95 protein-coding genes, 2 tRNA genes and 1 pseudogene (2 of these 98 cut by a window edge) are annotated in these 115343 nt (G+C 48.4%); 51 read left to right on the forward strand and 47 right to left on the reverse strand.

Features of this window, described 5'->3' with window-relative positions; genetic code table 11:
* The 5 genes from HMPREF0658_RS07020 to HMPREF0658_RS07040 all read right to left on the reverse strand — a co-directional run.
* Positions 1-1301, reverse strand: partial view of a helix-hairpin-helix domain-containing protein gene (locus tag HMPREF0658_RS07020; protein ID WP_006949701.1) — the 5' portion only. The gene continues 703 nt to the left of window position 1, outside the view; only the first 1301 of its 2004 coding nucleotides appear in the window; the start codon lies at positions 1299-1301; its stop codon lies off the left edge, out of view.
* Between the two features lie 102 nt (positions 1302-1403).
* The gene (locus tag HMPREF0658_RS07025; RefSeq protein ID WP_006949702.1) at positions 1404-2588 is read right to left on the reverse strand and encodes a dicarboxylate/amino acid:cation symporter; all 1185 of its coding nucleotides are present in this window, start codon (positions 2586-2588) and stop codon (positions 1404-1406) included.
* Between the two features lie 50 nt (positions 2589-2638).
* The gene (locus tag HMPREF0658_RS07030) at positions 2639-3832 is read right to left on the reverse strand and encodes an FprA family A-type flavoprotein (RefSeq protein WP_006949703.1); all 1194 of its coding nucleotides are present in this window, start codon (positions 3830-3832) and stop codon (positions 2639-2641) included.
* 227 nt (positions 3833-4059) lie between these two features.
* Positions 4060-5358, reverse strand: a complete 1299-nt coding sequence (locus tag HMPREF0658_RS07035; RefSeq protein ID WP_006949704.1) for a DUF2851 family protein — start codon at positions 5356-5358, stop codon at positions 4060-4062.
* Positions 5359-5748: 390 nt separating this feature from the next.
* Positions 5749-6705 carry an NAD-dependent epimerase/dehydratase family protein gene (locus tag HMPREF0658_RS07040; RefSeq protein WP_024990813.1) on the reverse strand — a complete coding sequence of 319 codons (957 nt, stop codon included), beginning with the start codon at positions 6703-6705 and terminating at the stop codon, positions 5749-5751.
* Between the two features lie 180 nt (positions 6706-6885).
* On the opposite strand from HMPREF0658_RS07040, the gene kbl reads away from it, so the two are divergent.
* The 10 genes from kbl to lgt all read left to right on the forward strand — a co-directional run bounded on the left by kbl (position 6886) and on the right by lgt (position 19578).
* Positions 6886-8073: a glycine C-acetyltransferase gene (gene kbl / locus HMPREF0658_RS07045; protein ID WP_024990814.1), complete on the forward strand. Its 1188-nt coding sequence runs from the start codon at positions 6886-6888 to the stop codon at positions 8071-8073.
* Positions 8074-8302: 229 nt separating this feature from the next.
* Positions 8303-9241, forward strand: coding sequence for a PorP/SprF family type IX secretion system membrane protein (locus tag HMPREF0658_RS07050; protein WP_006949710.1), 939 nt, complete (start codon positions 8303-8305; stop codon positions 9239-9241).
* A gap of 9 nt (positions 9242-9250) precedes the next feature.
* Positions 9251-10717 carry a T9SS ring complex lipoprotein PorK/GldK gene (gene porK, locus HMPREF0658_RS07055; protein WP_006949711.1) on the forward strand — a complete coding sequence of 489 codons (1467 nt, stop codon included), beginning with the start codon at positions 9251-9253 and terminating at the stop codon, positions 10715-10717.
* The gene (porL, locus tag HMPREF0658_RS07060) at positions 10714-11490 is read left to right on the forward strand and encodes a type IX secretion system motor protein PorL/GldL (RefSeq protein ID WP_006949712.1); all 777 of its coding nucleotides are present in this window, start codon (positions 10714-10716) and stop codon (positions 11488-11490) included. The genes porK and porL overlap by 4 nt, the downstream gene beginning before the upstream one ends.
* Positions 11491-11529: 39 nt before the next feature.
* The gene (gene porM / locus HMPREF0658_RS07065; RefSeq protein ID WP_006949713.1) at positions 11530-13080 is read left to right on the forward strand and encodes a type IX secretion system motor protein PorM/GldM; all 1551 of its coding nucleotides are present in this window, start codon (positions 11530-11532) and stop codon (positions 13078-13080) included.
* An 86-nt stretch (positions 13081-13166) separates the two neighbouring features.
* Positions 13167-14198, forward strand: coding sequence for a type IX secretion system ring subunit PorN/GldN (gene porN / locus HMPREF0658_RS07070; protein WP_006949714.1), 1032 nt, complete (start codon positions 13167-13169; stop codon positions 14196-14198).
* Positions 14199-14235: 37 nt separating this feature from the next.
* On the forward strand, positions 14236-14850 hold the full coding sequence (locus tag HMPREF0658_RS07075) for a porin family protein (protein WP_006949715.1): 615 nt from the start codon (positions 14236-14238) through the stop codon (positions 14848-14850).
* Between the two features lie 1293 nt (positions 14851-16143).
* Complete coding sequence (gene nhaD, locus HMPREF0658_RS07080; protein WP_006949717.1) at positions 16144-17499, forward strand: sodium:proton antiporter NhaD; 1356 nt, start codon at positions 16144-16146, stop codon at positions 17497-17499.
* A gap of 102 nt (positions 17500-17601) precedes the next feature.
* A complete protein-coding gene (gene ychF / locus HMPREF0658_RS07085; RefSeq protein WP_006949718.1) occupies positions 17602-18702 on the forward strand; it encodes a redox-regulated ATPase YchF in 1101 nt (366 codons plus the stop codon).
* Between the two features lie 27 nt (positions 18703-18729).
* A complete protein-coding gene (gene lgt / locus HMPREF0658_RS07090) occupies positions 18730-19578 on the forward strand; it encodes a prolipoprotein diacylglyceryl transferase (protein WP_006949719.1) in 849 nt (282 codons plus the stop codon).
* Between the two features lie 177 nt (positions 19579-19755).
* On the opposite strand, the gene HMPREF0658_RS07095 is transcribed toward lgt, so the two are convergent.
* The 5 genes from HMPREF0658_RS07095 to topA all read right to left on the reverse strand — a co-directional run bounded on the left by HMPREF0658_RS07095 (position 19756) and on the right by topA (position 25640).
* The gene (locus tag HMPREF0658_RS07095) at positions 19756-20232 is read right to left on the reverse strand and encodes a hypothetical protein (RefSeq protein ID WP_006949721.1); all 477 of its coding nucleotides are present in this window, start codon (positions 20230-20232) and stop codon (positions 19756-19758) included.
* Positions 20222-20734 carry an RNA polymerase sigma factor gene (locus HMPREF0658_RS07100; RefSeq protein WP_006949722.1) on the reverse strand — a complete coding sequence of 171 codons (513 nt, stop codon included), beginning with the start codon at positions 20732-20734 and terminating at the stop codon, positions 20222-20224. Before HMPREF0658_RS07100 ends, HMPREF0658_RS07095 begins: the two co-directional genes overlap by 11 nt.
* Positions 20735-20874: 140 nt before the next feature.
* Positions 20875-22767, reverse strand: a complete 1893-nt coding sequence (speA, locus tag HMPREF0658_RS07105) for a biosynthetic arginine decarboxylase (RefSeq protein WP_006949724.1) — start codon at positions 22765-22767, stop codon at positions 20875-20877.
* Between the two features lie 21 nt (positions 22768-22788).
* The gene (locus HMPREF0658_RS07110; RefSeq protein ID WP_006949725.1) at positions 22789-23316 is read right to left on the reverse strand and encodes a shikimate kinase; all 528 of its coding nucleotides are present in this window, start codon (positions 23314-23316) and stop codon (positions 22789-22791) included.
* 8 nt (positions 23317-23324) lie between these two features.
* On the reverse strand, positions 23325-25640 hold the full coding sequence (topA, locus tag HMPREF0658_RS07115; protein WP_006949726.1) for a type I DNA topoisomerase: 2316 nt from the start codon (positions 25638-25640) through the stop codon (positions 23325-23327).
* A gap of 283 nt (positions 25641-25923) precedes the next feature.
* Between topA and HMPREF0658_RS07120 the strand changes: the two genes are divergently transcribed.
* Together HMPREF0658_RS07120 and HMPREF0658_RS07125 are read left to right on the forward strand one after the other, a co-directional pair.
* Positions 25924-26589: an MgtC/SapB family protein gene (locus HMPREF0658_RS07120; protein ID WP_024990816.1), complete on the forward strand. Its 666-nt coding sequence runs from the start codon at positions 25924-25926 to the stop codon at positions 26587-26589.
* Between the two features lie 102 nt (positions 26590-26691).
* Complete coding sequence (locus tag HMPREF0658_RS07125; protein WP_006949728.1) at positions 26692-27456, forward strand: hypothetical protein; 765 nt, start codon at positions 26692-26694, stop codon at positions 27454-27456.
* Positions 27457-27521: 65 nt separating this feature from the next.
* On the opposite strand, the gene HMPREF0658_RS07130 is transcribed toward HMPREF0658_RS07125, so the two are convergent.
* The gene (locus HMPREF0658_RS07130; protein WP_211203968.1) at positions 27522-28088 is read right to left on the reverse strand and encodes a DUF417 family protein; all 567 of its coding nucleotides are present in this window, start codon (positions 28086-28088) and stop codon (positions 27522-27524) included.
* A gap of 331 nt (positions 28089-28419) precedes the next feature.
* On the opposite strand from HMPREF0658_RS07130, the gene HMPREF0658_RS07135 reads away from it, so the two are divergent.
* Both HMPREF0658_RS07135 and HMPREF0658_RS07140 read left to right on the forward strand, forming a co-directional pair.
* The gene (locus HMPREF0658_RS07135; protein ID WP_006949730.1) at positions 28420-29094 is read left to right on the forward strand and encodes a Crp/Fnr family transcriptional regulator; all 675 of its coding nucleotides are present in this window, start codon (positions 28420-28422) and stop codon (positions 29092-29094) included.
* Positions 29091-30695 (forward strand): RluA family pseudouridine synthase, encoded by a 1605-nt coding sequence (locus tag HMPREF0658_RS07140; protein WP_006949731.1) that lies wholly within the window; start codon positions 29091-29093, stop codon positions 30693-30695. Before HMPREF0658_RS07135 ends, HMPREF0658_RS07140 begins: the two co-directional genes overlap by 4 nt.
* 1272 nt (positions 30696-31967) lie before the next feature.
* Here HMPREF0658_RS07140 and HMPREF0658_RS11525 read toward each other — a convergent pair.
* The 6 genes from HMPREF0658_RS11525 to rplM all read right to left on the reverse strand — a co-directional run bounded on the left by HMPREF0658_RS11525 (position 31968) and on the right by rplM (position 37150).
* Complete coding sequence (locus HMPREF0658_RS11525) at positions 31968-32111, reverse strand: hypothetical protein (RefSeq protein ID WP_006949732.1); 144 nt, start codon at positions 32109-32111, stop codon at positions 31968-31970.
* 107 nt (positions 32112-32218) lie between these two features.
* A complete protein-coding gene (locus HMPREF0658_RS07145; RefSeq protein WP_006949733.1) occupies positions 32219-33880 on the reverse strand; it encodes a putative transporter in 1662 nt (553 codons plus the stop codon).
* 562 nt (positions 33881-34442) lie between these two features.
* On the reverse strand, positions 34443-35285 hold the full coding sequence (gene tsf / locus HMPREF0658_RS07155) for a translation elongation factor Ts (protein ID WP_006949736.1): 843 nt from the start codon (positions 35283-35285) through the stop codon (positions 34443-34445).
* 30 nt (positions 35286-35315) lie between these two features.
* Entirely contained in the window at positions 35316-36146 is an 831-nt protein-coding gene (gene rpsB, locus HMPREF0658_RS07160) for a 30S ribosomal protein S2 (RefSeq protein WP_006949738.1), read from the reverse strand.
* 146 nt (positions 36147-36292) lie between these two features.
* Entirely contained in the window at positions 36293-36679 is a 387-nt protein-coding gene (gene rpsI / locus HMPREF0658_RS07165; RefSeq protein WP_006949740.1) for a 30S ribosomal protein S9, read from the reverse strand.
* Between the two features lie 9 nt (positions 36680-36688).
* Positions 36689-37150 carry a 50S ribosomal protein L13 gene (rplM, locus tag HMPREF0658_RS07170; RefSeq protein WP_040557719.1) on the reverse strand — a complete coding sequence of 154 codons (462 nt, stop codon included), beginning with the start codon at positions 37148-37150 and terminating at the stop codon, positions 36689-36691.
* Positions 37151-37518: 368 nt separating this feature from the next.
* Here rplM and HMPREF0658_RS07175 point away from each other — a divergent pair, with 368 nt between their 5' ends.
* Both HMPREF0658_RS07175 and HMPREF0658_RS07180 read left to right on the forward strand, forming a co-directional pair.
* Positions 37519-38961 (forward strand): lipopolysaccharide biosynthesis protein, encoded by a 1443-nt coding sequence (locus HMPREF0658_RS07175; RefSeq protein ID WP_024990819.1) that lies wholly within the window; start codon positions 37519-37521, stop codon positions 38959-38961.
* On the forward strand, positions 38958-39857 hold the full coding sequence (locus tag HMPREF0658_RS07180) for a beta-1,6-N-acetylglucosaminyltransferase (protein WP_006949743.1): 900 nt from the start codon (positions 38958-38960) through the stop codon (positions 39855-39857). The genes HMPREF0658_RS07175 and HMPREF0658_RS07180 overlap by 4 nt, the downstream gene beginning before the upstream one ends.
* Before the next feature lie 200 nt (positions 39858-40057).
* On the opposite strand, the gene HMPREF0658_RS07185 is transcribed toward HMPREF0658_RS07180, so the two are convergent.
* On the reverse strand, positions 40058-41398 hold the full coding sequence (locus HMPREF0658_RS07185) for a DUF5074 domain-containing protein (protein WP_006949747.1): 1341 nt from the start codon (positions 41396-41398) through the stop codon (positions 40058-40060).
* A gap of 304 nt (positions 41399-41702) precedes the next feature.
* Between HMPREF0658_RS07185 and murG the strand changes: the two genes are divergently transcribed.
* From murG to rd, 7 genes are all read left to right on the forward strand, one after another.
* The gene (gene murG / locus HMPREF0658_RS07190) at positions 41703-42815 is read left to right on the forward strand and encodes an undecaprenyldiphospho-muramoylpentapeptide beta-N-acetylglucosaminyltransferase (protein ID WP_024990820.1); all 1113 of its coding nucleotides are present in this window, start codon (positions 41703-41705) and stop codon (positions 42813-42815) included.
* Positions 42816-43099: 284 nt separating this feature from the next.
* On the forward strand, positions 43100-44476 hold the full coding sequence (gene murC / locus HMPREF0658_RS07195; RefSeq protein WP_006949751.1) for a UDP-N-acetylmuramate--L-alanine ligase: 1377 nt from the start codon (positions 43100-43102) through the stop codon (positions 44474-44476).
* Positions 44477-45295 (forward strand): cell division protein FtsQ/DivIB, encoded by an 819-nt coding sequence (locus HMPREF0658_RS07200; RefSeq protein WP_006949752.1) that lies wholly within the window; start codon positions 44477-44479, stop codon positions 45293-45295.
* Positions 45296-45308: 13 nt separating this feature from the next.
* Positions 45309-46748, forward strand: coding sequence for a cell division protein FtsA (ftsA, locus tag HMPREF0658_RS07205; RefSeq protein WP_006949754.1), 1440 nt, complete (start codon positions 45309-45311; stop codon positions 46746-46748).
* A 47-nt stretch (positions 46749-46795) separates the two neighbouring features.
* A complete protein-coding gene (gene ftsZ / locus HMPREF0658_RS07210; RefSeq protein WP_006949756.1) occupies positions 46796-48127 on the forward strand; it encodes a cell division protein FtsZ in 1332 nt (443 codons plus the stop codon).
* 6 nt (positions 48128-48133) lie between these two features.
* Positions 48134-48583, forward strand: a complete 450-nt coding sequence (locus HMPREF0658_RS07215; protein ID WP_006949759.1) for a GatB/YqeY domain-containing protein — start codon at positions 48134-48136, stop codon at positions 48581-48583.
* A gap of 302 nt (positions 48584-48885) precedes the next feature.
* Positions 48886-49050, forward strand: coding sequence for a rubredoxin (gene rd / locus HMPREF0658_RS07220; protein WP_024990821.1), 165 nt, complete (start codon positions 48886-48888; stop codon positions 49048-49050).
* A gap of 99 nt (positions 49051-49149) precedes the next feature.
* Here rd and recO read toward each other — a convergent pair whose 3' ends face one another.
* A complete protein-coding gene (recO, locus tag HMPREF0658_RS07225; RefSeq protein ID WP_006949764.1) occupies positions 49150-49875 on the reverse strand; it encodes a DNA repair protein RecO in 726 nt (241 codons plus the stop codon).
* A 105-nt stretch (positions 49876-49980) separates the two neighbouring features.
* Between recO and HMPREF0658_RS11530 the strand changes: the two genes are divergently transcribed.
* Both HMPREF0658_RS11530 and rpsT read left to right on the forward strand, forming a co-directional pair.
* Positions 49981-50052 (forward strand) — tRNA-Glu (locus tag HMPREF0658_RS11530).
* Positions 50053-50083: 31 nt separating this feature from the next.
* Entirely contained in the window at positions 50084-50338 is a 255-nt protein-coding gene (gene rpsT, locus HMPREF0658_RS07230; protein ID WP_006949766.1) for a 30S ribosomal protein S20, read from the forward strand.
* A gap of 291 nt (positions 50339-50629) precedes the next feature.
* Here rpsT and HMPREF0658_RS07240 read toward each other — a convergent pair whose 3' ends face one another.
* On the reverse strand, positions 50630-50842 hold the full coding sequence (locus HMPREF0658_RS07240; protein WP_139047739.1) for a hypothetical protein: 213 nt from the start codon (positions 50840-50842) through the stop codon (positions 50630-50632).
* A gap of 1086 nt (positions 50843-51928) precedes the next feature.
* Here HMPREF0658_RS07240 and HMPREF0658_RS07245 point away from each other — a divergent pair.
* From HMPREF0658_RS07245 to HMPREF0658_RS07255, 3 genes are read left to right on the forward strand one after another with little or no spacing between them, the layout of a single operon-like run.
* Complete coding sequence (locus tag HMPREF0658_RS07245; protein ID WP_006949770.1) at positions 51929-52411, forward strand: Lrp/AsnC family transcriptional regulator; 483 nt, start codon at positions 51929-51931, stop codon at positions 52409-52411.
* A 3-nt stretch (positions 52412-52414) separates the two neighbouring features.
* On the forward strand, positions 52415-54184 hold the full coding sequence (locus tag HMPREF0658_RS07250) for a fused gamma-glutamyl-gamma-aminobutyrate hydrolase/peptidase (RefSeq protein ID WP_006949773.1): 1770 nt from the start codon (positions 52415-52417) through the stop codon (positions 54182-54184).
* Between the two features lie 35 nt (positions 54185-54219).
* Positions 54220-55242 (forward strand): M28 family peptidase, encoded by a 1023-nt coding sequence (locus tag HMPREF0658_RS07255; RefSeq protein ID WP_006949775.1) that lies wholly within the window; start codon positions 54220-54222, stop codon positions 55240-55242.
* 60 nt (positions 55243-55302) lie between these two features.
* Here the strand turns inward: HMPREF0658_RS07255 and HMPREF0658_RS07260 are convergent, their stop codons facing one another.
* Both HMPREF0658_RS07260 and ung read right to left on the reverse strand, forming a co-directional pair.
* Positions 55303-55905 carry a DUF3109 family protein gene (locus HMPREF0658_RS07260; protein ID WP_006949777.1) on the reverse strand — a complete coding sequence of 201 codons (603 nt, stop codon included), beginning with the start codon at positions 55903-55905 and terminating at the stop codon, positions 55303-55305.
* Between the two features lie 7 nt (positions 55906-55912).
* Complete coding sequence (gene ung, locus HMPREF0658_RS07265; RefSeq protein ID WP_024990823.1) at positions 55913-56578, reverse strand: uracil-DNA glycosylase; 666 nt, start codon at positions 56576-56578, stop codon at positions 55913-55915.
* Between the two features lie 339 nt (positions 56579-56917).
* Here ung and folP point away from each other — a divergent pair, with 339 nt between their 5' ends.
* From folP to HMPREF0658_RS11865, 7 genes are all read left to right on the forward strand, one after another.
* Complete coding sequence (gene folP, locus HMPREF0658_RS07270) at positions 56918-57778, forward strand: dihydropteroate synthase (protein WP_006949782.1); 861 nt, start codon at positions 56918-56920, stop codon at positions 57776-57778.
* A gap of 6 nt (positions 57779-57784) precedes the next feature.
* Positions 57785-58561 carry a diadenylate cyclase CdaA gene (gene cdaA, locus HMPREF0658_RS07275; protein ID WP_006949784.1) on the forward strand — a complete coding sequence of 259 codons (777 nt, stop codon included), beginning with the start codon at positions 57785-57787 and terminating at the stop codon, positions 58559-58561.
* Positions 58562-58669: 108 nt separating this feature from the next.
* The gene (gene ruvB, locus HMPREF0658_RS07280) at positions 58670-59707 is read left to right on the forward strand and encodes a Holliday junction branch migration DNA helicase RuvB (protein WP_024990824.1); all 1038 of its coding nucleotides are present in this window, start codon (positions 58670-58672) and stop codon (positions 59705-59707) included.
* Between the two features lie 88 nt (positions 59708-59795).
* Positions 59796-60038, forward strand: a complete 243-nt coding sequence (locus HMPREF0658_RS07285; protein ID WP_006949789.1) for a hypothetical protein — start codon at positions 59796-59798, stop codon at positions 60036-60038.
* Positions 60039-60102: 64 nt separating this feature from the next.
* On the forward strand, positions 60103-60549 hold the full coding sequence (gene coaD / locus HMPREF0658_RS07290) for a pantetheine-phosphate adenylyltransferase (protein ID WP_006949791.1): 447 nt from the start codon (positions 60103-60105) through the stop codon (positions 60547-60549).
* A gap of 15 nt (positions 60550-60564) precedes the next feature.
* The gene (ybeY, locus tag HMPREF0658_RS07295; RefSeq protein ID WP_024990825.1) at positions 60565-60981 is read left to right on the forward strand and encodes an rRNA maturation RNase YbeY; all 417 of its coding nucleotides are present in this window, start codon (positions 60565-60567) and stop codon (positions 60979-60981) included.
* A 113-nt stretch (positions 60982-61094) separates the two neighbouring features.
* Positions 61095-61433, forward strand: coding sequence for a hypothetical protein (locus HMPREF0658_RS11865; protein WP_238305446.1), 339 nt, complete (start codon positions 61095-61097; stop codon positions 61431-61433).
* A 73-nt stretch (positions 61434-61506) separates the two neighbouring features.
* Here HMPREF0658_RS11865 and sov read toward each other — a convergent pair.
* Positions 61507-68901, reverse strand: a pseudogene (gene sov, locus HMPREF0658_RS07300) (T9SS outer membrane translocon Sov/SprA); the annotation flags it as partial.
* 224 nt (positions 68902-69125) lie between these two features.
* Positions 69126-69740 (reverse strand): Holliday junction branch migration protein RuvA, encoded by a 615-nt coding sequence (gene ruvA / locus HMPREF0658_RS07305; RefSeq protein ID WP_006949797.1) that lies wholly within the window; start codon positions 69738-69740, stop codon positions 69126-69128.
* Between the two features lie 939 nt (positions 69741-70679).
* Here ruvA and HMPREF0658_RS07310 point away from each other — a divergent pair.
* On the forward strand, positions 70680-71894 hold the full coding sequence (locus tag HMPREF0658_RS07310; RefSeq protein ID WP_006949801.1) for an MFS transporter: 1215 nt from the start codon (positions 70680-70682) through the stop codon (positions 71892-71894).
* A 757-nt stretch (positions 71895-72651) separates the two neighbouring features.
* Here HMPREF0658_RS07310 and HMPREF0658_RS07315 read toward each other — a convergent pair.
* A complete protein-coding gene (locus tag HMPREF0658_RS07315; protein WP_006949803.1) occupies positions 72652-73557 on the reverse strand; it encodes a YitT family protein in 906 nt (301 codons plus the stop codon).
* A 195-nt stretch (positions 73558-73752) separates the two neighbouring features.
* Positions 73753-74235 (reverse strand): nucleoside deaminase, encoded by a 483-nt coding sequence (locus tag HMPREF0658_RS07320; RefSeq protein ID WP_006949811.1) that lies wholly within the window; start codon positions 74233-74235, stop codon positions 73753-73755.
* 86 nt (positions 74236-74321) lie between these two features.
* Between HMPREF0658_RS07320 and HMPREF0658_RS07325 the strand changes: the two genes are divergently transcribed.
* The 4 genes from HMPREF0658_RS07325 to HMPREF0658_RS07340 are packed head-to-tail and all read left to right on the forward strand — an operon-like array spanning position 74322 to position 76858.
* Positions 74322-74696 (forward strand): YraN family protein, encoded by a 375-nt coding sequence (locus tag HMPREF0658_RS07325; protein WP_006949812.1) that lies wholly within the window; start codon positions 74322-74324, stop codon positions 74694-74696.
* A gap of 18 nt (positions 74697-74714) precedes the next feature.
* Complete coding sequence (locus HMPREF0658_RS07330; RefSeq protein ID WP_006949813.1) at positions 74715-75461, forward strand: biotin--[acetyl-CoA-carboxylase] ligase; 747 nt, start codon at positions 74715-74717, stop codon at positions 75459-75461.
* Positions 75462-75481: 20 nt separating this feature from the next.
* On the forward strand, positions 75482-76192 hold the full coding sequence (pyrH, locus tag HMPREF0658_RS07335; RefSeq protein WP_006949814.1) for a UMP kinase: 711 nt from the start codon (positions 75482-75484) through the stop codon (positions 76190-76192).
* A 15-nt stretch (positions 76193-76207) separates the two neighbouring features.
* Positions 76208-76858 (forward strand): DUF2284 domain-containing protein, encoded by a 651-nt coding sequence (locus HMPREF0658_RS07340; protein ID WP_006949815.1) that lies wholly within the window; start codon positions 76208-76210, stop codon positions 76856-76858.
* Between the two features lie 44 nt (positions 76859-76902).
* On the opposite strand, the gene HMPREF0658_RS07345 is transcribed toward HMPREF0658_RS07340, so the two are convergent.
* Positions 76903-77301: an START-like domain-containing protein gene (locus HMPREF0658_RS07345; RefSeq protein WP_006949816.1), complete on the reverse strand. Its 399-nt coding sequence runs from the start codon at positions 77299-77301 to the stop codon at positions 76903-76905.
* Between the two features lie 143 nt (positions 77302-77444).
* On the opposite strand from HMPREF0658_RS07345, the gene HMPREF0658_RS07350 reads away from it, so the two are divergent.
* Positions 77445-77518, forward strand: a tRNA-Met gene (locus HMPREF0658_RS07350).
* A gap of 183 nt (positions 77519-77701) precedes the next feature.
* On the forward strand, positions 77702-78529 hold the full coding sequence (locus tag HMPREF0658_RS07355) for a hypothetical protein (protein WP_006949817.1): 828 nt from the start codon (positions 77702-77704) through the stop codon (positions 78527-78529).
* Between the two features lie 570 nt (positions 78530-79099).
* On the opposite strand, the gene HMPREF0658_RS07360 is transcribed toward HMPREF0658_RS07355, so the two are convergent.
* From HMPREF0658_RS07360 to eno, 3 genes are all read right to left on the reverse strand, one after another.
* Positions 79100-79681, reverse strand: coding sequence for a LemA family protein (locus HMPREF0658_RS07360; RefSeq protein WP_006949818.1), 582 nt, complete (start codon positions 79679-79681; stop codon positions 79100-79102).
* A 69-nt stretch (positions 79682-79750) separates the two neighbouring features.
* On the reverse strand, positions 79751-80581 hold the full coding sequence (locus HMPREF0658_RS07365) for a TPM domain-containing protein (RefSeq protein ID WP_024990948.1): 831 nt from the start codon (positions 80579-80581) through the stop codon (positions 79751-79753).
* A 133-nt stretch (positions 80582-80714) separates the two neighbouring features.
* On the reverse strand, positions 80715-82022 hold the full coding sequence (gene eno, locus HMPREF0658_RS07370) for a phosphopyruvate hydratase (RefSeq protein WP_006949820.1): 1308 nt from the start codon (positions 82020-82022) through the stop codon (positions 80715-80717).
* 359 nt (positions 82023-82381) lie between these two features.
* On the opposite strand from eno, the gene pyrE reads away from it, so the two are divergent.
* From pyrE to HMPREF0658_RS07385, 3 genes are read left to right on the forward strand one after another with little or no spacing between them, the layout of a single operon-like run.
* Positions 82382-83014 (forward strand): orotate phosphoribosyltransferase, encoded by a 633-nt coding sequence (gene pyrE, locus HMPREF0658_RS07375; RefSeq protein WP_006949821.1) that lies wholly within the window; start codon positions 82382-82384, stop codon positions 83012-83014.
* Positions 83015-83072: 58 nt separating this feature from the next.
* Positions 83073-83498: an SRPBCC family protein gene (locus HMPREF0658_RS07380; protein WP_006949822.1), complete on the forward strand. Its 426-nt coding sequence runs from the start codon at positions 83073-83075 to the stop codon at positions 83496-83498.
* Positions 83499-83531: 33 nt separating this feature from the next.
* Complete coding sequence (locus HMPREF0658_RS07385; protein WP_006949823.1) at positions 83532-84095, forward strand: hypothetical protein; 564 nt, start codon at positions 83532-83534, stop codon at positions 84093-84095.
* A gap of 112 nt (positions 84096-84207) precedes the next feature.
* Here HMPREF0658_RS07385 and HMPREF0658_RS07390 read toward each other — a convergent pair whose 3' ends face one another.
* The 8 genes from HMPREF0658_RS07390 to HMPREF0658_RS07425 all read right to left on the reverse strand — a co-directional run bounded on the left by HMPREF0658_RS07390 (position 84208) and on the right by HMPREF0658_RS07425 (position 95554).
* Positions 84208-85110: a ComEA family DNA-binding protein gene (locus tag HMPREF0658_RS07390; RefSeq protein ID WP_006949824.1), complete on the reverse strand. Its 903-nt coding sequence runs from the start codon at positions 85108-85110 to the stop codon at positions 84208-84210.
* Between the two features lie 160 nt (positions 85111-85270).
* Positions 85271-85771 carry a CYTH domain-containing protein gene (locus tag HMPREF0658_RS07395; protein ID WP_006949825.1) on the reverse strand — a complete coding sequence of 167 codons (501 nt, stop codon included), beginning with the start codon at positions 85769-85771 and terminating at the stop codon, positions 85271-85273.
* Positions 85772-85780: 9 nt separating this feature from the next.
* Entirely contained in the window at positions 85781-85924 is a 144-nt protein-coding gene (locus HMPREF0658_RS11675) for a hypothetical protein (RefSeq protein ID WP_169302854.1), read from the reverse strand.
* Positions 85925-86018: 94 nt separating this feature from the next.
* A complete protein-coding gene (gene prfB / locus HMPREF0658_RS07405; protein ID WP_006949827.1) occupies positions 86019-87143 on the reverse strand; it encodes a peptide chain release factor 2 in 1125 nt (374 codons plus the stop codon).
* A gap of 47 nt (positions 87144-87190) precedes the next feature.
* Positions 87191-88999: an AMP-dependent synthetase/ligase gene (locus HMPREF0658_RS07410; RefSeq protein ID WP_006949828.1), complete on the reverse strand. Its 1809-nt coding sequence runs from the start codon at positions 88997-88999 to the stop codon at positions 87191-87193.
* Between the two features lie 1396 nt (positions 89000-90395).
* Positions 90396-92447, reverse strand: a complete 2052-nt coding sequence (locus HMPREF0658_RS07415; RefSeq protein ID WP_162149568.1) for a TonB-dependent receptor — start codon at positions 92445-92447, stop codon at positions 90396-90398.
* A gap of 111 nt (positions 92448-92558) precedes the next feature.
* The gene (locus HMPREF0658_RS07420; protein ID WP_006949832.1) at positions 92559-93398 is read right to left on the reverse strand and encodes a helix-turn-helix domain-containing protein; all 840 of its coding nucleotides are present in this window, start codon (positions 93396-93398) and stop codon (positions 92559-92561) included.
* 101 nt (positions 93399-93499) lie between these two features.
* On the reverse strand, positions 93500-95554 hold the full coding sequence (locus tag HMPREF0658_RS07425; protein WP_006949833.1) for an HD family phosphohydrolase: 2055 nt from the start codon (positions 95552-95554) through the stop codon (positions 93500-93502).
* A gap of 111 nt (positions 95555-95665) precedes the next feature.
* Here HMPREF0658_RS07425 and gltX point away from each other — a divergent pair, with 111 nt between their 5' ends.
* Positions 95666-97183, forward strand: coding sequence for a glutamate--tRNA ligase (gene gltX, locus HMPREF0658_RS07430; protein WP_006949834.1), 1518 nt, complete (start codon positions 95666-95668; stop codon positions 97181-97183).
* 24 nt (positions 97184-97207) lie between these two features.
* Positions 97208-98431: a 3-deoxy-D-manno-octulosonic acid transferase gene (locus HMPREF0658_RS07435; RefSeq protein WP_006949836.1), complete on the forward strand. Its 1224-nt coding sequence runs from the start codon at positions 97208-97210 to the stop codon at positions 98429-98431.
* A gap of 142 nt (positions 98432-98573) precedes the next feature.
* Here the strand turns inward: HMPREF0658_RS07435 and HMPREF0658_RS07440 are convergent, their stop codons facing one another.
* Together HMPREF0658_RS07440 and HMPREF0658_RS07445 are read right to left on the reverse strand one after the other, a co-directional pair.
* On the reverse strand, positions 98574-99089 hold the full coding sequence (locus tag HMPREF0658_RS07440) for a gamma carbonic anhydrase family protein (protein WP_006949837.1): 516 nt from the start codon (positions 99087-99089) through the stop codon (positions 98574-98576).
* A 154-nt stretch (positions 99090-99243) separates the two neighbouring features.
* Positions 99244-101001 (reverse strand): GNAT family N-acetyltransferase, encoded by a 1758-nt coding sequence (locus HMPREF0658_RS07445; RefSeq protein WP_006949838.1) that lies wholly within the window; start codon positions 100999-101001, stop codon positions 99244-99246.
* Between the two features lie 133 nt (positions 101002-101134).
* Between HMPREF0658_RS07445 and pta the strand changes: the two genes are divergently transcribed.
* The gene (gene pta, locus HMPREF0658_RS07450; RefSeq protein WP_024990949.1) at positions 101135-102151 is read left to right on the forward strand and encodes a phosphate acetyltransferase; all 1017 of its coding nucleotides are present in this window, start codon (positions 101135-101137) and stop codon (positions 102149-102151) included.
* A gap of 19 nt (positions 102152-102170) precedes the next feature.
* The gene (locus tag HMPREF0658_RS07455; protein WP_006949840.1) at positions 102171-103370 is read left to right on the forward strand and encodes an acetate kinase; all 1200 of its coding nucleotides are present in this window, start codon (positions 102171-102173) and stop codon (positions 103368-103370) included.
* Positions 103371-103465: 95 nt separating this feature from the next.
* On the opposite strand, the gene dgt is transcribed toward HMPREF0658_RS07455, so the two are convergent.
* The 5 genes from dgt to prmC form a co-directional block, all read right to left on the reverse strand.
* Positions 103466-104803: a dGTP triphosphohydrolase gene (gene dgt / locus HMPREF0658_RS07460; RefSeq protein WP_024990950.1), complete on the reverse strand. Its 1338-nt coding sequence runs from the start codon at positions 104801-104803 to the stop codon at positions 103466-103468.
* A gap of 410 nt (positions 104804-105213) precedes the next feature.
* Positions 105214-106977, reverse strand: coding sequence for a 1-deoxy-D-xylulose-5-phosphate synthase (locus HMPREF0658_RS07465; protein ID WP_006949842.1), 1764 nt, complete (start codon positions 106975-106977; stop codon positions 105214-105216).
* Positions 106978-107053: 76 nt separating this feature from the next.
* Positions 107054-107761 carry a ComF family protein gene (locus HMPREF0658_RS07470; protein WP_006949843.1) on the reverse strand — a complete coding sequence of 236 codons (708 nt, stop codon included), beginning with the start codon at positions 107759-107761 and terminating at the stop codon, positions 107054-107056.
* Positions 107745-108221, reverse strand: coding sequence for a regulatory protein RecX (locus HMPREF0658_RS07475; RefSeq protein WP_006949844.1), 477 nt, complete (start codon positions 108219-108221; stop codon positions 107745-107747). Before HMPREF0658_RS07475 ends, HMPREF0658_RS07470 begins: the two co-directional genes overlap by 17 nt.
* Positions 108218-109060 (reverse strand): peptide chain release factor N(5)-glutamine methyltransferase, encoded by an 843-nt coding sequence (gene prmC, locus HMPREF0658_RS07480; protein WP_006949845.1) that lies wholly within the window; start codon positions 109058-109060, stop codon positions 108218-108220. Before prmC ends, HMPREF0658_RS07475 begins: the two co-directional genes overlap by 4 nt.
* Positions 109061-109097: 37 nt before the next feature.
* Here prmC and ribD point away from each other — a divergent pair, with 37 nt between their 5' ends.
* Together ribD and priA are read left to right on the forward strand one after the other, a co-directional pair.
* Positions 109098-110045, forward strand: coding sequence for a bifunctional diaminohydroxyphosphoribosylaminopyrimidine deaminase/5-amino-6-(5-phosphoribosylamino)uracil reductase RibD (gene ribD / locus HMPREF0658_RS07485; protein ID WP_006949846.1), 948 nt, complete (start codon positions 109098-109100; stop codon positions 110043-110045).
* A gap of 203 nt (positions 110046-110248) precedes the next feature.
* The gene (gene priA / locus HMPREF0658_RS07490) at positions 110249-112519 is read left to right on the forward strand and encodes a replication restart helicase PriA (protein WP_006949847.1); all 2271 of its coding nucleotides are present in this window, start codon (positions 110249-110251) and stop codon (positions 112517-112519) included.
* A gap of 88 nt (positions 112520-112607) precedes the next feature.
* On the opposite strand, the gene HMPREF0658_RS07495 is transcribed toward priA, so the two are convergent.
* Both HMPREF0658_RS07495 and HMPREF0658_RS07500 read right to left on the reverse strand, forming a co-directional pair.
* Positions 112608-113363 (reverse strand): succinate dehydrogenase/fumarate reductase iron-sulfur subunit, encoded by a 756-nt coding sequence (locus HMPREF0658_RS07495; protein WP_024990951.1) that lies wholly within the window; start codon positions 113361-113363, stop codon positions 112608-112610.
* 145 nt (positions 113364-113508) lie between these two features.
* A protein-coding gene (locus HMPREF0658_RS07500; RefSeq protein WP_006949849.1) for a fumarate reductase/succinate dehydrogenase flavoprotein subunit crosses the window boundary here: on the reverse strand, positions 113509-115343 show its 3' portion. 112 nt of this gene lie beyond the right edge of the window; the window shows 1835 of its 1947 coding nt (coding positions 113-1947); its start codon lies off the right edge, out of view; the stop codon is at positions 113509-113511.

Here is a 115343-nt window from a genome sequence, read left to right on the forward strand (position 1 = left end):
AATAAAGCCTGATACCGATAGGAATAAAACCGTTGAAGCAAAGTTATCGACAGTGAGGAAGAAGCTTTGACAGTGGCGGAGTTAAGCGTTGCCACGTTGCCACAGCCTGTGATGGCCGTCTCACCATTGAGATGAATGCGCGAAGTGGCGTATCCGTAGTCGAGACCGACGTTCTCGAATCGTCTTCCCAATGGTCGATGCTGTCGGAAAAGCTGTGCGACATGGGGACGCAATGGCTTGTTGAACGATGTAAAAAGCCCTGTAACGCCTACGTGGAATCCGCTGTTGAAATAGCGAAAGTGTGTCCCTGCCACGAATTGCGTTGCATTGTTGTGTCGTTCCATTTCAGTTGTTGTGCGATGATAGCCCGTCTTCAATATAGTAGAAATCGTGCTGCCGTCGGAAGAAAGCGTAGCATCAATGTCCCGATAGGATAGGAACAAACTCGCATCAAGGCCTTTCATGAGGGTAACTGTTGCCGCTGCGCCCTGCAAATAGTCAGCTTCGGTGCGTGAAGCGTGTCCTCTGATGCTGTTACGGCTTCTGCTTAACATGGCCAACATCATCGTTTTACCCATACCGAAGTCAGTATTGGCCACCAATCCCATACCGAACGACACGCGATACCTACCTATGGTGAAGGCTTTTAATTGCCCGATGTCTTGTAAACTCAAATAAAACGAATAGAAATCATATCCTTTTCTGTTGCCCCTATCAAAGAACGGCTCGCCCGCATCTTGTGCTCCGACGATTCCTAACTGCACTTTCTGCGTGTAGCGGAATAGGTATCTGAGGTCGTGTCTGTAGCGATAGCCTAAGAAACCCTGCCTATCGCCTCGGCGAGTGTATAGCGGTATGCGGGCGGTTGTGGAGAGTTGGCTGTGTCCATACTGCCATATCTTGCTCAAAGAGGGTAGCGGCGGACGCTCACGGCTGCCTGCCCTGCAGAAGAAAGGAAGCAACCGACATTGTAACCGGTCAAGAGAGGGAATGAGAATGAGTTCATCCAGCGTCTTCATGGCTCCGTATTTGTACAGATATTCCATGATGTCGGCAATCTGAAAGCTGTTGAGGAAAGGTATGCGTTCTAAGTCTTCGCGAGTGGCGGTGTTGATGTTCAGCGGATGATCGGCCAAATCGGAGAGCACTTCATACACCGTTTCATCAGCAGGCTCTGCACCTTCTTCCGTTTCCATCAGTGCATGATAGAGTGTCTGCCAATCGTTTTCGTCTTGTGCTCGCATGGCTCCTGTTCCGAAGAGCAACAGTAGAAAGGCGAAGAGAGCTTTCATTCCATCCATCTGTTGATAGCGTTTTCAGGTATGATAGGTGATAAAACGCAGATTCCGCCTTTGCTTCTTATGGCAGAGAAGCCAAGGTTTCAGCGCGTAGAAGCGAAGCCGTCAGCTATTGTCGGCTTCGCTTTTATGTTTGGCAAACAGTCTGTTTACCACGAGCGAGATGGCTCCGTCGCCCGTCACATTACAGGCTGTACCGAAGCTGTCCATAGCTATATAGAGGGCAATCATGAGTGCTTGTTCCTCAGCTCCAAAGCCTAAGATGGAACTAAGCGGAGCTAACGCCGCCATGATAGCACCTCCCGGCACCCCCGGAGCTGCCACCATAAAGATAGCAAGTATCATTACAAAGTGCAGAAAGAGAGGAAACGAGTGTTCCATGCCCTGCAACAACATGATGGTAAAGGCGCAAGCAGTGATTTTCATGGCAGATCCGGAGAGATGAACCGTAGCACATAAGGGGATAGTAAAGCCTGCCACGCCTTCGGAAACTCCGTTCTTCACAGTTTGTTTCAAAGTGATGGGGATGGTTGCGGCCGACGATGAGGTGCCGAGAGCTGTGAGATAAGCCGACCGCATGTTCCAAAGCAGCTTAAAAGGGTTCTTCTTCACAATGGCACCTGCTATAATATATTGGTAGAGGAGCACAAAGATATGAAGCGCAAAGATAACTACGATGATGGTGGCAAACACACTAATGATGCGGAAAGCTTCACCGCTGACGGTCATATTGAGAAAGATACCGAAGATATACAGCGGCAACAAGGGGATGATTGCTTGTTCGATGCTTTTTTCTATGATGTGTTTGAACTCATTGCTTGCGTTCTTCAAGGTCTTCAAATTGCCGTATGCGATGCCTAAACCTGCAATGAAAGAGAACACGAGGGCACTCATGACATCGAGTATGGCTGGTATATTGACTGTAAAAAACGGTTCGATAGGAGCTGATTTCTGCATGGCGGCAAGTCCGGAGGTGCTTGCGCTCACGAGGGAAGGAAAGAATGCTGCCCCCGTAAAATAAGAGAGCATGCCCGCCACCACAGTATCTATATACGCAATTGCTACGGTAACAAGAAGCATCTTGCCTGCTCCATGACCGATTTCAGCTATCGCCGGCGTTACAAGACCTACGATAATGAGGGGTATCATGAACCCCAAGAACTGACTAAAGATGCCGTTGAAAGTGACAAAGAGCCGCACCCAAGGCATCGGGAGCACATACCCCATGGCCACACCGAGGATGATGGCGATGACAATACGTCCCAAAAGTCCGATTTTTACCTTTTTCATAGTATGACAATCAGAAAGGGGGCGAGCCGTGAAAGCCCGTCCCCCGATGGTTAGTTTCTATCTGCGAGAAGTCTGTCGGCTACAGCCTTGCCCAATGCTTCACATTGTTTTTTTACCTCATCATTCATCGCGAGTTTCATTTCCACAGGCTCTCCTACGACTTCAAAGTGAAGTTCGTTGTCGTTCCATTCCTTTATCTTGGCCACAGCTTTGCCCGCCCAACCGTAACTTCCGAACCATCCAAGGAGGTGATGCTTGATGTCTCTGTTGGCCATCTCACTGAGCAGAACATCCATTTCGTGGTAAAGCCCCGTATTATAGGTAGGCGCGCCCACGATAAGAGCTTTGTAACGGAACACATCTCTGATGATATAAGAGTGGTGGGTCTTAGATACATTGTATAAAACGATATTCTTGATGCCTGCCTCACTTGCCGAACAGGCTATTGTTTCGGCCATTCTTTCGGTATTGCCGTACATCGTTCCGTAGCAGATAACAATGCCTTCTTCCGTTTCATACTTGCTCATGGCATCGTAAAGGCTTACGACGCGCTCGATGTGCTCATGCCAAATGGGGCCATGGGTGGAACAGATGTAATCGAATGAAACATCCTTCAGTTTCTTCAAAGCATTCTGAACGGGCGTGCCATACTTACCTACGATGTTGGAATAGTAGCGTACCATCTCCAACCAGAATGAGCTGCAATCGATGTCTTTGTCGATGATGCCGCCGTTCAAAGCCCCGAAACATCCGAAAGCGTCTCCCGAGAAAAGTGTTCCGGCAGTAGTGTCGAGGGTCATCATGGTTTCCGGCCAATGCACCATAGGTGTCATAAAGAAGTTTAAAGTGTGGTGTCCTAACTCCAGCGTATCGCCGTTTTTCACCTCCACCGTTCCGCTTTCTATGTCGTAGAAACCTTTGAGCATGTCGAAAGTCTTCTTGTTTCCCACAATCTGAACATTGGGATAATACTTTCGTATGAGAGACAACGAACCGCTATGGTCGGGCTCCATGTGATTGATAACAATGTAGTCGACGGGTCGATTGCCGATTACTTCGCGCAGATTCTCCATGAATTGCACAAAGAAATCTACTTCCACCGTGTCGATTAAACAGACCTTGTCGTCATCAATGAGATAAGAATTGTATGAAACGCCGTTCGGCAATGGCCAAAGACCTTCGAAGAGAGCCTTGTGTCGGTCGTTTACACCTACGTAATATACCTTGTTTACTATTTCTTTCATATCAATATGGTTTGTTGGTACGTCGTTGTTGTCGGGATAGTCGGGGTGATTCTTTCTGCAAATATCCGAAAAAATGGGGAAAGAACAAAGTAAAACGGGGGATTTTTAGCTTTTCTTCCTGAAATCGGGAGGAGTGGGGAGAGGAGGCGTTTGCTTGCGAATGACACGCTCGCGGGTTCTCTTTATGGCAGTGAAAGATAGGTCATGACGGAAAGGCGGGAGAGCTGTCATGCTTTCCGTTTTAAGTACTCATAACCGATGCGACATCTTAGACAGTCTTTTTTCTCGCAATATTCGCGCTTTAATTGTATAAGTGCTTGACTGTCGGCAGCTGTTTTCACCGTCAGTCCGCAGGCTTTCCACATCCTCACGATATGGTTGTTTTCCGCTTGTAACCCGTCGAGAAGGTCGAAAGCACGGACGCATAATGCCTCTTGCGCCGTGCTGCGACCATAGGCAAAGAGGGTGGGAATGGCGGTGTTGATGAGCAACAGCCGGAGCGAGGCTGCCGAGAGCCGCTTCTGTTGCCGTGTACCGGCAGCGCCGAAGCTGTAGTGCGTTTCCCAATAGGGCGAGACATGAATTTCGAAGAGCTGTTCCAAGGCTTTTACATCGGTACATTCCAACAGTTTGCGCAAACTCGTCCGGTGTTTACAGTAGAGTGCTGCAAGCTGGGCAATGCGCAGATATGGGAAGTTTTGAGGACGTAAACGGAGGAATCGCCACAGCTTAAACGACATGGGCGAGAGATGGAATTTTCGTGTCAGAAAGGCGTATTCCGTCTTTAACTGTAAGAAATATTCTTCTGTCAGGGTTGCTTCTCTGTGTTTTTCCGTCACTGATTCAGGTGTCAGGAGTCCGGCCTGTCCCATAAAAAGAGCCTCTATTTGCTGTTGATGGTCGCGATGATGTGCGGCCGCCGACAAGGGAATGTTCCATGCCCACTGCTCAAACGCCTCGCCGTTGATACCAAAGCCGAAGTTGCGTGCTAAGGTAACGAAATATGTTTTCTCCCAATCGCCGCCGGCTTGTGAGAGTCTTTGCAGGATGTCGGCTGTCTTTCGTTCCAATCGTTCGGCTTGGAGTGAGGCCATCCAGCTGTGTAGGGTCAATCTGCTGAGCGAGGGAATAAGCCTGTGGCAGGGAGGGAAGCGGTCTTCGGCAATCAGCTCCCGATAGTTGCGGGCAATGGTTTCCGGTATCGGAAGCACGAGTTGCGGCAGTTCCCGACCGGCTTTTGTAAAGACGGGAGCACCCGTTTCACCCACCACGTGCAGCACCACATTGTCGTAGGCCGTATCTTTCTCATGGTCATGCAGGTACCAATCGTCGGGGCGGTCGTGAATTTCCACGTTACCCACCCACAGCGTGTCGCCGATTCTTATTTTGGCATTGAAGAAGTCGGGGCCTGCATCGGTGTTGTGCAAGCCGGTATCTATCACGTCCACGGCTTGCCCGTTGTGGGTAAAAAGCTCATGAAGCGGAAAGAGTTTGTGTTTCCATACATAGTGCAGAAGTTGCTCCATAGGGTATAGATGTTGAGGGCTTCTCTCGGCAAAGCTACAATATTTTTTCGACTTTGGAAAGGTTTTACAAGGTAAAAGCTCAGTCGGGAATCTGCACGAGACCTGCTTTCCTACGTTTGTCTGTTGTCTGCGCGATAGCGCTCAAACAGCCATTGTGCAATGAGCGGTGAGCAATGAAATGCAAAGAGCTTAGCTTTCAGCATGTGAAAGCTAAGCTCCAAGGGCGTAAAAGCTATGTTTTAAAAGGGTAAGAGCATAGCTTTTGGAAACGGCTGTCTATCCTATTGTATAATAGGATGTTACGTTCGGTGTCTTCGTTGCATGCAAGGACGGTGTTGCCCGTCTGTCTGCCATGGGGCGACAGGTGTGGGGCGAGCGCATTACAACAATCTATACGTTGAGTTTAATGGCCAATTTCTCCAGCATATCTTTGGTCATGCTGTCGAGGTTGAACGAGGGTTTCCAATCCCATTCCTTACGGGCGCAGGAGTCGTCCATGCTGTTTGGCCAACTTTCGGCAATGCCCTGTTTGAGCGGATCCACGTCGTAGACCATTTTGAAATCGGGCTTATAACGTTTGATGGCTTGGTAAATGTCTTCCGGTTCGAAGCTCATGGAGGCGATGTTGAACGCATTGCGATGTACCAAACGCGAGGGGTCGGCTTCCATCAGCTGAATGGCGGCATTCAAAGCGTCGGGCATGTACATCATGTCGAGATAGGTTCCCTTGCGCAAAGGGCAAGTAAATGTCTCGCCTTTTACCGCGCTGTAATAGATGTCTACTGCGTAGTCGGTGGTTCCTCCGCCGGGTAGCGTCTTATAAGAGATGAGGCCGGGGAAGCGGACAGCACGCGTATCCACGCCGTATTTGCTGTAATAATAGTTGCTGAGCAGCTCTGTTGTGACCTTGGAAACGCCATAGATGGTGCACGGACGTTGGATAGTGTCTTGCGGAGTCTTATCATGGGGGGTATCGATGCCAAACGAACCGATGGAGCTGGGTGTGAAAACGGCGCATTGCTGCTCACGTGCCACCTCGAGAATGTTCCACAATCCGTCTACGCCCACTTTCCATGCTAAGCGTGGTTTGGATTCTGCAACGACGGAAAGGAGGGCTGCCAAGTTGTAGATGGTATCGATATGATGGTCGCGTACCACAGTTGCAATACCCTGAGGGTCGGTCACATCGGCCACAGCCGACGGGCCTCCGTCTTTCAATTCGCCGGTAGGCTCAGCCCCGTGGATGTAACCTGCTACAACATGGTCATTGCCATAACGTTTTCGTAACTCGTTTGTCAGCTCAGAACCGATTTGCCCTGTTGAGCCGATAACTAAAATATTTTTCATATAAAATAGAGATAAGATAGAATTTGTCTGCAAAATAAGCACTTTTTTCGCTAAATTATGAAGATCGGGAATTAAAATAGTTTAAAAGTGAAATGTGGTTTTAAAAAACGTAATCAAATCACGGTGGTCTCAAAAATTATCACTTACTTTGCATCAATAACCCACAAAATTTTAAATCTTATGTATGGAAAAATGAAAGAACACCTCAGCCGTACACTGGCTGAAATCAAGGAAGCCGGACTTTATAAGGAAGAACGCATCATAGAAAGTGCGCAACAGGCGGCTATCCGAGTAAAGGGAAAAGAAGTGCTGAACTTTTGTGCAAACAACTACTTAGGGCTCTCCAATCACCCGAGATTGATAGAAGGAGCTCGCAAAATGATGGAAACCAGAGGATTCGGTATGTCATCGGTGCGTTTTATCTGCGGCACACAAGACAGTCATAAGGAGTTGGAAAAGGCCATTTCCGAGTACTTCCGAACAGAAGATACCATACTTTATGCGGCGTGTTTCGATGCCAATGGCGGTGTGTTTGAGCCGCTTTTCACAGAAGAAGATGCGATTATTTCAGACTCATTGAACCACGCCTCTATCATTGATGGTGTGCGTTTGTGCAAAGCAAAACGGTATCGCTATGCCAATGCAGATATGGCCGAGTTGGAGAAATGTCTGCAAGAAGCGCAGCAACAGCGCTTCCGCATCATTTGTACTGATGGAGTTTTCTCCATGGATGGCAACGTAGCACCGATGGATAAGATATGTGATTTGGCAGAAAAGTATGATGCGCTCGTGATGGTAGACGAGTCTCACTCGGCCGGAGTGGTAGGAGCTACGGGTCACGGAGTGAGCGAGTTGTGCAAGACTTACGGTCGCATAGACATTTATACGGGAACATTGGGCAAGGCATTCGGCGGCGCTTTGGGTGGATTCACTACGGGACGAAAGGAGATTATCGACCTTCTCAGGCAGAGAAGTCGCCCCTATCTGTTCTCCAACTCTTTGGCTCCATGTATCATCGGCGCAAGTATCGAGGTGTTTAAGATGCTGAAAGAAAGCAACGAACTGCACGACCGATTGGTGGAAAATGTGAATTATTTCCGCGAGAAGATGATGGCCGCAGGTTTCGATATCAAGCCTACGCAGAGTGCTATCTGTGCCGTGATGCTCTACGATGCCAAACTCTCGCAGGTGTATGCTGCCAAGATGCTGGAAGAGGGCATCTATGTAACAGGTTTCTACTATCCTGTTGTGCCGAAAGGAGAAGCCCGCATACGCGTTCAACTCTCTGCCGGCCACAACCGCGAACAGCTCGACAAGTGTATTGCGGCTTTCATCAAAGTGGGTAAAGAACTGAAAGTATTGTCGTAAACCGACAGTTTCTAAGGTGTCGCAAACAATCTTTGCAATACCTGAAAGCAAAACCAATACGGGGAAAAGGGTGTCGGAAGATACCCTTGTTCCTCGTTGCTTTTATACGCCTGCCTTGTCAAACATTTTCACACCTTATTTATATAAGGACATGAAAAACGAGAGATGAAAATGCAGGATGCTTCGCGCTGTTTTACAATAAAAGCGAAAAGAGGGCGTTATCTCTTATGTGTTGAAACGTATTGTCCATATAATTACCGTTTGGTTGCTGGTCTCTGCTGGTGCAAAGGCACAGTATGAAGTGGCATTCAGCCACTATTTCGACATGGAAACGGCTTTCAATCCCGCGGCAGCCGGTAAGGAATCGAAGCTCAATATCACGGGAGCGTATGCCTCTGACTTCACGGGATTCGAGCATAATCCACGCACAGCATACCTTGCTGCCGATGCTCCTTTCAGGCTGTTGAATGCAAATCATGGTGCCGGTGCTTCGTTTATGAGCGATAAAATCGGTCTGTTTACCCATCAACGCATCACCTTGCAATATGCGTTCCATCAACCTCTATGGGGCGGAACCTTAGCCTTGGGCGCACAGTTAGGCTTTTTAGGCGAAACATTCGATGGATCCCGCCTCGATGCAGGTCAACAAAACGACCCTGCTTTGCCCACGATGCAGGTAAACGGAAGCAGCTTCGATATGGCGTTGGGGCTCTATTATAGGTATCGAACGTGGTATGCCGGCCTTTCGGCACTGCACATCAATACACCCACTCCTCAGCTCGGAACCAACAATGAGTTGAAAATAACGCCTGTTTATTATTTAACGGGAGGATACAATATAAAGTTAAGAAACCCGTTTCTTAAAATACTACCTACCGTTCTCTTGCGTACCGACGGCACGACCCATAGGGCTGACATCACGGGACGGTTGGTTTACCAGACCGAGAACAGGTTTCTGTATGGCGGATTGGGCTACAGTCCCACCCGTTCTGTTACCGTTCTTGTGGGTGGTAGCTTTCATAGCGTGCACGTGGGGTACAGCTACGAGATGTACACCTCTACCCTTCATCCGGGTAATGGCAGCCATGAACTCTTTGTAAGTTATATGATGGACATCGATATCGCTAAGAAAGGGCGCAATAAACATCAAAGTGTAAGAATACTTTAACAATAAGATATGAAAATAAGAAAAGGCTTTCCCTTACTCTGCCTCTTGGCTTCGGCACTCTTGCTGACGGGCTGTTTCGGCGGGAAATCACTGCTTTCGAGTGGCGGAGGAGGCGAAGTAACCGGTGTAGGGACAGGTAAGCCGTTTACAGAACCTGCCCCTTACGGCATGGTTATGGTGAAACGAGGATATATAAGGATGGGTATGAGCCGTCAAGACAGCCTTTGGGGACGTCAGACTCCTGTGAAAGATATCTCTGTAGACGGCTTTTGGATGGATGAAACGGAGGTTACCAATTCCAAATACAAGCAGTTTGTAAACTGGGTTCGCGATAGTATCTTGCGTGAAAGGCTCGCCGATCCGGCCTATGGAGGCGATGAATCATATAAAATAACCGAAGATAAGTTCGGTAATCCGGTCACTCCTCATCTGAATTGGCGTAAGCCCTTACCCCGCAAACCCGATGAAAACGCATTGCGGGCGATAGAGAGTCTCTATGTAACCAATCCCGTTACAGGCGAAAAACTCATAGATTGGCGGCAGTTGAATTACAGATATGAGGTGTACGACTATACCACGGCAGCCCTTCGCCGCAATCGTCTGAACCCTGAAGAACGTAACTTGAATACCGACTTCACTGCCAATCCGGACGATGTTGTGATGATTTCCAAAGATACGGCATTCGTAGATGATGAGGGAAGAATTGTGAGACAAACCATTGACAGGCCGCTTTCCGGCCCGTGGGACTTCCTCAATACGTATATTGTAAACGTGTATCCCGACACAACTTGTTGGGTAAACGACTTTAAAAACTCTGATAACGAAACCTATCTGCGTAACTATTTCAGCAATCCTACTTACAATGATTACCCTGTTGTGGGTGTAACGTGGGAACAAGCCAATGCCTTTTGTGCATGGCGAACAGACTATTTATTGGCTGGTTTGGGACGTGAGGCGCGTTATGTGCAGCGTTATCGTCTGCCCACAGAAGCCGAATGGGAGTATGCCGCACGAGGAAAGAACGGTACGGAGTTCCCTTGGGAAAATGAAAACGTAAAGAACGGAGAGGGATGCTTCTATGCTAACTTCAAGCCCGACCGTGGCAATTATACCAAGGATGGTAATCTGATAACCAGCAAAGTGGGCATTTTTTCACCCAACACAAACGGCCTTTACGACATGGCCGGTAACGTAGCGGAGTGGACAAGCACTGTTTATACCGAATCGGGGGTGGATGCCATGAACGATTTAAACCCTCAATTAAAGTACAATGCGGCAAAAGAAGACCCCTATAACTTGAAGAAGAAAAGCGTAAGAGGCGGCTCGTGGAAAGACCCGGAGTCGTATATCCGCTCGGCATGGCGCACATGGGAGTACCAGAATCAGCCCCGTTCATACATCGGTTTCAGATGTGTACGCAGCTTGGCAAGCTCTTCCAGCACCAAACAAAAACACTTAAAAAAAGGAAGAAAATGACAGAATACAGCAAGTTTAACATCGTTTACCACCTCCAAAGGTGGATGGACAGCGTACCCGGGCAAACCTTTTTGAACTATGCCTATAGTTGGGGAGCCTCCGTTGTGATACTTGGAACGCTCTTTAAACTTACCCATCTGCCCGGCGCAAATATCATGTTGTTTCTTGGAATGGGAACAGAAGTGGTGGTGTTCTTCCTCTCCGCGTTCGACAGACCTTTCGATAAAACACAAGAAGGCAAAGAACTGCCCACGCATATCACCGAAGAATACATGGAAACAGGGCAAGTTGTATATAATAAGGTGGAAGCGGTGGCACCAGAAAAGCCCACTTCCCGTCCCACAGTAATTGCTGCAACAAGTGCTTCGAGTTCTGCACCCGAAGTGTTGCAACCGACATCCGACACGATAGAGGCTGTGCAGCGACAGCAGCAAATCACGCCTGAAATGGAACAGGCAACAAGCAATTATGTGGCAGAACTCAACCGACTGACTGAAATGTTGGCAAAGGTGAGCGAACAAAGTCAGCGCCTTACAACCGACAGCGAGGAGATGGAAAACCTCAACCGCACGCTGACCGGTATCTGTAAGATATACGAAATGCAACTCAAAGGTGCCAGCCGACAGATAGGAACGATAGACCAAATCAACGAACAGAGCACCAAGATGGCGCAGCAAATCGAGCAGTTGAACCGCATCTATACACGTATGATAGAGGCCATGACCGTCAACATGCGTGCCACCACTCAGGGGCAACCTGTCGATACCTTATAAACCGTAATGTCGCTGCTCTGCCGATAGTAAGAAAAACCTATGGCCATAAAGAAAAGACCCATATCTCCACGCCAGAAGATGATAAACCTGATGTATGTCGTCCTTATGGCAATGCTTGCATTGAACGTCTCTCCAGAGGTGCTCAACGGCTTCTCTATTGTTGAAGAAAGCCTCAACCGAACCACAGAGAACTCGTCGAAAGAGAATGCCGCGCTATACAGCGACTTCGCCAATCAGCTGAAATCAAACCCGCAAAAAGTAAAGGAATGGTTTGAAAAGGCGACCTTCGTGAAGCAGATGAGCGATTCTTTGTTCGACTTTGCCCAAGCTTTGAAGTGGCAGATAGTTAGAGAGGCCGACGGACAAGAGGCCGATTTGCGCAATATTCAGAATAAAGAAGACCTCGAAGCGGCCAGCCATGTGATGTTAGCCCCTGGCACAGGACAGGGTAAAAAGCTATTTAATGCCATTAATTCTTACAGAGAACGTATCCTGAAAATGGTGACCGATGCCCGTCAAAGGCAGATTATCACCGATAATCTGAGCACCCGACTTCCCGCCAAAGCCCACACAATGGGCAAGAATTGGCAAGAGTATCACTTTGAAGACATGCCTGTGGCTGCGGCCATTACACTGCTGTCGAAACTGCAAAGCGATGTTCGCTACGCCGAGGGAGAGGTGCTTCATACGCTGGTGGCTAACATCGATTTGAAAGATATACGAGTGAATCAACTCAGCGCGTTGGTCATTCCCAATGCCAAAACCGTTGTCCGAGGCGACAAATTCTCTGCTCAAATCGTTATGGCGGCTATCGATACCACCATGAGACCTCAGATTTTTATCGGCGGACGGGCAGTGAATTTGCGCAACAACACCTATGAATTCATCGCCGGACGTACCGGAGAATTCAATCTAAGCGGATATATCGCAGTGCAAAACGGAAGTGGCGAGACCCTCAAACGTAACTTTTCGCAGCCTTATACTGTGGTAGAACCGAGCGCAACGGTATCTGCCGACCTCATGAACGTGCTCTATGCCGGTTACAGCAATCCGCTTTCAATCAGTATTCCGGGAGTTCCTTTGAATAAAGTGTCGGCTTCCATGACCGGCGGTACACTGCAACCTACAGGTCCCGGCCGATATATTGCACGCCCCTCTGCCGTTGGTCACGACGTGAAGATAACGGTTTCGTCTACCCAGACAGGACATATGCAGCAAATGGGACAGTTCGTTTTCCATGTCAGAAAGCTGCCCGACCCCACTCCTTACTTAGCTTTGGGCACATCGAGGTTTAAAGGCGGTGCACTGACAAAGGCCAACCTCATGTCCGTCACAGGCATAAAAGCGGCTATTGACGATGGTCTTTTAGACATAGAGTTTCGTGTTACAGGGTTTGAAGCCGTGTTTTTCGACAATATGGGCAATGCTGTTCCGATGGTGAGCAACGGCTCTCAGTTCTCAGACCGTCAGCGGGAAACGTTCCGAACCTTATCCCGCAATAAGCGATTCTATATCACCCATGTCAATGCAGTTGGGCCGGATGGCATCTCAAGACGTCTTTCCGCTGCAATGGAGGTGGTTCTCCGATGAGCAGAAGACGAGAAATAAAAGGATAAAGGCCGACGAATCAAGTATTTGAAAGCCTATTCTCTAACGAAAAAGAAATACATAGAATAATGAAACGTATCTTGTTCATACTAACGATAGCCTGTCTTGTACAGGTAGCCTATGCACAGCCGGCGGCAAGGAGGCGGGCAGAACAGCAGCAAAAGTCTAATGCCGGGAATGTTACTACCCGTGCCCGTATCGAGTTCCCCGTCAGCCCGTCGATGCCCGAAGATGTAGCTTGGCGGCGCGATATCTATCGTGAAATCAATTTAGAGGACAGTCCCAATGCCGGCCTGTATTATCCCGTAGAACCCGTGGACTCACGGATGAACTTGTTTACCTATATCTTCAAGCTCATGATGACAGGCAACATACGGGCTTATCAGTATCGTCTCGACGGCAATGAGCTGTTCAACGATTCTTCGCGCGTTAAGCCTTTGGCTTTCTTAGACAACTATCATATCTATTATGAGCGTAGAGACGGACGCATCAAGCTGGACAACAGCGATATTCCCTCTCGTGAAGTAAAGTCTTATTACATCAAAGAGAGTGTCTATTATGACCAGCATACGGCCACGTTTCATACCCAAGTCATCGCTCTTTGCCCGATTATGAGCCGTGAGGACGACTTCGGCGAAGGCACAACCAAGTATCCTTTATTCTGGGTAAAATATGAAGATTTGGCACCGTTTCTTAGCAAGCAGACCATGATGACCAGCAATTTAAACAATGCTGCCACAATGAGTATGGACGACTATTTTACCAAACATCAGTATAAAGGAAAAATATATAAGACCACCAACATGTTGGGGAAAACATTGGCACAGGAATATCCCACCGACACTGCCATGACAGCAGCTCGGCAACGCATAGAGCAACAACTCTCAACGTTTGAAAAGAACATTTGGGGAGATCCCGTCCGCAAAGATTCTCTCGATAGTATTGCACGGTCGGGAGTAAAAGAAAAGGTGGTAAAAAAAGCGCGGCGCACGGTCAAAGACACAGAGACAAAGACGGTAGCGAAGAGCACGAAGAAGACATCTGCTCCCCGTTCTACCTCTGCTACACCCCGTGTTTCAGTGCGCCGACAAAGACATTAACCGACCCACATTATCCAACTACTAAATAATAATTCATATGAAAAAGACTATTCAAATGGCATTGATAGCCTTGGCACTATGTTCGGTATCAACCGCCCGTGCCCAAGTAAAGTTCGGAATCAAAGCGGGTATAAACGTCTCGCAGATGTCTATGAGCAGAAATGTTGTGGATGCTTCCAACCGTTTGGGCTATTTTGTCGGCCCTACACTGAAGATAGGCATGCCTGTTATCGGCATAGGATGCGACATTTCGGCACTTTACGACCATCGTGATGCCAAACTTAAGGACTCGGATGTAAACATGAGTAAGACCATTAGCCAAGAGTCTATAAAGATATCCATCAACCTGCGCTATGGTATAGGTTTCGGTGATAACGCCGGTATCTTTGCTTTTGCCGGTCCGCAGTTCGGCTTTAATATCGGCGATAAAAAGCAAACGTTGGTAAAAGATGCGGCCGATTGGCGGTTGGAAACATCTAATTTCAGCATCAATATCGGTGCAGGTGCCATCTTGGCGAAGCACTTACAGGTGGCAGCCGGTTACAATATCGTGTGTGGAAAGACCGGAGAGGTGAGAATAGACACCGGTATCAAGGAGAAGGTAAGAGGGCGCAACAATGCTTGGCAGCTCTCCGGCACCTATTATTTCTAACTCTTTCTCGGGTTGATAACAAGAGGATTTCCTAAGTGGAAGTCCTCTTTTTTCATCTTGTTGCATACGTTCGGTGCAGGAGAACTCGCTTATCTATCGCCCCCTTTGGGGCTTTATGCAGATTCTTCAACCCCATTCACGTATATCGTTCCATCCATTTAACGTTTCAAAAGCAAAGTGTCCGGACATCGGAAAGGCACGACGAAGAAGCACTCCGACAGCTTGTGACGGATTTCCTTACAAGCAGTTCCTTCATCGGTGCTTACGCATTGAAATACAGCAAGATAGCAGAGCGTTTCTAAGAGCTATCCTTTTAGCGTGCCAAACGATAGCTCTTATCACGTCAAAGCTATGCTTTGAAAGCGTCAGAGCATAGCTTTTGATATTTGAGAGGTAAGCACCTGAGGTACAAAAGAGATTAAAGTCAAGTCAGCGCCTTGGGTAAATGGTGCAAAAAAGGTGAGTGCTGAAGACGCGAAAGACCCTTTTCTTTCATTTTCAAATAGATGTTTGATAAAAATGTATCGCACTTACAGCGCTCCATTTAGGGGAACATCATATACCCAGCGCTATGCGCTGGGCTGACATCTTACGCTCTTTCAGAGCTTACTCCTGCTTTATAAGTGGGGAAAGTAAGGGACGGTGGAAATCGCAACTACATACCCTTGATGATTGAAAGGTAAGCGCTGGAGGTGCGTAAGCTGTCAGCCCAAGGCATCGCCTTGGGTAGAGAAAATGCCAAGCGCTGAAACGAAGTTCGCCGTGCGAAGCAAAGGCAAAGTGCGAAAGACCATTTTCTTTCATTTTCAAATAGATGTTTGATAAAGATGTGTCGCACTTACAGCGCTCCATTTAGGGGAACATCATATACCCAGCGCTATGCGCTGGGCTGATATATTACGCTCCTTCAGAGCTTACTCCTGCTTTATGAGTGGGGAAAGTAAGGGACGGTGGAAATCTCGACTATATGTTTTTGATAATCGAAAGGTAAGCGCTGTAAGCGCGAAACATGTCAGCCCAAGGCAACGCCTTGGGTAAGAGAACGCCACAAAATGGAGCGCTGTAAGTGCGATAGATAATAGCCCAAGGCAACGCCTTGGGTAGAAAGGAGCAAAAAAGGTGAGCGCTGGAGGTGCGAAAGACCCTTTTATTTCATTCTATATAGATGCTTGATAAGGATGTATCGTACCTTGTCTTTGCTTCACACGGCAAAATTCATTTCTAAGAAGAATGGCAATAAAAATTTAATTGCTACCTTTGCCGCGCAGAAACTGAAACCAACGATTTCAACTTATGACTTTTCTAACCATTTCCATCATTGCCGTATTCGTGCTCGGATACGCTTGTATCGCTTTTGAGAGCGGACTGAAGGTAAACAAAGCCGCCATTGCCCTGCTCATGTGTGTGGCTTGCTGGACGCTTTTCATGATAGACCCGTTGAGCTATGTGATGAGTGCCGACCCTTCCTATGCCGGTGGAGCGGCGGGACTTTTGTCGCATGTGAGCGGAACGTTGACCCATCATCTTGGGGCAACAGCCGAGACATTATTCTTTCTGATGGGCGCGATGACCATCGTTGAGATTGTGGATTCCCACGGCGGATTCAACTTTGTACGTGATTTACTGAAAACGAAGAGCAAACGAACACTGCTTTGGCGTGTCGCGTTCATGACGTTTTTTCTCTCTGCTATCTTGGATAATCTCACCACGAGTATCGTGATGATTATGGTGTTACGCAAGCTCGTACACGACCGCAACGACCGTATCATCTATGCCTCGCTTGTGATTCTTGCAGCCAACTCGGGTGGTGCATTTTCTCCTATTGGTGATGTGACAACCATCATGCTGTGGATTGGCAACAAGATAACAACCGCAGGCGTTATCAAAGAGGTGTTTGTGCCCTCGCTTGTGTCGATGATGGTGCCGCTCATCATCATGCAATACAGTTTGAAAGGCGAGCTTCCCGAACCTCAACAGAAAGGCAGTGCAGTGGTTGCCGATGAGTTTAATGAGTTGCAGCGGCGTATTCTTTTCACTCTCGGCGTAGGCGGTCTGGTCTTCGTGCCTGTATTTCGTTATCTCACGAATCTGCCTCCGTTTATGGGTATTCTGTTAGTTTTGGGCATTCTATGGACGGTTACAGAGGTTTTCTATCGCAAGGCCCACCTCGACGAGCATAGTTTTTCAAAGCGCGTAAGCCATCTGTTGGCGAAGATAGATATGTCTACTATCCTGTTCTTCCTTGGTATTCTGATGGCTGTAGCCTGCTTAGAGGAGGTCGGGGTGTTGACTTCGTTAGGCAAAGGGCTGGATGCTTTCTCGCAAGGCAACCACTATCTGGTGACAGGTATCATTGGTGTTATCTCAAGTATTGTGGACAACGTGCCCCTTGTAGCGGGCTGTATGGGTATGTATGCCACAGCGGCTGTGGGCGATATGGCCGTAGATGGTATCTTCTGGCAGTTGCTTGCTTACTGTGCGGGCGTAGGAGGGTCGATGCTTATCATCGGCAGTGCCGCCGGCGTTGTGGTGATGGGATTGGAACGAATCACTTTCGGTTGGTATCTGAAGCATGTTACATGGGTGGCTTTTATTGGGTATCTGGCAGGTATGGTGTCGTATGGAATGATTCGCTCTTTCGTCTTCTGACCTTTTGCGTGTATCCTGCCAAGCGAAAAGGGGTGGGTTTTCTTTGCATTTCTCCCATTTTACACTACCTTTGTAGCAAAGATTCCAATTAGAAATAAAGAAATGTCATTAAAGTGTGGTATTGTAGGATTGCCCAATGTAGGTAAGTCCACGCTCTTCAACTGCCTATCGAGTGCAAAAGCACAGGCGGCCAATTTCCCTTTTTGTACGATTGAACCCAATGTGGGAGTGATAACTGTGCCGGACGAACGGCTTACCCGTTTGGCCGAACTCGTTCACCCCGGGCGCATTGTTCCCGCAACCTGCGAAATCGTAGACATCGCCGGTTTGGTGAAAGGAGCCAGCAAAGGAGAAGGATTGGGCAATAAGTTTTTGGGCAATATACGCGAAACCGATGCCATTATCCATGTGCTTCGATGCTTCGACGACGAAAATATCGTGCATGTAGACGGTAGTATCGACCCCATCAGAGACAAGGAAATCATTGATACGGAGTTGCAGTTGAAAGATTTGGAAACGATTGACAGCCGGCTGGCTAAGGAGCAGAAAGCGGCGGCTGCGGGAAATAAAGATGCGAAAGTCATGGCTTCCGTGCTCACAGCCTATAAGGAAGCGTTGGACAAGGGGCAGAATGCCCGCACCGTGAACTTCGATACACCGGAGGAAGAAAAAGTAGCCCGCGAACTGTTTCTGCTTACTGCTAAGCCCGTGCTTTATGTGTGTAATGTAGACGAGGCGTCGGCTAAAACAGGTAACGCGTATAGTCAGCGTGTGGAAGAAGCAGCCCAAACGGAGGGTGCGGAGACACTCATTATTGCGGGAAAGACCGAAGAAGACATCGCCGGACTCGACTCCTACGAAGATAAACAATTATTTCTCGAAGAGTTGGGGCTGACAGAGAGCGGTGTAAACCGGCTCATCAAAAAGGCTTACAGCTTGCTGAATCTCGAAACATTCATTACAGCCGGCGAGATGGAAGTGAAGGCTTGGACGTATCGGAAAGGCTGGAAAGCCCCGCAATGTGCCGGCGTTATCCATACCGACTTTGAGAAAGGATTCATCAGAGCCGAAGTCATCAAGTATGAAGACTATATAAAATATGGTACGGAGGCTGCCGTGCGCGAGGCCGGACGCTTAGGCATAGAGGGGAAAGACTATGTGGTGCAAGACGGCGATATTATGCATTTCCGTTTCAATGTATAACCTGTTTTATTGCTAAAGACAACCGAAATGATATTCAATAGTTTGCTTTACATCGTTTGGGACCCCTCTATTGTGGCTTTTAAGCTGGGGCCTCTCTCCGTCAGATGGTATGCACTTTGCTGGATGGCGGGGCTGATTGCTGCTTACTTCATTGTGAAGCGTCTGTATAAACAGCAGCGAATCAAAGATGAACTCTTCGATCCGCTCTTTATCTATTGCTTCGTCGGCATTCTTGCCGGTGCGCGCTTGGGGCACTGTCTCTTCTATGACCCGCAGTATTTTCTGTCGAGTTGGCAACACGTGGCAGAGATTATCCTGCCTGTCCGCTTCCTTCCCGAGGGCGGATGGCGGTTTATCGGCTATGAGGGTTTTGCCTCTCACGGTGGTACTTTGGGACTGATGTTGGCGTTGTATCTGTATGTGAAGAAGACGAGGCTCAACCTTTGGACGGTATTAGACGACATTGCTATAGCCACGCCCATAGCGGCCTGCTTTATCAGGTTAGGCAATCTGATGAACAGTGAAATCATCGGAAAGGTAACAAACGTGCCTTGGGCGTTTATTTTCGAGAGAGTAGACCACGTGCCCCGACACCCCGGACAACTTTATGAAGCATTGGCTTACGCTTTGTTTTTCATCGTCGGCCTTATCATCTATCGCCGGCAGCCACAGAAAGTGGGAACAGGTTTCTTCTTCGGGCTTTGCCTGACGCTCATCTTCACTTTCCGTTTCTTTATTGAATACACGAAAGATATACAGGTAGCGTTTGAGTCGGGTATGCCCATCAATATGGGACAGATTCTCAGCATTCCCTTTATTATCTTAGGATTGTATTGCATGCGAGGGAGGAAAAAGGCGGAAACGCACGGTCATTGATACCCTCCAACCGACCTCACGACCAAATGGGAGGAAAAAAACAGGAACCGCTATTCTTGACAGAATAACGGTTCCCTCTCTAAGTTGGTATGTCATGAAAATCAGAGAGAAAAGAGGCTTCACAGCCTCTGTTTCGTTTTACTAAACATGTTGTTATAGAGAAAGCATTGAAAAATTCTATTTGATAAGGGGCATTTCAGGTTGGACACCTTGGCGGAGCGTATCGGTTGCAGCCGAATCGCCCAAGGCAACAGGTATGCCTCTTGCACTCTTGCCATAACCGGAGACAGCGTTAGCAGGGTCAGCTTTGTGCGTTTGCTGGAAAGGCACTTGTGCCGCATTGCCCAATGTGAGGACAATCGCTACAATGGCAGCTGCTTTGAAGAGTGGTTTGAGTTGCTGCGTGATGGAAACGACACGCGCTTTTACTTCTACCGGTTCGTCGATGTGACGCAGTATCTTACGGTCGAAATCATCGTTCAGTATGTCGGTCTTGGTCTCTGTCTGCTGATAAACAAAGAGAGACTTATACGGCAGCAACTTTTCCGGTATGCTGTCTTGGCTAAAGAACGCACGGAGGATGGCTTCCTCTTCGAGAGAGGTTTGTGCGCTCCAATAGCGTTCTAATAACTGTTCAATGTATTTATAGTCCATAATCGTCTGCTTGTTGAAATTTATTTTTGATGACTTGCCTTGCGCGAAAGATGCTTATTTTTACTTGTTCTTCGCTGATTTCGAGCGTTTGGGCTATCTCTTTGTAGCTTTTTCCTTCAAAGTCGCGCAGTTGTATGCAGCTGCGTTGTTTCTCGGGCAATGCGTTGATGAGCTGTCTGACAAGTTCTATACTGTCTCTCTGCGAGGTTTGGTCATACGGATTGGAAGATGCGGCGGGCTCGGAAATATGTCGGCTGTCGAGCGACTCATTATGATGGCTTTGCCGTTTGATTCTGTCAAGCGACAGATGGCGACATATCGTAAGACTGAAAGCCTCTATCGACTCTATCTCATGCCATGAATCGCGCTTGCTCCATACCTTTATCAGTGTGTCTTGTACAATGTCTTCTGCCTCCGCATGGTTGAGTGTGATGCGGAGAGCCAGCCTAAACAACTGGTTTTTGAGTGGCAACACATCGTTCCGAAAACTGATAGGTTTCATCTTCTCTCTGTATGGGTGACGATTGAAGTGGGGTGAAAGTTACGCGAACAGTAAAGTTTTAACTTTCGTTAAGCAGGCGAAGGGGGAAAGGAAAGTCCCTTTCGGAAGCCGGAAAAGCGGTATCCGAAAGGGACAGAGGTTTATTCGAGATAGGTATAGCCATAGAGACCGGAGCGATAATTGGAAAGGAACTCCTTTCCTTCTTCGAGCGAAATACGTCCCTGCTTTACGCTTTTGGTAACCCATATTTCGAGTTGGCGCACTAATTTCTTAGGGTTGTATTGCACGTAGTCGAGCACTTCTTCTACAGTTTCCCCGTCGATGATTTGGTCGATGGTATATTTCCCGTCTTTCACGGAGATATGTACGGCGTTGGTATCACCGAAAAGGTTGTGCATATCGCCGAGTATCTCTTGATAAGCACCCACGAGGAAGACACCTAAATAGTAGGGTTCGCTCTTGCGCAGGGCATGAACGGGAAGGATATGGGAGATATGTCTGTTGGTGACAAAGTTGGCTATTTTCCCATCACTGTCGCAGGTAATGTCTTGAAGGGTAGCACTTCGTGTGGGTCTCTCATCCAGCCGTTGGATGGGAACGATAGGGAAGAGCTGGTCGATAGCCCAAGAGTCGGGTAGAGATTGAAAGAGAGAGAAGTTGCAAAAATACTTATCGGCCAACAATTTGTCGAGGCTTTTCAGTTCTTCCGGTACATGTTTCAGTGTCTTGGCTAAGGCATTGATTTCCCGACACACACTCCAATACATGCTTTCTATTTCTGCTCGTGTTTGAAGATTTACGATACCGTGGCTGAAAAGGTCGAGTGCTTCTTCTCGTATCTGCTCTGCATCATGCCAATCTTCGAGCATGGAGCGGGGGTTCAGATTGTCCCAAATCTCGTAAAGGTCTTTGACAAGTTTGTGGTCTTTTTCAGACGGCTCGAAAGCCTCTGGCATTTGAGGTAGCGAAGCCGTCTCCAACACGTCGATAATCAATACGCTGTGATGGGCTGTAAGCGAGCGTCCACTCTCGGTAATTACGTTAGGATGCTTGATTCCGTTAGCGTTGGCCGCTTCGATGAAGGTGTACAAGCAGTCGTTCACATACTCTTGAATGGAGTAATTCACAGAGCTTTCACTGTTGGGAGACCTTGTGCCGTCGTAATCTACGCCCAATCCGCCTCCGCAATCTACGAATTCAACATCATAGCCTAACTTATGGAGTTGTATATAGAATTGAGATGCTTCGCGAAGGGCTGTTTGTATATGGCGTATCTTGGTGACCTGAGAGCCTATATGGAAATGTATGAGCTTGAGACAATCGTGCAATCCTTTCTTCTCCATGGTGTCGAGTGCCTGAAGGAGTTCGCTGCTGGTGAGCCCGAACTTGCTGGCATCGCCCCCACTCTCTTCCCATTTGCCTGAACCGGAGGAAGCGAGTTTGATGCGAATACCGATGTTGGGCTTTACGTTCAGTTTCTTGGCAGCCTGTGCAATGATGTCGAGTTCATTGAGTTTCTCGATGACAATGAAGATTCTTTTGCCCATTTTTTGCGCCAAAAGTGCTAATTCAATGTAGCTTTGGTCTTTATATCCGTTGCAGATAATCAGCGAATCGCTTTGGCATTGCACGGCAATGACGGCGTGAAGTTCGGGCTTCGAGCCGGCTTCCAGCCCGAGATTGAACTTTCGGCCGTGAGAAATGATTTCTTCTACCACGGGTTGCATCTGATTCACCTTGATGGGATAGATGATGAAATTTTCGCCTTGATAGTCGTATTCCTTAGCGGCGCGTTGGAAACAGCAAGCCGTTTTTTCGATTCTGTTATCGAGTATGTCGGGGAAACGCAGAAGAACGGGTGAAGAGACATCGCGAAGGGCAAGTTCGTCCATCACGTCGCGCAGGTCGATTTGCGTATCGTCCTTACACGGAGTTACGTATACGTCGCCTTTGTCATTGACCCCAAAATAGGAGGTACCCCATCCGTTGATGTTGTAAAGTTCCTTGGCATCTTCAATCGTCCATTTCTTCATATCTGTTAAAAATATCGTTGTTTATAGATTGAGTATTTTTCTTAGTTTCTGTACGGAAATCTTTATTTTCTCGTAATCATCCATCAGACTGACATCCAGCGTATGTTTTGCTTTTTGATAGAATGTTTCGCGCTGCACCAGATGTTCGCGGATATGGGCGAGAAGCTCTCCTTGGGTCTTACCGCCCAATAGCGGTCTTACGACCCGTCCCATGCTGAGATGTCCGTAGAGCACCTCGGGCAGGGCTTTCAGATAGACCGTTTCGCCTTGTTGATTCATGTAATCCATGTTGTCGAAGTGGCAAGGTGTGCCGCCTCCGCAGCTGATGATAACGTCTTCAAACTCGCAAACTTCGTGCAGCATATTGTATTCTATCTTGCGAAATCCCTCTTCTCCTCTCTCGGAAAAGATATGGGCAATGGTTTTCCGCATTCTGTTTTCAATATACCAATCGAGATCGTAGAAGCGCATATTCAAGGCCAGAGACAACGCTTTGCCGATGGTTGTTTTGCCGGAGCCCATGTATCCTAAAAGGATAATCCGCTTCATCGTCTATGCTATTTCTTTTTGGTCGATGCCGACTGTATCAAATCCATACATTGCTGCAAAGTGAGGTCGGCAGCTTTGCTGTGCAGGTTTTTCGGCAAGCGATAGTTCGTACCGTCAAAAGCCAGATAAGGTCCGTAGCGACCATTGAGCACTTCAAGTTTGGGCTCTTCTTTGAAAGTTTTGATATGCCGTTTCCTCTCCTGTTCGCGTTTGTCGTTGATGAGGGCGATGGCTTTTTCCAAAGAGACGGTCGTAGGGTCTTCGTTCTTGGGAAGTGTCACGTATTTCTTGTTGTGAAGTACATAGGGTCCGAATCGTCCGGCACCGATTTTTACTTCTGAACCTTCGTATTCTCCTAAGATACGTGGCAGTTTGAAGAGTTCCAGTGCTTCTTCGAGCGTGAGATTCTCCATGCTTTTGCCGGTAGGAATCTGTGCAAAGCGGGGTTTCTCTTCATCTTCGGCATCTCCAATCTGCACCATCGGGCCGAAGCGTCCTATCTTTACGTACACCGGTTTGCCTGTTTCCGGTTCTTTGCCGAGCAGTTTTTCTCCAGCTTTATGTGCAGAGCGGGTATTGAGCGCCTCTTCTACCGTCGGTTCGAAGTTCTTATAGAAGGTTCTCAGCATTTTCTTCCATTCCTCTTTTCCCTCGGCAATTTTGTCGAAATGTTGTTCCACTTTCGCCGTGAACTGATAGTCCATGATGTTGTCAAAGTGCTTTATGAGGAAGTCGTTTACTACAATCCCGATGTCGGTAGGCAAGAGTTTGCCCTTATCGGAACCAGCCATTTCCTTCTTGATTTTCTGTGTAATACGGTTGCCCTTCAACGTATCAACAGTGTATGTACGCTCTTCGCCCTTTTTGTCGCCCTTTTGCACGTACTCGCGTTGTTGTATGGTACTGATGGTAGGTGCGTAAGTGGAAGGCCGTCCGATACCTAACTCCTCGAGTTTGTGTACCAAGCCGGCTTCGGTATATCTGCTCGGACATAGACTATAACGCTCTATTGCCGTGATTTCCTTGCGTTCCAGCACATCGCCTTTTTGCAATGCGGGGAGGGTGTGTGTACTTTCTTCCTGCGAATGGTCATCGTCGCCGTCAGACTCTCTGTACACTTTCAGGAAGCCATCGAAGATAACTACCTCACCCATGGCAATGAAAGTCTCGTCGGCGTTGCTTGTTTCAATCGTGACAGTGGTTTTTTCTATCTTTGCATCTGCCATTTGAGAGGCTGCGGTACGCTTCCAAATCAGTTCATAGAGCCGCTTTTCCTGGGATGTGCCTTCTATCTGCAGCGTATTCATATAGGTAGGACGGATGGCTTCGTGAGCCTCCTGTGCCCCTTTGGCATGTATATGATAGTTTCGGGGGTTGCTGTATGGTTCTCCCCACAGTCTGATGATTTCTTCTTTACTTGCTCCGATGCACAGCGATGAGAGGTTGACGGAGTCGGTTCGCATGTAAGTGATGCGTCCGCTCTCATAAAGACGCTGTGCGACCATCATCGTTTGCTGCACAGTAAAGCCCAATTTACGTGCCGCCTCTTGTTGTAAAGTGGATGTAGTGAAAGGAGGTGCCGGCGAACGTTTGAGCGGTTTCTTCGTGACGGCTTTGATACAGAAAGTAGCCTCTTTACATTTCTCGAGGAAGAGGCTGGCCTCTTTGTGGGTATGGAAGCGCTTATCAAGTTCGGCCTTTATCTCTGCGACCTTTCCGTCGGTAGTTTTCATGCCGAAAATAGCAGTGACTCGGTAGTAAGGTTCACTCTTGAAAGCCTGTATCTCACGTTCTCTTTCCACGATAAGTCTTACAGCCACGCTCTGTACACGTCCCGCAGAAAGAGATGGTTTCACCTTTTTCCACAAAACGGGAGACAGTTTGAAACCCACCAAGCGGTCTAACACACGACGTGCCTGCTGTGCGTTTACGAGATTCATATCGAGGTGACGCGGATGACTAATAGCATCTAAGATGGCGGATTTTGTGATTTCATGGAATACAATACGGCTGGTTTTCTGTTCATCCAGCCCTAACATCTCGCATAAATGCCACGAAATGGCTTCTCCTTCTCGGTCTTCATCGGAAGCCAGCCAAACCTTTTCCGCTTTCTTTGCATTCGATTTCAATTCTTTCACCAGCTTTTCTTTCTCTTCGGGAACCTCATAATCGGGTTCCAACGTATCGAGATTGATGCTGAGTCCTTTCTTCTTTAAGTCGCGAATATGTCCATAGCTGGACATTACCTTAAAGTCTTTGCCCAAAAACTTCTCAATGGTTTTTGCCTTGGCAGGGCTCTCTACGATGACGAGATTTTGTTGCATACCTATTTAGAACATAAAATTCATTTGAGCGGCAAAAGTAAATAAAACTTTTGCTTATACCTTATTATATAAGGAAGTTTTTTGTTTTTTTAAGCCTTCGCTCGGTTTTGTCTATTTCCTCTCTTTCATTGGGTCTTCTTTCCTTTAGCGAAATTACATTCTATACCATAGCGGGAAAGCTGTGGCAATGGCATGCTATTCATTCCCTTATCGAGTTTCCCGTCTAAAAGGTGTGTATTTTTTAGCGAAAATCATTACTTTTGTGGCAGTAAATAACAACAGAATGACACCTGAACTGATTTTTCGCATCTTCATTGGAGGTCTCCTTGGCGGTCTTATCGGCATGGAACGGGAATACAGAGCCAAAGAGGCCGGCTTCCGAACCCATTTTCTCGTGGCACTCGGAAGCACCCTCTTCATGATTGTTTCGCAGTATGGCTTCGCTTGGATACTCACCCATTCGCCCAACGTCTCGCTCGATCCCTCACGTATTGCCTCGCAAGTGGTGACGGGTATCGGTTTCATCGGCGCCGGCACCATTATCTTTCAGAAGCATGTCATCCGTGGTCTTACCACTGCAGCAGGCCTTTGGGTAACATCGGCCATCGGTCTTGCTGTCGGTTCGGGCATGTATCTCGTTGCATTATCGGCCACCGCCCTTGTGCTGATATGTCTTGAAATACTCTATTTCTTTATCAATCGTTTCGGCACGGCAAACGTTTCCGTCACATTCTCTGCACAAACTCGCGAATTGATAGAAACCACTCTCAGCCGCATTGCGCACAACCATATAGAGATAGAAAACTATCATCTCGAGGAACGTATAGCCGCAACAGGCATAAAGTATGTGGTTACAATGGATGTAAAAATAAAGCGGTCGTGTTATAATGGTCGCATTCTCGACTTAATAAAAGAGTTCGAGGGCGTGACGGTAGAGGAAATAGACTAAGGATACTCCCGAAACGTTTTTATTTTCAAAAACCTTTTCCTTTCCTTGAAAACCGTTACCTTTGCAACGGTTAATTACAATTTGAGAATAATATTTACTAATATGAAAAGATTTCTATCTGCTCTATTGCTGCTTTGCAGCGCATCGGGCATGCTGTCCGCACAGACGAACAGCGATTTTTACGGCGTGTTCAACCACGTTGGTGTAAATGTTTCCTCCGGTACCGAGGGTATCGGACTTGCCGTAGCCGCACCCGTTACGCCCTATTTGGAAGTAGGCATGGGGCTCAACTTCATGCCCGGCCTAAGCATGAAAGCGGAAGTCAGTGTGAATGAGATAAAAACAGGTCACCTCACCATTCAACCCAACGACGTGACCCTGAAAGGCGATTTCGCGCGTACAATGGGAGAGCTGAAAGTCAACTGCTATCCCTTTGGTGGGCACAACGCGCTCTTCGTGAGTGCCGGTCTCTCGTTTGGCGGAGCCAAGTTGGTGAAGCTGACAGGCCACAGCGACGATGTACAGAATGTCATTGCCGACCATCCGGAGCTGAAAGACAAAATCTTTGCCGAGATAGACAAATACAATGTGCAGTTCAATGAGCACGGAGACATCCACGGCAGCATCAGAGTAAACGCTGTCCGCCCTTACTTAGGGCTCGGTTATGGTCGACAGATGCCACGCCATCGCGTAGGCTTTCGCTTCGAGATGGGTTGCCAATTCCAAGGCAGGATGAAAGTTTATCAGGGTAATTCCATGGTGGAGACCTCCGATTTGGAGAAAGCCAGCGACGACTTTTCCGATCTAATAAAGAAGTTTACCATCTATCCTGTGATGAAATTCACGCTTACCGGTCGCATCCTCTGATACGCAGAAAGAGCCGATATGCTTCATTGCATATCGGCTCTTTTTATCTCTATGTGCCATGTCAGTTATCGATTGCGACGCTTCAAGATACGCTGTGCACAATCAGCGAGCACTACAACTGCACCGGATAGGATGCAGACATCTTTAATTACCAAACGTCCCGCACCTGTAAGTAATGGGAATCCATGCTCGCCACTTCCCAAATCAGGCACCCATACTTCGGGAGTTGTAATGAGAAATGACAGGGTGCCAAAAGTCATAAGTATCACCAAGCCGGCTCCAACGAAACCAACACGTGGGAAGAAAATGCCTAACAACGTGAGTATGCCGAAAGTCATGATGGCAATACCTAAGCCTTTGGAGAATATATACGTTCCGTTTTCTTCATGCCAAGCATGCTTCTTCGCATCAAACTCTCCCTCTTTCAGCTTGTAATCTTTGTACTCGGGTGCCTCCTTAGTATAGAAAAAACTCATAAAAGGGCTATTGGCCACAAAAGGAACGATACCTTCAGCCTCGTAATTCCAGAATTTCAAACCGCCAATCCAAATGAAAATAATAAAGATACTCACACGGATGAGGTGTACACCAAGTCCTTTCAACGATGCCGAAAGGTTTAAAATAAAGTTCATAAATCGTTTCATTGTCTACATTTTTTGTTTTTATGTTTAACTGATTGAGCCTTTCAGATTCCGTAATTAATACTACCGGTTTCCTTATGGCTTTTCCTAAGATTCCACTAACACATACTTGCAAGAAACAGCTATCTTATGTCCACATCAGCGAAATCACCGGCAAAGATATATATAACTCATGGTATATCTGTACCAATTCTCTTTTTTTACGAAAAAAATGCCATTATTATGGTAGGATAAATGAGACACAACAACGTTTTTTGAACACTGTCGTTTGCTGGTATCGCCTTTTCTTTCTATCTTTACCCCACCAAACCCAAATGTTACGATGATGAACGACAAAACGATGCATGCCTTGCTCAAATGCACCCTTTTCAAAGAGATGACACCGCTGCAAATAGACCTGACATTGGCGGGAGTGAACTATCGGATGAAACATTTCGACAAAAAAGATGTATATATCTTGGCCGGCATGCCGTGCAAATATGTAGACATCATCATCAGCGGCACGCTTGTAGCCCGTATGGTAGGCCTCTCGGGCAAGTATGTGGAAGTGAGCAGGCTGGGAGAAGGCGACATCTTAGGGCCTGCTTTCGTATTTGCAAAGGAGAACAAGATGCCCGTCAGCGTAGAGACAGATACCGAAACCACCATTCTCCGCATGGCTCCGAGTGAACTGAAACGGCTTATCGATACCGACGAAACAATCCGTATGAACTTCATTGAGATGCTGTCCAACATTGATGTCTTTCTCACGAAGAAGATGCGGATATTGAGTTTGCTCACCGTGCGCGAGAAAGTGGCCTATTTTCTCTTAGAGGCTGCCCGCAAAACAGAGAGCGACATCATCAAGTTAGACCGCTCCCGACAAGAGATTGCCGACTCTTTCGGCATTCAGAAATTCTCTTTGCTGCGCTGTCTTTCTGAACTTTCCGACAAGGGTGCCATACGGGTGGAAGGAAAAACCATCACCTTGCTCGATAGAAGCAAACTGCAACAATGAAGCTGCATCCGCTATCTTCGTCTATCGCTGCTCCCGAGCGGATGAACAATCCTTTTTATTATGAGCCGCACCCGCTGTGTCTGCTTGCCGCAGAAGACTTGCAACGGCGCATCCGCGCGCGTCGGGAATGGCAGGAAGAGATAGGAAAAGGCAAGATGTTTGGCGTATTGGTCGTGGAAGATACCAATGGGCAACGGGGCTATCTCGCCGCTTATTCAGGACAAATAGCCGGTCGGAGCGATTGGAAAGACTACGTACCGGCAGTCTTCGACTATCTGCAACCCGGGGGATACTTTAAAGCGGAAGAAACGGAAATAGACCGTCTCAACCACAGAATAACCGTGCTGGAGACATCGCCGGAAAGACGTCGTGCCCTGCAAGTCCTGCAAACGACACGCGAAAAGGCTACGACAGAGACGACCGCATACAAACATCTCATGGCCGAAGCCAAGGTTTTGCGCGACAAACAGCGTGCTGCGGGAGCCGGAAACGAAGCCTACAGAATAAAAGAAAGTCAATTTATGAAGGCGGAACTAAGAAGGCTGAAGGCAAAACACAAGGCACTCATTGCCGAAAAAGAAGCCGGTATGGCTGCATACGACCGCGAGATAGAAGAGAAACGGGAGGAACGTCGGCGACGCTCGGATGCCCTGCAACAATGGTTGTTCAGCCGCTTTATCATGGTAAACGGACGAGGAGGACAAAAAGACTTGCTCCATATCTTTTCAGAGGCCGTTCATCGTGTGCCACCCGCAGGTTCCGGAGAGTGTTGCGCTCCAAAGTTGTTGCAATATGCGCTGACCCATCACCTTCGCCCTTGTTGTATGGCCGAATTTTGGTGGGGAGCTTCGCCCGCAACAGAGCTTCGCCGCCATCTGGCTTTTTACCCCGCCTGCAGGGGTAAATGCAAACCGATTCTCGACTTTATGTTGCAAGGTATCGAAGTGGAAGTCAATCCACTGGAAGAGCCAAGCAAGCAAACCTTGGAATGGGTGTTTGAAGACGAGCACCTAACGGTTGTGTGCAAACCTGCCGGAATGTTAAGCGTGCCGGGGCGTTCGCCTAAAGAATCGGTTGTCGGCATCGTGCAGTCTCAGTGCGGAGGCAATGCTGATGTGTTGCCGGTACATCGCCTCGATATGCAAACGTCAGGGCTTTTGGTCATCGCAAAATCAAAAGCGGCACACAAACACCTACAGGAACAATTCAGGAAACAGGAGGTTAAGAAGCGTTATGTAGCAGTGCTCGACGGTGAATGGAACGGTACCAAGGAGGGGAGAATAGAACTTCCGCTGCGCCCAGACCCGCTGGATAGGCCGCGACAGCTGGTAGACAGTAAACGCGGGAAACGTGCTTTAACGCTATATAAGGTCTTGGAGACCGGACGGGGACACACCCGTATCGCGCTATATCCCAAGACAGGGCGCACCCATCAGTTACGCATACACTGTGCGCACATGGCCGGTTTGGGTATCCCCATTGTGGGCGACGAACTCTACGGCCGACATTCCGACCGTTTATATCTGCACGCGGAATGTATAGAATTTCAACATCCTGCTACGGGAAAACATCTTTATTTTGAGCGTAAGGCTCCCTTCTAACGCCAGAGTCTTCCTCTCAATCAACCCCAATTGGTCATTCTGTCCCGTACAGATTTTGTCGGTTAGTCATTCAAATGGCCTGTTGTCCTGTTGAAAACGTAGCGGACTACGGCGAGAAAGGGCGGCAGACAAGATGCCAACAAGCAAATAAAAACGCGAGTTCGGGATAAGAGAATCTTCTCTAATAAGCCCCAAAGGGGCGACAGATGGCAGACAGGGGTAAGCGGTAGCGTAGCCCCTGTATCGTGGATACTCACTATCTAAGCCCTAAAGGGGCGGCAGAACACTAGCTCTCAATCCTCCGTCACCCCTACGGGGTTCATCTTTCTACACATGCTTATCAGGGGTGGCGCTCTTTCGAGCTTCACACCCTGCCTAAGGTCTTACGCCCCCTCGGGGCTTACAGTCCGATTGCCTTATCCCGAACTCGCGTATATGATAATGCGGTTAGGTGCAGAGTAAGCGCTGAAACGAACGTTCGCTGTGCGGAGCGGAGCGGAAACGAAGTTCGCTGACACGAAGAGGAAGCAAAGCAAAGAGCGTAATATGTCAGCCCAGCGCATAGCGCTGGGTATAAGATATGCCCCCAAATGAAGCGCTGTAAGTGCGACACATCTTTATCAAACATCTATTTGAAAATGAAATAAAAAGGTCTTTCGCACTTTGCCTTTGCTTCGCACGGCGAACTTCGTTTCAGCGCTTAGCATTCTCTCTACCCAAGGCGTTGCCTTGGGCTAACATCTTACGCGCCTCCAGCGCTTGCCTTTCAATCATTAAAGGCATGTAGTCGAGATTTTCACCGCCCCATATTCGGTTCGCTCATGAGGCAGGAGTAAGTTCTAAAAGAGTATGATTGTGGGGCGTATCAACACCTTATTATAATGGTACGAAATGTAATGTAAGCGCTGCAAGCGCGTAAGATATCAGCCCAGCGCACAACACCGAGTAGATAACATTTCCTGAAGTAAGCTCTGCAAGAGCGTAAGATATCAGCCCAGCGCATAGCGCTGGGTATATGATGTTCCCCTAAATGGAGCGCTGTAAGTGCGATACATCCTTATCAAACATCTATTTGAAAGTGAAATAAAAGGGTCTTACGCGCCTTCAGCGCTCACCTTTTTTACACCATTTACCCAAGGTGCTGACTTGACCTTAATCTCTTTCGCGCCTCCGGTGCTTACCCCTCAATTATCAAAAGCTATGCTCTGACGCTTTCAAAGCATAGCTTTGACGTGATAAGAGCTATCGTTTGGCACGCTAAAAGGATAGCTTTTAGAAACGCTCTGCTATCTTGCTGTATTTCAATGCGTAAGCACCGATGGCGGAACCGCTTGTAAGGAAATCCGTCACAAACTGTCGGAGTGCTTCTTCGTTGTGCCTTTCCGATGTCCGGACACTTTGCTTTCTGGACGTCAAAGCATAGCTCTTTCATAATGCCTTTTATCTATCTGAATATGAGGGACTAAAGGGGAAAGGGTGAAAGAATGGGCGCGGAGGATTTCTTAGAACATCTCTAATGTTTTTCAAGCAAAGAACATCACGATAACCTGTGCAATAATCACGCGGATAAACATGCTCAACGGATAAACTGTGGCATAGCTCACGGAACTGCTGTCGCCTTTTATCGTCTCGTTGGCATAGCTCAATGCCATGGGATTAGCCATGGAACCGCAGAGTATTCCGCAAATCGTACCGTAGTCCATCCTGCGTGTTTTGAGTGCAATCAGACCTACAATAAGTACGGGAACGACGGTGAGTAGGAAACCCAAGCCTATCCATAGCAGCCCCTCCGACCTGATAACGGTTTCAAAAAAGCCTCCTCCGGCTTCCAAACCGAGGCACGCCAAATAAAGAGAAAGTCCGAGTTTACGCAACATCAGCGAAGCACTTCGGGTGGTGTAAGTAATCAAATGGAAACGTGGGCCAAAAGTTCCGACAAGTATTCCTACAAGAATAGGGCCTCCGGCAATGCCCAACCGCACAGGAACATCCATGCCCGGAATACTGATAGGGATGGTTCCGAGTGCCAGACCGAGGATGATTCCTATAAAGATAGCAGCCAGATTGGGTTCGTTGAGCGTTTGGACGGCATTACCGAGAAAGCCCTCTACGTTGTCAATGTCTTGCGGGGCACCTACAACGGCCACGCGGTCTCCGTATTGCAAACGCAGGTCGGGTGTGGCCAGGAGCTTCACATCGCCTCGCATCACACGACTTACGTTCACACCATACGTATGCCGGAGTTGCAGCTGACCCAAGAGTTTTCCATTGAGCTCGGTACGACTGATGACGAGCACCCTCGATTCCACCTTTGAGTCTATCGAATTCCAATCTATTTGTTCGCGGTTCCAGTCTTTCTCCACCCTCTTTCCGAAGAGCAATGTCATGGCCTCTGCATCGTCTTTCGTAGTAACGACAAGTACACTGTCGTTCAGGTGTATATGGTTGGATGATATGGGTACAATCACTTGTCCGTCACGCCAGATGCGGGAGATGATAAACTTGAAATGCGTCATCTGCGAAATTTCGGCAATCGTCTTCCCTGCGATAGCCGGATTGATGGCCACGAACTGTCCTACAAACGTATCATTCTCATTGCTGTCGCTCTTTGGTTCGAGGTCTTCGGGTTTCACGAAGAGTTTGCGCATCAACAAGATAGCAAGGATAACGCCCACAACACCCAACGGATAGGTAACGGCACATCCCAATGCGGCACCTCCCGTAGGAAGTCCCAAATGCTGAAGAGCTGATTGAGCAGCACCCAATGCCGGTGTGTTTGTCGTTGCTCCGCAAAGCAGTCCCATCATGTCGGGGATGCCTACCGAGGTAATCTGACAAAGCAGCAGAGCTAAGAGTGTGCCAACCACAATCACGGCAACGCCCCATAGATTGAATTCTTTTCCCTCGTGCTTAAAGGCCGAAAAGAACGATGGCCCCACATGAAGTCCCAACGTATAGACAAAGAGTATCAATCCGAAATTCTCTGCATAATCCAGCATTTGGGCATCAATGCTGAGTCCCAAATGACCTGCGAGGATGCCGATAAAGAAGACAAAAGCAATTCCGAGCGAAACTCCGAAAATGCGAATCTTGCCTGCTGCTAATCCGACGGCACAGACCAGCGACAATATAATGATAGTTTGAAGTGACGAATGCAGGCTGAACAAGCCCTCTAACCATGTCATATTTTTATTCTCTTTTTATGGCTTTTCCGAATAAATGCCATGAATCCCACGAGAAACAACTCTCGACTGTCTGCATGCTACTTTCCTTATGCAAAGATAGTACAAGTGAATGCAATGAAAGCTCGCTTTCTGATTGCTGAACGCAGGCTATCTTATGCAAAGATAGTACAAGTGAACGCAATGAAAGTTTACTTTCTGATTGCTGAACGCAGGCTATCTTATGCAAAGATAGTACAAGTGAATGCAATGAAAGTTTACTTTCTGATTGCTGAACGCAGGCTATCTTATGCAAAGGTACAAAACAATCTCTAATCTCTCCGCAAAAGCATGTTTTTATTTTCATAGATTCTCTCTTCGTCTGCTTTTTGTTCTCGTTGTACCGGAAGAATCAACACTTTCTCCTCCTCTCCACTTAGAACAGAAAGGGGTTTCATACCCTTTTCATGTAGTGAAATCTTATAAAAGGACATGCAGATGTTGACACCTGCTCATACAGAAAACAAGAAGAGCCGGAGAAAAAAGTTTCTCCGGCTCTTCTGATAAATATGCTTCCGTGTTGTAATTATTCAGCGCGAAGTGTGAAACGCTTGAAAGCTACTACGGTCAGCTCTTTGTCTGCAGCGTGCAGATACTCGGTTACTGAGAGCTTGGAATCTTGTATGAATTCCTGATTCAGCAAACACGATTCTTTAAAGAACTTGCCCATACGGCCTTGTGCAATCTTTTGCAACATCTCATCGCTTGGTGTTTTGCCCTTAGCAGCTTGCTCCTCGCGGGTCTTCTCTATGGCTACGCGCAATTCCTCGTCCTTAATTGACTGGGGAACGCTGGCTTCATCGAGTGCAACGGGATTCATTGCTGCCACTTGCATGGTGATAGCATGCCCTTCAACGGGTGCCGGCTTGTTGGTTTGGACTAAGGTACAAAGCAGATTGGTGTTCTGATGATTGTACGTATAGATGTTCTCTCCTTCCAAGGTAAGGTAGCCGTCGAGTTCCATCTTCTCACCGGTGATGCCTGAACGAGCAATGACAGCATCTTCAACGCTATGTCCGTCGGCTAAAATCAGTGCTTTTACCTCATCAAGCGTCTTTGCTTTTTTGGCCACGGCAGCATCGAGTATTGCCTGTGTCAGCTTGATGTGGTCGGCATTGTTGGCAACAAAGTCGGTCTCGCACTTAAGCGCAATGATGGCAGCAAAGCCGTTATCATACTTCACAAGCACACAGCCATTCGATGCATCGCGGTCAGAACGCTTGGCAGCAATGGCCTGTCCTTTCTCACGAATGATTTCAATTGCTTTATTGATGTCGCCATCTGCGTCGGCAAGTGCTTTCTTGCAATCTGCCAGACCGGCACCGGTCATTTTACGAAGTTTTTGTATTTCTGCTATATTAACAGCCATTTTCGTTTCTTTTTAAGTGTTTATGTAGGGTTATTCAGCGGCCGGAGCTTCTGTCTGAGGCGCTTCTGCTACGGGAGTAGCCTCTGCTTTACGTGCTCTGCGGGTACCGCGTTTCTTGCCTTCTGCGGCCTCTTCAGCCTGTTCGGCAGCAGCCTTCTCATCGGCTCTTTCAGCCTTTCTTTCCTCCAGACCTTCTGCAATGGCACTGCAACAGGCAGAGAGTATTACCTCTATGCTGTCCTTGGCATCGTCGTTGGCAGGGATAACGAAGTCTATATCGTTAGGATTGGAGTTGGTATCCACGATACCGAAAACGGGAATATCCAAGCGATTGGCCTCTTTTACAGCAATTGCCTCTTTCATAACGTCTACGACAAAGAGGGCGCTGGGCAAGCGAGTTAAGTCTGAGATGGAACCGAGGTTCTTCTCAAGTTTAGCCCGCTGACGGCTAATCTGAAGGAGTTCGCGTTTGGAAAGATTAGAAAACGTTCCATCATTCATCAGTCTGTCGATGGTAGACATTTTCTTCACAGCCTTACGGATGGTAGGGAAGTTGGTGAGCATACCGCCCGGCCAACGCTCAGTCACATAAGGCATATTCACAGCAGCGGCCTTTTCTGCCACTACATCTTTGGCCTGTTTTTTAGTAGAAACAAAGAGAATCTTCTTTCCTGACTTAGCTATCTGCTTCAGAGCTTCCGCAGCTTCGTCAATCTTTGCTACGGTTTTGTGTAAATCGATGATATGGATGCCATTGCGTTCCATGAAGATGTAAGGAGCCATAGCAGGATTCCATTTGCGATGAAGGTGTCCGAAGTGACAACCGGCTTGCAGGAGTTGGTCAAAAGTTGTTCTTGACATTTGTTTTTGTTTTTTATTGTTTACTTTCCGTTTAAGTTTTTAGAACCAACCGTTGGGTAATCGTGAAATACCTTGCCCGACAGTGTCAGGCATTTCATCCCGCAAGTCTCAACAGTTTGGATGCTAAACATTGATTTCCGATAGCTTTAACGCTTACTGAACTGGAAGCGACGGCGAGCTTTCGGCTGACCGGGTTTCTTACGCTCAACAGCACGTGAATCGCGGGTCAAAAAGCCTTGGTCTTTGAGCGCTTTCTTGTCTTCCTCGTTCACTTTTACAAGTGCACGGGCGATAGCAAGGCGCAATGCTTGGCTCTGACCTGTGAAACCACCTCCATCGAGGTTAGCTTTGATGTCGTATTTCTCTGTTGCTTCAAGCAGTTCAAGGGGTTGCTTCACCACATATTGCAAGATAGCAGAGGGGAAATACTGGGTAAGGTCTACTTTATTGATAATAATCTTGCCGGTTCCTTCTTTGAGATAAACGCGAGCGACAGCGCTCTTCCGGCGACCGATTGCATTGATTTGTTCCATTATTCCTTATTATTTATACAGGTTGATATCGATGGTCTTGGGTTGCTGTGCTTGCTTATTGTGCTCTGTACCATTGAAAACATAGAGATTACTCAATATTTTACGTCCCAGAGGGCCTTTAGGCAACATGCCTTTCACTGCATGGCGAAGGATTCTTTCTGCACCGTCGGGCTTCTTGCGAAGCTGCTCTGGAGTGTTGAAACGTTGTCCGCCAGGGTATCCCGTATAGCGTGTGTAGATCTTATCGGTCTCTTTTTTACCGGTAAAAACCACCTTGTCGGCATTGATAAGAATAACGTTGTCCCCACAATCTACGTGAGGGGTGAAAGAAGGTTTGTACTTTCCGCGAAGCAATTTGGCAACTTTCGAGCAGAGACGACCTACAACCTGACCGGTGCAGTCTATCACAACCCACTCTTTCTTTGCTGTTTCCTTGTTCACGGAAATAGTCTTGTAACTTAAAGTGTTCATCTTCAATTGAATTGTTTGTACTACTAAAAAACTTATTTACTTCGTTTAGAATACCGATTCACTAACCGTCGTGCCCGGCCAAAGACACAACTATTAACACGATACCCTTGGGGACTCTAAGCGTATCCCCGAAATAATCGGACTGCAAAGGTACGAAGTAATGTTTGAATACATACTCATTTTTGCTTATTAGTTATGGTTTTTTAACACACAAAAGGTAAGTTTAAGCCTACCCTTGTTTGCTTTCTCTTCTCATCCACAGTCCTCTCGTTCGCTCGAAAGGAATTGTCTATTATATAATAAGGTGCAAAAACCCTGTCGTTTTCTTTGCACTTATCGTGATAAATGTTACTTTTGCGGTTGAAAACATGGAATCATTAAAGGAGAAAACAGCAAAGGGACTCTTTTGGGGAGGCATGAGCAACGGTGTGCAACAGCTCGTAGGACTTGTCTTTGGTATTGTTTTAGGACGTTTGCTATCGCCCTCCGACTATGGTATGATTGCCATGATTACCGTCTTTTCACTGATTGCCGTAGCGTTGCAGAACAGCGGTTTCACGGCAGCGCTTGCCAATTTGAAACATCCTAAGCATGAAGACTACAACTCGGTGTTTTGGTTCAATGTCTTCATGGGAGCAGGACTGTATGCTCTTCTCTTTCTTTCTGCACCACTCATTGCCGCTTATTACCACGAACCTGCCCTCGTATGGCTCTGTCGATACGCCTTTCTCAGCATTCTTTTCTCGTGTTTGGGCACAGCACAGGCAGCCTATCTCTTTAAAAACCTTAATACCAAACAGCAGGCCAAGACAGGAATGACGGCCGTGTTACTGTCGAGCGTCGTAGGTGCCGGCATGGCATGGATGGGTTTCTCCTATTGGTCGATTGCCACGCAAACCATTGTTTTCACGGCCACCAACACGCTCCTACTCTGGCATTACTCGTCTTGGCGACCGACAAGGCACATTGATTTTACGCCGATACGCAAGATGTTTCGTTTCTCTTGCAAGATTTTGGCCACAACCATCACCACACATATCAACAACAACATTCTCAACATCCTGCTCGGGCGATACTTCTCTGCCCACGATACGGGAAATTACAACCAAGCCTATCAATGGGATTTCAAGTGCTTCTCTCTCGTTCAAGGCATGGTAAACATTGTGGCGCAGCCTGTGTTGGTAGACTTAAACGGCGAGCAAGACCGCCAACTGCAGGCTTTCCGCAAAATGATGAGGTTCACCGCTTTCATCTCTTTTCCCTTGCTGTTCGGTCTTGGACTTGTTGCCGAAGAGTTTATCGTACTTGCGCTCACGGAGAAATGGCTCGTCAGTGCACATCTCTTGCAGATTCTTTGCATCAGTGGCGCAGTGATGCCGCTTTGCACCCTGCTTTCCAATATGATTATCAGCAAGGGACGTTCCAATATTTTCTTCGGTTGCACATTCAGTCTCGGTGTCATCCAAATTGTGTTGATGTTGCTTATCTGGCCGTTAGGCATCCGTACGATGGTGATGGCTTATACTGCGCTCAACCTGCTTTGGCTCTTCGTTTGGCATGAGTTTACGCGCCGACTGACGGGCTACGGTCTTTTCCCGTTTCTCAAAGACACGCTTCCCTTTGCTTTTGCTGCCCTTGGGGTGATGGTGCTCACAGGATTACTGACCCGCTCCATTCACTCCCTTCCGCTGCTCCTTGCTGTCCGTATCTTTCTCTCCGCTCTGCTCTACTACGGTGTGATGCGGTTGGCACGTGTAAAAATACTTGATGAATGTACGGCTTTCATTCTTCAGAAAATCAGGAAACGATGACACTTGCCTTTCTTATTTCCGCCCATACAGACCCCATTCATCTGGCAAGACTATTGAAAAGTCTGCCCGAAGACGCAGCTTTTTTCATCCATATCGACAGCAAGACCGACATCACCCCTTTCCTTTCACTCCGCAAAGACCCACGGGTACATCTGCTCAGCCGACGGATAAACGTAATGTGGGGCAGCATCCGGCAGGTGGAATACCAAATGGAACTCCTTCGCGAGGCACTTTCCTCCGGCACCTTTCATCGTCTCATTGCCATCAGCGGTCTGGACTATCCGCTGTGGAGCAATGCACGCATCATCGAATTCTTCAGCCGTTTGGGCGACAAAGAAATATTGCAAGGCATCCGTATGACCCATCAAGGCGCAGCGGCAGTGAATTATCGACGTTACAGATGGCTCAATGGACACCCGTGGAAAGCCGGTTCATTCCCCAATAAGCTAAGAGTGGCTCTTCAACGGCTGACTTACGGAATAGGCATTCGCAAGCCCTTGTCGTTCCGCCTACAAGGGATTGAATATCAACTCTATAAGGGGGCATCATGGTGGGCAATCTCTCCCGAATTAGCTGCTTATGTGCTGCATGAATGGGACACAAACAAAGCCCTCGTGAAATATTTCTCCACGGCGTTCTGTCCTGACGAGACATTCATCCAAACGATAGCTTTCAACAGTCCCTTTGCCTCCCGTTGCATGTTGCAGGAAGGCCGATATACCTCGCTCTCGGCACTGACGCCGCTCACCTATATCGACTACCACCCCGTCATCAAAGTGCTGACAGAGGAAGATTGGCCGGCCTTGAAACAATCGGGGAAAATGTTTTGCCGGAAAACCGTTACGGGGATAAGCGACCGCCTCTTAGACCGAATTGACCGAGAGCGCAATGTTTAACCCTCATCGGTCATTCCCTTGAGACGCATTTGCCTACAATAAGGCATCACATCCCATAGCATAAAAAAGAGAAGAGGCAAACCGTTTTTTTGCAACGGTTTACCTCTTTTGTGATACCGGCACGGTTTTCATCGTGCCATGAATGTGTCTACAGGCTCTGCAAAGCTGTGTCTGTCATCTACACAACGCCGTGATTTCGTTTATTGAAACGACGAAGTAAAGAACACACCGGCAGGGAATGCGGTCAGCTTATCGAAGAAGAATTTCTTGCCTCCGCTGCCCTCCACGTCAAAGAGACACGTCTTGTTCTCTTTGTATTTACCGTAGTCAGAAAAGGCCGTATAGATTTTAGCACCTGAAACGGGGTCTACACCGAAACCGTTGTAGAAGATATTGGAGTCTATCAGGGTCTTTAAATCCATGACAGGGGTAGTGGTATTGGCTGTAAAGTCGTGCTTGTAAAGTTTGGTTCCTGCCGAAACGAAGTACACTTGGTCTTTGTGGAGATAGAAAGCAGGTGCACATCCCCAGCCTGCCTGTATGGCGGGAGTCACGGCATGAGAAGCTATCACACTGTAATCTTTGGGATTAATACGGCAGATAGTACCCGGCGAAGTGTACGAAAGCCATAAGTTTCCGTCACCACCTTTCTGTATACCGCTCGGTTTTCCTGCTACGGGAATGGTAGCAATGCATTCTTCGCCCTCTACCACGTAGACACAGTTAGCCCCCATAGCAAAGAGTTTCTTACCGATAACCACCATAGGAAGTTTTGAAACCTTCGATACACCGGCAATTTCCGTTAATTTTTCATTGGCTTCACTCAGGTGAAACAGCTTGCCCGTGTTGTAGGTAGTCAGGTAGATATGGTCGCCAACAACGGCTACGTTGGTAGGATTGGCACCGCCCAACGTTTCGTTGTTATACACCTTCACTTTCTCTAAACTATTGGCTCGGGCAATGGTCAGCAATCCTTCACCACCGTTTTTCGCTCCGTTTTGAGAGATGATATACATCTTCTGGTTAGCAATGAACAGGCCTTGGCACACATTGCCTAACTTAGAACCATTCACCCGCTGGTACACACTGTCGATGGCCACGTGGCGACGGAGGTCGATATACGACAATGTACCCGTCTCATTACCGGCATTTCCCTCATTGAGGATGAAAGCACCATCGGCAAATCGCGGCATGATAATAAAGGTTTTCTTGATGCGGATGGCTGCTTCGCCGGTGGAAGGATGGCTTACGGTGAGCAGCACGGTGCACGTTCCCGTCCGGGCTGATGACAGTTTAAAGGTCTCCCCCGTTCCTTTCTTTACGCCGTTCACCTCCCATGTATAGGTGGTAGCTGCGGTAGAAACATTAGAGAGCACTTTCAGCGGAAGCGTATCGAGCTGCATGACGCTTGCAACACCATTCTCCGGAATGATTTCGGCGGGTGTGCCTGTCACGGGAGGGTCATCACTGGAACACGCCGTAAAGCCCAAGGCAACGGCTGAAAAACACAATAATAAAAGATGCTTTGTCTTCATTTTCATCGTCTTTATCTGTTAAAAAGTTAGATATTGCTGTGGATTTCCACGATTGCAAAGGTAATGTTTTTTCAACGAAAACAGCACGGATTCTCATGAAAAAGCAGAAGAAAGGATGTCGACAAACGAATAAAAGGTGATAAGAAGCGATGGAATCCATATTGAAAGGATAGATGAGTAGTCCTATGAACCGATTGGGATTCAACCAAGGAAAGAGAAAGGAAACTGCGTCCTACCGTTTTTCTAAAGAAAAAATGCAAGAATGAGAAAAAAAATATCTACCTTTGTCTGTTCAACAAGCACTATTGTCATGGATGAAGAACTAAGAGTGATTATCAGCGGAGGCGGCACCGGAGGACATATCTTCCCTGCGGTTTCTATAGCCAATGCCATCAAAGCCAAGCATCCCGCTGCCCAAATACTCTTTGTAGGGGCAGAAGGACGAATGGAAATGCAGCGCGTTCCCGCTGCGGGATATGAGATAAAAGGCCTTCCTATCTGCGGATTCGACCGCAAACACCTGTGGAAAAATGTGGCTGTACTTTACCGGATATGGAAAAGTCAGCGAATGGCAAAACGCATCATTCGCAACTTCCGTCCCATGGTGGCAGTGGGAGTGGGTGGCTATGCCAGCGGTCCTATGCTCAATCAATGTGCTTCCATGGGCGTTCCTTGCCTTATACAAGAGCAGAACTCCTATGCCGGCGTGACGAACAAGTTGCTCGCCAAGAAAGCGAAACGCATCTGCGTGGCCTACGAAGGCATGGAGCGGTTCTTTCCGAAAGATAAAATCCTGATGACAGGAAACCCTGTCCGGCAGGCTCTTCTCAACGTGTCGGCAGATAGAAACGAAGCCATTGCCTCTTTGGGACTCAACCCTGAAAAGAAAACGATACTGCTCATAGGAGGCAGCTTAGGAGCTCGGACACTCAATGAAAGCGTATTGCGCCACTTGGAAGAGATAGAACAATCGGGTATTCAGGTGATTTGGCAAACGGGAAAGGTCTATTTCAAGGCTGTGATGGATGCCCTTGGCGAACGGAAAACACTGCCCACGGTGAAAGTAACCGACTTTATCGACGACATGGGGCTGGCCTATCGCGCCGCCGACCTTGTGGTAAGTAGAGCCGGAGCAGGAAGTATCTCGGAGTTCTGCCTTATCGGTAAGCCCGTGATATTAGTGCCGTCACCCAATGTGGCCGAAGACCATCAAACGAAAAACGCCTTGGCCTTGGTGCAGAAAGATGCCGCCCTCTATGTGAAAGACAGCGAAGCACCCGACCGTCTCTTACCTTTGGCCATAGAAACGGTAAACGATGATGCTCGCCTGCAGGCCTTGAGCCGCAACATCCGTCAGCTGGCTTTACCCCACTCGGCAGACATCATTGCCGACGAGGCGGTGAAATTGGCACAAGGAAGATAGCTTCCGACTGCCGGTTCCACTGAGAAACAGAGGCAAAGAAACACCTCTCAACAAAGAAAAGCATTGTTTGGCCAATGCAGTAGACACGACACGGAAAGACAGAGGCTAACATGCTGACATAAAGAACGATAGCCGGCTGATTGAGAAAGCATAGCTTTTACACCCTGAAACCTTAGCTTTTATCGCGTGAAAGCATAGCTTTTAAAAGCTGAAAAGATAGCTGTTACAAACAGAGGGGTAAGCGCCGGTGGCATCGCCCCTGAAAACGGAATACGAAAAAAAGTATGGAATTAAAAGACATCAAAGCGGTTTATTTCATCGGAGCGGGAGGTATCGGCATGAGCGCCCTCGCCCGTTACTTCCTCCATAGAGGTGTTGTGGTGGGCGGTTACGACCGTACGCCGTCGCCATTGACACGCCGATTGGAACAGGAAGGCATGCTGATACATTACGAAGAGCGTGTAGACGAGATTCCGCGTGCCTGCCTCAACAAATCAGCAGCATTGATAGTATATACACCGGCCATACCCGACAATCACAAGGAGCTGACTTTCTTTCGCGAGGAAGGATTCGAGATACAGAAACGGGCACAAGTGTTGGGCACACTCACACGCACCCATAAAGGGCTCTGCGTGGCCGGAACACATGGCAAGACCACCACTTCTACCATGTGTGCACATATCATGCACCAGAGCCATGTTGATTGCAATGCCTTCTTAGGAGGCATTTCCAAAGACTATGGCACCAACTATATACTGTCGGACGATAGCGACTACGTGGTGATAGAGGCCGATGAATACGACCGCTCTTTTCATTGGCTGCGTCCGTGGATGAGTGTCATCACCTCGACAGACGCCGATCATCTCGACATCTACGGCACCCGAGAGGCTTATTTGGAAAGTTTCCGCCATTACACAACGCTGATTCGCGAGGGCGGCGCTTTGATTATTAAGCACGGTTTGGCCATGAAACCCGATGTGAAGGAAGGCGTTCGCATATATGAATATGGTAGAGACGAGGGCGATTTCCATGCTAAGAACATACGGATAGCCAACGGCGAGATTACATTCGACTTTGTTTCGCCTGTAGAAAATGTGGAAAACGTGGAAATGGGACTACCCATTCCCATCAATATAGAGAACGGCGTGGCCGCCATGGCTATGGCACAACTCAACGGTTGCACAGCAGACGAACTGAGATATGGCATGAAAACGTATCACGGAGTGGAGCGGCGGTTCGACTTTAAGATAAAGACCGACCACTGCGTGCTGCTCAGCGACTACGCACATCATCCCAAAGAAATCTACCAAAGCATCAAGAGCATGCGCGAGTTGTATGAAGGTCGCCGGATAACAGCCATCTTCCAGCCGCATCTCTACTCGCGTACACGCGACTTCTATCAGGAGTTTGCCGAAGCATTGAGTCTGCTCGACGAGGTGATTCTCTGTGACATCTATCCTGCAAGGGAACTCCCCATCGAGGGCGTCACTTCGCAGTTGATTTACGATTGCTTAAAGCCCGGAGTGGAAAAACGCATGATAAAGACGGAAGAAGTGTTGAACGTAGTGCGTGAAAAAGACTTCGATGTGCTGATGATACTCGGCGCGGGAGATTTGGATAGTTACGTGCCGGAAATAAAAAAGATATTGGAAAGCAAATAAATGCGCTTCAATTGGAAGAAAACCCTCCTCGTTTCGCTCGACGTAGCCTTAGCCATCTACCTCGTACAGGCCGTTACCGCGTTTAACAAACCCGACAACAGAGCCGACGTATGCAGTAAAGTAGGCATCGATATAGCAGACGAGAATGTGAACGGATTTCTCAGTGCGCAAGAGATAAAGCGCATATTAGAGCGCAATAGGTTGTATCCACTGTCGCAGCCCATGAGGTATATAGACCCCAGAAAGATAGAAGAAGTGCTGACCGGCAGCCCTTTTGTGAAAACGGCAGAGTGCTATAAGACACAAGACGGTAGAGTCTGTATCACGCTTACACAGCGATTACCCATCGTAAGGATAAAAAATGAGAAAGGAGAAGACTACTATTTAGACGACAACGGCGGTATCATGCCCAATTCTAAATATACTTCAGACTTGATAGTCGTAACCGGTTATGTGCCGCAATGGTACGCCCAACACTACATCTACTTGCTGGCAGAAACTCTGATGACCAGCGATTTGTGGCGAAATCAGGTGGAACAAATCAATGTTTTGCCCAATCGGGGCATTGAAATCGTACCTCGCGTAGGCAACCACATCGTCTTTTTAGGTTATCTGCCTGAGTTTAAATCGGCTAAAAAGCGAAAGACGGAGGTGCCGAAGTTCGTGGAAAAGAAGTTGAACAGGCTGGAAAAGTTCTATAAATACGGACTTTCACAGGCCGGATGGAACAAATACTCGTATATCAGTTTAGAGTTTGACAATCAAATTATATGTAAGAAAAGGAGCGAAACGCCTCCTGCAACAGAACAGAAAGAATAATATCATATAGTATATGGCAGCAAAGGAATTTATCGTAGCTATCGAATTGGGTTCAACAAAGATTACAGGTATCGCCGGAAGAAAGAACCTTGACGGCAGCCTCACTGTGCTTGCTGTTGTAAAAGAAGATTCTACCGCCTGCATCAGAAAGGGAATCGTCTACAACATAGACAAGACAGCATTGTGTCTTACCAATGTAATAAACAAACTGAAGAATACGCTTCACACGGAAATCGCTCAGGTTTACGTGGGAATGGGAGGCCAATCTATCCGTAGTATCAGAAATGTTATCGTGAAAGACCTGCCCGAAGAAACGATTGTTACACAGGATATGATTAACGAACTCATGGATTCCAACCGCAATATGGAATATCCCGAGCAGGAAATCATCGATGTTGCTACGCAAGAATACAAGGTAGATGCCCAATATCAGGTAGATCCTGTGGGTATACCATGCAGCCGTTTAGAGGGAAACTTTCTGAATATATTGTGGCGGAAGACGTTTTACCGCAATCTGAATACCTGTTTCGAGAATGCGGGAGTTACCATCGCAGAGTTATATCCCGCACCTCTGGCGCTCGCGGACTGTGTTCTTACAGAATCAGAGAAAAGGACTGGATGCGCATTGGTTGATTTCGGAGCCGATACAACCACAGTTTCTATCTATTATAAGAATATTCTTCGCCACTTAGCCGTTATTCCGTTGGGCAGCAATAACATAACGAAAGACATCACATCCCTGCAAGTGGAAGAGACCGAAGCTGAAGTGATGAAGCTGAAATACGGAAAGGCCATCAACGAATACATGAATAACGAGACGACGATACAGTTGCCTGTCAATGCTGAAAGGTCTGTCAACGCCAACGATTTCGGCTACGTGGTCGAGGCAAGAACAAAGGAAATCATCGACAATGTGTGGTATCAGGTGCCACGGGAGCTTCGCGATAAACTGCTCGGAGGTGTTATCCTGACAGGTGGAGGTGCAAATATGCCGGGTATCGAGCAGGCGTTCCGCAACTATACAAACATCGAAAAAGTGCGTGTGGCCAAGTTTATTACATCCACGGTTAACTCCAATCACGCTGACATCACAGAGCATACAGGCATGATGAACACTGCTCTTGGCCTCTTAGCCAAGGGAGATATCAACTGTGCCGGTGAGGAAATTGACCCCAATGCGAATCTTTTCGATGCACCGAAAAGCAACTCTGCCGGCATCGCAGTTGCCGGCAGAAACCCTTATGCCAATGCTACGATGGCTGCGGATGCCGGCAACGGGAAACTAAGAGCCGACGAAGCACGCCGAAAAAGGGAAGAAGAACGGGAAGCCTTGCTTGCCGAAGAGGAGGAAGAACGCCTCAAAGCAGAGGAAAAAAAGCAAAACAGCTTCTGGAATAAGTTTGTGAAAGGTGCCAAGAAATTTGGTGAACAAATACTGAAAGAAGAAGAATAAAATCGAAGAAAGTCCACATCACATATAAGGATAAAAAAGATACAACTATGTCAGATATAGAGAACAACAGATCGAATCTTCTGGATTTCGGTGCACCGGAGAAAGAGAGCAACATCATCAAGGTCATCGGTGTCGGCGGTGGAGGTGGCAATGCTGTGAACCATATGTACCGAGAAGGCATTCACGATGTGTCTTTCGTGCTCTGCAACACCGACAACCAAGCCCTTAATGACTCACCTGTGCCCGTGCATTTGCAGCTCGGCAAAGAGGGATTAGGTGCCGGAAACAAGCCGGAAAAAGCACGACAAGCCGCCGAAGAAAGCATCGATGCCGTAAGAAACATGTTGAGTGACGGTACTAAAATGGCCTTTATCACCGCCGGAATGGGTGGAGGAACAGGTACGGGAGCTGCCCCCGTCATTGCTCGTATCTCAAAAGAGATGGGCATCTTGACCGTTGGTATCGTGACCATACCTTTCCGTTTTGAGGGTACGAAGAAGATAGATCAAGCTTTAGACGGTGTAGAAGAGATGGCAAAGCATGTCGATGCGCTCTTGGTTATCAACAACGAACGTCTTCGGGAGATATATCCCGACCTTGAAGTGCTCGATGCTTTCGGCAGAGCTGATGACACATTAAGCATCGCAGCCAAAAGTATTGCCGAGATTATTACCATGCATGGACTGATGAACCTTGACTTCAACGATGTTAAAACGGTGCTGAAAGACGGCGGAGTGGCCATCATGAGTACAGGCTACGGCGAGGGAGAAGGTCGCGTAAAGAAAGCCATTGAAGATGCGTTGCACTCTCCTTTGCTCAACAACAACGACATTCTCAGCTCTAAAAAGATACTTCTGAACATATCATTCAGCAGCGACAAGAAGGAAACGCAGGGCTTAATGATGGAAGAAATGAATGAAGTACACGAGTTCATGGGAAAGTTCTCGAGCGAATTTGAAATCAAATGGGGGCTTGCCATTGACCCCGAACTCGGCAAAAAGGTAAAAGTCACTATTTTGGCTACAGGCTTTGGTATAGAGAATGTTGAGGGAATGGACCGTCGCATCAAAGAGTACACGCAGGAAGAAGCCAACCGCATGGCCGAGGAAGAGGAGCGCGAGCGGGAGAGAAAGAGGCGTCGCGGCGATTACTATGGCACTGATGGCAACAACAAGACTTACCGTCGACAGCCCCCCATCTTCCTTTTCAGTCCCGAAGAGCTTGACAACGAAGACATCATACTTGCCGTTGAGTCCACACCCACTTACAAGCGTACCACGCAAATGATAGAAGAGATACGCAAACTGCCGCAAGGCATAACCGAGGAAGACAAATCCTCCGGTAAAGAACCCATACAGGAAACCATTAAATTCATATAAAACAACATGACACTATTTGATCAAATAAGCAACGATATCAAAGAGGCGATGAAAGCAAAGGACAAGGTTCGCCTCGATACACTTCGCAACATCAAGAAAGTATTTATCGAAGCAAAGACTGCACCGGGAGCCAACGACATGTTGGACGATGCCGATGCCCTCAAGATATTGCAGAAATTAGCCAAGCAAGGCAAAGAGAGCGCAGCAACGTTTACCGCCCAACAACGTGCCGACCTTGCCGAAACAGAGCTTGCACAGGTAAAGGTAATCGAAGAATACCTGCCCCAACCCCTTTCGGAAGCAGAGGTGGAAAGTGCCGTAAAAGCGATTATCGCCGAAACAGGAGCCACCTCTATGAAAGACATGGGTAAGGTAATGGGTATTGCAAGCAAACAGTTAGCAGGGAAAGCCGATGGCAAACTCATCTCAACCCTTGTGAAACAGCTTTTGGCTTAATCGCCTTTCAACTCCTCGTTACACCGTTCGACCGGCATACACACACAACACTTGTATGCCGGTCGTTGGGTTTCTACACCTTATTATATATAGGGGCATTCTCTTAAATCGGAAACAACACATCCGGGTTAATCAACTCAATAAATGTTACTTAAAAGTTTGCACACTCGAAAAACTTTCGTATCTTTGCAACGCGAATAAGAGAAGAGAGCCAATATCAACAGCAAAGAACAGAACATGGCTCTCCTATCGACCAACCACAACAGCTAAATTTTAAAGTAAAACCTCAAAACAAAAACATGATGAAGAAGTATGTATGCGTACCATGTGGGTATATTTACGACCCCAAAGAGGGTGATCCTGATGGCGGTATTGCCCCCGGAACAGCCTTTGAAGACATCCCCGACGATTGGGTTTGCCCCATTTGCGGAGTTGGAAAAGATGAATTTGAGCCGGTAGAAGACTAAACGAAAGAGAGAAGGGATGCCCTGCAAGGCATCCCTTCTTTTATATTCATCCCTTGACGAATTGCTACCGAGCCGTTTTCCGCCTACCCTCTGTTGCTTTCATGCAAAGAGTTCCCGCAGTACCCCCAGCGATTTCAATTCGGGAAAGCCCGGCACATGCAGTTGGTAAAACATGAGAATCAGTTCTATACAGCGGTTTCTCTCATGGCGCGACATACGAAACAAATGCATCGTATCAAAGTTCATACGCATCAAAAGTCCTATCCGCGCAGCCTCAGAGGGCAACAAGAAATCAGCATGCGATGGCATTGTAGCGGTAAAGCAGCCGTTTCTTAAATCGAAATAAGCCGTTGCCGCAGACGCTTCCAGATTGGGATAAAACCCTAAGAAGCGAGAAAGACGCAGGGTAAACACCAGATGGAAATTCGCAAAGGCACCACAGCTATTATCCAACCATTCAATACAGTTGATGAGATAGTTGAACAACGGGGTATTTTCTTGTTCACTTCGAGTAGCATAATACAGAAATTCGGCCACAAAAAGCGACAGCGACAACTTCACCGGTTCAAAAGGAATAGAGACAAACGGCAGGGCGATACGTGCATCGCGCATGGTTTGCAGGCCTCCCCGCTGCCGCATATCAAACTCAATTTCCAAAAGTGTGAGCGGCTGGAAGAATTGCTTTTTCAATTTGCCCTTTGCTGTTTTCGGAATCCGCGACATAAAGGAAAGCCTCCCAAACTTCTCGGTAAGAAGTTCAATCACCAATTTGGCATCACCATATTTGAACGTGTGAAGAACTATCGCGCGGGTCTTTATCAGCATAACAGTCACAAAAGTACGAAAAAAGCCGTGATGTATCAAAAATTATGATGTAAAATTTGGCGGGACAATAAAAAAGCTATACCTTTGCAACCGCTAAATATTATTGGTCCCTTCGTCTATCGGTTAGGACGAGAGATTTTCATTCTCTAAAGAGGAGTTCGACTCTCCTAGGGACTACTCAGTAAGAAAATAAATAAGAAAAGAAGAGATGGCAAATCACAAATCATCATTTAAAAGAATTCGTCAAGACAAAAAGCGTACCTTGCATAATAAGTATTATGCCAAGACTATGCGTAATGCTGTCCGCAAATTGCGTGCTATTACCGACAAGGAAGAAGCCATAAAGCTCTATCCCAGCATACAGAAAATGCTTGACAAGTTGGCTAAGACCAACATCATTCACAAGAATAAGGCTGCCAATTTGAAGTCGGGGTTGACTCGACACATCAACCAATTGGCCTAAGAAAACATCTGTCTGTACCTGAGAAGTTCTGAGGCTGCCGATTGAAAGCGCAGCAAAACCACTTTCAAAAGGTATAGGAAGAGAAACAGAATCATCACTGTTGAATTATCATATATAGAAGGTTGCAGTTCGAGAGAGCTGCAACCTATTCCTTTTTTACCCCCTTTGTCTCCCTCGCAGTGCACCCATCGCCCCCTCTTTCCTTGAGTGCGGGATAATGATATTGGGGACATTAAGCCATGAAACGAAGCTCGCCGTGCAAAGCGAAACGGTCTGTCGCACTTACAGCGCTCACCTTTTTTGCTCCTTCTTACCCAAGGCGATGCCTTGGGCTGACATCTTACGCGCCTCCAGCGCTTTAGTTTGTAACATTGTTTTACCAAAAGCGTTATCCACACCTATTGCCTTTCGCGTCTCCAGCGCTTCATTTTGTGACGTTCTTTTACCCATGGCGTTGCCTTGTGCTGACATGTTTCGCGCCTTTAACGCTTTAGTTTGTGACATTGTTTTACTAAAGGCGTTATCGGCAGTTATTACCTTACGCGTCTCCAATACTCGCCTTTTTTGCGTCTTTTTACCAAAGGTGCTACCTTAGACTGACAGCTTACGCGCCTTCAGCGCTTACCTTTCAATCATCAATGGCATGTCGTTGCGATTTCCACCGCCCTACATTTAACCGTTTATAAGATAAGAATAAGCGCTGTAAGCGCATAACATATCAGCCCAGCGCATGGCACCGAGTAGATGACACTTCCCTAAGTAAGCTCTGCAAGAGCGCAATATACCAGCCCAGCGCATAGCGCTGGGTATAGGACATGCCCCTAAATGGAGCGCTGTAAGTGCGACACATCGTTATCAAACATCGACTTGGAAAGAAATAAAAGGGTCGTCCGCACACATTGCTTTGCTTCCTCTTCGTGTCAGCGAACTTCGTTTCCGCTCCGCTTCGCACAGCGAACTTCGTTTCAGTGCTTGCCTTCTCATTATCGAAAGCTATGGTATGAGGGTGTAAAAGCTATGCGTTGAGAGGATGAAAGCATAGCTTTAAGGGCGTAAAAGCTATGCTTTTACAAACACGCCTCTATCTGTCTGTTTACCAGACGCTTACATACTTCCTTTCTTTCCCTTTTCTTCATCCCTCCGCGAGATGAGCCAATGGATGTTCCCTCACCCCCATCGGGTTCTTAACACTTCCCCTTTTGCCCGTTGCTCTCTATACGCCGGCAAAGCGATGGCTCCACCGACAAGGGAAAGATACTTTCCTTCAACCCCAATCGATCATAAGTGTGCTTATCTAACATTTTAATAGGGACGACATGGCTTCTTGTCATCTTTTATTCGTTTGTAGGCATCTTACCTGCCGTTCTCTCCCAACGTCGCCCGCAATATCTTTGATAGTGCCACACGCCATCTAACCGACCATCCGACAAAATCTGTGCAAGTTCTCATGACCCATTCAGGTTTAAGCAAAAGGTATTTGTTTTCTGATTTTCTCTTTCAAAATGTTGTTCGTTCCATTTTAATTCATTATTTTTGCTAACAGTTTGTAAATCTCTTCATCAATAACCCATCTGTAAATACTAAAAGTTAATGGAAAAGATAGATAATCTTGACAAAAAGATACTTAGTATCTTATCTAAAAATGCCCGAATCCCCTTTAAAGATGTAGCCGCAGAATGCGGAGTATCGCGAGCTGCGATACATCAGCGCGTGCAACACCTCATAGAAGGCGGTGTGATAACGGGCAGCGGATTCGATATCAACCCCAAGAGTTTAGGCTATTATACCTGCACTTATGTGGGCATCACATTGGAACGGGGTAGCATGTACAAAGCTGTTGTGGAGCGAGTGGCAAAGATTCCCGAAATCATAGAGTGCCACTATACCACCGGTCCCTATATGATGCTTATCAAGCTGTATGCCCGCGACAACGAGCAACTGATGAACCTGCTCAACAATCAGCTGCAAAGCATCCCCGGAGTGGTGGCCACCGAAACGCTTATCTCTTTGGAGCAAAGCATCAAACGCGAGATTCCCATCATCTCGGTGCCCAACGATAAAAAGGAAAAATAAATCATGGAGTCATTCGATCTCGAAGCACATCTCTCCACCCTTTACGCCTCTTATCCTGAAGCCCCGCAGCAACCGCTCATCGGCATTACAGCCAACTTCCGCGGAGAGGAAGCCTGTCTGCGCGAGAAATACTACGACCAAGTGGTGAAAGCTGGCGGTTCGTCCGTTCTTATCCCACCTGTGGCCGATAAGAACGTGTTGCTCAATATCCTCGAACGTATCGACGGACTGCTTCTCAGCGGAGGGGCGGACATCAATCCGCTATGGCTCGATGAGGAGCCGGTTCCCCAAATGGGAGAAATCAATGCAGCCCGCGATTTGTCCGAACTGCTTCTAATCAGGCTCGCCTTTAACCGGCAGATTCCCATACTTGGCATCTGTCGCGGCATTCAGGCAATGGCCATCGCTTTAGGTGGCAGCATTGCGCAAGACATCGGGCAGACTTCTGTCAAGCATTCGCAAGAGGGGGGACGCGGCGAGCCAACCCATTCGGTGACAATAGATGAAAACAGCACGGTCTACACCTTATATCAAGAAAAGAAATTGTTTGTCAATTCGGTGCACCATCAGGCCGTTTCAAAGGCCGGAAACCGCTTCCGCGTGACAGCAAAAGCATCCGACGGCATCATAGAAGCCATCGAAAGCACCGAACATAAGGCCGTATTGGGCGTGCAATGGCACCCCGAATGGTTAGGGAAAGACGGGCTTCCGCTGTTTCAATGGCTGGTTTCTCAGGCGGAAAACTTTCATACGGCCAAACGGTTGCATAGCCACATGCTCACGTTAGATACCCATTGCGATACCCCGATGTTCTTTCCGGAGGATATCGACTTCATGAAACGTGACCCGAAAATTCTCGTAGATTTGCATAAAATGACAGAGGGGAGGTTGGATGCCACCACGATGGTTGCTTATCTGCCTCAGCCCAAGGCGGGCGAAAGTTTTGCTTCCAAAGTGGCCTTTCCCGTTTCCAGCCCTACGGAATATGCCGACCTTATCTTCGACAAGATAGAAACCATTGTGAGAGAGAACAGCCGTTATCTCGGTTTAGCGCGCTCTCCCGAGCAACTTTACAAGCTGAAACGCCAAGGACGCAAGGCTATTGTGCTTGGAATAGAAAACGGTCTGGCCTTGGGAGGCGACCTTTCCAACGTAGCACACTTTGCACAGAGAGGCATCACCTATATTACCTTATGCCATAACGGGGACAACGACATCTGCGATAGTGCACGAGGCAACGGAACACACGGCGGCGTAAGCGATTTCGGAGCGAAGGTAATCGCCGAAATGAACAGGCTTGGCATCATGGTAGACTTGAGCCACGGCGGCGAGAAAAGTTTCTACGATGCTCTTGATATCAGTCGTATGCCCATCGTATGCAGTCACAGTAATTGCAAAGAACTTTGCGATGTGCCGCGCAATCTCACAGACGACCAGCTTCGCGCGCTGGCACGTAAGGGCGGTGTAGCTCACACCACGCTCTACAAAGGCTTTCTCCGTAAAGAGGGACAGGCGAGCATTCTCGATGCCGTAGCCCATCTTGAACATGCCATCAAGATAATGGGAATCGAACATGTGGGCATCGGTACAGACTTTGACGGCGACGGAGGAGTGCCCGGAATGGCAGATGCTTCGGAAGCAATTGCCTTTACGCTCCAACTGCTTCGGCACCGATACAATGAAGAGGACATTGCCCGAATATGGGGAAAGAATTGGCTTCGCGTCATGACAGAGGTGCAGGCAGCATGCGAAAACCAAACGCTACGGACGTAAACAGTGAGCAACTCATCCAAAGAAGACGGTAAACAATGAGAAAAATACAAATCAAAGGGAAGGTCGCAGCCTGTTTCGGCGTGGCGATAGGCTTGCTAATGGCAAGCTCGTGGATATCTTGTAAAAACACGAAACAGAACGGTGAAACAGATACAATAGCAGCTCAGAAGCCCTTGGGGCCAGACTTCAACGCCGATTCCGCCTACAGTTTCTGCGCCGCGCAATGTGATTTCGGAGCACGTGTGATGAACTCAAAAGCCCATGACCTTTGCGAACAGTGGATCATCGATAAGTTCCGATCGTTTGGCTGCATAGTCAGCACACAGAAGACGACGGTGAGCGGTTACGACGGAACCCCGCTCCGCTGTACCAACATCATAGCACGGTTCCGTCCCGAGGCCAGCCGTCGCATCCTCCTCTGTGCCCACTGGGACAGTCGGCCGTGGGCAGACAACGACCCCGATAGCACCCAATGGCGTAAGCCCGTTATGGGCGCTAACGATGGTGCCAGCGGTGTGGCAGTGATGTTGGAGATAGCCCGTCTGCTGAAAGCTGACTCCACGCTTCGTATCGGAATAGACTTCGTCTGCTTCGATGCCGAAGATTACGGCACGCCCCAGTGGAGTTCATTGCCTGCAGACGAAAGTTCGTGGGCTTTGGGAGCACAATATTGGGCAAAGAACATTCCCTCCGGCTACAAAGCAGCGTATGGTATAGTGCTCGATATGGTGGGCGGTCAGGGTGCAACCTTTTACCAAGAGGGTTATTCCAAGCAATATGCGGGCAGTATCGTAGATAAGTTTTGGAATGCCGCTCACGCCATCGGCTACAGCAGTTACTTCCCGATAGCCGACGGAGGATTTATCACCGACGACCACGACCCTGTGAACAAATACGCCCAGATACCCACTATCGACATCGTGCCTTATTATCCTAATTGTGCAGAAAGTGCTTTCGGACCTACTTGGCACACTGTCAGCGATGATATGGCGCATATCGACCGCAATACGCTCAAGGCCGTGGGACAGACGCTTCTCCACGTTCTTTTCTCCGAATAACTTCGCTTTCGGGCAACAAAACGGTGGGAGGCTGTGGTGTGGCTATAGGGTAGAACACAATTAAAGATACCCTTCGGCCTTCAGATGATTGGCAGTGGCTGTGAGTTCGGCATACCAATCAGCGCCGAAGCGGCGTGTAAGCGGTTCGCGCAAGAACACGTATAAGGGAATATTCTGTGAGCGTCCTTTTGCTACGGCCTCGCGACAAACATCCCAACGGTGGTAGTTTAAAGCCACGGTACCATCGTCCAGATGCTTCTCACGAATAGGATAGAGCGCACAACTGATGGGCTTCACGAAAGCGCTTTGTCCTGCTCTGTAAGCCCGTTCCAAAGCACAAAAGCAACAGCCGTTCTCATAGCAGGTAAACACACAGTCTTTTCCATGCACGATACTCGTAACTAACTCGCCGTCGCAGTCTGCATAGGCCACGCCGTTGCGGTCGATAACGCTCTGTGCGGAAGCAGAGAGAGAAGGCCAAACGGTGTCTAATGATTGTTCGATGGCAGCTATCTCGTCGGTCGTAACGGGTGCTCCGGCATCGCCCTCGATGCAGCAGATGCCCTTACAAGCATTGAGGTCGCAGCAGAAACACTCGGTGAAGATGTCGGGAGAAAGCAACACATCACCCACTTGAATGATGGGCAGAAGACGTTTGTTCATCGTGTTTTTACCAATCGATGGGTGCTAATCCTTGCTTTTCGAGATAGGCGTTAGCCTGTGAAAAATGGCGATTGCCGAAGAATCCGCCACGGTTGGCCGACAACGGAGAAGGGTGAGCAGCCGTAAGTACAAGGTGTTTGGAGGCATCTATCAGCGGCGCTTTGCTCTTTGCATAGCCGCCCCAAAGAATAAAAACCAACCCTTCGCGTTGCGTACTGAGGGCATGTATCACGGCATCGGTAAAGGTTTCCCATCCGTGATGCTGGTGACTGGCGGCCTGATGGGCTCGTACCGTGAGCGTGGCATTGAGTAAAAGCACACCTTGTTCAGCCCATCGGGTGAGATTTCCGCTTGTCGGCATAGGTTTTCCAAGGTCGGTTTGACGTTCTTTGAAGATGTTGATGAGCGACGGCGGGAAAGGTACACCGTCATTGACAGAGAAGCTCAAACCGTGTGCCTGACCGGGTTCGTGGTATGGATCTTGCCCGATGATGACCGCTTTCACTTGGTGAAAAGGGCAGAGATGAAAGGCATTGAATATCAATCGACCGGAGGGAAAGCACCGGTTTTGTGCATATTCGGCGCGAACAAAATCCGTCAGCGCTTTGAAATAAGGTTTGTTGAATTCTTCGCCGATATGCTCTCGCCAGCTTTCTTCTATTTGTACGTTCATTGATTCTTGCATGATTGATTGTGCGCAAAGGTACGAATAAAGTATGGAAAGACAGCCGGAAGACAGGTAAATCTGCGCAGATGCAGACAGGCATCTGCTGTCATTTTCGAACGGAACTCATATCTGTCTCTTCATCAACTCGTTTTCCATAGGGTGAAAAATGGCGTTTCGCTATTCATTCATTTGCGGGTATGAAGATTATTTTCTAACTTTGCTTCTATAAAAGGAAGGGACAGAAGCACGGATAAGAGACTCTTGCAATCCTTACTATCAGCAAAAGATTTTTCGGATGAAGTGTAAAAAGGACGACCGCATTCGACTATCCGTCCATAAAAAAACATGACAAAACAGTTTATGGAATATACCATCAACATCAAAGGCCGGCTTTTCGACCTCTCACGCCCTTGTGTTATGGGCATTCTCAATGCCACACCCGACTCTTTCTATGCCGGAAGCAGAGTACAGACAGAGCGAGAAATCGCCGAAAGAGCCGAGACTATTCTCCGCGAAGGTGCAGCCATCATAGACGTGGGTGCCTTTTCCACTCGCCCCGGTGCTACGGAAGTAGACGAAAAAGAAGAAATGCGACGATTGCATACCGCCCTGTCTATCGTGAGAAAAGAGCATCCCAAAGCCATCATTTCTGTAGACACATACCGTCCGAATGTAGCTCGGATGGCAGTGGAAACGTATGGCGCAGACCTCATCAACGACGTTTCGGAAGGAGGCATCACGGGGATTGCCGACACGCCGATACACGAACAAGGTAGCATGTTCGCGACTGTAGCCGCTCTTCGCGTGCCTTATATCCTGATGTCTGTCAGGTCTACACTCCGCGACATGATGATTTCGTGGTCGCGAGAGATACAGATGTTGCGCGACTTGGGGCAGAAAGACATCATCTTAGACCCGGGTTTCGGCTTCGGAAAGACCGTGGAACAGAACTACACCATCATGAAGGAAATGGACAGACTGCAAACCTTTCGTCTCCCCATCTTGGTAGGTATCTCACGCAAACGGATGATTCAACACGTTATCAATACCACGGCCGACGAGTCTCTCAACGGAACGACGGCACTCAACACCCTCGCACTGACCAAAGGTGCTGCCATCTTACGGGTGCATGACGTAAGAGAAGCCGTAGAAGCCGTTGCCATTTATGACGCCATGACCCGCCCAGCTTTCACTTTCAAATCCTAACTTACAATGATAGATTTCGGAATAAAAGACATCATAGACATCTTCCTCGTCGCGTTGATATTGTATTACATTTATCGACTGATGAAGGTTTCGCGCTCGCTAAACGTATTTATCGGCATCATGTTCTTCGTATTCGTATGGTTGCTTGTCAGTCAAGTCTTCGAAATGCGTCTGCTCGGTTCCATCATGGATAAGCTGGTGAGTGTGGGTCTTATCACGCTTATCATCCTTTTTCAAGAGGAAATACGCAAGTTCCTCTATACACTCGGTGCTCATCAACGCATACGCAGCATCATGCGAATCTTCTCTTCGTCAGACAAACATAAGGATGCCGACAAAGAAACCATCATGCCTATCGTCATGGCTTGTATGAATATGGCGAAAGGAAAAGTGGGAGCACTCATTGTGATAGAACGGTCGGCACCCCTCGACGACATCGTAGAGACGGGTGAAATCATAGATGCCAACATCAACCAGCGCCTCATCGAAAACATCTTCTTTAAGAACTCGCCCCTCCACGACGGTGCGATGATTATCTCCGGAAAACGCATCCGTGCTGCGGGGTGTATACTCCCCGTGTCTCACAGCTTCGATATTCCCAAGGAACTTGGGCTACGTCATCGTGCCGCCATGGGTATTTCGCAAGACAGCGATGCTGTTGCCGTAGTGGTAAGTGAGGAGACCGGACGCATCAGTGTGGCCATCAAAGGACAGTTCCAGCTACGTCTCTCGGCCGAGAAGTTAGAGAGTATTCTCACCCTTGAGCTGGGTTCACGACATTGATGTCGGGTTAACATGCGTATCGACACCCGCATAAAACTTATGGTATCGGCCGTTTGATTGTCGATGAAAATGAGTAACTTTGCAACGAATTGTAACAGTGATGACAGCATGACAGATGATTTCGACATACGCGAGGAGCGAACAACCGCGGGAGAAAAGGACTTTGAGAACGCTCTCCGCCCGCTAAGTTTCGGCGATTTCAGTGGACAGCAAAAGGTGGTAAACAACCTTGAGGTGTTCGTAGAGGCAGCCAAATACCGCGGCGAACCGCTTGACCATACCCTGCTTCACGGCCCCCCGGGACTGGGAAAGACCACCTTGAGCAACATCATTGCCAATGAGTTGGGCTCCGGATTGAAGATTACCAGCGGTCCCGTGCTCGACAAACCGGGCGACCTCGCCGGAATCCTCACCTCATTAGAGAAGAACGATGTGCTCTTCATCGACGAGATTCATCGCCTTTCGCCCGTAGTGGAAGAGTATCTGTACTCCGCCATGGAAGACTATCGTATCGACATTATGATAGACAAAGGCCCTTCGGCACGCTCTATACAGATAGACCTCAACCCCTTTACCCTCGTTGGAGCCACTACGCGTAGCGGACTGCTTACCGCTCCCTTGCGAGCCCGTTTCACTATCAATCTGCATCTGGAATACTACGATGCCGATACGCTCACACAAATCATCCTGCGTTCGGCGGGTATCCTCGGCGTTCCCATTGCGCCCGATGCAGCTGTGGAGATTGCCGGAAGGAGCCGCGGAACGCCTCGTATTGCCAACGGACTATTGCGCCGTGTCAGAGATTTCGCACAGGTAAAGGGCGACGGACGCATCGACATCGGCATCACACGCCTCGCTCTTTCTGCACTCAACATCGACCAATATGGCCTTGACGAGATAGACAACAAGATTCTGCTCACCATCATCGACAAGTTCAAAGGCGGTCCGGTGGGTGTCTCCACCATTGCAACGGCCATCGGAGAAGACAGCGGAACGGTAGAGGAGGTCTACGAACCCTTCCTTATCATGGAAGGATTCATCAAGCGTACCCCCCGCGGACGCGTAGTGACAGAGCTGGCTTACCGACATTTCGGACGCGACCCCTATCGCAGCAACATCATGACCCCGGGGTTGTTTGATGAATAAAGGAGGATACATTTCGGCATCGCCGTATTCTATATATCAATATAATATTTATCTTTGTAGGTACAATTAAAAAGAAAGAGAGGTTCACATGGATACAATGCAGAGCGTATCGCTGAATATCCCATCATCAGATATGGATTTCTTGAAGCAATTGGTGCATAAAATGGATTGGACATTACACACCGCACACAAAACCAAACAAGAAAACATGCAAGATACCCTCTCGTATGCAGAGAGAGAACTGACAGACCTTGCGGGTAGCCTTGCTGCGCGGAAAGCAGACCATTGGAAGACTTCCAAGGCTAAATGTCTGATAGAAAAATATCAATGAGAGGATTTCTTGATACCAATATCCTGCTGGACTACCCCCCAGAAGAATTCATTCAAAACTATTCATGAAAACAGGAATATTCGTAGGAAGTTTCGACCCGTTCACCATCGGGCATCAGGCGATACTCGACCGTGCACTGCCGTTATTCGACAGAATCGTGGTCGGGGTCGGCGTGAACGAACGTAAAAACTACATGCAGAGCACCGACATCAGGGTGCGAACCATCGCTCATTTGTATCGTAACGAACCGAAAATTACCGTCAAAGCCTACAGCGATCTCACCATAGACTTCGCCGCAAGGGAGAATGCACACTATATTATTAAGGGAGTGCGCAGCATTAAAGATTACGAATATGAACGCGAACAAGCCGACATCAACCGCTCAATAGGTGGCATCGACACCCTCTTCTTCTATTCCGACCCCCAATTCGCTGCCGTCAGTTCCTCGATGGTACGCGAGCTGGCACATTTCGGAAAGGATATCAGTGAATTTTTACCAACCGATAAATAACGTTTAACTATGGCAATGATTACCTACAGCTCAGACGGCATTGAGATGCCAAACATCAGGAAACGCGACACCACAGCATGGATACGCGCCGTTATCAATGCCTACGGAAAACGCGCAGGCGACATCGGCTACATGTTTGTAAACGACAACAAGATACTTGAGATCAACCGACAGTTCCTTCAACACGACTACTATACCGATGTCATCACCTTTGACGATTGCGACGGCAATACCATCAACGGAGATATCGTTATTAGTCTTGATACCGTCAGGTCGAATGCAAAGCTCTACGGAAAGCCGTATGGAGAAGAGTTGCATCGTGTTATCATTCACGGCATCCTCCATCTCTGCGGCCTTAATGACAAGGGGCCGGGCGAACGCGAGCTGATGGAAGCCGCTGAAGATCGCGCGCTCGCCTTGCGCAAGAAGTAACCGGCATGCTGTTTGTCTGACCTTTCTCCCGCCTCTTTTAGGGAATGCCTGCATATTCACGGGTAACAGCATCCCCTTTCTCTCCCAACCCGAAATACCAAGAATCACCTTATTTGATAAATGAAATCCCTCACTTCGCGGCTGCCGATGAGAGAGAGTTGTTACCATCAGCCCCCTTCCCAATCTTTCCCATACAGGTGAAGAACCAGTCGTCATACGCAACAGAGTGTACACCCAATGCCCTTGGGCACTTTGCTTTACTTCCTCTTCGTGTCAGCGAACATCGTTTCCGTTTCGCTTCGCACAACGAACTCCGTTTCAGCACTTGCCTTGGTTATATCGACAGAAAGGTTGCCGACCTTGCTGTGTACAAACGCCATCTGTACCACGGACAAACGGCATCTGTGCCCTGTACAGATGCCGACTTATCCATCGCAACCTTACGACCTTGAAAGATTGTAATCCCGAACGTTTAACCTCAATCGGTCATAAGAACCTGTACAGATTTGGGGTTACAGGAGTATATCAGTGTGTGAGCGAGAGTTTCATACTAAGGCCGAAGTCCTGTGTTGTGGTGGGATAACTGCTACCCGATAGCAATGGCGTGTTCGTCTGTCGGTCATAATAGAAGCTCAGGGTCAGGAGGCGCGAGAGCGTATAGTCGGCCATGAAGCTTAACTTAAAGGCTGTGTTGCCACTGCTGGCGTTACTTGCACAGCCAGCGATGTCGCGACTGATGGCAGCCTGTCGACGATAGCTCAGGTCAAGGCGGAGGTTCAGGTCATGGTTCATGCGGAGGCCTCGCGTGTTTGTTGCAGCAGAAGAGGCCGCTGTCGGTGCATCGGTTGGCGTCTTCTTATTACCTTTTGCACGACGTTTCCCACCATTACCAAAGAGATTTACGTCGTTGATGCGATAGCCCATGCCCACTACCCAGTCGCGGCTTGTGGCTTCGTTGATTTGTATGCTCGTCATGCTAAGGCTCAACACCCGTGTAGTGCGGTATTCGAGCTTGCAGGAGAGGTTGTTCAGAAAGGTCATGTCGATGCCGAGCAACGGGGAGAAAGCCTCATTGATACTCACTTGCGACACGTTGTACATGCTGCTCGGCACAGGATTTCCGGTGGTGGCATCGGTAACGAATCCCAACCCGTTCATGTATTCCATGTAGGTGCTGTAACTGCCGTAGCTGCCCACGGCATAGATACTCTTGTAAGCATGGTTGAGGTTGATGCTCTTGAATACATCGCGGAACCACGGCAGTTCGACCAACCCACTATAACGCACCGTCCAGTTGGGTAGCAACCGAGAGAGCGAAGGGAAGATACTGAGCCCGTTACCTCCCATGCCCGTGTAGGTAGAGAGGAAAGCCGGCACCATGACATCGGCACTGTAACGGTTCACTCCTCCGTTAGCGGGATTGAATACATTGCCGGCCAAGGTACTTCCCTGCGGGTATCGTGCGCCGGCATATTGGCTTTCCACCCGTGTGCGGAAACCGTCTAAAGCATTGCAGAATCGCTCGAACGAAGCCGACCGATACCCGCTGCGGGCATCGCCCACGCCCTCGAAAGCACTGCGCAGGCTAAGGGTTGTCATGGTGAAAGTGCCGCTTTGCGTGGTAGGGGTACCCGTGTACATATATTGTATGCTCCTTGCACGAGTTTCCGTTCGCGAGGCGTTGAGGTCAATCTTCAGGTTTCGTATCGGCTCAAGCGTGAGGCGTATCTGCACATCTTCCGTGCGGTTGGTGGTAGCGGGTGTAGCCACAGAGTCGTTCATCAGCAACCAGCCATTGTCGCGTGCCTTGCCGATATAGTTGTCGTCTACCATTCCAAAGGCAAAGTTGAGCCCGGGAGCGAGCAAGCCCATACCACGCGACTGCCCGAAAGCGTCGCCTACTGTGGGCAGGAAGCCGGGCAGCGAGAGGGCATATTGGTTGCGGTAACTGATGCTGACGGTACGCACCATCATCAGCATGCGGGCTACATGCTGTGCCGTACTGTACCATGGTTGGTTGTCGAGCGGTTCTCGAGGAGTGACGGTGAGCTTCAGCGTAACGGCTGTATCCAATGGATTGGATACCCGGATGCGATTGTCGTCGAGCTTCCGGTACTTCAATTTGAGAACCTTCCCGTCGGTGGTTCTGGCCGCTACGAAGAAGCGGCGGGTTTTCTTGCCATGGTTCACGATGATGGATGTATCGGGCTTAAGCGTAAGCTCCTGCTCATAGCTGCGCTGATTGCGAGGCAAAGCCTTTTTCTTCTCGTCGTCGGGTTGCTTTTCCTGTGGATGGCGTTGCTGTTGCGTCAGTGGGTTTTCGGGGCGCTTACGGGTTTGCGAAGACGGACGCTTACGGAATCGTTCGTTCGTTTTCCGCAGGAACGGGATGTGATCGTAGAGACGCTCCATGTTGAACGTGCCGTTGAGGTTGAATGTTCTATTGGATGTCACGATGCTTCCCAGCGATGTGCCGTCTTCCAAGTGTGTACCTCGCACCCATCCGTAGGTGGCATTGTAGTTGGCATCTGCGTTGATCCAGTCGAATACAGGTAGCAAGTGAAGAGGCAGTTGGTAGGAAGCAGTGAACGTCTGGTTGTAATCGAGGGGTGTACCCATGTGCTTGATGCTCGTCCAAACCGAGTCCTTCCATGCGTGATAACGGTCGGGGTACAGTGACTTGTTTACGGGTGTATAAGGCTCTTCTACCTCTGCATGGGTGGCACTTTGGAAACTTGCGTGCAGATGGTGGGTGAGATCCCACCTTACGGAGAAGTCTCGATTCCACAAGAATTGCTCATTGAATGTAAGAGGAAGTTGCGTTCCGCCTCCACCCATCATGTCTCGTTCCTGCAATTCATAGTAATTACGTATGATTTCGGAGTTGAAAGAAAGGTTTTGGGGTAGCCAGTTCAGGCCGAAGCGTTTCAGAATGTCGAACCATTTGGAGCGATTCCTGATGAGTGCCTTGAAGGGTTCAAAAGTCTTGTAAACGGGAGACCATGTGTAGTTTATGGCACCTCGCCACTTGTCTTCATTCTCATAGACAGTGGTCTTTCCGCTGGTGTTGCGGTGGCTGTGACTATAAGAAAACGAGAAGTTGGCAGGGTCGTAGGGCATGGGGTGGTGTTTCGTGGCGATACCCACACGCATGTTGGAGAGCGAGAAGTTGGTGTTCGTGGTTTTCGTCACGGCAATGCTCTCTATCGAGTCGCGCTCCGAACGGCTTCCGGTGGCATCGAGGGCATCTTTCAGTCGCATATCGGTATCGAGCGGGTTATATTTCGGACTTATCTTCTCCTTGGTCACAGAATAATAGAGCGGCGCAGATACCTTCGCCTTGTCGGGGAAGAATTTGCCAAGTTCCAAGCTGGCTGTCATGCTGTAAGTACCATAATTGTCCTTGGAACGCTCGTTTACACCCTGCTCCAAGCCGCCAAAGCCGTCGGTCATATACTTACCGGCCACATTTACGGTGCCGAAGTCTGAGAGTTGCATGTTGAGGTTTCCTTGTGCCGCCCAGCCACCTTCGTTGTTGTAGTCTCTCAACCGCAGTTCGTTCACCCATATTTCTCCGCTCTTTGCATCGCCGGAATTGTTACGCACGCCTATCATCATGGTATGCACATCGCCCAAAGTGGGGTTGCCCATGATGCTTATCTTGTTGTTCGGGCGGTCATTGTCGTAGAGGCTGAATACCGTGGTATATGAGGTCAGTCCCTGCGCCTTAGCCTTGTTGCGTGCCTTTTTCAGAGCGGTGAATACCGACAGGGGAATGTCAAGCATGTTTTCCTCAGGCCATACGGTGGCACGCGCCTGTCCGGAATACGTATCATAACGCCCCGCGGGAGTAAGACGTAGAGGTATCTCGTATTCATAGTAATTGTTTTTGTAGTCGCTTCCCAAACGGATGAATACGGACAGTTGGTTGTCTGCAAGGTTGGTCGTGTTCTGTTGCAGTGCATTGGCATGCACGAACATTTGCAGGCGCTTGTATTGTCGAAGGTCGAGGCTCGTGTTCTTGTACACGGCCTTAGCCTGTCCCGTAGAGAGATTCGTCACCACCATGTTCAATGCCTGTTCGTTGTTTTCCGTAAGCTGTGGCTGTGAAGGGTCTACTACGCGGCTGATGCCGGGTGGGAGTACATAGTTTACAGGGTCTTTATCGCCATTCTCCTCTATGGATACCGCGCTCACTGCCATGTGACCCGTACCTGCTGAAGAGCCGTTGAGTGGCTGTTCGTAAAGCCGCCAGTCGCCTCTTACAAGGTCGAAACTACCGAATCGCAATACGAGAGGACGCGTGCTGTTTGTCAAAAACATGCGCATAAAACGTATGGAAGTGAAGTCGGAGATGCCACCCTCGCGCCGCTCGTAACGGTCAAGAGGGATGCGAAACTGGTACCATGTAACAGTAGGCTTGCTACCATCGCGCAGGGCCGCAAGGGCTTCGCGCTTGTCTACAATGAAGTTTCTACCCACTACCATATCCTGCGGGCGCAGAGACACATGGTATTGGTAGTACTTTTCATACTCATTGAGCGTATAGTCTTGGTTGATGTCTTCCACATCGGGTGTAGTCTTATAGGAGGTGTCGTAGCCCTCCGGTTGATTGCTCGGTGAGTTTCCTTGGGGGTTGTTGATGCGCTTGTAACGCTCAAGGATTGAAGTCTGCGCACGGTCGAAGTCCGACCCGCGGAAGTAATGATAGTCATCGTTGGCAGGGTCGGCTTGTATTTGTTGGTAGACATCAGGGGCAACATTCGCTTGCACACTCGTCAGGAATGGTTGATAGGGAGTGAACTGTTGCTCCTCAGTATCAGTTAAGCCATTGTATCCCACGTCTTGCAGTTCTCGTGCACCCGCCGATGTAGCGAAGGCATAAGTCACAGTGGCCTGATTCGGAATCCGTCCCCATTGCGTGGTGGTGTAGGCCTGCGACCCATCTACCGGCATACCACTCTCATAAAACTTTTTACCGTCATGCAGCACATCCTCACTGATTTCTCCCAAATTCATGTAGAAGTCGGCACCATACTGCGCCGCATCGCTCTGTGTGTTGCTATAGATAAAGGGGTCGAGTAGCCAGAATTCTATGTATTCGATATTGGCTTTTTCAAAGTCGTTGGTATCCAGTCGACGCATCATTCCGCCCCAACGTTGCTGCGGATGGGGCAGCGTACCGTCGGCATTCAGTGTGGGATCGAAGTTATAAGGGCCACGTTCAGTGGGATAATAGGCAAGGTTGAGGATGGAAAGGGTGGAAAGTGCACCATTGTATGCGCTTTGGTCACGGTTCGGGTATAGCTCCGAGACGGGCACCTCGCGCACATAGTGGTTGCTCAGTTGGGAAATGTCGCTCTTGATGTGGCCGGGGGTAAGCGATGAACTGCGGCGCGTGAAGAGGGGATCTATAGTGTACCACGCCAAACGAGCACGATTGAAACCGCTTCGGAGTGTCGTCTTGTCGGTATGCTCTGCAAACATGGAAGGTACACTTGACAGCACCCACGACGTAGGAGTCGACACATCAATAGTGCTCTTAGTATTCTCGAAGTCGTCGAGATAGGAGGCATTATCTTGCGTGCCCCTGTTCTTACCGGCAATGAGTTGGGCAAACTCGGCATTCAACTGTATATAAGAAGGGGCTGTCACATGCAGAAAGGGTATTTTGTCGAGCATATGTGTGAGCCATTGACTCTCCTTTTTCCAATTCAGGTTTATCCCCCAGAGTGTATTGTTGAGGGGCTCGCTGCCCATAGATACCTTGGAAGTGAGCGACTGCTCCGACAGATGTTGGAAGGTGCCGCCCAGCTGGAAATTCTTCGAGAAGTCGTATAGCCAATTCAGCCCTAACATAGTCTTGCGCTGCTGCCCATAGTCGGTATTGCTTTCGAGCGACACATTGACGGGCGTACCTGCGTCGAGAATGCTCTGATTGAGTATAGTCACTTCACCTGCGGAGTAGTCTACGCTGTAGTCAGACCCCTCCGAGAGGGTGACACCGCCTGCAGTCACTTTGACCGAACCCTGCGGCACGTTGTATGCTCCTAACGAAATGATGTTGGCCGAAGTGCCGCGAAACTGACCGGCAAGCACAAACTTATCTTTCTCGGCCATCTGTTTGGCCACGGTCTTGGTGGAGTCATACAGCTCCGTGAAGCTATAGGATGAGGCTTTCGTTGCCGATACGCCTCGCTGCAAGAGGTAGTTGTAGAGGTTTTGACCAAAGGGTTCTACCTTGGGCAAAAACACTCTGCCACCGGCCACCGTGTAGCCTTCCACGTAGTCGAAGTAACCATTGGCATGAGGCTTATTATTATTGTCGAGGCGGTCGGCACCCACTGCTTTGATGAGCGGGTCGTTCTTGACCTGCTGCTCCGGCAGATAGTTGAGATACACGCCTGTAGTATCGCTCCGATACTTAATATCCATACGGAATCTATCTCGCTCAACGGAGGAGGCCAGATAGTAAACGTTTTTCATCATGAGGTCCCAGTTACCCTGCTTGGGATGGTTACTCGTGTTCTTCAGAGACTTGACAAAGAGTGCTTTATTCACGTCTGACACATCGGACGCAAACTCACCGACCTGATATGTCATGCCACCATATGTATATTCGTATGCCACTGCGAGCACTTGATCTGTCTGTATGCCACTGCGTAGAGACACATAGCCGAGGGCATTGTTTACGGTATACTCGGAGGCATTCAGCAGACGGGCACTCTCCAACTTCTCGTAATCAGTACCTCCGGTGAAGCCTGCAATGGCATCGAGCACGGTGCCGGTGCGATCAATATCGCGGGCATCGGCATAGGTAGTCGTCATGGCACCATATTCCGTATTGGCACTGTTGGCAGGTACGGGTACGCCCAAGGCCGCCCACAAGGGGTTAGAGATACGTGTGTTTTCGCCCAAGTCGGTCAGTGCGATGATATTCCGCGTATTGGCGGTCGTACCGGTTTTGTTGGTCACCCATATCTCCACACGGTTGATTTTTACGCCTGTCATGAGGTTCGGCAGCGATTGCATGGCCTTGTCGTAGATACTCCGGAAGTATTGAGACAGGAAGAAGTGGCGGTTCTCCTCGTAGTCGGCTGCATCTATCTCAAAGGGTGTCAGCTGTACGCCGCCCCTTGATGACACACTCTTAGTAGATGATTTCTTCTGTGAAAGCACGGTTTGCAGTTTCAGTTTGCCAAACTGCATGTCGGTACGAATGCCGAAGAGTGAACTTGCGCCGGTGATAAGCGAGGAGTTGGAAGGGAAAGAGACATTACCTGCCTCCACGAGTTTGATAATTTCGTCTTCCTTACCTTCGTATTTCAGTTTCAGATTCTGTGCATCAAAATCGAACGTAGCATCCGTGTTGTAATTGAGGTTCATATCCACCTTATCCCCCACTTTACCCTTTACGCTCACATTTATCTTCTCATCGAAGTTCATGGTGGTGGTCTTTCGGTTGCGGATGGGCAACGATGGATTGTCGATATTTTTCAGTGTGGCACCGAATTTCAGCTCGGCCGACCCCTGTGTCTTGATTCTCACGCCCCCAGGTCCGAATATCTTCTCTGCCGGACCGAGGTCGAAGTGCATGTCGGAGAAATCGAATTTCTCCTTGCCTTTAGCTTGATAGATTTCGGCATTCTTCGACCGGAAATAGGCGTTCATTGTTTTACGGAAGCTCCACGCACGGTATTCCTCCGGTGTCATCATGAGGGGAGCGTCGAGATAAGTCCCGCCCATTTTCGCACCGAAGACATATTGCCCTAACGTATCGTTGTATATCGCATCTTGCTTCAGATTGCCGGGGCGTGCCAAATCGGCCGCCCCTTGATGTAGGTCGTTCACAGTGAGGGGTACGGTGCGTTGCACCTTCCATCGAGGATGTAGCAGACTGTCGGGTATCGTGTCCTCCTCTATCTCTACCGCCGCAGGTGGCACACTCGCTACCTTGCTGTCCTTCCGTGTCTTATCGTCTTGCCGTTCATGGCGGAGTGCAATGTTTCCTGCCGGCATCGAAATGATGTTGGAAAACAGAAAGCATACCGACACAGCGGCGATGTAACGGAGCGATTTCATCATAGAATCTACCTGCGGTCACGGACGTTCCACCTTTGCAAGGGAAGGAGCGGCGAGTAATATTACTTAATCATCTTCAACGCCTGCTTCACTACTTGCTCTACGGGTAGGTCGGGGTGCATCTTCAGTATCTCGACAACCACTTTCGAGGAGGGTGCCGGGGAGAAACCCAACATAGTGAGAGCACCCACGGCCTCGTCTTTCACGGCACTGTTCGTGGCAACGACATGACCGGCCGTGGTAGGCAATTCCTGTGCAATACCCGATGAAACAATCTTGTCTTTCAGGTCGATGATAATACGTTGGGCTGTTTTCAGCCCGATGCCTTTCACACCTTTCAGCATTCGTTCGTCGCCTGTGGAGATAACGTTGCACAACTCGGCCGTTGTCATAGCCGAGAGAATCATACGCGCGGTGTTGGCTCCTACACCCGAAACACTGATAAGCAGCCGGTACAACTCCCGCTCCTGACGGGTGAAGAAGCCATAGAGCGTGAAGGAGTCATCGCGTCCACCGGCTGACAACACCTCGTGTACATAGAGTTTCACCTCCTTTTTACCCTGTACGGAAGTGTAGGTGTTAAGCGAGATATTGAGCGCGTAGCCTACGCCCGATGCTTCTATCACAGCTAAGGCTGGGGTAGCTTCGGAGAGTTCGCCTTTGATGTATTCTATCATTGTCTTCTTTTTTTATTCGTTTATATACCTGATTATAAACGCCAATCTTAGCACTTTATTGTGTACATACAGACTTGTCGGTACAATCGTTCTCCCACCTCATCAGGTTTCCCATCCAAAAGATGGCACAACCACCACAAGTGTAAGCGCCGAAAACAACGTTCTCTGTGCGAAGCGGAGCAGAAACGAAGTTCGCTGACACGAAGAGGAAGCAAAGCAAAGAGCGCAATATGTCAGCCCAGTGCATCGCGTTGGGTATAGGGCAATTCCCTAAATGGAGCGCTGTAGGTGCGACAGAATCTCCCAACCGATACGATTTGCCGCGAGAAAGGTTACCGACCCATCCACATACAAACGCCACCTGCACATAGAACAAATGCCATCTGTACGGGGCATGAATGCCGACTTATCTATCGTCACTTTACAATCCTTACCCCCATTGGTCATGAAGACCTATATAGAAAGCCATGTCATCTCTAATTAAAAATGGCAGATGAGCCGTCTCCTGACCGATGGGGGTTTAGGAGATAGTACGGAAATGTCGGTTGTAAGATGGCTTAACAAGCAAGGTATGCAAGGCACAGGAAAGGCACGGATAAGGGAAAGAATCCACAGCAGAGCGGAACACGTATCGGGATTTTTCCGTATCTTTGAACCTCAATCGGTCATGAGAGCCTATACAGATTTTGTTTGATGGTCGAATAGATTGTTTGTCGTCCTATCAAGGCGTAGCGGGCTACGTCGAGAGAGGGCGGCAGACAAGATGCCGACAAGCGAATAAAAGATGATAGGGAGCCATAGATGCAATATTGAAATGGTACATAAGCGGTCTCATGGCTGATGGGGATGAACGCCCATAGACACACCGGAGGCAGCAAAGTCGGATACCGGAGGAAAATATGTCCCTACAAATAAGGGATAAATGATGAGACAGAACATATGAAAGTGATAGACGATACAGACGAAAAACGACAAAGCGGGATGAACGAAACGGCATATGCCATTCTCTTCATCATCAGTATATCCCACTTCCTGAACGACATGATACAGTCGGTCATCCCCTCTATTTACCCCATTCTCAAGGAACAATACCGTTTCACATTCGCCCAGATAGGTATGATTACGCTATGTTTCCAACTTACTTCCTCCATTCTGCAACCCGTCACAGGACATTGGGCAGACCGCCATCCGCGGCCTTATTCGCTATCGGTGGGCATGTGTTTCACGCTGGTCGGCCTTCTAATGTTAGCCTTTGCCGACAGTTTTGTGTTGATACTGTCGGCCGTGAGTGCTATCGGTCTGGGTTCTTCCGTGTTTCATCCCGAATCCTCGCGGGTGGCACAGCTGGCTTCAGGCGGGAAGAAAAGCCTTGCGCAATCTATCTTTCAGGTAGGTGGTAATGGGGGAAGTGCCTGCGGTCCGTTGTTAGCTGCACTCATCGTACTACCTTTTGGGCAAGTCTCTATCGCTTTCTTCGCAGTGGCAGCCATCCTTGCTTCCGGACTGCTCTACAAAGTGGGACGATGGTATGGTGCGAAACTCGTGGGTATGACCGGCCACACCGCCACACGCCAGACGAAAACAATACCCCTGTCGAGGCACACGGTGCACACAGCCATGTTCATTCTCGTGGCACTCATCTTCTCGAAATACTTCTACCTGTCGTGTATGACGGCATACTTCACGTTTTTCCTTATTGATAAGTTCGGCGTTTCGGTGCAGACCTCTCAGCTTTGCCTCTTCGCCTTTTTGGCTGCATCTGCTGTAGGGACATTAGGCGGAGGCCTGTTGGGCGATCGTTACGGTAGGAAGTACGTCATCTGGGGTTCTATCCTCGGTGCCGCCCCCTTTGCCTTGTTGCTGCCTTACGTCAATCTGCCGCTCACCATTTTATTGGCAATCATCATCGGACTTGTTATCTCTTCAGCCTTTTCTTCTATAGTGGTCTACGCCACCGACCTCCTACCCAACAAGGTGGGCATGGTGTCCGGCATGTTTTTTGGTCTGATGTTCGGTTTGGGTGGCATCGGTTCCGCCTTTTTCGGATGGTTAGCCGACCACACGGGTGTGGCATTTATCTTTCGCATCAGTGCGCTGCTGCCGCTGTTAGGTATTATCGCCGGTTTCCTGCCCGATACGAAGAAGATGGTCTGACAATGGCGAGGCAGTAACTTTCCTTTACGCGAGTTCTGGATAAGGCTATCGGACTGTAAGCCCCGACGGGGCGTAAGACCTTAGGCAGGGTGTGAAGCTCGTAAGAGCGCCCCCCCTAACAAGCATGTGCAGAAAGATGAATCCCGCAGGGGTGACAGAGGATTGAGTTTAGTTTTCTGTCGCCCCTTTGGAGTTATTGGATGAGATTCTCTTATCCCGAACTCACGTAGATAGTTAGAGGGCAACCGCCTTTACAATATGATTTCACCTCACGAGATATAAGGAATATTAAATTCCCATCACATCCTTATAATCCCTTATCCACGTCTGTATAACTCATTATACACGTTTGTATAACTCATTATACACGTTTGTATAACTCATTATACACGTTTGTATAACTCATTATCCACGTCTGTATAACTTCATTATCCACGTTTGGAGAGTTTGTTATCTACGACGGGAAATTTGTCTCTTCACGGTGGAAAATATTTCCCTTCATGAAGGGAATTTGTATTTCCTATCGTAAAGACGATGATAAACCATGTTTCATCGACTTGATTATCTAACTACGCGAGTTCGGGATAAGGCTATCGGACTGTAAGCCCCGACGGGGGTATTAGACGAGATCTCTTATCCAGAACTCGCGTTTCCTTTGGGCTTCTCCATCAACGGGAAACGGAAGAACATGAAAAAAGACCGCCATCCGCAACAGTTGCAGACGACGGCCGATAGGCTATCGGTAGGACTATTTCCGTCAGGCGGGTGTCTCCACTTTCTTGTGTTTCTTGGCTTTGAACTTGTCGAAGCCCTTGCCATAAACACCGATAACTGCGCTCTGAGAAACAAAGGCATCAGGGTCTACCTCGTTGATAAGGTTGAATATTTGTCCCGACTCCCGCTTCTTGGCTAATACGAAAAGCATCTGCACCTCGTGTCCGGAGTAGAAGCCCTTACCGTTCAACACGGTGCAACCACGGTGCGGACGCATGTTGATTTGCCGTCCTATCTCCTCATATTTATCGGAGATAATAAAGAATTGTACCGACTGTCGCATGGAGTTCACCACTTGATCTACGCATTGTGCGGAGATAAACAGCACCACGTACCCGTAGATTACCTTTTCCCAATCTTTCAAAACCAAGTAACTCGAGGTAATGATGATGATGTCGCAGATAAGAATCACCCGTCCGAGCGAGATGTCCTTGTATTTATTCACAATGGCAGCCACGATGTCGGTACCCCCTGCACTGCCGTTGGCAGATAGTCCGAGTCCCACTCCGCTACCACAGAAAATGGCACCGAGCACGCTTGCCATGAACGGTTGATCAGCAAGCAAATGGAAGTTTCCCGTGTAATGTGTAATAACGGAGATAGACAGAGTGAGGATAGTGACCCCATAGATGGTTTTCACGCAGAACTTGAAACCGAGTATCTTCAAAGCCAACAGTAGCAGACCAATGTTAATGGTGAAGTATGTGAACTGTACGGGTATGCCAAATCCCCAATAAACAATAGAGGCAATACCCGGTACGCCGCCATTGGTAATGTCGTTGGGAAGCAGGAAAATTGTCCATCCGATGCAGTAGGAAAGCATGGCGATGGCAATAAGAATGTAGTCACGAATCTCTTTCAATACGGTTGCTCTGTCAGGTTTTCTCATGTTGGTAGATATTTTTTCAGCCGCCAAAGGTAACGCAACTATGTGAAACTACAAAATAAAAGCATTGAAAAAGCAGAGCGGTGGACAAAAACACGACTTTTTTATATCGCTTTTCGCCGTATAGAAGAGGGCGGAAGTATCGGCAGGTGGTGTGCAGTATGCTTTCCGATGAAGTCCTTCCGCATTCCGCAAGCCTCAACGTCGCTCTTTGAAGAAGCGTTGCATCAGTTCCCTGCACTCTTCGGCGAGGATACCACCCATGACTTCTGTCTTAGGATGCAACACGTCGGGGGCATAAAGACGATAACCGCGCTTGGTATCGGACGCACCGTAAACGATACGCGATAGTTGCGCCCATGCCAATGCACCGGCGCACATGGGGCAAGGCTCTACGGTGACATAGAGAGTGCATCCGGTCAAGTACTTGCCTCCCAGCGCATCGGCCGCCGCTGTAATGGCTTGCATCTCGGCATGGGCGGTCACGTCGTGCAGGGTCTCTGTCAGGTTATGTGCCCGCGAAAGGATGCGTCCCTTGCAAACGATGATGGCACCCACGGGAATCTCTCCTTCCTCAAAAGCCATCTCTGCCTCGGCTAATGCCTTGCGCATGAATGCCTCATCGGTCTTTGTCGGATCTTCGGTCGGCGATGCATGGTGTGAGTGTTCGGGTTGTTTCATGGTACAAAAATAGTATATTTCAGTGAAACACCCTTTGTGAAACCGGTGAAAAATAGTACTTTTGTACACTATAAGTAAGAAAGAACATGGCAGCACACAACGAATTAGGACAATGGGGTGAGGAGAAAGCCGCCGAATATTTGATAAAGAAGGGCTTTTATATACGTCACCGTGATTGGAAAAGCGGGCATCGAGACATTGACCTCGTGGCTATCGACGAAGACAGTACAATATTGCTGTTCGTAGAGGTGAAGACCCGACAGACCGACTTCTACGGTTCACCCGACGAAGCAGTAGATAGGGAAAAGCGTAAAAACCTACTCGCAGCAGCCCACGAATACATATTGGCCTACCATATGGGGTGGATTGAACAGCGTTTCGATATCATTTCTGTTGTGGGCACAAACGATGAAAACGTGAAAATAACCCACATTGAAGACGCTTTCGGCATACTCCTCTGACCCGACAGACCGACACAGATGAATATAAAAAGGATAAGACTCGACCATACGGATTCTACCAACCACTATCTACAAAGCCATAAGGAAGGGAACGAATGCGATGCAGACATGGTGGCAGTGACGGCCGAATACCAATCGGATGGCCATGGGCAAGGCTCCAACAACTGGGAAAGCGAGCGTGGGAAGAACCTTCTTTGCAGCCTATTAGTACGTCCGAAAGGTGTGAAAGCGGCGGCACAATATGTCTTATCCATGGGTGCGGCACTATCGGTAATGGATGCCTTGGCGGCTTATACGGCCGACATTAGTGTGAAATGGCCTAACGACATCTACTATAAAGACCGTAAGATATGCGGCATTCTCATTACTTGCAGCCTAAGCGGGGCATACGTAACCGACTGCATCTGCGGTATCGGGCTGAACATCAACCAGACCTGTTTCACAAGCGATGCCCCCAATCCCATCTCCCTTGCCCAAATCATTGCTGCAGAGACCGACCGCGAAGCGGTGTTGAACCGCATCATAGAGGCTTTTAAACGATATTTGGAACGAATCGACTGTGGCGATTACGGTTTTGTTTCCTCCCTTTACAAGGCCTCGCTCTACCGTAAAGATGGCTTTCATACCTACCGAGACAGCCACGGTCTCTTTGAGGCGACCATCGACGATGTGAAAGACAACGGCCATTTGGTGCTGAAAGATCGCACCGGACAGCGGCACACTTACGCCTTCAAAGAGGTAACATTTATCATTGGAAACGACTAACTAAATTCATATAACGACACATGACAAAGTATAAAAGGATACTTCTGAAGCTCAGCGGCGAGAGTCTGATGGGCATGCAACACTATGGCATAGACGCTCAAAGGCTGACAGACTATGCTGCACAAATCAAAGAAGTGCACGACATGGGGGTACAGATAGGTATTGTTATCGGTGGCGGCAACATTTTCAGGGGGCTAAGCGGTGCCTCGAAAGGGTATGACCGCGTGAAAGGAGACCAGATGGGCATGTGTGCTACCGTTATCAATTCCTTGGCACTTAGCTCTGCCTTGGAGGCTCAGGGTGTGAAGAACAAGGTGCTGACGGCTATCCGCATGGAGCCTATCGGCGAGTTCTACAGCAAAGGAAAGGCATTGGAAGCCATGCAGACCGGCCATGTGTGCATCTTCTCTGCCGGAACGGGGAGCCCTTATTTCACCACTGATACAGGTAGCTCGCTGCGCGGAATAGAGATAGAGGCCGATGTCATGCTGAAAGGAACGCGGGTAGACGGCATCTATACCGCCGACCCTGAGAAAGACAAATCGGCCGTGAAGTTCGACGAGATTACCTACGATGAGATTTACACGCGCGGCCTCAAGGTGATGGACCTTACTGCCACCACGATGTGTAAGGAGAACGGCTTGCCTATCTATGTGTTTAACATGGACGTAAAAGGCAACCTGAAACGCGTGATGGAGGGAGAGAAGATAGGTACGCTGGTACACAACTGACCCCTCTTTTCGGCTATGGAAGAGAAAGGTATGCACACCACGACCGAACTTCATATCGACGGGTACCACCGCGGAGAGGGCTTTTCCATTGCTCACTACGCCGCGTCGCTACCTGTGAAGGAGTATGTGACCGACTATCGCGACGAAGAGAAGTTTATCGGGTTTTGCAAGCAATGCCGCCGATACGGCACTACGTGGACATGCCCTCCCTATGATTTCGATACCACCCGCTATATTGAGGCCTATCGACAGGCTATCATCATAGGGTCGAAAATTGTATTCAATGCGGAAAAACGTGCCGCCTGCACCACAGCAGAAGCGGCTATCAAAACGGCAAAAACGGGCATGGCGCAGGCTTTCAAGGTAGTAACACGGTTTCTCAGAATGCTGGAGAAGACCTATCCCGACAGCATCTGTTTCCTCGGAACGCACTGCTTGCTCTGCGGCACTCTGCCTTGCACACGATTGAAAGGGCTACCCTGTCGTCATCCCGACAAGGTGCGTCACTCGCTGGAATCGGTAGGCTTCGACATCGGAAAGACCACCGACCGCCTTTTAGGTATCGAGTTGAAGTGGAGCAACGACGGAAGTTTGGTAGAATATATAACGGTGGTAACGGCACTCTTTACCAACCACGACATAGACCTCTCGCCTTATATGCGGTAAAAAAGTAACGGGAATACCTGCTGAGAGGTATTCCCGTATTCTGTTTATAGCCCCGTATGACGGTGCAGACGGGCAAAGTTGTCTTCCCAAATATCGTTCATGCTATCAAGGTCTTCGGGCAACGCATAGTCCGTAATGCCTAAAATATAGTCATTGGTCAGCTCGCTTTTGCTCATGCGTAGCTCCCAATACTCGTTTGGTTCGGCATCGTCTGTCCATTGTAGTCGTACCGCCTTGTTCTTCACGATGCGCAGAACACGTGCTTCGCGCACTTCGTGGTGGCTATGAATGTTACCCCATATAAAACGGAAGCCCCCTTCGGTCTCTTCCACAGTATCTGCAATCCATTTCTCTAGCCCATGGGCACTGCTGATGATTGACCAGATAACATTCTCTGCATTTGAGGCGAGTTCTTTCTCTATGTATATCGGTTGTTTTTCCATTTCCGTTTTCTCCGCTCAACGGAGTATGAGTTGACGCGTACAAAAATAATAAATTTTCCCGTAAAACCCATATTTTCCTTTGTTTATTTTGCAGATGTAGGATTTTTATATTACCTTTGCAGCCGCAAACAAGCCATTGCGATGGCGGGATAGCTCAGCTGGTTAGAGCGCATGATTCATAATCATGAGGTCACCGGTTCAATCCCGGTTCCCGCTACAAAGCGCAAAGACGAGGAGACGTTTTCGGTCTTCTCGTCTTTTTTATTCCCTTTTATCGGTGATAGATGCCTTAGTCTTAGGGATTTCCCTACCCTGCTTTGGGGAAATTCTATGCGGTTTTCTCCCCTCAATTTCGTAATTTTGCGGTATCAATGTATCATCTGTTTAAACAAGAAAGCGTATGAAAAAGAGTATGATATGGGCAGTTTCGGCCGTGATGTTGGTCAGTAGCTGTGACACGTATACCGGTGCCGGAGCCTACGCTGGCTCAACGTTGGGGTCTATTCTCGGCTCTGCGATAGGCGGCATCAGTGGTGGAGCACGAGGCAGCGATATAGGTTCTATCGTGGGAATGGCGGGCGGAGCTGCTATCGGTGCCGCTATCGGAGCACAGGCTGATGCCAAGCAGGAGGAAGCCTGCATCAGCAGAAAACAGGAATGGTCGAACCGGCAAAGGTACGATGACGATGCATGCAACCACCCAACATACAGTAACGACTTTACAGACAGCAGCAGGAACGAGACAACTGCCGAAGGAGACAACCGCATATACGACTTCGACGGTACCGACTATACGGGGGCTTACACCGCACAAGTGCCTAAGACCGGCGAATGGCAAGTGGGAGATGAGGAACACGTGGAAGGAAGCAACACCGACTGTCTGCCGGTGGAAATACGTCATGCACGGTTTGTAGACGACAACCAAGACCATCGTATCAATCGCGGAGAGCTAAGTAAAGTTATCTTCGAGGTGATGAACCGCACCGACAAGACACTTCTCGACGTGCAACCCACCGTGGTGGAGACGACGGGCAACAAGCATATCTACGTATCACCTGGCATACACGTTGAGCGCATTGCACCGGGGAAAGGCATTCGATATACCGCTTTGGTAAAGGCCGATAACCGATTGAAAAATGGTAATATTACCATTCGCATCTCCGTTTTGCAGGGCGATGGCAACGTCATTTCCCAAGTTACTCAATTCGACATCCCTACACAAAAGTAATCCTACCGAGAACCGGCAATACACAGAGCCTACCCATAGGATGCAAAAGGTGGAGGGAAAGATGACCTCTCATCGAACATGAGGCGGCTCATCTACCCTATTTATAGAGATAAGTCGGTATTCGTACCACGTACAGATGCCGTTCGTCCTATCTACAGATGGCGTTTGTCCGTGGAAAGGTCGGCAACCTTTCTCCCGGCAAATCGTACCTCTTGATGGTTGAAAGGTAAGCGCTGAAACGAAGTTCGCTGTGCGGAGCGAATAGCGGAGCGGAAAGCAAAGCGCGCGAAACATGTCAGCCCAAGGCAACGCCTTGGGGAAGAGGACGACAAGTGCTGAAACGAATTCCGCCGTGTGAGGAAAAGGTAAAATGCGAGACATCGTTTGGCATAATGATACATGGCACATGAAAACACTTCTCTTCCACCTCATTCTGCGTTTACAGTAACAAATAACAAGGTTACAATGCAGATGATGTAGCCGACAAAAAGAAAAGATGCAACACCATTTCGGTATTGCATCTTCGTGTTGTAGCTATCTGCCAACTCATCTGTGGCAGTAGAAAGCAGGTTATAGGTCGAGGTCAGGAGCTTGTTGTGCCTCGGGGGATGCCTCGAACTTTGGCATCACGTGGAAGCCGAATATGCCGGCAACGATGTTGGCTGGGAATCGACGAATACCTACGTTGTAGGTCTGCACGGCCTCGTTATACTTGCTGCGGGCTTCACTGATGCGATTTTCCGTACCCTCTTCCTGCACCTGTAAAGCCTTGAAATTCTCACTCGCTTTCAATTCGGGGTAATTCTCGGCTACGGCCATCAGGCGGCTGAGCGCACTTGATAGCTCACCTTGTGCCTGCTGGAAACGTGCCAACTTCTCTGGGGTAAGGTCATTGGCATCGAGCTTTATCTGTCCAACGGAAGCGCGGGCACGGGTCACTTGCTCGAAAGTCTCACGTTCATGCTTGGCGTATGCCTTGACGATTTTTACAAGCTGGGGCATCATGTCTGCCCGCCTCTGATACTGTGCTTGGAGGTTGGCAAAAGAGGTGGTTGCCTCTTCCTGACTGCTTACCATTCCGTTGTAAGAACCGAAGAGCCAAAACACGATAATGGCGATGACTCCGATAACGATAATTGCTACTTTTTTCATATTTCTATTAATGATTGATGATGATACATAAAGAGAGGGTTCGGGGGTGAATGCTACGAGGAAACGGGGTTACCAGCTACCACCAGAGCCACCGCCTCCGAAACTGCCCCCACCATAGGAACCGCCGGAACTGCCTCCACCGCCAGACCAACTACTTCCGCCACCAAAGAAAATGGGCGGGAAACCATCGCCACCCTTACCCCGGCGTTTGGACTTGGGGAGTTTGATGCCGAAGAGACCGAGAATCCATCGGATGATGGCTATGATGGGATTGAAGAGGAAAATGAGAATAAAGATGATGATGTACCAAACGGTGTCGTTGTCGTCGGCAGTCTCATCCTCGTCCGTAATGCCGGCATTGCCCGTCTTCAGCTTATTGTAAATGGCCTTTGTCGTAGCAAAAACGGCATTGTCTGGGTTGTCTCTGCGCATGTTTTTCACGATGCAGGCCTGCGCAATGTCGTTGCATTCCACGTCTGTCAGCTCACCTTCAAGACCTTTCCCGGGCGCTATGAAATATTTATGTTGCGTGATGGCGATGACGATAACCAGACCGCGGCGGGTTTTCTTACTGCCCACACCGTATCGATTGCCGAAATCCTGCGCCACTCTGAATACATCGGCGTTGGGCACGTTGCCTACGATGATGAAAGCCGACTGCACACCGAACTCGTGCTCTAACTTAGTGAGATAGAGGTTGGCCGAATCCCGTGCCTGTTGCGAAAGGATGTTTTCGGGGTCGGAAACGTATTGGTATTTGTCTTTCAGGTGTACGGCGGGAATGTCATCGGCCGACCATTCCTTGGCTTGTGTGCCTTCTGCCCTCGTCGGAAGGGTGGAGAAAAGCAATAAGGCCAGCATCAGTAACACAGCATGTATGTATCTGTTTCTCGTTCTCATCGGTTGATAGGATCGTTCGTTTGTAAGCGAGTTTACGTCTTTTTGAAAGTTTGACGGTGAGTGCTTGCACTTCCAATGAAGAAAAAAGGGCTACCCGTTTGGCAGCCCTTTTACTTGGAGAGGTAAGCAGGGCTTACTTCAATTTTGTATATCCGTATTTGGCAGTGCAACCCAATTCTTCTTCGATGCGAATAAGTTGGTTATACTTGGCCATACGATCTGTGCGGCTCATGGAACCGGTCTTGATTTGTCCCGAATTGGTAGCTACAGCGATGTCGGCAATGGTGGTGTCTTCGGTCTCGCCCGAACGGTGAGAAGTGACCGAAGTATAGCCTGCGCGATGTGCCATTTCTATGGCTTCGAGGGTCTCTGTGAGCGAGCCGATTTGGTTCACTTTAATCAGGATGGAGTTAGCAGCACCCATCTTGATGCCCTTTTCCAAGAACTTCACATTGGTCACAAAGAGGTCGTCGCCCACCAACTGGCAACGGTCGCCGATAGCACTGGTAAGTTTCACCCAGTTATCCCAGTCGTTCTCGTCCAATCCGTCTTCGATAGAGTCGATAGGATATTTGGTAATCAGGTGTTCGAGATAGGCGATTTGTTCTGCAGCGGTGAGCTTCTTGCCGTTGGGGTCTTTGGGCATGCCATTCTTCAGTTGGCGGTAGTCATAGAACCATTCGCCGTTCTCACACACGGCAAACTCGCTGGCGGCGCAGTCCATAGCGATTTTTACATCCTTGCCGGGCTCGTACCCAGCGTCTTTAATGGACTGAATAATAGAATCCAACGCATCTTCGATACCATCGAATTTGGGAGCGAAACCGCCTTCGTCGCCGACAGCAGTGCTCAGTCCGCGCTTCTTCAGCAACTTGGCCAACGCATGGAACACTTCAGCACCCATACGGATAGCCTCTTTCTCGGACGCTGCACCCACAGGGCGAATCATAAATTCCTGAAAAGCGATGGGGGCATCGGAGTGTGCACCACCGTTGATGATATTCATCATCGGCACAGGCAAGGTATAAGTGTTCGTACCGCCGATATAACGATACAGGGGAATATTCAGTGCTTTTGCAGCAGTGTGTGCCACAGCCAGAGAAACGCCGAGGATGGCGTTTGCACCAAGTTTACTTTTGGTAGGTGTACCATCGAGGGCAAGCATCTTATAGTCGATGGCGCGCTGTTCGAGTACGCAGATACCTTTGAGTGCGGGAGCAATGATTTTATTCACGTTTTCAACGGCTTTCAACACGCCTTTACCGAGAAAGCGACCCTTGTCTCCATCGCGAAGTTCCAAGGCTTCATTCTCGCCGGTCGATGCACCGGAAGGCACCGAAGCGCGTCCCATTATCCCATTTTCCAACGTTACTTCTACCTCTACTGTAGGGTTACCTCTTGAATCGAGAATCTCTCTTGCATGTACTTTTTCAATAATCATAATTACGTTTATTTAATTGATTTCATAAAATTGCGTTACAAAGATACAGTCATTTTCTCACACAGATATAGGGCTTATCGCTTTATTTTCAGGCATTTTAAATATTTAACGCTTTTGTTCGCCTTACCGCTTCGTGTTCACCTGCACGACATGGGCAAGCGATGCCTCTTAAGAAAATGACCTACGTACCGCGTAGTAACATGAATCAAGCAAAAAAGAAACACTCTTTTGAGGACTCGGATATAAAAAAGATGAGACCCAACACGCTATTCTTTCCCCATGTTTTCCCCTTTTCGCTTAGGTTTTTCTAAGATTTTCAAGTATATTTGCAGCCGAATTGACGTTTAAATCAGTAAGATATGGATTCCCAGAAAAAGGCTTTTGCAGCTAAACTGCTCGACATCAAAGCCATTCAATTACAGCCCAAAGAACCTTTTACATGGGCATCGGGATGGAAATCACCCTTTTATTGCGACAACAGGAAGACGCTCTCATACCCCGAATTGCGCAGTTACGTAAAGTTAGAACTTGTTCATACCATCCTCGAACGTTTCTCCGAAGTCGAGGTTATAGCTGGTGTGGCCACAGGAGCCATTGCCCAAGGTGCGCTGGTTGCCGATGCTTTACACCTTCCTTTCGTCTATGTACGTAGCAAACCCAAAGATCATGGATTGGAAAACCTGATTGAAGGTGAGCTGGAAGCCGGCCGAAAAGTGGTTGTTGTAGAAGACCTTATTTCTACGGGGGGTAGCAGTCTGAAAGCCGTAGAAGCTCTTCGCAAGGCCGGAAGCCAAGTTATTGGCATGGTGGCAGCCTATACTTACGGGTTCGACGTTGCCCGAAAGGCCTTTGAAGATGCAGACGTATCCTTGACTACGCTGACCGATTACGACCACGTAGTGGCCGAAGCTCTCGAGACAGGCTATATTACCGAAGCTGAAACGGCCTTGCTTCACGAATGGAGAAAAGACCCTGCACACTGGAACGGGTAAGTCTTCCGTTCTCCGTCGTTCACCAATCGCACGATATCACTAAGAATATACCATTGTTATGAGTACCTCATTTGAAAGCAGTATCAAGCAGATTCCTTACCCGCAGCAGCAGGTCTACGACATACTTAGCAACCTCGAAAATCTCGAAAAAGTGCGCGATAGGGTGCCGAAAGATAAAGTCGGCGAGTTGGAATTTACCCGCGACAGTCTTGCGCTTCATGTTGCACCCGTTGGGAAAATCAGTCTGCACGTGGTGGAACGCAAGCAACCGGAATGTATTAAATTTGAGACCACACAAAGTCCCGTGCCTTTCCATTTCTGGATTCAGTTGCTTCCTGTTACCGAGAGTTCCTGTAAGATGCGGCTTACACTGAAGGCCGACCTCAATCCCTTTATCCGCGGAATGGTTTCAAAACCACTCCAAGAGGGGATAGAGAAGGTGGCTGAAACTCTCGCAGCTGTGAAATACGACCAACATGTCTAAGCTCCCCGCCCGTCCTATCCCCCTTTGTCGTCTATGAAAAGATATTTTTTCATCTGCACTTTTGCAGTTATCGTATGTATATCCTGCACCACCGAACGGGAGTATACACGTGGGGCTTACTTTATTTTCGATAATTCCATCCACCAAGACCACACGTTGGCGAGTGCCATGAATCCTTTTTCTCCGGGTATTTTCTGTTCCATCACAAGAAAAACAAGTACCGGTGGAGGTACTACTTTCGTGTTCTCCATTAGTCAAGGCACTCCTACCGAGAAGCAAGCCAATGCTATCGACGAAAGACGAACCATGATATTGGGCTATAACGAAGGTTTGATTGTGGGCTATGGGAACCTCGACATCCCGCCCGTTTTTTACGTCTACGACCGCGAATGCCCGAATTGTTTCAACCCTGATGCCATTCCCATGAAGAGTTATCCTTTGCGGACAACAGATGCCGGATTAGCCGTTTGCAACACCTGCCACAGAGAGTATAATATGAATGCACGTGGAGTGGTGGTAAAAGGTGAAGCAGGAAAGGCCTTAACACGCTATCGTGGCCATACCACAGGGGCTTTCGGAATACTTACCGTCAATTGAAACTCGCCTTTTCTCTTTCCTTTTCAACCTCAATCAGTCATGAGAGCCTGTAGAGGGAGCCATGCCATTTCTATTAAATTGGTAGATAAGCACTCTCATGCCCGATTGGGGTTCAGTATTCCACATAAGGCTCGAGCCGCTCGATAGCTGCGGGTGGAAAGTCTTTTAGCAACCGAAGTTCTTGAAGCGAAGTAAGGTTTCCCCGCATTCTTCGGTAGTCTGTAATGGCTTTGGCCTGATAGAAATTAATGTAAGGGTGACGTTTCAATTGGCTCAACGACAACCGATTCACATTCATTTTGCGAAGATTCGCGGTGCCGAGAACAAAGTATTTCAACGATTCTTCGGGGAAATCATCAATCTCTTTCAGTTGTTCCGTGCTGTAATAACCGCCTAACCGCTCACGATAGGCTACAATGCGTCGGGCAAAATAGCTGCCAATGCCGGGCACTTTCTTTAGCAGCGAGGTGTCTGCGGCATTGAGAGCAATGCGTTCGGTCTGTCCTATTTTTACCGGATAACGCAGCGTATCGCGCTCAAACCGTTCGTCTTGTGACGTTTGATGAACGAAACGAGAAGCCGGAAGATAATCGTCGGAAATACGGATAAAGGGTTCCAAAGCCTTGTATTGTTTTAAAGTAAGTCCGTAAAGACGAGCAAAATCAGCAGGTGTACGGTAGATTCCGCCTTTGGCACGATACTTATAGATGTTGCGTATCTGCCAACGAACGAGTCCGAGACGTTGGAATTGGGTACTATCGGCTGTGTTGGGGTCAAAAGGAAACAGCTCTACCTTCTTTCCTTCCAAATCATAGTAACCGCTATTAGGAGCGTCTTTTTCCGATAAAATCGGTGATTGTTTCGCCTCCAAACTGTCTTCTCCCGTCAACGACGTTTGGGTATTTTGTCCACCAATACCAAAGAGTACGGCCAAGGTGATAACAATGCAGCAGAGGAAAAACAAGATGACAAGACGGTCGCTCTTCTGAAAATAGAAAATCTCTTTTAGTTTCATGGGGTGGCTTAGATTACAATCAACAAATAAAAAGTACGCCGGCTACTGACGAAACGAGGGCTTCTGTAGCAGGAAACGGTTGCTCTCGCCCATCCGGTACTTCGTTTTCCATGCAATAGAGGTTGCAACAACCCCGCTCCATCGCCAACTTTTGCAGTATCTACCGATAGGCTTCCGGCACAAGGTGGCACCATTCCGAATAGGGATGAGCAAGCAGATGCGAGTTATAGAAATGTCTGTCACCGGTTACTTCAGGACCGATGAAATCGGGCTTTTTAAACTTTTCTTCCGCGTTTTTTAGTTCTACTTCAGCTAAAACGAGGCCTTCGTTTGCCCCATAGAACTCGTCCACTTCAAAGAGATGGTTGCCCGAAGGTATAAGGTAACGTGTTTTGTCGATGATGCCCCCTTGACAATAGGTCATCAGATGTTCGGCCTCATCGGTCGTTATCTCTTTTTCAAACTCGTATCTCGTCATTCCGCCGTCAGCAGAAGGTCCTTTCATCGTTAAGAAAGCCTTGTCGTCGCGCCGTCGAATACGCACAGTCAGCCCTGTGCAAGGTATATAGCCTTGCCTGATTCTGCTGCTTGAAGCGGCCACGGAACGAAGGTCTGTGCCTTTTTTCACCAAGAACTTACGCTCTATTTCCAGCCCGCTCATGTGTTCGTATTACATGAAATTGATGATATACACTGCAATGCAAAGAATGGCGAGCAATACCAATACGCCAAAAATAAGGCGTATCACGCTTTTTGCCTGTTTCTCTTCTTGTGCCGCACGTTGTGCGCGGTTCATCTTACGTCTTTGGTTCATAGTTGTATCATTTAGGTTGTTCGTTCTTTTCTGCTGTCTTTCAGAGGTTGAGAAAGCACATTTACGTAGTGCATCCGCTTCTCTTCCGGATGTTTCAGACTTGCTCTTCATTTACGGGGAACTCCATGAGATAGGCCTTGATAAACTCGTCTATCTTGCCGTCCATTACCCCGTCTACATCCGTAGTCTGATAGTTTGTGCGATGGTCTTTTACCCGTCGGTCATCAAACACATAACTCCGAATCTGACTTCCCCATTCTATCTTCTTTTTGCCGGCTTCTATCTTGGCCTGCGCCTCTAAGCGTTTCTTCATGGCGCGGTCGTAAAGTTGCGACTTCAAAAGGCGCATGGCATTGTTTCTGTTTTCGAGTTGTTTGCGACTTTCGGTGTTTTCAATAAGTATCTCTTCCTCCTCTCCTGTGTCGGGGTCTGTATATTGGTAGCGCAATCGCACACCTGTTTCCACTTTATTCACATTCTGTCCGCCGGCACCTCCACTGCGGAAGAGGTCCCAACTCACCTTGGCAGGGTCTACATAGACCTCTATCGTGTCGTCTACCAATGGCGAAACAAAGACACTTGCAAAGCTTGTCATGCGTTTTCCTTGGGCATTGAACGGCGAAACGCGCACCAATCGGTGTACGCCGTTTTCGCTTTTCAGGTAGCCATAGGCATATTCGCCGCCTTCGATTTCCATCGTTACGCTCTTGATACCGGCCTCATCGCCCTCTTGGAGGTTACTGATGGTACAGCGATAGCCATGTGCTTCAGCCCAACGTACATACATACGCATCAGCATCTGTGCCCAATCCTGACTCTCAGTGCCACCTGCACCGCTGTTAATCTTCAGCACGCAACCCATCGGGTCTTCTTTTTGGCGCAGCATATTCATGAGTTCGAGGTTTTCGATGGCTTTAACGGCCTTTCGATAGTCGTCTTCTACTTCTTCTTCGGTTACCATCTCGTCGTGATAGAAGTCGAATGCCAATTGCAATTCGTCTGTCAGTGTGCGCACCTCGGCATAGCCGTCGAGCCACCGTTTGATGCCTTTCACTTTCTTCATCTGCTCTTGTGCGCGCGCGGTATCTTCCCAGAAATCGGGAGCTTGGGTACGAAGTTCTTCCTCTTCGTACTCTATTTGTTTCTTGTCTATTTCGAGATAGCGGAACAGCGCCTCAGCGCGTTCCTGCACATTCTTCAGTTGTTCGGATGTTATCATGTTGTTCGGATGGTTCAGTGCACGACCTTTCTGCCGGTCGATGCTTCTTACTCTTCGTACATCTTTTCAATTTCCGCAGCGTAGTTTTTATAGAGTACGCCACGTTTTACTTTCAGCGTATTGGTGAGTTCGCCGTTTTCTATGCTCAAGGGGCGGGGCAACAGTGTGAATCGTTTTATCTTCTCGTAGTTAGCCAGCTGCTGTTGCAGTGTTTCGATGCGTTCCATCATCATGGCATTTATCTTCGGATGGCAACACAAGTCTTCGTTAGACTCGAAAGAGATGCCATGCTCTCGTGCATACTCTTCTAAGAGACGATACTCCGGAATGATAAGAGCTGACACGAATTTACGTTCGTCGGCTATCACGACTACTTGGTCTATAAACTTATCTACCAAGAGTTTCGACTCTATCATCTGCGGGGCGATATATTTGCCATTGGATGTTTTGAAGAGGTCTTTGATGCGTTCGGTTAAGAAGAGTTCGCCGTCTTTCAAATAGCCGGCATCTCCCGTATGGAAGAATCCATCTTTATCGAAAGCTTGTTCGTTTAAGGCCTCACGCCGATAGTAGCCCTTCGTGATGGTCGGCCCTTTGAGTAATATCTCGTTGTTCTCGCCTATCTTGATTTCGATGCCTTCTATCGGACGACCTACAGAGCCCACGGTAAAGCGTTGCCCCTTATGGTCGCACGACACGGTGGCCAGACTTTCGGTCAATCCATATCCCGCAATCATGTCTATTCCCACAGCGTGGGCAAATGTTTCTATCTCCGGCGAGATGGTAGAACCTGCCGTAGGAAAGATATTGGGATGTTCTAAACCGATTTGTTTGCGTACCAAACTCAATATCAATCGGTCGAAAAGACGATACCGGAGTGCAAGTCCGATGGGCGGCCGCTTGCCCTTTCCGATGTAGTCTATATTGTGTTTGCGTCCCGTGGACAGTGCTTCCTTGAATATTTTCTTTTGTATCGGGGAGGCAGCATCTATCCTTTCCTGCACCTTGTTGTACACTTTCTCCCAAAAGCGGGGCACGGCCGACATGCACGTGGGCTGGGTCTCAATCATTGATTGCTGAATTTCATGCGGGTTGGTGTTGATGATGAGTTGCGCACCTTCCGACAATGCTAAAATATCCCACGCCCTTTCAAAGATGTGGGTCACAGGAAGAAAGGTGATAACGCGGTCTTTCGCGCCCACGGGCACACAGGCATCATTGGCTTTCATGGCTGCAGCATACTGCCCATAGGTAAGCATCACGCCCTTACTGTCGCCCGATGTGCCGCTGGTATATAAGATATTGCACAAGTCATCATCGTTGGCCTGCGCCCAAAGCTGCTCTACTTCCGTTTGGCGGGGCAGTCCCTCGGCCAACTTCAGGAAGTCGTCGAAGTAAAGGGCATTAGGGTCGTTCGCATGAATACTCACGCCGGAGTCGAAGATAACGATGCGTTCGAGAGACGGACACAGAGAGATGAGCCGCCGCGCCTTGTCGTACTGCTCTTGCTCGCCCACAAACAAGAGGCGTATCTGTGCGTCATTGATGACGTATTGCAACTGTTGCTCGCTGCTCGTGGCATAAAATGGTATCATGACAGCTCTCACTCCGTAGGCTCCGAAGTCGGTATATAGATATTCAACGGCATTTTGCGAGAACACGCCCACGTTTTCCTGCACCTTTACCCCTATGTTCAGCAGAGCGTTGGACACGAGTTTCACTTTGTCGGAGAACTCCACCCACGAGGCCGTCTCCCACGTGTTGCTTCCGAAAGGGCGGTAGGTCAAAGCGGGTTTGTTGCCGTATTTCTTTGCCTGCTCATGAATAAGTACCGATAAGTGACATCTGGTTTGCATAAAAACGATAGGATTGATTTATGCGCAAAGGTAATATAAAAAGGAGTGAAATACAAAGAATCGCCCGATTATTTTCCCCTCCTTTCCATCAGGAGAAAAGGGATGAAAGGAAGTGTTTCCACCTGTCGTCATCCCCACACTTTGCTTCCGTCTCGTATCTCAGTAGCACTTGCGCCGAGCGATGGCAGCGGTAGGTATATGATATTTCCCTGCGCTGAAACGAAGTTCACCATGTGAAGCAAAAGTAAAGTGCGGTATCTCGTTATCAAACATGTATATGGAAAAAAAATAAAAGGGGCTTTCGCACCTTTACTTTGCTTCCTCTTCGTGTCAGCAAACGTTGTTTCCCCTCCGCTTTGCAGAGCGAACTTCCCTTCTGCGCTTGCCTTTCAATCATTAAAGGCATGTAGTTGCAGTTTTTACTGCCCCATATTCGTTTCGCTCCTGAGGCAGGAGTAAGTTCTAAAAGAGTATGATTGTGGGGTGTATCAACACCATATTAGAATAGTGTGAGGTGTAATGTAAGCTCTGAAACGAACGTTCGCTGTGCGGAGCGAAATAGCGGAGCGGAAAGCAAGGAGCGTAAGATGTCAGCCCAACGCATAGCGCTGGGTATAGAGCATTCCCCGAAATGGAGCGCTGTAAGTGCGATACATCCCGTTCATCTATATATATGAAAATGAAAGAAAATGGTCTGTCGCACTTACAGCCCTTACCTTTCAACCATCAAGAGCTATGCTTTAACACCCTAAAAGCTATCTTTTCACACGCTCAGAGCTATGCTTTGAAAGCGTCAAAGCATAGCTTTTTCAACGCCATGGTATAACTACCTGATTTTCAAGGGTGAAAAGAGAAAGGGAAAGGGGATGGAAAGGACGATACGAACGCTCCGCATTTACGTCAGTTCGGAATAAGGGTATTTAGACAGTAAGCCTCAAAGAGGCGATAGACCACAAGCAGGAGTGGAGCTCGTAAAAGCGGAACTCCTGTTAGTAAGAACAACAAATATCAACCTCGGAGAGGTGACAGAACGGATGAAGTGTTACCCTACGTCGCTCCATTGGTCAAGGGATGCACTCCATTCTGCCCTCCGCCGCCCCCTTGGGGCTTTTCCTTTTTGCACGTATGTAACAGGGGTTACGCTTTTACGAGCTTCACCCCTGCCTGTATTCCATCGCCCCCTCTGGAGCTTTAGGTAATCTCTTAAACTGAATTTACGTAGTATTGAAAGATGCAGTCCTAATGGAGAAAGAAGAGAAACACAGTTGCGAAAAAAGATGACCCCTACCGGAAGGGAAACAAAAGCACTATTGGGAATAGGACGCGGGCATGGGGCATACGCACGGGAAGACGATACTTGCGACACTGCCGGCGATGCATTGCGCATTGATTCCCGTTACTTCACGATACCGTTGTCATCGTCGCGATGGTTCATCTTCCGTTCCACGCTTTCATAACGACGACCTTTTGCCAGCCTCCACGTCAGGCTGAGTGTCACCATATTACCCATGCCGCGCGTTGTAGTCCGGATGTTTGCGTGGAGATATCTGTTCAGCAATTCCGATTTCATGCTGCTGACGTGGGGTTGAAAACAATGTTGCCAATAGAGCGAGACGGTGTAACGTGAGCGGCGATAGGAGAGAGCAAGGTAGGATGCACCGGTATAATGCCCCTTGTTCTCGCCCTCAAGGAATTTCCACCCATTGTCGGCATAGGCTGAAACGGTGAATCGTCCTACATAGAGGTCGGTCGCGGCAGTGTACATATACGAGGTGGCATGGTGTTTATAGTTGTCGCCGTAGTTCCAGCAACGCAAAATGGAACCGCTCACACGAAAGCTCCAAATGTCGGGGATGAGGTCGTAAGACGTGTTCCCCTGTACAAGCAGCATGTGACAACCTCTCTGGTTGCGACGGGAAAACACGAATCCGGCGGGCGTGCGCTCAATACTCTGCATCACGGCATGGACGTTTCTGCGGTAGAGCATGGAGAGACCACCATTCCATAGGCGGCTTTGTCCCGATAGATTGATGCTTTGCTCAATGCGTTTGTCTGTTCGCAGAGCGGGATTTCCCTTGCGGATGTCCATTTCGTTGAGCCTCACTGCCACATCGCTCAGGTACTCGGCACGGGGCGGTTTCTGGGTGACGGCGAAACTGTAGTGCAGTTTCCAGCCTTTGAAAAGCGGATAAGACAGCGTCAGTTTAGGACAGAAGAGGTGATAGTTTTCTATCTCCGTCCCCTGCCGATAGCGTTGCAGGCTGTGTCCGATGCCGACGATATAAGACAGGCGGCCGAGCTGTCCCTGTAACTGCGCAAAGAGATAGAGCAACGAGGTGTGCTCGGTGGTGTGGCTGCGGGTATCGCCGCTATAGTCGTTAGACAGATATTTATAACGCATGCGGGTGCCTATGGAGAGTTGAAAAGGTGTCATGCGTCGGTCGTAGATTGCCTCGCCAACAACGGATGCCGTGCGTCCTTTCACGGAATAGGCATACGTCTGCTGCTCTATGTTTTGGTAAGCATAGCGCGAACGGATATAAGTGCCCACGAGATTGGAGGTGATGCTGCTGAGACTGTCGGTCTTCACATGGCCGTAGAGGTCGAATACGGGAGAGAGGGAGCTGCTTTCGATGTGCATGAAAGCTGTTTGGTGGCGAAGGGGAGTGATGACTTCCCGCTCGTAATCGTTGATGGGAGCACGGTCGATGTCTGTGCTGACCTTGGCTTGGAACACAGCACGCGTAGGGTCGGCAAAGCTGTATTTGGCTTGGAGGGCATGGCTGTTGTCCCGACTTTTGGCGTGTAAGTCGCGGCGTAGGACGTGATACACGCTGTTGTCGGCCAAGGTATAGTCTGCCACCTCTCGTTTCTTTGAAGGCAAATCGCTGTTATAGGCCGGTTCGTAACTCAGGCTCCATTCGCTTTTCCCTTTGTTGAAATTGGCAAAGAGGTCGGCATGGCCGCGCAGCAGGGTGAGCGAATGTCTGATGTCGGCTCCTAACATATAGCCGCTGACGGGCTTCTTCACGATGAAATTGATAACAAAGCCCACGTCGTTGCCATAGCGCACACTCGGCCGGTCGATATACTCGATGTGGTCGATGCTGCCCACTTCGAGAGCCGATACATCCTTTGCCGAGGCTTCGATGTCGTTGATGCGCAGCTGTACACTGCCGTAATCGCCCAATGGCACAATGGTCTTGTTCACAGGGTCTATGCGCAGAGACGACAGAGGCTGACGTGCCAACAGGTGGTAGGCCGTGGGCGATGCCGCTTTCTGCACCTGCGAAGGGTAGATGAGCTGTCCGTTGCCCTTGTTGATGATACGCGAACCTTGCACTACTACTTCGTTTAAACGTACTGAATCGGAGACTTCCGGGGGGTCTTGTGCCGTTATCGGCAGCACAAAAGCCCAAGAAGAGAGGATAAAAAGGAATCTTTTCATGTGCGTAACAGTTTGATAGATGATGCCCGCAAAGGTAAAACGGTTATGCAAGATGTCAAAAAACAAAGGCTGACATTTGTCTGACATTTCGCCGACACGGCCCTATCTGCCTTATTCTCCACAAGTTAGCTCATAACCTTTGCTGCGGTCGGAGACAATGCGGAGGTTGCTGTGTTGTTCCAAAACAGGTTTCATGCGCCGAATTAAGGTGTACAGTGTGTCGTCGGCTTCATCCTTTCCATGCCACAACACGGTGCAGATTTCTTGCTTGGAAAGTCGGTGAGAGGCATTCATGAAAAACATTTCAAGCAGTCGGTGCTGCATAGGCGTGAGGTGGATGGGGGTGTTTCGGTGGGTATAAAAGCGGTTCTCTTGGGCAGAGAAAGTAATATTGCCCACGGAAACACCTGTTGGCAAGCAAAGGGTCTTTCTGCGTCTGCTATATAATAAGGTGAAAAGAAGTTGGCCGAAAGCGGCAGCCAAGAGCAGCCAAGACAGGCGCTGGTCGGACAGTCCGTAAACCATGAGAGGCGAACAGGAAGCATAGCCACGCACCCATATCGTGCTGTTGTGTATCCGTCGCACGGCGGTATCACTGCAAAGACACCCGTCTCGTCGGTCGAGAATATGCCTTCCGTCACTCTGTCCGGCCACAGCCAGCGAGAGAAAGGCTTTGCTTTTCAAGGCGCGAATGCCGAGGTTCCGACAGAAAGTGTTATCGGGAACGAGCAGTGAGAGACGGTTTTCGGTGGCCGATTGCAAGGTGCGGCAGGCCGAAATCGTGTCTTGTGAGAGCCATGGAGTGTCTTGCTGTGTCAACGTTTGTGCCAATGCACGGTTTAAATCGGCTACAATAGCAGCCTTTGTGCTATTATAGCTACCTATGCCTGTTGCCATGGAAGAGAGCAACAGCAACATGAAAATGGCGACGGAAAAATGAGATTTCATCATGTTATCAAGGTTTCAAAGTGTGGTAAGGTATGATGGAAAGCCATGGCGGCCGGTCTCGGAATAGACCGTGGTTCCCCTACGGAATATTCCAAGACGGATGATTACCGTTTGTTCAGTTCGGGATAAGAGATGCGGGTGTGGTAAATGGACTTCAATCTCTCGATGAGCACGGTCTTGGCTATCGAAATATCGCGGAACGTAATGGGACATTCCGTGAAGTGGCCTTCATTCACATGGGCATCAATCAGTTTGTTTACAAGGTTCGTTATGCTCTCTTCGGTGTAGTCGGAGAGCGACCTTGAGGCGGCTTCCACTGTGTCGGCCATCATCAATATGGCTTGTTCGCGGGTAAAAGGGTTAGGCCCCGGATAGGTGAAGAGCGAGGTGTCCACATCTTCGTCGGGGTGTTTATTCTTGTAGTTGATGTAGAAATACTTGCACATACCGCAGCCGTGATGGGTGGTTATGAAGTCTTTGATGACGCTCGGGAGATTGTATTCCTCGGCCATACGCAAGCCTTCGGTCACATGGCTGATGATAATCTGTGCGCTCTCGATATCCGATAGCTTGTCGTGAGGATTGACACCTACTTGATTCTCGGTAAAGAACGCCGGGTTTTTCATCTTTCCTATGTCGTGGTAAAGTGCTCCTGTACGTACCAGAAGGCCGTCGGCTTCTATCTTGTTGGCAATGTCTACGGCTAAATTGCCTACGGTAATGGAGTGTTGAAAAGTGCCCGGGGCAACTTCACTGAGCTTTCTCAGGAGGTCACGGTTGGTGTCTGAGAGTTCAAAAAGCGTGACACTCGACACGAAACCGAACGTCTTCTCAATGAGATACATCAACGGATAAGCCAACAGGAGGAAGATACCGTTTACAATAAAGTGGTAGTTCATAGACCAATCGGCCGAAAAGCTATCTTTGCTCTGCATGAGTTGCATGGCGTAGAACACAGTCATGCTGGCAAGGGTAACGAACAGGGCGGTCTTGAAAAGTTGGGCGCGTTTGGACAATTCGCGAAGAGAGAAAATGGCAACAAGCCCTGCCACAAGTTGAACAATGATGAACTCGTACTGATAACGAACAGCGGCAGCACAAATAAGGATAATCGTGACATGGGTGATAAAGGCTGTTCGTGAATCGAGAAAGATACGCACGAAGATGGGAGTGATGGCCAACGGCAACACGTAGACACTGAAAATGTTGTGCCGCATCATAAGAGATACCAGCAGCGGGAATACCGTGATAAGGAAATAAAGCATGGCAATGCTGCGTGGTTTGGCGTAGTAATCTTTGCGGAAGAGCAATAGATAGATGGTGAAAAGCAGCAACAGAATGGTCACGAAAAGAACTTGTCCGATGGTGGTAGAGAGGATTTCGCCCTTGGAAGCGTTGCGGCGTTGCATTTCTTTCTCAAAGGAATCGAGCACCAACACGGTATGAGCATCTACGATTTCTCCCCTATCGATGATTTTCTGACCACTCATTACCATGCCACTCGCCAGCGGTATACCGCTTAAGAGGTCGTTTCGCTCCGTCTCGCTGCGCTCTTTGTCATACAAGAGATTAGGTGTAATGTATTCATTGAGGTTGCATCGCTGCAAAATCGGCCGTTGAGCAGCCAATTTCTCATCGGTAAACAATTTCTCATAGGCACCCATCGTAGAGTAGATACAGCTGATGGGCACACTCGTAGCTTTCTTTCCACTCACAATACGCACCATGGCTGTCGTATCTTTGTATAGCTCGGAATACTCGGGCGTACTGATAATACCGGCATGATAGAGACGGTGGAGGCGGTCGGAGATAATGCGTACATACTCGCGAGGCAAGCCGGGGATGCCGTTTCCGTATTTTGTCAGGAATGCCGAGATGGCCTTTTCCTCTGCATCCGTATTGTAATTGTAGTAAGGTTCGAACTGTTTGAGCAACGAATCCTTTTCTTTCTTAATGGCTTCATCAGTCTTGTAGATGGGAAAATCGAACTTAGCGATGAATGAACCGTACATCCATGGCTTGCCCACATCATAACGGAAGTGTTGCCCTTCACTGCGTGGCAGGAACCACACGATGAGCGCGGAAACACAGAGGACAATAAGTAGATGCAATGATATTTGGCGGAAACGCTCTCTATTCGTACTATACAATTTGTGCATGGGATATCTTGTTTAGCCTGTTTACATTGCGAAAATACTAAAAAAATTCGCTCAACTGCTATAAATATAGTAATTTTGCACAAAAATAACACATAGCTTCACGATACGGAAATGGAGGAAAGAAGAGTCAGAGTGCGCTTTGCACCAAGCCCAACGGGGGCACTTCACATCGGTGGTGTCCGTACCGCATTATACAACTACTTGTTTGCACGTCAGCATAAGGGCGACTTCGTGTTCCGAATAGAAGACACGGATAGCAACCGTTTTGTACCCGGCGCGGAAGAATACATCATCGAATCTTTCCGTTGGCTTGGGCTTCAATTCGACGAAGGCGTAAGTTTCGGAGGCGACAAGGGGCCTTATCGTCAGAGCGAACGTCGTGAAATATACAAAAAATACGTAGACCGGTTGCTCGAAGACGGCAAAGCCTATATTGCGTTTGATACGCCGGAAGAGTTGGAAAGCAAACGAAACGAGATACAGAACTTTCAGTACGATGCCCGCACCCGTATGCAAATGCGTAATTCGCTCACGCTGACTAAGGAAGAAATGGAGGCTTTAATAGCCGACGGCACACAATACGTAGTGCGTTTTCGCGTAGAGCCGGGTATCGAAGTGCATATCGACGACCTCATTCGGGGCGATGTACGTATCATGAGTGACATTGTAGACGACAAGGTATTGTATAAGAGTTCTGACGAATTGCCTACCTATCATCTGGCTAATATCGTAGACGACCACCTGATGGAGATAACCCACGTGATTCGCGGAGAGGAGTGGCTGCCAAGTGCCCCCTTGCATGTGTTGCTCTACAAGGCATTCGGATGGGAAGAGACAATGCCTCGCTTCGCGCACCTTCCTTTGCTTTTGAAACCGGAGGGGAAAGGAAAACTCAGCAAAAGAGACGGCGATCGTCTCGGATTTCCTGTCTTTCCGTTAGAATGGCACGACCCGAAGACGGGAGAAGTGTCAAGCGGCTATCGCGAAAGCGGTTATTTTCCGGAAGCCGTTATCAACTTCTTAGCACTCTTGGGATGGAATCCGGGTACGGAGCAAGAGCTTTTCTCACTCGATGAATTGGTATCACTCTTCGACATTACCAAATGTTCTAAATCGGGTGCTCGTTATGATTTCCAGAAAGGAATCTGGTTTAATCACGAGTATATACTAAGGAAGAGTAGCGAGGAAATAGCCCAATTATTTGCTCCTATCGTAGCCAACAATGGTGTGGAGGAGAGCATGGAGCGTATTACAAAGGTTGTTTCAATGATGAAAGACCGTGTAAACTTCGTGAAAGAACTATGGGACCTTTGCTCATTCTTTTTTATTGCACCCACGGAATACGATGAAAAAACCGTTAAGAAACGCTGGAAAGCCGATTCCGCACTTGTGATGAGCGAGTTGGCCACTGTACTCGAAGGTATAGATGACTTTACTGTTGAGGGGCAAGAACCCGTTGTCTTGGCGTGGGTAGAAGAGAGAGGATATAAATTGGGCGATGTGATGAACGCTTTCAGACTGGCTCTTGTGGGCATAGGAAAAGGGCCGGGCATGTTTGATATATCAGCTTTCCTCGGCAAAGAAGAGACCTTGAAACGCATAGAAAGAGCCGTTGAAATACTAAAATAACCAGCAAGCAAACCTTACGCCAACGTGTACAATCTCATTATTTACCTCTATCTGTCGGGCGTAGCCATCACCAGTCTCTTTAAAAAGAAGGTGGAACGAATGTGGAAAGGCGAGCGCGCCGCTTTCGATATCTTGAAAGCGAAGGTTGATTCCTCTGCTCGTTATGTCTGGTTTCATGCTGCTTCGCTCGGAGAATTTGAGCAAGGACGTCCGCTGATTGAAGCTCTGCGTCACTTACACCCAGAATATAAGATACTGCTCACATTCTTTTCACCCTCCGGTTACGAGGTTCGGAAAGATTATCGGGGAGCCGATATCATTTGTTATCTGCCTCTCGATACGCCGAGAAATGCTCGGCGGTTTCTCCATCTCATTCATCCCGAGATGGCGTTCTTCATCAAATATGAGTTTTGGTACAACTATTTGCACCAACTAAAAGCCCAAAATATACCGGTATATAGCGTGAGCAGCATTTTCAGACCTGACCAGATATTTTTCCGACGCTATGCCCGCAGCTATGCCAAGGTGCTCCGTTACTTTACCCATTTCTTCGTACAGAACGAAGAAAGCAAGGCTCTTTTGGAACAAATGGGCATTCACGATGTCACTGTAACAGGCGATACGCGCTTCGACAGGGTTCTTCAAATTCGACAGGCAGCCAAATTGCTCCCCATCGTCGAGGCTTTCAAACAAGATAAAAACATTTTTGTGGCGGGCAGCAGTTGGAGCCCCGATGAAGAGATATTTATCCCGTTCTTCAATGAACGCAAAGACTGGAAACTGATTATCGCGCCCCACGTCATTGAGGAAGCCCATCTTAGGCAGATAGAAAGCCGGCTGACACGCAGAACAGTGCGTTATTCTCAATCCACCGAAGCAGAGGCTCGCGAGGCTGAATGCTTGATTATCGACTGTTTCGGCCTGCTCTCCTCTATCTACCGATACGGCGAAATAGCTTATGTAGGCGGAGGTTTCGGTACAGGCATCCACAACGTTCTCGAAGCTGCAGTTTGGCAAATACCCGTTATCTTCGGACCTAACAACAGCCATTTCCAAGAAGCGCAGGGACTGTTGGCTGTCCATGGTGGTTGCGAAATAGCTTCTCCCGACGATTTCTCCCATACGATGAACACTTTCCTGTCTGAGCCCGAAAGCCTTAAAACAGCAGGTATGGCAGCGGGAAAGTATGTCGAGCAACTCGCCGGAGCTACACAAAGCATCTTAAAAGGTGTACACTTAACATCTTGAAGCAGAGCTTTCTTTATCTCAATTTTATCTTCGAGTGAGAGAAAAAGCCTGATTCCAATAAAGAGGAGACCGTCGGCAAAGCATTGAATGTCCACTGATGGTCTCCTTTTATCTTATAGTCCCACTTGGGGAATGTACACAGTTACTTCCTATCTTCTTCGAGATACCACTTAGAATACTCCACATAGTGGGCTGCAAACGACTCCGCTTGGTCGGGAGAAGTTTTCTTTACGCATTTAGCCGGCACACCTGCCCATATCTCATGAGCACCGATTTTCGTGCCTTGCAGCACCAAAGCATGGGCAGCAACGATAGCCCCCTCGCCTACGTCGGCATGGTCAAGCACGGTAGAACCCATGCCAATGAGACATCCTTTGCGTAAAGTGCAGGCATGTACCGTGGCATTGTGACCGATGGTCACATCATCTTCAATCACCGTAGGCCCTGTTTTATTGGTTACATGGATGCAAGAACCGTCTTGAACATTCACCCTATCACCCATTGTAATGGGAGCCACATCGCCACGAACGACGGCATTGAACCATACGGAACATTCGTCTCCCATTGTTACTTCGCCAACAATGGTGGCGTTTTCGCTGAAATAGCAGTCTTTCCCCCACTTGGGTTTCAGACCTTTTATCGATTTTATGAGTGCCATTTTTATATTGTTTAATCACCCGCAAAGATACTCCTTTTTCCTAAAAACAGGGTCGTATTGCTTACATTATCTAAGGCCGTTTTGCGGAAATGTAGACTGACGCCGGCATTACAGCAGACTATTTAATGAAAATGTAAATAGATAACAACGCACGTTAGTTGAGCATCAGGTTCATTTCTGCTTGTTTATCGGCAAAAAGGAAGTCAGCCAACTGACCGATAGTGAGGCGTTTCGCATCGGCAAAAGGTTCGTCTGTCTGCTGTACATGTCCCTCTGAGATGATGTAATAGGCATTATTGAGGGGGATATCTCTATCGTCGGTAACGCGCAGTAGACAAGCTGTGGATGGATGATGGGCGGCATATAGCTCTAAAGCCGCTCGTGCATTGATAACGCGAATCATGCCTTGTATGGGTTGATTGGCTGATGATGACGGTTCGAGATGTAGGCGCAGGTCTTCTTGAATAATGTCATATCCCGTTTCATCGTGCAGCAAGATGCACATTTTTTGTCGTTGCCAAGCGTCGAACTCGGCAAAGGACATACTCTCGACACCCTCCGGCGGTGGCGTACAAGTGATTCTTTCGGCATATCCGCACTTAGCATACCATCCGTAAAGCCATGGTTCGGCGGGGATAAGGGCAGAAAAAATGACTTCTTTGTGATAAAGGTTGAAGTGCACTTGCTTCATGAGATTGTTGCCGATATCTTGGTTACGCATGTCGGGATGGGTGCTTACACCGCTAATGTATACCGTTTTCACCTCGTTACCATGGTAGAGTAGCGTGTAAGGAAGGGCTTGTAAAGCAGCCACCACGCGACCGTTTATTTGGCAGGTATAGTTGCTTTCACCCGTGTAGACACGGTTAAAGTAGAGTTCTATAAAAGGTTCTGGGTCTTTAAAGACCAGCCTCCATAGGTCTCGAGTTTCGTTCTTTATGCGTTCTTGGTCTTCAAAAGAGGCGAGCGGATGACGTTCCATCACAACGTTCTTTTCGAGTAAGATGTCAGGTTTGTAGGAAAGTTTGGCACGTCGCAGGCCTTCTTCGCCCATATCTTCCTCTCGGTTGATATAGATATACTGTGAAGGAAGATGCTTCACAAACTCTTGATTGATAATGGTAAATGCTCCTTCATAGCTGACATCAGCCTTTTCCACACACACATCAAAAGTACTTTGGTTGATGGGGCATCCATATGTGAAGGCCACAAGTTTATTTTCCACGAAGATTGTTCCTCCGCTAAGCCCCAACCGCTCCCATCGGTTAAAGGCGCGGGTCATAGAACGCAATTCGCCCGAAAGCTCTTCATCCTGCGCATTGTCGCCTTTTGAGACCTGTCTCCATTCCTGTTCTAATTTCAAACACTCCGGAATTAACTCCGGTGTGAGCGGTTTGTACTCGTAATTGGGGTACAGGCTTTTGAACTTATTAATGTGGTTACGCTTACTTTGGAGTTTTTTTCCCGATAGATTGATAAGTTTTTCGCGGGTATAAATATAGTCCGCAAAGTCGCGGTCGGGCTTCATGTCGAAAGTATCGGGGAAAGCCTGTTCTATCAAGTCTACCATATAATTGCACACACCCATCATGAGGAAGGGATGCCCCATAGCCGTTGCATCATTGCGAATGGTGCGAATAACGTTTACAGAACACTCGTCGCAGGGCACAACCTTAAGCGTTCCGTCTTCCCTCTCTTTGGGACGTGGGATGGGCATCATATAAGCAAGATGTCGACCGATATAAAACCGGAACACAAGATAATCGTCTACGATGGCAAACTGAGTATTGTAGTTGAATCGCCAGCTGATGATATTGGCAAAGGAGAGGTCGCAATTCTGTCGCTCTCCGTATAATGTAAATTGTTGGATGAGGTCTTTGTCGGCGGTAGTAACATCGCGGAATCTAATCATAAAAGTATCTCTCTATAGTGTTTGTGCCGCAAAATTAAGAAAAAATACCGTATAGACAACCTTTATTCAGATTAATTTGTTACTTTTGCAAAGTAGGAATGACAAACACTTTATTATAATAATAAACGACGAAATGGACTTATTGAATCAGATTATTGCGCGTGCCAAAAGCAATAAGCAGCGCATCGTACTCCCCGAAGCCACAGAGGAGCGCACATTGAAAGCGGCCGACAGAGTGTTGGCCGATGACGTGGCAGACCTGATACTGATTGGTAACAGCGACGAAATTCACGCTTTGGCAGGGCAGTATGGTCTGAAACATATAGGGAAAGCGACCATCGTAGACCCCGAAAACAACCCGAAGAGCGAAGCATATGCACAATTGTTGGCAGAGCTTCGTAAGAAAAAAGGCATGACAATCGAAGAGGCGAGGAAGCTGGTAAAGAACCCTCTCTACCTCGGATGTATGATTATCAAGACAGAAGATGCAGACGGACAAGTATCAGGTGCCCTCAGTACTACGGGCGATACACTGCGTCCGGCACTTCAAATCATTAAGTGTGCCCCGGGCATCAGTTGTGTGAGCGGTGGAATGTTGCTCATTACAAAGGCCAAGGAGTATGGAGACGACGGTGTATTGGTAGTGGGCGACGTGGCAGTAACTCCCGTTCCCGATGCCGAACAGTTAGCGCAGATTGCTGTTTGCACGGCACAAACGGCTCGTGCCGTTGCCGGAATCAAAGAACCTCGCGTAGCGATGTTGAGCTTCTCTACCAAAGGCAGTGCTAACCATGAGGTGGTAGACAAGGTTGTAGAGGCAACTCGGTTGGCTCATGAGATGGCTCCCGACCTCAAACTCGACGGCGAGTTGCAGGCCGATGCCGCACTTGTTCCCGCCGTAGGAGCTAAGAAAGCCCCGGGCAGCGACATCGCCGGAAAGGCCAATGTCTTGATTGTACCCAATTTGGAAGTGGGCAACATCTCCTATAAGATGGTAGAACGATTGGGCGGAGCCATAGCTATCGGCCCTGTACTGCAAGGAATTGCCCGACCGGTAAACGACCTCAGTCGCGGCTGTTGCATAGACGATATTTACTATATGGTAGCCATTACGGCATGCCAAGCCATGGATGCAAAGAAGAAAGATTAACCGAACAACTCTATAAAACATGAAGATTTTAGTATTAAACTGCGGCAGTTCGTCCATCAAATACAAGTTGTATGATATGAGCGACCGTTCCGTGATGGCGCAAGGTGGTGCCGAACGTGTAGGAATAGATGGCGCATTTGTGAAATTGAAGCTGCCTAACGGAGAGAAGAAGACTATCATGCACGACATCCCCGAGCACACAGAAGGGGTGAAATTCATCTTTTCGTTGCTCACCGACCCGGAGATTGGCGTTATCAAAGACATGAAAGAGATTGATGCCGTGGGACATCGGTTGGTGTTGGGAGGCGATAAATACAACAAAAGCTCTATCATTGACGAAGACCTGAAGGCTGTGATGGAGGAGATGAAAGACCTTGCTCCGCTGCATAATCCTGCCGGATTGAAAGGTGTTCACGCCATAGAAACGCTCTTACCACAGGTTCCTCAAGTGGGCGTATTCGACACCGCATTCCATGCTACCATGCCTGATTACGCCTATTTGTACCCCCTTCCCTACGAGTTTTACGAGAAATACCATATCCGTCGCTATGGCTATCACGGCACGAGCCACAGATATGTGTCACAGAGAGTTTGCGAGATGCTGGGCAAAGACATTCATCACACGAAAATCATCACTTGCCATATCGGCAACGGTGCCAGCATATCAGCCGTGAAAAACGGTGTATGTATAGACACTTCGATGGGACTTTCACCGCTCGCAGGCCTGATGATGGGCACCCGTTGCGGAGATATCGACCCCTCCATCGTTACATATCTTGAGAACAAACTGCAGAAGACACCGGCCGAAATGGATGTCATTCTCAACAAGGAAAGTGGTGTGAAGGGCATTACCTGCCTCTCTTCCGATATGCGCGACGTAGAGGAAGCCGCCGAAAAGGGCGACCCTAAAGCCGTGTTAGCACTGCAAATGTATGATTATCGCATTAAGAAATACATCGGCGCATATGCTGCTGCGATGGGCGGTGTAGACGTCATTGTGTTTACCGCAGGCGTAGGAGAGAATCAAACCAGCACACGCGAAACGGCATGTAGCGGCTTAGAATTCATCGGAGTGAAGATAGATGTAGAGAAAAACAAGAAAATACACGGCGAAGAGGCCATTATCTCTACTCCCGACTCTAAGGTTGCCGTGTGCGTAGTGCCAACCGATGAGGAAATGATGATAGCCAACGACACCATGGAATTAGTGAAGAAATAACACCGTTTCCGCTTATCCATACAAAAGAAAGCCTCATGGGAATCGTTCATTCCTATGGGGCTTTTTCGTTGTCATACGGCAATTGTTGTGTCTCTCTATACGATAGGTAGACTGATACCGTTCATTTTTTGATAAATATCCAGCGCATAGATGTCGGTCATACCGCTGATATAGTCTATTACCGCCATGATGCGAGTATCGAGGCGGTCGGAAGTAATGTCGTATTGGCTGCTCACCCGCCGTATGAGCTGTTCCGAATAATACCGGTGAGGCTCAACGGCAGCAGCCGTCATCTGCCTCATGAGCGTGTCCATAATCATGAAACCGCTCAATTCCACATCGAGTACGGGCTTGCTGTGGTATATCTTTCCGTAGGAGAGAGCTGTGCAGGCTTTATATGCCTTGCGAGGAATTTCGCCGATATGGTCGATGAGGCTGCCTGTAAACGTGCCCGAGAGTATCTCCTCTTCGTGGTCTACGAAGGCTTTCACGCATTCCTTTTCAAGCGTACCGATAACCCTTGCCCGCATATATACCACCTTTTCGTTGTCGTCGGTCAGTCCCTCTTCGGCTATTCTGTCTTTGATGGCAAGGCGTGTAGGCTCGTCGAAAAAGCCGAGCAACGCTTGCTCCGTTTCGGAAAAAGTCAGGATTTTCAGTTTATGAGAGTCTTCTATGTCCATGATTTCATAGCAGATATCGTCGGCAGCCTCTACGAGATAGACGAGTGGATGGCGGGCATATCGCAACGGCTCGCCCTGCTGAGAGAGGCAGATAATGCCGAGTTCGTCGGCAATACGCTTGTAGACCGGCGCTTCGGTACTGAAGAAACCGAACTTGCCATGACTGCCTGCCAACGACGAGGAAAAAGGATATTTCACGATGGAAGCCAGCGTGGTGTATGTCATTACAAAGCCACCTTCACGCCGTCCCTTAAAGCGGTGGGTGAGCAAGCGAAAGGCGTTGGCATTTCCCTCAAAGTGGGTGATGTCTTGCCAGAAGTCTTCCGGCAGCCGGTCTTTCAGGTATTGCCCGTCGCCCTCTGTGAAGAATGACTGAATAGCCTTCTCTCCGGAGTGACCGAAAGGCGGATTTCCCATATCGTGGGCTAAGCATGCGGCCGAAACAATGGTGCCGATATCTTCAAAATGCCTGTCTTTCAGTTCGGGATGTCTTTCTTGCAAAATGCGAGACACATCGTAACCCAGCGACATGCCCACGCTGGCCACCTCAAGACTGTGGGTAAGTCTGTTGTGTACAAACACGCTTCCGGGCAACGGAAACACCTGTGTCTTGTTTTGAAGTCTGCGAAATGGTGCCGAGAACACCAAACGGTCGTAGTCGCGTTTGAACTCGGAACGGTCGTCGAAGCGCTCCGCGTGTCGGTGCTCCTGCCCCAACCGCTTGTTTGAAATCAGCCTTTTCCACTCCATCATAGTTGTCTGTCTTTGGTTTTGTCAGTGCAAACTTACACAAAAAAGCGTAATCACAGGGCGTCTTTCCCTATATTTTCTTCTCTCGTTCGGTAAACTCCCATCGGTTATGAGCATGCTATTTACCATTTTATATGGATGACATCTCTCTCTGTACAGACTCGTAATGACCGATTGAAGGTAAACCATAGGCACATAGGGTGTTATCCGTTTTGTTGCGATAGCCGCAGGCTTGTATTGTAAAAGCTATGCTTTGAACCGCTGAAAAGATAGCTTTTACGTGCTCAAAACATAGCTTTCTGGGCGTCAAAGCATAGCTCTTTCACAATGCCAGCTTATCTGTCTGTAAATGAGGGACAAAGAAGAACGGAGTGAAAGGATGGATGCGAAGGGTGCCTACAGCCGTCTCCTTACACCAAAAGAGCCTTGATATCGGCTGCTATCTGCTCATCCTTGAGGTGATTCTCTTCCATCAGTGCATCTACGTCATAACGGTCGTAGAGGGCTTTCTTTACCCCGAAAGTTAAAACCCGCATGCCCGTAGGAGCATAGAAACGAGCGATACGTTCGCCAAAGCCACCGTCGAGCACACCGTCTTCCAAGGTAGCTACAACCGTATGGTCGGCCTTCAATTCCTCTAACATCACCTCGTCTACACCGGTAAGATAACGCGGATGAATCAGTGTGGCCTGAATGCCGTCTTTGGCAAACAGTTCTGCCACCGCCTCCCCTTTTCGGTAGAAGTTTCCTACAGCAATCAGTGCCACACGAGAGCCACGCTTCATCATCTTGAAACGGTTGAGCTGGCTATAATCTTCGTCGGGTTTTTCGACACTGTGCTGCACCTCTCCCTCCGGAATACGTATGGCTACGGAATAGCTGTCCTGACGTATCGCCCATCTTTCCATGGCTATTGTCTCTTCATAAGTTACGGGAGCTAAGTACACAAGGTTAGGAATATGGCTGAACATGGCGATATCGAAGAAGCACACATGTGTGAAATCATTCATGCCGAAAATAGAAGCACCCATGACATTGATAACCGCCGGATTGCCATTCACGCAGAGATCTTGCGCCAATTGGTCGTAGGTGCGCTGCAAGAAAGTAGCGTAGGTAGTGAAAACAGGATGGGCGCCACGCTTCGCCATGCCAGAGGCCAAAGCCACAGCTTCCTCTTCTGCTATACCCACATCTATGTGTTGTGCTCCTGCCTGCTTGCGTTTTTCGGGACTGAAGCCAAGTGCCGCAGGTACACCGGCTGAGATGCAAACCAATTTGGGGTCGCGTTTCATCTCTTCCAAAAGCCAATTTCCCAACATATAGGGTAAGTATTCGGCCTGTTCGCCACGGGTTTCCAACACCTTTCCGGTCTCCAAATCAAACGGCATACGCCAGTGCCAAGATTCTTTCAATTGAGTAGCCGGCGCGTATCCATGACCTTTCTCGGTATGAATGTGTACCACCGTAGGTTTCGTTGTGTCCTTTACGCGTCGGAAAAGCTCAACCAATGCGCCTACATCGTTGCCTTCTTCAAGATAATAGTAATCGAATCCGAATGTTTTAAAGAAGTTCAGTGGAGCTTCCCCTTTTGTTTCGCGCAATAAACGCAGGTTTCCATACAGTCCGCCGTGTGGTTCTGCAATGCTCATCTCATTGTCATTCACCACAATAATGATATTTGTTCCCATCTCGGAAGCTGTATCTAAACCCTCGAAAGCCTCGCCTCCGCTGAGTGAACCGTCACCGATAACGGCGATAATGTTTTCCTTTCCGCCCAAAATATCGCGCCCTTTCTGCAGTCCGGTGGCAAGGGCTATGGACGTAGAGGTATGCCCTATCTCGAAAAGGTCGTAGACCGGGGACTCCGTAGGTGAGCTGTAACCTGATATTTCGTGAATGCAGCTCGCATCAAGAAAGCCCTTGGCACGACCTGTCAGCATCTTATGAGGATATGATTGGTGAGATACGTCGAACACTATCTTGTCGTTTGGTGCATCAAACACATAATGCAGAGCCACCGTTGCCTCTGTAAATCCGAGATTGGGACCCACATGTCCGCCGTGACGGCTTACCCTGTTGAGCACACCGGCACGAATTTCATCGGCTACAACATTGAGCTGTTTCAGGCTCAATTCTTTCAAATCTTTGGGAGAATGGATGTTTTCTATATACATGATACTTACTTTTTAGTCGAGCAAAGGTAGCATCTTTTTTCATAAAACCAATATGCCTGACAGGAAAAACGGGATGTCAGTTTTTCGTAAAACCTGCTGCAAGCAACGAAAGACGCGTACCTTCGGCCTTTCGCAGTTCGTGCATGCAGGAAACAATGGTGGCTCCGGTGGTCACAATATCGTCGATAACGAGCACATGAAGCCCTGCAACAAGTTGAGGACGAACAAGGTGGAAAACCTTTTCCACATTATCCTGACGCTGCAGACGGCCGAGTTTCGTCTGACTGCCGGTAAACGAGGTACGTACAAGTGCTTTGTCTATAACGGGTAAGCCGGTAGCACGACTTACACCGAGAGCAATCTCCATGCTCTGATTATATCCGCGCTGATGTCGACGACGCCGTGTGATGGGAACGGGAACAAGCGCATCAATACCCTCAAAGAAGCCGGAGGAAAGCAATTCCTCTGCCATGATACGCCCCAAATATCGAGCGGCTTCGGGATGATTCTTGTATTTCATCATGTAAATCAGACGACTGAAATACGAATGACTCTGATAAAAACACAAAGCCACGGCACGCTCTATCGGTACGCGACCCCAGAAAAGACGTGCCAATTCGTTGTCTTCGGCACGCTCGTCATACCATGTGCGAGGCAGATTTGCATAGCACGGTATGCACAATACCTCCTCGTCTATCGTGAGACGACGACCGCAGATAACGCACACACGTGGTGAAATTGCGTCGAACAGGCTGCGCAGAAATCGGTTAATCGTTGTCTTCATCTATCTCTTCAAGGCATTCGAGTATGGCATCTATACTGAAACCACGCCCCAAAGCGTAGCGAATCAATTTCTGACGAGCCTCATAAGACGACGCGGCTTTTATGCTACGGCTCCGCGAAAGAAGCAGTGGACGCAGCGAGGAATGCCATTCTTCGTCGTCGATGGCATCGAGCAACGGGGCGGAAATACTGTCGGGAATGTGTTTTTCATACAGTGCCTGCCCTACTTTCCGACGCCCCCATTTGTTGTAACGCACCTTATCAAGGATAAATGCGCGGGTAAAACGTGCGTCATCAATATACTTTCCGTCTATCAAACGCGTGATGATACGTTCCTGTGAATCGTCAGTCAGCCCCCATCTTTCCATCTTTTGACGGATGTCGTACGAGCAATGTTCGGCTCGCGAACAAAGATTGGCAAGACGCACGAGTGCTTCTCTCTCTGTTATCTCTTTCATCATCGCATCACTTTTATGAATCGTTGTCGGCCAAAACGGTCGAGTTTTAACTCTGTATCTTTGAATCCCGTCTCACAGAGCAGTGTTTCGAGCGATTGAACATAGAGGGGATTGATTTCAAAAAACAACATGCCTCCGACACGTAGAGCAGAAAACGCGTAGCGGGCAATCGCCCGATAGAAGAGCAAAGGGTCGTCGTCGGGTACGAAGAGAGCCTCTGCAGGTTCATAACAAACGACGTTGTCTTCCATGTCTGCTTTTTCCTTTCGACAGATATAAGGAGGATTACTGACGATAATCTCCCATCGGTCGGAATCGGAAGGCAGGTTCAAAGCATCGACTTCTGCTACATCAACAGAGGCTTTGAGGGCTTTAACGTTTGCACGCGCCACCACTAAAGCCTCGGGGGAAATGTCCCAAGCCGACACATGGGCATGGGGGATATTGAGCGCAAGCGTTGCAGCAATGCAGCCCGAACCGGTACCTATATCCAATAAGCATGGCTCGGGACAAGAGAAAGAAGAGAGAACGGTCTCTATTACCCATGTACAAAGGTCTTCTGTCTCAGGGCGCGGTATCAAAACTCCCTGCGACACAGTGAATGAACGACCGTAAAAACACGCTTTGCCCAGCACATATTGCACCGGTTCGGCTTGCTCTAATCTCATCATGATTTTTCTAAGTTCTGCTACGGCGTGTGCAGATAATTGTGTAACTTTGCCGGTATAAATGTCTGTTACCGACAAACCGAAGCGTTCTTCAAGTACTATACGCACAATGGCTTTGGCTTCGTTGCTATCGTAAAGAGGTGTCAGGCGATGCCAAAGTTCTGTGTAAGTCATTGTGGAAAGTTTTTGCAAATGTAACAAATAAAACAAAATGAGCCAAGCAACTACAGACGAAAAATACATGAGGCGATGCCTTCAATTAGCAGAATGCGGCCGAGAAAATGCCAAACCCAACCCAATGGTAGGGGCCGTTATCGTTGTCGAAAATCGCATCATTGGCGAGGGATATCACGTGCGCTACGGAGAAGCTCATGCCGAAGTGAATGCTTTCGCTTCTATCTGCCCGAAAGATGCTGCTCTACTGCCGTCAGCTACCTTGTATGTGAGCTTAGAACCGTGCGCACACCAAGGCAAAACGCCTCCTTGCACCCGACTGATTATTGAAAAAGGTGTCGGCCGCGTTGTCGTGGGTTGTATCGATCCATTTGCCAAAGTGCAAGGGCGCGGTATCCGAATGCTACAAGAGGCCGGCATTGAGGTGACCTTGGGTGTGCTCGAAGCCGAGTGCCTGGCACTCAACAGAAGGTTTATCGTCTGCCAACATCATTGCAGACCCTATATCATATTGAAATGGGCGCAGACAACCAATGGCTTTCTTGACGATAACAACCATGCCATGCAGCTATCCACTCCCTTTACCCGCATGCTGGTACATCAACTACGGGCTGACGTTGATGCCATTCTTATAGGAAGACACACCGACGAACGAGAACATCCCGCACTGACAGTAAGAGATTGGAGCGGAAAAAATCCCCGTCGTATTGTCTTAACCCACAAGCTCAATATCCACCAACTGATGAATGACCTCTATACCGAAGGGGTGCAATCGCTTTTAGTCGAGGGAGGTGCCACCACCCATCAGTCATTTCTCAATGCTGGGTTATGGGACGAAATTCGTGTAGAAACAGCTCCGGTTGTCGTTACCAACGGAACAAAAGCAGCTCCTTTGCCGAAGAATATACAGATTGCGAACACAAAAGAATATGATGGCAACCTTATCACCTCTTATATAAAGACGGATGGATTGCAAGCTAAATAACATGGTCTTGATTGCTCGGATGCAAATCCGGAAGCCATTTATCACCCACACCTTTCTTGTTTCCCGACTTGGAAAGAGCGGTCTTTTCCGATGAAAACAATCATGCCATTTGTCGGAACTTTGCTTTGGAAATGAAACCCATTAGCAGAAAAAAGACAAGAAAAGCTCCTGAAAAATGCCGAAAGAATCGAAACTGCCGAAGAATGAAATACGTTGATGTCATACTCCCATTACCCTTGGAAGGCGTCTTTACCTATTCCGTGCCGGAAAAGCTGTCGGAAAAGGTGGGATTCGGTATGCGTGTAGTCGTACCTTTAGGACGTTCAAAAAGCTATACGGGCATCGTGGCAAGGACACACAATGAGAAACCGGCTTTTACGGTGAGACCTATTACAGAGGCGTTAGACAGCAAACCGGTGCTACTCGATAAGCAATACCGTTTATGGAATTGGATATCAGACTATTACATGTCACCTTTGGGCGATGTATATAAGGCTGCACTGCCCTCGGGACTGAAGATGGAAGAGGGGTATAAACCTCGAATGGAAACCTATATTACGTTAGGCGAGAGGTTCAGAACCGAACAAGCATTGCACGTAGCCATAGACATGCTTTCCAGAGCACAAAAACAACAACAGGTGTTTCTTGATTTTCTACGTCTTTCTCGCTGGGATACAATCGATGAAACGGGGAAAAATGAAGGAATTATCGAGATAACCCGAGAGGAACTGATGAATGCTTCTCACTGCTCATCGACCATCATCAAAGCATTGACAGACCGCCATTTGCTGATTACCTACAAGCGTGAAGTGGGACGGTTAAGTAAGGGTGGAAGCTCACAGCTCGGCGAAATAAAACCGCTGACAAAGATACAGCAGGACGCATACAACCAGACAGTGTTCCAATTCCTAAAGAAAGACGTGGTATTGCTGCACGGAGTAACATCGAGTGGCAAAACGGAACTGTATATCCATCTTATAAAAAAAACGCTGGAAGAGGGTAAACAGGTGCTCTACCTCTTGCCGGAAATTGCTCTGACAGTACAAATTACAAGTAGACTGCGCCATATCTTCGGCGAAGAATTAGGCATTTACCATTCTAAATACAGCGATGCCGAACGCGTAGAAATTTGGAATAAACAGCTGTCGGCTCATCCGTATGGAGTAATTTTAGGCGCAAGAAGTGCGCTTTTTCTTCCGTTTCATCGGTTGGGACTCGTGATTATAGACGAAGAGCATGAAACGTCTTTCAAGCAACAAGACCCCTCACCACGCTACCACGCCCGCAGCGCAGCCATTGTTTTGGCACAGATGTATGGAGCAAAAGTGCTGCTCGGTACAGCCACACCTTCGATGGAAAGTTATTATAACGCTGTGCAAGGAAAATACGGATTGGTGAAACTCATGACAAGATACAAGGACATAGAGCTTCCGGAAATTGTAGTGGTAGACATCAAAGACCTCCGCCGACGAAAAATCATGCAAGGACTGTTATCACCATCCTTGCTGGCTGCGATACGAGAGGCACTGAATCGTGGCGAACAGGTAATCCTCTTCCAAAACAGAAGAGGCTTTGCACCGGTAGTGGAATGCCGTGTCTGTGGATGGACACCTAAGTGCACTAACTGCGATGTATCGCTGACCTTGCATAAAAACATGAACCAACTGACATGCCACTACTGCGGTTACACTTATCCTGTGCCAAAAGAATGTCCCTGTTGCGGTAGCTCTGAATTACACGGATATGGTTACGGGACGGAAAAAATAGAAGATACGATACGTGAAATCTTCCCCGAAGCACGCGTAGCACGCATGGATTTGGACACAACACGCACCCGGAACGCCTACGAACGACTTATCAATGAGTTCTCGTCGGGCAAGACAAACGTGCTGATAGGTACGCAAATGGTAAGTAAGGGCTTGGACTTTGAACATGTAAATGTAGTGGGAATCCTCGATGCCGACACGATGTTGAACTATCCGGACTTCCGTGCATATGAGCACGCATTCATGATGATGGCTCAAGTAAGCGGACGGGCAGGACGCAAAGGCAAACGAGGAAGGGTGATTTTACAGACAAAAAACCCCGAAATAGCTGTCATCGAACAGGTGGTTAGGAATGATTTCGATGCGTTTTCTACTGATTTGCTCGAAGAAAGACGACAATTCCACTATCCGCCTTTCTATCATTTGATTTATGTGTACTTAAGACATAAACACGAAAATGTAGTGGAAACAGCAGCAATAGAAATGGGAGCTCGGCTCAGAGAGTGGTTCGGCGAACGGGTATTAGGCCCCGACAAACCGGCCATCGCTAAGGTAAAAACATTGTATATCCGTAAAATCGTGCTGAAATTAGAAAGAGGTATCGACGGGAAACGGGTGCGCCTTTACCTGAGAAAAGCACAGGAAGAAATGCTGAAAGACCCGAAATACGGTGCACTTACTGTGGTTTACGATGTAGACCCTATGTAAATGAAATGAAAAAAGATACAAAGAAAACGTCCATCGGGGAAGTTCCCGATGGACGTTTTCTTAATGAATCATTGCCGATTGGCAAGTATCAGTCGTTGAGTTTTGCAACGATAAACTCGCGATTCAACCGTGCAATATTGGCAATCGTTTCGTTCTTAGGACATTCGGCCTCACAAGCACGCGTGTTGGTGCAGTTTCCGAAACCTAACTCTTCCATGCGCATAACCATGCTCTTGGCACGTTTGGCTGCCTCGGGACGCCCCTGTGGCAGGAGTGCAAGTTGGCTAACCTTGGAACTAACGAAAAGCATAGCAGAACCATTCTTACATGCTGCTACGCAGGCAGCACAGCCAATGCAGCTTGCACAGTCCATCGCTTCGTCGGCATTCTCCTTCGGTATGAGAATAGCATTTGCATCTTGAGGCTGTCCGGTGCGTACACTGGTATAACCACCAGCTTGTATAATCTTGTCGAAAGCTCCACGATCAACCATGCAATCCTTAATAACGGGGAAAGCAGCAGAACGCCATGGCTCGACGGTAATTACATCTCCATCTTTGAAACGACGCATATAAAGCTGACAGGTGGTAGCACCCGTAGCCGGACCATGAGGATGTCCATTGATATAAAGCGAACACATGCCGCAGATACCTTCGCGACAATCATGGTCGAAGACAAAAGGCTCCTTGTTATCTTCAATCAATTGCTCGTTGAGAATATCCAACATTTCGAGGAAAGAAGTATCTCCGGGGATGTCTTTCATCTCGAAAGAATCGAAATAACCTTTGGCTTTGGGGCCGTTCTGACGCCAAACTTTCAGCGTGAAACTTATATTTTTATCCATTGTCATTAAGTTTTAATCGTTACATCATGCAGGATTTTCCATGTCAGAGGCTGCGATTTGTCGGTATATCGTATCTCCGATAAAGAGAGAATGCTCAAAATAACAACCATTTGAAAAGAGAAATCCTTTCATCCATGATGATGTGTTATGATTTATAGTTACGTGTCTGTACCTTAATATACTGATAGTCGAGGTTTTCTTTCAGAAGCTCGGGCTTCTCGTCATCAGAGCCGGCATACTTCCAACAGGAAACATACATGTAATGTTCGTCATCGCGTTTGGCCTCGCCCTCTTCTGTCTGGTACTCTTCACGGAAATGTCCGCCACAGCTCTCGTTGCGCTCAATGGCATCATAAGCCATGAGTTCACCCATGATAATGAAGTCGCGCAAATGGATGGCTTTATCAAGTTCTACATTCAGACCTTCTTTCTCACCCGGAATACGAACACGGGAGAAGAATTCCTTACGCAGCTCCTTCAGCTCAACAAGTGCTTCTTGGAGACCTTGGAGATTACGGGCCATGCCCACTTTATTCCAAAGAATACCGTAAAGACGTTTGTGAAGAGTGTCTACACTGAGGTCTCCCTTAATGTTGTAAAGTTGATCGATTTCGGCCTGAACTTTCTTTTCGGCTTCCACAAACTCAGGAAGATCGGTAGAAAAGCGCGGTACAGAAATCTGGTCACTTAAGTAATTCTGCAATGTATAAGGAATGACATAATAACCATCGGCAAGTCCTTGCATGAGCGCAGACGCTCCAAGACGGTTGGCTCCGTGGTCGGAGAAGTTACATTCGCCAAGAGCAAAGAGTCCCTGAATAGAGGTTTGTAACTCATAATCGACCCAAATTCCACCCATGGTATAGTGAATGGCGGGGTAAATCATCATGGGATTTTCATACGGGGAAACATCCGTAATTTCCTCATACATATCGAATAGGTTGCCATAACGTTGGCCGACAACATCTTTGCCCAAACGGTTGATGGCTTCGGAGAAATCAAGGAAGACAGCAAGGCCGGTGTTGTTTACGCCAAATCCCTTGTCGCAACGTTCTTTGGCTGCACGTGAAGCCACGTCGCGAGGTACGAGGTTGCCGAATGCAGGGTAACGACGCTCCAGATAATAGTCGCGGTCTTCTTCGGGAATATCACGGCCTTGAAGCGTTCCGGCCTGAAGTTTCTTGGCGTCCTCCAACTTCTTTGGCACCCAAATACGTCCGTCATTACGCAGAGACTCGGACATCAATGTCAGCTTAGATTGCTTGTCGCCATGCACGGGAATACAAGTAGGATGTATTTGAACGTAAGCGGGATTTGCAAAATATGCCCCCTTACGATAGCATGCTATGGCAGCAGTACAGTTGCAACCCATGGCATTCGTAGAAAGGAAATAAGCATTTCCATAACCTCCGGTGGCAATACATACGGCATGAGCGGCAAAGCGTTCGAGCTTACCGGTTACCAAATTCTTGGCAATAATACCACGGGCACGACCATCGATGATAACGAGGTCTTCCATCTCATAACGTGTATAGAGCTTTACTGTGCCTTCTTCTACCTGACGGCTGAGTGCCGAATAAGCACCGAGAAGAAGTTGCTGACCGGTTTGACCCTTAGCGTAAAACGTGCGACTTACCTGTGCTCCACCAAAAGAACGGTTGGCTAACATGCCTCCGTACTCACGTGCAAAAGGAACGCCTTGTGCTACACATTGGTCGATAATCGCGGCACTGACTTCTGCAAGACGATAAACATTGGCCTCACGGGCGCGGTAGTCACCTCCTTTAATCGTATCATAAAAGAGTCGATAAACAGAGTCGCCATCGTTCTGGTAATTCTTAGCGGCATTGATACCTCCCTGAGCGGCAATAGAGTGAGCACGTCGGGGCGAATCCTGAATGCAGAAATTCAATACACGGAAACCCATTTCGCCCAATGAGGCAGCAGCACTTGCACCGGCAAGACCCGTTCCTACGACGA

The organism is Hoylesella marshii DSM 16973 = JCM 13450, assembly GCF_000146675.1.
GTDB lineage: Bacteria > Bacteroidota > Bacteroidia > Bacteroidales > Bacteroidaceae > Prevotella > Prevotella marshii.

Bases quoted from the DNA above. Each gene is read 5' to 3' on its own strand.
- HMPREF0658_RS07395 (WP_006949825.1), bottom strand. From the start codon at position 85,771: ATGAGCGGGCTGGAAATAGAGCGTAAGTTCTTGGTGAAAAAAGGCACA.
- HMPREF0658_RS07285 (WP_006949789.1), top strand. From the start codon at position 59,796: ATGGATACAATGCAGAGCGTATCGCTGAATATCCCATCATCAGATATG.
- HMPREF0658_RS07475 (WP_006949844.1), bottom strand. From the start codon at position 108,221: ATGATGAAAGAGATAACAGAGAGAGAAGCACTCGTGCGTCTTGCCAAT.
- HMPREF0658_RS07250 (WP_006949773.1), top strand. From the start codon at position 52,415: ATGGAGTCATTCGATCTCGAAGCACATCTCTCCACCCTTTACGCCTCT.
- HMPREF0658_RS07135 (WP_006949730.1), top strand. From the start codon at position 28,420: ATGATGAACGACAAAACGATGCATGCCTTGCTCAAATGCACCCTTTTC.
- nhaD (WP_006949717.1), top strand. From the start codon at position 16,144: ATGACTTTTCTAACCATTTCCATCATTGCCGTATTCGTGCTCGGATAC.
- ribD (WP_006949846.1), top strand. From the start codon at position 109,098: ATGAGCCAAGCAACTACAGACGAAAAATACATGAGGCGATGCCTTCAA.
- tsf (WP_006949736.1), bottom strand. From the start codon at position 35,285: ATGGCTGTTAATATAGCAGAAATACAAAAACTTCGTAAAATGACCGGT.
- folP (WP_006949782.1), top strand. From the start codon at position 56,918: ATGACAAAACAGTTTATGGAATATACCATCAACATCAAAGGCCGGCTT.
- HMPREF0658_RS11675 (WP_169302854.1), bottom strand. From the start codon at position 85,924: ATGAACCAAAGACGTAAGATGAACCGCGCACAACGTGCGGCACAAGAA.
- HMPREF0658_RS07320 (WP_006949811.1), bottom strand. From the start codon at position 74,235: ATGAAACAACCCGAACACTCACACCATGCATCGCCGACCGAAGATCCG.
- murG (WP_024990820.1), top strand. From the start codon at position 41,703: ATGGATGAAGAACTAAGAGTGATTATCAGCGGAGGCGGCACCGGAGGA.
- HMPREF0658_RS07095 (WP_006949721.1), bottom strand. From the start codon at position 20,232: ATGGACTATAAATACATTGAACAGTTATTAGAACGCTATTGGAGCGCA.
- prmC (WP_006949845.1), bottom strand. From the start codon at position 109,060: ATGACTTACACAGAACTTTGGCATCGCCTGACACCTCTTTACGATAGC.
- coaD (WP_006949791.1), top strand. From the start codon at position 60,103: ATGAAAACAGGAATATTCGTAGGAAGTTTCGACCCGTTCACCATCGGG.
- speA (WP_006949724.1), bottom strand. From the start codon at position 22,767: ATGAAGAAATGGACGATTGAAGATGCCAAGGAACTTTACAACATCAAC.
- HMPREF0658_RS07100 (WP_006949722.1), bottom strand. From the start codon at position 20,734: ATGAAACCTATCAGTTTTCGGAACGATGTGTTGCCACTCAAAAACCAG.
- HMPREF0658_RS07040 (WP_024990813.1), bottom strand. From the start codon at position 6,705: ATGAAAAATATTTTAGTTATCGGCTCAACAGGGCAAATCGGTTCTGAG.
- HMPREF0658_RS07125 (WP_006949728.1), top strand. From the start codon at position 26,692: ATGAAAAGATTTCTATCTGCTCTATTGCTGCTTTGCAGCGCATCGGGC.
- HMPREF0658_RS07215 (WP_006949759.1), top strand. From the start codon at position 48,134: ATGACACTATTTGATCAAATAAGCAACGATATCAAAGAGGCGATGAAA.
- rpsI (WP_006949740.1), bottom strand. From the start codon at position 36,679: ATGGAACAAATCAATGCAATCGGTCGCCGGAAGAGCGCTGTCGCTCGC.
- HMPREF0658_RS07035 (WP_006949704.1), bottom strand. From the start codon at position 5,358: ATGGAGCAACTTCTGCACTATGTATGGAAACACAAACTCTTTCCGCTT.
- ruvB (WP_024990824.1), top strand. From the start codon at position 58,670: ATGACAGATGATTTCGACATACGCGAGGAGCGAACAACCGCGGGAGAA.
- topA (WP_006949726.1), bottom strand. From the start codon at position 25,640: ATGCAACAAAATCTCGTCATCGTAGAGAGCCCTGCCAAGGCAAAAACC.
- ybeY (WP_024990825.1), top strand. From the start codon at position 60,565: ATGATTACCTACAGCTCAGACGGCATTGAGATGCCAAACATCAGGAAA.
- HMPREF0658_RS07415 (WP_162149568.1), bottom strand. From the start codon at position 92,447: ATGAAAAGATTCCTTTTTATCCTCTCTTCTTGGGCTTTTGTGCTGCCG.
- gltX (WP_006949834.1), top strand. From the start codon at position 95,666: ATGGAGGAAAGAAGAGTCAGAGTGCGCTTTGCACCAAGCCCAACGGGG.
- rd (WP_024990821.1), top strand. From the start codon at position 48,886: ATGAAGAAGTATGTATGCGTACCATGTGGGTATATTTACGACCCCAAA.
- HMPREF0658_RS07240 (WP_139047739.1), bottom strand. From the start codon at position 50,842: ATGTCACAAACTAAAGCGTTAAAGGCGCGAAACATGTCAGCACAAGGC.
- HMPREF0658_RS07030 (WP_006949703.1), bottom strand. From the start codon at position 3,832: ATGAAAGAAATAGTAAACAAGGTATATTACGTAGGTGTAAACGACCGA.
- HMPREF0658_RS07390 (WP_006949824.1), bottom strand. From the start codon at position 85,110: ATGAAACTAAAAGAGATTTTCTATTTTCAGAAGAGCGACCGTCTTGTC.
- ftsA (WP_006949754.1), top strand. From the start codon at position 45,309: ATGGCAGCAAAGGAATTTATCGTAGCTATCGAATTGGGTTCAACAAAG.
- ruvA (WP_006949797.1), bottom strand. From the start codon at position 69,740: ATGATAGAATACATCAAAGGCGAACTCTCCGAAGCTACCCCAGCCTTA.
- HMPREF0658_RS07360 (WP_006949818.1), bottom strand. From the start codon at position 79,681: ATGAAAAAAGTAGCAATTATCGTTATCGGAGTCATCGCCATTATCGTG.
- HMPREF0658_RS07025 (WP_006949702.1), bottom strand. From the start codon at position 2,588: ATGAAAAAGGTAAAAATCGGACTTTTGGGACGTATTGTCATCGCCATC.
- HMPREF0658_RS07465 (WP_006949842.1), bottom strand. From the start codon at position 106,977: ATGTATATAGAAAACATCCATTCTCCCAAAGATTTGAAAGAATTGAGC.
- rpsT (WP_006949766.1), top strand. From the start codon at position 50,084: ATGGCAAATCACAAATCATCATTTAAAAGAATTCGTCAAGACAAAAAG.
- rpsB (WP_006949738.1), bottom strand. From the start codon at position 36,146: ATGTCAAGAACAACTTTTGACCAACTCCTGCAAGCCGGTTGTCACTTC.
- HMPREF0658_RS07455 (WP_006949840.1), top strand. From the start codon at position 102,171: ATGAAGATTTTAGTATTAAACTGCGGCAGTTCGTCCATCAAATACAAG.
- recO (WP_006949764.1), bottom strand. From the start codon at position 49,875: ATGCTGATAAAGACCCGCGCGATAGTTCTTCACACGTTCAAATATGGT.
- HMPREF0658_RS07130 (WP_211203968.1), bottom strand. From the start codon at position 28,088: ATGAACTTTATTTTAAACCTTTCGGCATCGTTGAAAGGACTTGGTGTA.
- porN (WP_006949714.1), top strand. From the start codon at position 13,167: ATGAAACGTATCTTGTTCATACTAACGATAGCCTGTCTTGTACAGGTA.
- porM (WP_006949713.1), top strand. From the start codon at position 11,530: ATGGCCATAAAGAAAAGACCCATATCTCCACGCCAGAAGATGATAAAC.
- HMPREF0658_RS07330 (WP_006949813.1), top strand. From the start codon at position 74,715: ATGAATATAAAAAGGATAAGACTCGACCATACGGATTCTACCAACCAC.
- HMPREF0658_RS07495 (WP_024990951.1), bottom strand. From the start codon at position 113,363: ATGGATAAAAATATAAGTTTCACGCTGAAAGTTTGGCGTCAGAACGGC.
- HMPREF0658_RS07260 (WP_006949777.1), bottom strand. From the start codon at position 55,905: ATGAACAAACGTCTTCTGCCCATCATTCAAGTGGGTGATGTGTTGCTT.
- HMPREF0658_RS07120 (WP_024990816.1), top strand. From the start codon at position 25,924: ATGACACCTGAACTGATTTTTCGCATCTTCATTGGAGGTCTCCTTGGC.
- HMPREF0658_RS07345 (WP_006949816.1), bottom strand. From the start codon at position 77,301: ATGGAAAAACAACCGATATACATAGAGAAAGAACTCGCCTCAAATGCA.
- HMPREF0658_RS07410 (WP_006949828.1), bottom strand. From the start codon at position 88,999: ATGCAAACCAGATGTCACTTATCGGTACTTATTCATGAGCAGGCAAAG.
- HMPREF0658_RS07310 (WP_006949801.1), top strand. From the start codon at position 70,680: ATGAAAGTGATAGACGATACAGACGAAAAACGACAAAGCGGGATGAAC.
- HMPREF0658_RS07380 (WP_006949822.1), top strand. From the start codon at position 83,073: ATGAGTACCTCATTTGAAAGCAGTATCAAGCAGATTCCTTACCCGCAG.
- HMPREF0658_RS07175 (WP_024990819.1), top strand. From the start codon at position 37,519: ATGGAATCATTAAAGGAGAAAACAGCAAAGGGACTCTTTTGGGGAGGC.
- HMPREF0658_RS07255 (WP_006949775.1), top strand. From the start codon at position 54,220: ATGAGAAAAATACAAATCAAAGGGAAGGTCGCAGCCTGTTTCGGCGTG.
- HMPREF0658_RS07200 (WP_006949752.1), top strand. From the start codon at position 44,477: ATGCGCTTCAATTGGAAGAAAACCCTCCTCGTTTCGCTCGACGTAGCC.
- ychF (WP_006949718.1), top strand. From the start codon at position 17,602: ATGTCATTAAAGTGTGGTATTGTAGGATTGCCCAATGTAGGTAAGTCC.
- HMPREF0658_RS07340 (WP_006949815.1), top strand. From the start codon at position 76,208: ATGGAAGAGAAAGGTATGCACACCACGACCGAACTTCATATCGACGGG.
- HMPREF0658_RS07365 (WP_024990948.1), bottom strand. From the start codon at position 80,581: ATGAGAACGAGAAACAGATACATACATGCTGTGTTACTGATGCTGGCC.
- pyrE (WP_006949821.1), top strand. From the start codon at position 82,382: ATGGATTCCCAGAAAAAGGCTTTTGCAGCTAAACTGCTCGACATCAAA.
- HMPREF0658_RS07185 (WP_006949747.1), bottom strand. From the start codon at position 41,398: ATGAAAATGAAGACAAAGCATCTTTTATTATTGTGTTTTTCAGCCGTT.
- HMPREF0658_RS07445 (WP_006949838.1), bottom strand. From the start codon at position 101,001: ATGATTAGATTCCGCGATGTTACTACCGCCGACAAAGACCTCATCCAA.
- HMPREF0658_RS07075 (WP_006949715.1), top strand. From the start codon at position 14,236: ATGAAAAAGACTATTCAAATGGCATTGATAGCCTTGGCACTATGTTCG.
- HMPREF0658_RS07420 (WP_006949832.1), bottom strand. From the start codon at position 93,398: ATGATGAAATCTCATTTTTCCGTCGCCATTTTCATGTTGCTGTTGCTC.
- murC (WP_006949751.1), top strand. From the start codon at position 43,100: ATGGAATTAAAAGACATCAAAGCGGTTTATTTCATCGGAGCGGGAGGT.
- HMPREF0658_RS07470 (WP_006949843.1), bottom strand. From the start codon at position 107,761: ATGAAGACAACGATTAACCGATTTCTGCGCAGCCTGTTCGACGCAATT.
- cdaA (WP_006949784.1), top strand. From the start codon at position 57,785: ATGATAGATTTCGGAATAAAAGACATCATAGACATCTTCCTCGTCGCG.
- porK (WP_006949711.1), top strand. From the start codon at position 9,251: ATGAAAATAAGAAAAGGCTTTCCCTTACTCTGCCTCTTGGCTTCGGCA.
- HMPREF0658_RS07315 (WP_006949803.1), bottom strand. From the start codon at position 73,557: ATGAGAAAACCTGACAGAGCAACCGTATTGAAAGAGATTCGTGACTAC.
- lgt (WP_006949719.1), top strand. From the start codon at position 18,730: ATGATATTCAATAGTTTGCTTTACATCGTTTGGGACCCCTCTATTGTG.
- HMPREF0658_RS07180 (WP_006949743.1), top strand. From the start codon at position 38,958: ATGACACTTGCCTTTCTTATTTCCGCCCATACAGACCCCATTCATCTG.
- kbl (WP_024990814.1), top strand. From the start codon at position 6,886: ATGTATGGAAAAATGAAAGAACACCTCAGCCGTACACTGGCTGAAATC.
- porL (WP_006949712.1), top strand. From the start codon at position 10,714: ATGACAGAATACAGCAAGTTTAACATCGTTTACCACCTCCAAAGGTGG.
- rplM (WP_040557719.1), bottom strand. From the start codon at position 37,150: ATGAACACTTTAAGTTACAAGACTATTTCCGTGAACAAGGAAACAGCA.
- prfB (WP_006949827.1), bottom strand. From the start codon at position 87,143: ATGATAACATCCGAACAACTGAAGAATGTGCAGGAACGCGCTGAGGCG.
- HMPREF0658_RS07425 (WP_006949833.1), bottom strand. From the start codon at position 95,554: ATGCACAAATTGTATAGTACGAATAGAGAGCGTTTCCGCCAAATATCA.
- pta (WP_024990949.1), top strand. From the start codon at position 101,135: ATGGACTTATTGAATCAGATTATTGCGCGTGCCAAAAGCAATAAGCAG.
- HMPREF0658_RS07145 (WP_006949733.1), bottom strand. From the start codon at position 33,880: ATGACATGGTTAGAGGGCTTGTTCAGCCTGCATTCGTCACTTCAAACT.
- ung (WP_024990823.1), bottom strand. From the start codon at position 56,578: ATGAACGTACAAATAGAAGAAAGCTGGCGAGAGCATATCGGCGAAGAA.
- dgt (WP_024990950.1), bottom strand. From the start codon at position 104,803: ATGGAGTGGAAAAGGCTGATTTCAAACAAGCGGTTGGGGCAGGAGCAC.
- HMPREF0658_RS07355 (WP_006949817.1), top strand. From the start codon at position 77,702: ATGAAAAAGAGTATGATATGGGCAGTTTCGGCCGTGATGTTGGTCAGT.
- HMPREF0658_RS07110 (WP_006949725.1), bottom strand. From the start codon at position 23,316: ATGAAGCGGATTATCCTTTTAGGATACATGGGCTCCGGCAAAACAACC.
- pyrH (WP_006949814.1), top strand. From the start codon at position 75,482: ATGACAAAGTATAAAAGGATACTTCTGAAGCTCAGCGGCGAGAGTCTG.
- HMPREF0658_RS07385 (WP_006949823.1), top strand. From the start codon at position 83,532: ATGAAAAGATATTTTTTCATCTGCACTTTTGCAGTTATCGTATGTATA.
- HMPREF0658_RS07245 (WP_006949770.1), top strand. From the start codon at position 51,929: ATGGAAAAGATAGATAATCTTGACAAAAAGATACTTAGTATCTTATCT.
- priA (WP_006949847.1), top strand. From the start codon at position 110,249: ATGAAATACGTTGATGTCATACTCCCATTACCCTTGGAAGGCGTCTTT.
- HMPREF0658_RS07325 (WP_006949812.1), top strand. From the start codon at position 74,322: ATGGCAGCACACAACGAATTAGGACAATGGGGTGAGGAGAAAGCCGCC.
- ftsZ (WP_006949756.1), top strand. From the start codon at position 46,796: ATGTCAGATATAGAGAACAACAGATCGAATCTTCTGGATTTCGGTGCA.
- HMPREF0658_RS07440 (WP_006949837.1), bottom strand. From the start codon at position 99,089: ATGGCACTCATAAAATCGATAAAAGGTCTGAAACCCAAGTGGGGGAAA.
- eno (WP_006949820.1), bottom strand. From the start codon at position 82,022: ATGATTATTGAAAAAGTACATGCAAGAGAGATTCTCGATTCAAGAGGT.
- HMPREF0658_RS07140 (WP_006949731.1), top strand. From the start codon at position 29,091: ATGAAGCTGCATCCGCTATCTTCGTCTATCGCTGCTCCCGAGCGGATG.